Origin of the sequence: Legionella parisiensis, from assembly GCF_001467945.1 — a bacterium.
GTDB classification, from domain to species: domain Bacteria; phylum Pseudomonadota; class Gammaproteobacteria; order Legionellales; family Legionellaceae; genus Legionella; species Legionella parisiensis.
Window position 1 is genome coordinate 567,968 of record NZ_LNYQ01000013.1, and the last position, 115,343, is coordinate 683,310.

Genomic DNA, 115,343 nt, shown 5'->3' on the forward strand with positions numbered 1-115,343 from the left:
TGTTTCTTCTGATTGAGCGTATCCAAAAAGATAACTGATAAGTCGTTTAAACTGTTGAAACATAGACTCATCCTTTCTTTCTGCATTCTTGATCTTAAGTGTATTTTGCATCTTGATTAAGACGTCACTCGCAGGAATTTTATCACGTTGTTCCAAATAGCTTTTTAATTCGTATATACCTTGCGGCACAGAAACTTTTTTATCACCTTTATCGAGTTGATGGCGTGATCCAAAATAACCCAAAGCCCATGGAGCAGCATTTGCTTTTACCGCTTCTTCTATTTTTTTATCGAGATAACTATTAATTTTGAGTAGTAAATCACGAATTGCTGCATTTTCCTTCTCTACAATAAAGGCCTCATCGGACTTAGTGTGAACGTGTTGTTTGAGTGCAGCAAAAAAATTGGGTGTTTCAAATGTGTATTCCCGTGTTGATACAATAGAGGCTAGTGACTTAATGATCTCAGGGTCTTGATGCGTTATAAGCAGCATTTGGTTGTTGGAAATTTTAGCAATCAGCTTGGGATTTGTGATAAGAAGTAATGCCGAGGATTTATTTTTTAGTGCTTCCTGAAATAATTCAAATGGGCTTAGAGAGAATAAAAACTTTAAAGATTTGATTTGAAGCAATTGTAATTGTAAATTTTCCAGGTATCTGTTTTGTCTGGCAATTTCGTTGGTAATGCGTTCCTGTAGTGTTTCTTCTTCGTAATACTCGGCTTCTTTTAATTTTCCCTGGTAAACAGTGATTTGTTCCCTGATTGTGACCTTCATTTGTTCATGTAGTTTAATAAGGGCATCATGATCATTGTTTAATTCTAACTCAGAAATTCTCTTTTCAGAGTTTAATTTAAAAATTTGACATACTTTCATATAGTCTGTGAATTTAGTTTTAAATTCAAACAAACTTAATTTAGGCGGTGCAACAGAATGTTCAATTTTGCTTTCCATTTTTTCTCAATGCCTATCAAGTGATGAAGAATCATAACAAAATGATCTTAATAAATACAATGATTCATTATTTTGATGCTTTTTCTATTTTTTTGGAACAAAATCGAAGGGTCTGGGTAATAAAATATCCTTTATCCTGGACTATGGTGCTTTGCCTTCACTCAGGCACAGTAATCAGAAACTGACCGCACCAAGCTTCATTAAGGCTCTGGATAATGGAAGTAAAGGCAAACCTAAAATGGTATCTTCATTGCCCTGTACCTCTTTAAATAACCATTTACCTAGGCTTTCATATTGATAACCGCCACAACTATGATAAGGGTTTTCAGCGTGTAAGTAAGCCTCAATGGTTTTTTCGCTTAATTGGTGCAAGGTTAAGTAGGCTGTTTCATGATGTTGCCAGAGCAATTCGCTATTTCTTGCAATGCAAAGGCAGGCAATTTGCAAATGCTCCTTACCAGTTAATAAACGTAGATGCTCCATAGCTGTATGATGGTTCAAAGGTTTATTCAGCAGGGTTTGTCCAAACAGACAAAGTTGATCTGCTGCAATAATAAAATGTTCGGGATGGTGCTGACTAACTTCCAAGGCTTTACTTGCAGCAAGCGCATAACCTAATTCCAATGCATTTTGTGATTTGAATGATGCTTTAATTGCGTCTTCATCACAATGAGAAGGAACCACAGTAAATTCAATACCAAGAGACTGCAACAGTTTTAATCTTATTGATGAGCTTGAAGCGAGAATAATGGGTTTTTGTTGTAAAAAATTAGACATAGATCGCCACCAAGGCCATAAGTGTGAAGCCTATAATCACAAAGCTGAAATCTTTGAGGTTACAGCAGCGCTCTACCATCACACAGCGCTCTAAACCATGTAGTGTGCCGAGATAGAGAAATGTTCCCGATGATGCAGCGATTAAAATTGGATCAAATAGAGAGTTAGTTTCTACTCCATGACCAAAATACCATCCTAAATAAATACCCAAAGGGGTCATTAAACTGAATAAAATAAAAAAGACCAAGCTGGTGTTCATGCTCATAGAACTTTTATTTAATTGAACTGCTACGGCAAAGCTTTCTGCCCATTTATGGGTAATAATTGCAAGAAAAATCATGATAATCATTGAGTTATATTGGGCCAAGCCTAAGGCTGCACCCAACATGATGGAATGAACTGAAAGCATTCCCCATGCTAGAAGAGCAAAAGCAGGGTGTTTCGTATTATGATGGTAGAGTTCTTTGCCTAGATGCTCGAACCAAAGGAAAATCAGAAATACTGCTCCGGTAATGATAAATGCGAAAGGGTAGTTGTATCCCATTTTTTTAAATAAAGAATTTGCATCCGGGAGCATATGCAATAAACCTGCTCCCAAAAATACCCCAGTAGCAAGGGTTTCTCCCACAGGAAAATCAATATGACGATCATCTTTAATACGTTTTTTAAACGGATACCAGCCCGCAACTAAGATGACTACGAAAACGGAAAATGCAAAAAAAATCTTTAAACTGGTAGCTGATACCATCGTTTATCCTGTTATTTATTCTAGAATTTTATCGCTAAGATTGTTGCTTGGATTAGTATATCCTGGGTACGGCGATGGGGCTAAGAGGGTATATTCAACCTCGGGTTCCGCTTCGCTGTACCCCTGGTTACAATAACCTAGGTCTACAACCGGACTTAATCAAATCTCGTAGTTTAGTTGTGATGCATGGCTTCATGCAAGCTAAATAAACGAACTTCTACAATATCGGACTGTAGTTTTAATGGCAAAATCACACGAGAACGCAATTCTTGCCACTGAGAAAATGTTTCATCACAGACTATATCTATCCCTATTTTGCCATCCAGATAATGTAAATTCCAAAATAAAATTTGGGGAAAATCAATATGTACTTCGTTTAATAATAATTCGTGTAATACCTTTCTACTTGGTAAATGCAAAGAAGGGCAAAAGCTTTCGTCATCCTCAGGATCAACGTGGACTATCACATCTTTGACACTCTCTATTTGATCTATGAGTGCATGATGGACATGTTGAGCTATATAATGTCCTTCAGATACCGATATTTTAGGTGAAACGAGAATATGTACATCAATTAATACATCTTCCCCCATCGAACGACTGCGTAATTGATGAATTTTTTCAACTCCATCCACATTTTGAATTACTTTTTCAATTCGAGTTAATAGTTCTGGACTGACTGCTGTATCTACCAGCTCTTTAACACTATTCCAAGCATAGTCCCAACCCATCTTAACAATCATTATCCCGACTATAATAGCTGCTATGGCATCAAGATAACTGAAACCGGCAAGACTGCCAATTAAGCCTACTAAAACAACTAAGGAAGAGGCTGCATCGGAACGATGATGCCAGGCATTTGCCGTAATTAATTTGGAGTTAATACGCCTGCCAATATACAGCGTATAGTGAAACAACGTTTCATTGCTCATGATGGAAATACAAATTATAGGAATGGTTAACCAATTTGGTACGAGATAATTAAAATGAAGTAAGTCATATATTGAATCCCAGGCAATACCAATACCTGCGAAAATAAGTAAAAGAGAGAGCAATAAAGTTGCTGCGGTTTCGATTCGTTGATGTCCATAAGGATGGCTTGCATCTGCATCGAGACTACCATATTTTGACGCAAATAAAACCATCGCATCCGTTATAAGATCAGATAGGGAATGGACTCCATCTGCAACAAGAGCATGGGAATTGAAAAAATATCCACCAATGAGTTTAATAATGCCAAGTAGCGCATTTGAAATAGCCCCTAAAAGGGTTACTTTTTTTGCTTGCCAGTATCTGTCGTGCTGAGCCATATTCTGTTTTAAATAATGCGAACCCAAGTTATACGGAACTCTTATTTTTCTCACGTAAGCCCAGTTTTCAGGTTCATCTATTTTATGGGCCTATTTAAACATGGTTAAGAATTTTTTTATATTAAAACTTACAATGAATGGAATTGCTCAGGAATATTTTCCTGTGCTCAAAGAAGGGGTATTAAGCTGATTTTATAACGTGTTTTACATCATGTTCACAAGATTATCCACAGATTTTGTGGATAAATAATTTAGATCTGATTAGGACTAAATAGGGAAAAATACTTATAAAATAAAGATTTTTTGAAAATTGTTCGTATATTTGGGCTTTTATTAAACGATATGGCAAGAGAAGTTATCCACAGGATGGGTTTTTGAACGGCGACAAATCCGGTTGGCTATATTAACAAAGAAAAAAATAAAAAACAGTCTTGACTTAGGTTTTTTTTTAAAATTTTAATGCTAAACAAATATATTATATGATGCTTAAAATTTGCTCATTAATTGGATAAGAAAACAATCCTAAAATTAGATAGTCTGCAAAATTAAAATTTCGGAGAACACTTTGGAAAGTTCTGAAGCAGGTACGAATCGGACTGATTTTACAAGGTGTTTTACATCATGTTCACAGGATTATCCACAGATTTTGTGGATAAATAATTTAGATCTGATTAGAACTAAATAGGAAAAAATACTTATAAAACAAAGATTTTTCGAAAATTGTTCGTATATTTGGGCTTTTATTAAACGATATGATAAGAGAAGTTATCCACAGGATGTGTTTTTTAAGGGGAGTAAAACGGTATGACCATCTTAACAAAGAAAAAAATAAAAAACAGTCTTGACTTTGGTATTTTAAAAAAATTTTTGTTGTAGATTCATGTACTGCGTGGTGTGAAAAATTTAACCACATGCAGATCTAAGAAAAATAAAATTGGTAAGTTCGCAAATTAAATTTAAGAACGCTTTGTAAAGTTATAAAGCAGCCACAAATGAGTCTGATTTTATAAGGTGTTCTACATCCTGTACACAGAATTATCCACAGATTTTGTGGATAAATGATTTTCTGGTATCACAAAATTGATTTGTAGAGAAGCCTTGTAGAATAAGAATAATGGGGTATATCTATAATGATTTAATTGGGGATTTAAATTTAATTAGATGAAGTTATCCACAACACATGATTATGTAGAAAAGAAAATTTGCTTGACTATGTTAACAAAGAAAAAAATAAAAAACAGTCTTGACTTGGTCATTTTAAAAAATATTTTTATCCCTGCAAAAATTGTTCGAAATTTCCCAACCATCGCTGGGTAATATCGCGAGCAGTTTGCGGTGAGCGCTGTAAAAGTTCTTTTGCTGTAGAGGGCAAAAGAGGAAGTAAGCTGCGATCACGCTGGGGATCTGCGATTTTAAATTGTCGATATCCTGTTTGTCGGGTTCCTAGTACTTCGCCTGCTCCCCTTAATTCCATATCTTTCTCAGCAATTATGAATCCATCATTGGTTGCACGCATTATTTTTAATCGCTCAGCACCTTGTTGCGACAGTGGGGATTGATAAAGCAAAATACAATGAGATTGGGTGGTGCCTCTTCCTACTCGGCCTCGTAACTGATGAAGTTGAGATAAACCAAGACGTTCTGCATTTTCAATAATCATAAGGCTGGCATTAGGGACATCCACCCCAACTTCAATCACTGTTGTAGCAACCAGTAAATTTATTTCACCACATTTAAATGCAGCCATTGTCGCTTCTTTTTCTACAGGTTTCATCCGTCCATGCACCAAACCTACACGTGCTCCGGGAAGTTGTCCTTGTAATACTTGTGCTGTTTCAGTAGCTGCCATACATTGTAGTTTTTCTGACTCTTCAATGAGTGTACAAACCCAATAAACTTGACGTCCACTGGCGATGGCAACTTGTAATCGATTAATGACTATTTCGCGTTTATTCTGACTTAATACAGCTGTCGCGATGGGGGTACGCCCAGGAGGTAATTCATCGATAATTGAGATATCCAAATGGGCAAAGTGAGTCATGGATAACGTTCTTGGGATAGGTGTGGCGGTCATTAATAATTGATGAGGAATGAGTTGATCTTGCTGCCCTTTTTGTTGCAAAAGCAATCTTTGTTCTACCCCAAATCGATGTTGCTCATCGATAATGACTAAGCCTAAGCGAGCAAAGTTCACTGACTCTTGAAATAAGGCGTGCGTACCAACAATCAATTGGCAGCTGTGATCTGCAAGTGCAGCAAATGCTATACGCCGTTCGCTAAGTTTCATTTTTCCGCTGAGCCGTACTATTTTAATTCCCAAAGGTTCAAGCCAATGGATAAGGTTATTGGCATGTTGCTCGCTCAATAAATCAGTTGGCGCCATAAAAGCGACTTGTTGTCCATTTGCAATCGCTTGTAATGCTGCCAGAGCCGCAATAATGGTTTTTCCTGCCCCTACATCGCCTTGCAACAGGCGCAACATGGGTTTCGTTTGCATTAAATCCTGGCTGATTTCCTGTGCTACTCTATGCTGGGCCTTGGTAAGGGGGAATGGAAGTGAATCTAAAAAACGTTGACTCAAGTTTTGATCCGCAGGCATTGCGACAGCGTGTAACGCATTACGCGATTCTCTGGCGAATTGTATACTGAGGCGCTGTGCTAACAATTCATCAAAAACCAACCGCTTTAGAGCAGGATGTTGGCCCTCTTCGAGCGATTGAACTGAGATATCTGGGGGAGGATTATGCAGTAATTGGATTGACTCTCCCATAGGAAAAAAATTATTTGTCTGCAATTGCTCTTCATTCATCCATTCCAATTGTTGCAGCTCCACTTTACAACTTTTTAAGGCAACATGTACCAACTGTCTTAAACGTGTTTGACTTAAGCCTTGTGTGCTGGGGTAAATTGGAGTGAGTGTTTCATTAACCTGACATTCATTTTCATCATCAAGTAACTGATATTCAGGGTGAGTCATCATCAGGGTATTGTTAAATTCGCGTACCTCTCCAAATGCATGAATCATTGTGCTGTTATTTAGATTATTGATTTGATTTTTATTAAAATGGAAAAACTGCAATTTTATTATGCCTGTTTTATCTTCAACATAACAATGCAACATGGCACGTTTACCGGTTTTAATTTCTGTTTTACATACCCGTCCGGCAATGACACACCAGTCATTGGGACGTACATCTTGAATGGCTGTTATTCGGGTTCTGTCTTGATAACGGTAAGGCAAATGGAACAGTAAATCACGCACAGAATGAATTCCACATTTGGCAAGCTTTGCTGCGAGCGTTGGGCCGATACCGGTTAGTGATTCACAAGAGTTAGATAACACAGTATTAATGACTTTTGAATGATGGTATTTTAAGTGTAACTCATAGTTAGGATGGTAACAATTTACTGTTTTAGCAAGACAGTAAATTGTGTTGTATAAGGATATAAAACCTTTTCATATGGCACAAAAAAGCGCATAATAGCATCATTTTTGATGGAAACTGAGTAGCATGAAACAAACTGTAGAGCAGCTTTTAAAACACGCTTTAATGTCATTACAAAAGTCAGGTGATGTGCCTTCTGATTTGGATGTTGAGATTAAGGTAGATCGTGCAAAAGACTCCGCTCATGGTGATTATGCCAGTAATTTAGCCTTAATTTTAGCAAAACCATGCCGTCAGGCACCGCGCAAAATCGCAGAGCTTTTAGTTCAGGCCCTTCCTGTCGATCCTATTGTGGAAAAAGTTGAAATAGCTGGGGCGGGGTTTATTAATTTTTTCATACGTAGCAGTTCTCGCTCACAAATTATAAGTGAAATACTCGATAAGGAAAAAGAGTTCGGACGTAGCAAGACTGGCCAAAATCAAAAAGTATTGGTTGAATTTGTTTCTGCTAACCCAACAGGTCCTTTGCATGTGGGCCACGGTAGGGGTGCTGCTTTTGGTGCTACTTTGGGGAATGTCTTAAAGGCTGCAGGCTATGATGTGACATTAGAATATTATGTTAACGATGCTGGAAGGCAAATGAACATTCTTGCAGCCAGTGTGTGGTTACGTTACCTGGAACTCGCTGGTGAACCTGTTGTTATTCCCGCCAATGCCTATAAAGGTGATTATGTTTCCGAAATAGCGCAGGAATTTTGGGCCGAGCATGGTAAGGAATATGTATATCCATGGGCTGCTATAACAGACGATTTACCTCTTGATGAGCCTCATGGCGGTGATAAAGAAGTTTATATTGATGCTTTGGTCTCTCGTGCAAAAGAACTTTTGGGTATGAATGCTTTCGCTTTGTTTCATCAACATGCGTTAAACACTGTTCTTGATGATATCAAAGATGATCTTGCTGAGTTTGGTGTGACATACGAGAATTGGTTCTCTGAACAATCTTTATTTGAAGACGGCTCAATTCAAAAGGGCATTCAGGCGCTTAAAGACGGTGGCCATACTTATGAAAAAGAAGGGGCGCTTTGGTTTAGAGCAACCGATTTTGGCGATGAAAAAGATCGAGTACTGGTGCGTGCTAATGGCCAAACTACTTATTTTGCTTCAGACGTTGCCTATCATTGGAATAAATATGATCGAGGATATGATCGGGTAATTGATATTTTTGGTGCTGATCATCATGGTTATATCACTCGGTTGCGTGCCGTAGTTAAAGCTTTGGGACATGATGAAAGTGCGCTCGATGTATTATTAGTTCAATTTGCTATTTTGTATCGTGGTTCTGATCGTGTTCAAATGTCGACACGCAGTGGTTCTTTTGTCACATTAAGAGAGCTGCGCCATGAAGTAGGGAATGATGCGGCGCGTTATTTTTATGTGGCACGTAAGTCAGAACAACATATGGATTTTGATTTGGACTTGGCAAAATCAGAATCAAGTGATAATCCAGTCTATTATATTCAGTATGCTCATGCCAGAATATGTTCTGTACTAAGACAATTAAAGGAACGAGGTTTGCTTTGGGATAAAGCAATCGGGCTAAAGAATATTGATTTGCTAGATCAACCACATGAAACTCATTTGATTTCTTTAATTAGCAGATATCCGGAAATTGTGGATTTAGCGGCAGCTCATTGTGAGCCTCATCAAGTGGCATACTATTTACGTGAAGTAGCCAATGGCTTACATAGTTATTATAATGCCGTTCAGCTTTTGTGTGAGCAAGAGCAATTACGATGTGCACGTCTTTGTTTGCTGGCGGCGGTGCGTCAGGTATTAAAGAATGGTTTGGACTTATTGGGCGTATCAGCTCCTGAGAGTATGTGATGACAAAAGAATATGGAAATAGGCGTTCTTCGCGGTCGCGAAGTAGTGCACCGCATCAGCTTTTAGTAAGTACGTTTACTTTTTTATTAGGTTATTTAGCTGCTTCTTTTTTCGATATTGAGACCGTCAGCCACTGGATAAATTCCCAGGTTTTAGCTCATCAAGAAATAAAAAAAGAATCGACTAAACCAGAGGCACAACGTGCGATAATACCGCCTAAACCAAAATTTGAGTTTTATACCCTTCTGGCTAATGAAAAAGTTCCTAGTTCACAAGCCAATGCCAACTCCGCACCATCAGTTCAACCTGCTGCATCTGTACCCACAAATGCGGCTGCTTCAGCTTCCACCTCAACACAAAAGACAACATCTGTTAATGTTGCTAGTGCAACAACTACAGCAGTAGCCTCAGCACGAGCAAATACTTCTAATGCCCAACAGTATTCCGCTGGGATTAATAAAACACTTGCTGCAAAACCTGCTTCTTCAGCAGATAGAGGAAAATTTTTGGTGCAAGTAGCTTCTTTTAAAGCACGCAAAGATGCAGAACAAATGAAAGGTACATTGATACTGAAAGGTTTTAGTGTGTACATCGTTCCTGTAAGTCATGCTACAAAAGGTAATTGGTTTAGGGTAGTCGTAGGACCTTATCCTAATCGAGCACTTGCCCAACAGGCTCAGATGGTTTTAGCCAGAAACGAACATCTGAACGGTATGGTTACTAGCGCTGGATAAACTTGGGGCACCTATTTACATTTCTACTATCTTGGCCACACTGAAGTATCTATCCTCATTTTTTTATAAGAAATCGTGATGTGTCGTGCTATCTCAATAGATATTCTACTTGCTTACCACACCCCACGGCTTATCCCCGGGAGCCAGTTTTATTGCAAATTTTCTAGATCCCGCTAGAAACGCGAGACCTGGAAAAGGATAATGAAAAAACTGACGATCCCTCAGGAATTTTTGACTCAGGCTGGCGAAATGTAAATAAGTTTCAGTCGGTATGCAACGAAGAGCAACCAGAGTTTGTTTAGCGCCGAGCAACTACCTGAATGTTTGCTGTATTTTTGATTGCATGAGGTTTACTAATTCCTACCGTAATTTGAGAAACTTTAAATTGTTTTTTGATTAAATCGGCAACTTCATTGGCTACTGTTTCAATAAGTTGAAATGATTTTGATTCAACATAAAGAGTCACACTGCTACAAAGTGCTTCGTAATCTATGGTTTTAGTCAAATCCTCCTGGCATGCACTGAAATCAGTATCAATACTAATATCAATTAATAATTGTTGATTAATGCGTTGCTCCCATTCGTAAACGCCGATTTTAGTACTTACATTAAGGGCTTTTATAATTAAAGTATCCAATGTTATTTCTACCAGACAAAAAAGAGTTACTGATTTTAGCGAAATAATTATTCCCATGTAACCCCAACTCGATTCTTACACTGAAACGAGGCTAGGTATAAAGTCATGGAATGGTATCCCCGTTAATTGGCGCAGAGCATGCTGCGCAATTTGCTTGAGAGTCAATTTTCGCATTATTTTAGGTGGATATTACTGTAAGTATGTTAGCATTAGGGCATTTTTGATGATGTTGGGATAACATGATGTATGATCTGGATCAATCTCTGTTCCTCCGTGCTTTAAGACGACAACCTGTCGAACGAACTCCAGTATGGATGATGCGCCAAGCAGGACGATATTTGCCTGAATATCGAAAGACAAGAGCGCAGGCGGGTGATTTTTTAAGTCTTTGCAAGAATCCTGAACTAGCTTGTGAGGTTACTTTACAGCCTTTGCGCCGTTACGCATTAGATGCAGCGATTTTATTTTCCGATATTCTGACAATTCCTGATGCGATGGGATTAGGCTTATATTTTTCTGAAGGGGAGGGGCCTTGTTTTCATAGCCCCATACGCGATACGAAGGCAATTACGCACTTACAACTCCCTGAAATGGAGTCTCTAGCTTATGTAATGAATGCAGTGCGGCTTATTCGTCAAGAAATGCCAAAAGAGCTTCCTCTAATTGGTTTTGCTGGCAGCCCATGGACTTTAGCGTGTTATATGGTTGAGGGTAAAAGTACTAGAGAATTTAAGCGTATCTTGCATTTGATCTATAGCGAAAGTGAAGCAGCACATATGTTGTTGCATAAATTGGCACTATCAGTAACAAATTACCTTATTGAGCAAATTAAGGCAGGCGTTAATGCAGTGATGCTTTTTGACACCTGGGGTGGAATATTAACACCGGAAAATTATCAGAAATTTTCCCTTGAGTATATGCAGAAAATTGTACAGCAAATTAAAGCACATTATTCCAATGTACCTGTTATTTTATTTACCAAAGGTGGTGGCCAGTGGTTAGAAAAAATGCTGATTACGGGTTGTGATGCCTTGGGGATTGATTGGACATGTGATTTGGGTGAAGCGCGACGGAGAGTGGGTAAGCAAGTTGCATTACAAGGAAATCTTGACCCTGCCGTATTGCTGACTTCTAAGCAATGTATTCGAGAACAAGTAAAAAATGTATTGGCATCCTTTGGAGCAGGTTCAGGACATGTCTTTAACCTTGGTCATGGTATTACACCTGATGTCCCCCCCGAGCATGTTACTGCGATGATTGACGCTGTGCATGAGTTTAGCCCTTATTATCATCAAAAATGATCTCAATTGTGGGTATGATGTGTCTGAGCTGCCGTCAGTTTTTTGATAAGAACCGCTACAAATTTTTTCGCCTATGTACCACGCTTTATGCGCGGTGCGTAGGGTACGTTGATGCGTTAGAATAGCAATTGTAATTCACTCATGGTTGCTTGTTGGTTTAAAGCTAACATGGTTTTGTTCCGAGCAAGTATTATGTTGGGAGAAAATACTAAATTGAGTGAGATTCTTTACTGATTTCACCGGTATATTTTCTTCCTCCTCGGAGAGATCTTCAATACTCGGAACTTGGAGAATTTTATAACGATCTTTTTCAAGAAGATGTATGCTGATTTCGCCTCAGTCATCATCATCTTCTTGATTCCGTTAATCAAAATTTTTCTTGCACTGTCGAAGTTAACATAATCATTTCATTGTTGTTAAAAATAACCGTAAAGGATAAGATGGACCTATCCGGTGGAATCAAAGGATAGCTTGCATGAAAGGAAGTAGAGCCAGTAGTTGGATAATATGAATCCTCTCTATAAACAACTCATCCGATCTTCAATTTTAGGGACGCTTGTTATGCTGGCGCTCCTTTTTCTCTGCGCAGGAACCCTGGATTATTGGCAAGGATGGGTATATATGGCAGTGTTTATCATTGCCTCTGCGACATACAGCGTGTACTTGGCAAAACATGATCCAGCTCTTCTTAAGCGTCGTACTGAAATAGGCATATCCTATGAAAAGGAACTTGCGCAGAAAATCATTATCTTTTGTCTCTATGTCACAAGTATTGTGCTTATTGTCTTGGCGCCGCTAGATGTACGCTTTGGCTGGTCGTCAGTACCATGGTACGCTTCGATCATTGGTGATGCATTTGTTGTTTTCTCATTCTACATTTTCTATCTTGTCGCGAAAGTAAACACTTATGCTGCTGCCAACATTCGTGTTGAGCAGGAACAAAAGGTGATTTCGGCTGGTTTGTATGGATTCGTCCGCCATCCGATGTACTTTGGCGCTATGTTCCTGTTCATCGGTACTCCGCTTGCGCTGGGATCGTGGTGGACACTGCTTTTGACCCCCATCTTCTTGTCAATTCTGGTTGCCCGCATCCTGAATGAGGAGAAAATACTCTCAAGGGATTTACCAGGATATACGGAATACCAAAAAAAAGTCACGACTCGGCTTATACCTTTCATTTGGTAACTGTTACAACGATGACACGACAAAATTCTTTGATTCAGTTTTTTTATTACTACCCGATGAGACTGAGGAGATGCAGTGCCTAAATTCTGCTTGGGAATTTTTTGGTACCCGCCTCTATGTTAAATGGAATAATGTATGCAATAATGATTTTCAAGCAATGGCTTTTAATATTGGAGTCAATGCCTGTGAAGTCAAGTTATTTATAAATAGCTTGTTCAATCATAGATGAAAAGATGGATTCTTCTCTACGTATAACCAAAGAAAGGGATGTCGTTCATTATGACACACTCTCAAAAAATTACTAATGACATTCTTATTGATTTGGCGCTACAAGGTGGTGGAGCTCATGGGGCTTTTACATGGGGCGTATTAGATCGTTTATTAGAAGAAAAGAAGCTGCGAATTGATGGTATCTCTGGCACATCTGCTGGCGCTATGAATGCTGTAGCCCTTGTTGATGGTTATACCAAAGGCGGTTCGGAGGGCGCACGTAATTCACTGGAATTGTTCTGGAAGAACGTCTCTGACGCAGCACGGTTTAGTCTTTTACAACGTGGACCTCTTGATATTCTTCTGGGCCAATGGTCGCTTGATTATTCTCCTTTTTTCATTGCCATGGATATTTTGTCTCGAGTGTTTTCTCCATACGATCTTAACCCGTTAGGGATAAATCCGCTCCGCGATATTTTAGCAAAAACCATTGATTTCAAAGGATTGTCACGAAGTTCAATCAAATTATTCATTACGGCGACAAATGTTAGCACCGGAAGAGGAAGAGTATTCCGCAATAACGAAATCACTCCTGAGGTACTTCTTGCCTCGGCATGTTTACCTACAATGTTCAAGGCCGTCGAGATCAATGGTGAACACTACTGGGATGGAGGCTACTCAGGAAATCCCACAATTACACCGCTTGTACGCGAATGTAAATCACAAGATACAATTTTAGTACAAATTAATCCTGTGACACGACCAGCTTTTCCCCAATCAGCAAAAGATATCCTTAATCGATTGAACGAAGTTTCGTTCAACGCAGTGTTACTCAAAGAACTTCGTATGATTGCTTTATTACGACAATTGGCTTATTCAGATGACTCTGAAGGGGCAAAATGGGCAGGCATGCGCATACACCGAGTAAGTAGTGACCTTATGCTTGAGCTCGGCTCTTCCTCCAAACTCAATGCTGAATGGGACTTTTTGCTCATGCTTCGAGATAAAGGGCGTCAGTCTGCTGAAGCATTTCTCACGGAGCACGCGAATGACCTTGGCCGACGTTCATCCCTAGACCTTGATGTCTTACTTGAAGGCGTTTAGTTCGTGGGAATCCCCTGGATTCTATTTGGACTATTATTTCTTATCGTTATGGCGTTTCGCAGCTGGAGCATATTGCTTCTTACACCAGCTGCAGCATTAATCGGCTCTCTTGGCAGCACTAATTTGGCTTTAGCACAGGCATATGGAATTGATCTTGCCTTATTGCATCGTATCGCTATTATTTCCTCGGGCACACTGGAGAGCCTCCTCATAATGGAGCTTTTCTGACACTTCTTTCAGTATGCCAAGCAACACATCGCGAAAGTTATTTTGATATTTTGGTTGTGGTAATCATTGGAGCAATTATTGCGCTCGGTGTTGTTATCGTTAACCTCGTTTTTTGGTTCATTTTGAAGCAATTTGGTTATAACACTACTCTATAAAGACAAGATTGGAAGAGCTAGGATCAGTAGACCCTAGTATTTATGGCAAATAGAGTGTTTATTCGTTCCTAAACTGCCTACTTAATTGAATGGCCATTTCTATTGATTGTTCATAGTTGAGGCGCGGATCAACCAGACTATGATAAGCTTTTTTGAGATCATCAGCGGCTAAACCGCGAGCACCGCCAATGCATTCTGTAACATTATCACCAGTCAGTTCAAAATGAACGCCACCTAGATAACTACCCATATTGCGATGAATTTCCAAAGCTTGTTTTAGTTCCAAGAGGATGTTGTCAAAGTGACGTGTTTTAATGCCATCCGCTGTAGTTTCTGTATTACCATGCATGGGATCACAAGACCAGGTAACTGGGATTTTTGTTTTTCTCACTGCTTCAATAAGAGGGGGGAGGAGTTTATCTATGTGTCGTGCTCCGAGACGAGTAAACAACAAAAGCCGTCCTTCTTCACGCAGGGGATTAGCTCGGTTCAATACTTCTTCTAGCCATTCGGGAGTGGCTCCAGGTCCGATTTTGATGCCAATAGGATTTTCTACTCCACGTAAAAATTCCAAATGCGCACTGTCAATTTGGGCCGTGCGCATACCAATCCAGGGAAGGTGAGTAGAAAGGTTATACCATAAACCATCTTCCATTCGGGTCAATGCTTGTTCGTAGTGCAAATGCAGTGCTTCATGAGAAGTATAAAAATCGACTTTGGATAAATTACTGGATTGTATGCCACCAATAGTATCTAAAAAGTCCAACGCGTCAGCAATCGATTTAACCAGAGTTTGGTATTCTTCTTTTTGCTTTGAATGTTCAACAAAGCTTAAGTCCCACTGTTGAGGGTGGTTAAGACTTGCAAAACCACTATCGAGCAAACTACGAATAAAATTTAAGGTAATTGCTGAGCAGTTGTAAGCTTGCAACAATAGTTTTGGATTGGGTTCACGCGCTTCTTGAGTAAATTCTGGAGAATTGACCAGATCACCTCGATAACTGGGTAAAGTAATACCCTCAATGGTTTCATAATCCGAAGAACGGGGTTTTGCATATTGCCCGGCGATGCGCCCCACACGTATAATGGGCTTTCGTAAGCCATGTAATAAAATCAAACTCATCTGTAAAATGATTTTTAATTTATTACTTATAATTTCTGAACGACAATCATTAAACGACTCAGCACAGTCACCACCTTGAAGAATAAAGGCTTCTCCACGTCCAGCACGTGCAATTTCTTTTTTTAAATTTTTTACTTCACTACTGGTAACTAGTGGAGGTAAAAGGCTCAGTTGCTCTACAATTTTATTTAACTGTTGGTTATCAGCATAAGCTGCAGCTTGTAAGTACGAGTACTGGAGCCAAGACGTAGGCGACCATTTTTGCATAAAAAACCCATGTAACTTTTTTGAGTCTAAGTATGGAATAAATGAACACATACTGCAAGAGAACTGCACCCTAAATGATAAAGCTTTACCCATCTTTATGTCTATGTATAGAAACTTTAGCGGTCTTTGAGGACAAAGGAAGAAGGATTTATGCCCTAATAGAGAATATTAAATATAATTATGAGCTATGCGTCTGACAACGTCAGCTGCTGCAGGTGCTTGAGTGTCATTATCAACTATTGTTCGTGGTAAGACTATTAAGATCTTCGAATGTTTCTATTGTATCCTTCATTACAGACATAATTGAATCTCGTTTTGCGTACACGATGCCGCCCAGCAAGAAACAGCCTGCAGCAAAAAGAGAGTATTTTATCAAAGAACTCGTATAGGATTTTTTCTCCACCGGTAAAGTAATTTCCTTATCAGTATCATACCAATCTGGTAAATTATTTCTGTCATATAGTTCATGAGAATCAGTATTATCCAATACAAAAAAAGAATAGGTATCCGCATTATTAATCGCCCTTGATGTAACTTTGCAACATTCACTTGGAGTAGTTCTGGGTAAAGCTCGAAAATCCTCAGGATAGGGTCGTTCTTCAGTGCTGTTTTTTATTGCTTTTCGGCCATGATAATATCCTCTATCATTGACAAAACCATATCGATGTGAAGATTCATGGAGCAATGTTCCTAATGCCTTAGAGGGATTATCTGTAAGCATGCGATAATCAATATGGATTGCCCCAAAATAGTCTCTGACGCATACTACTTCTCCGTTATCATTTTTTATTTCATGACCAAAAACATATCCAACTACAGTATTATTAGGATTATTAATTAAAGATCGTCTGATGTTACTGATGTACACCTTATTAGGTTGAGATTCGACATTTTTAGCATGATAAAGCATTAGCCCTCTAAGTAATAAATGATAATTCAGTTTTGCTCCATTAACCGTTGATTGAGTGTTAATTTGCGGAATTACGCCATTAATATTGAGTTCTACCGGGTTATTGTCTTTATTTTCATAATAAAATAGAGACCATTGATCATTTGCTCTTACCAAGGCATAAGTTTTTTCTGCAAATGCCCCGATTTCATGCCTCAAGGGCTTATGATCCATTATTTCAAGAGAGATGTTTAATTGCCTGTTTAATCCTTTATAAGTTTTTAGGAGGTTGTTTTTAATTGATTCTATGTTGTCAAGAATAGTACCTATTGAATTACCCCCGGTAATAGAAATATAAAAATGCCTTTTTAACATTTTTAAAGCATGTAACACTTCAGCAGGAGCTTCATCATCAATCAACATCTGCTTAATATTTATATTTCTTTGATTTTTAATTCCCTGATCATAGCTATTTAAATAATCTTGGAGTTGAGTTAATAAGTATAGAGTTCTTTCCAGTCTTATTACGGATTCATTATAAATTTGATTAAGTGTTTCTTTTTCTTGTTTCGTTAATGTGCCATCTCTGGACTTTAATGAAACAACCGTCCTATCTTGTGTAATATACTCAGGTTTTTTTTTCGATTTTTTAGGATCTTTTGGCATTTTGGTTTCCTTAATTCATTCGAAATTTAGCTCGAATTCAATTCAATATGTTTTCGTCGAATACCAAAAAATCCTAATCACTCATCCTAAGTTGTAAAAAGCAAGTATATTCACTGGAGTGAAACCATTTGCTTAAGAGTATTTAAATTCAACTTCCAAGCCCAATATTGTACATCAGTTAATCTTAATGAATTATTAAGTGCCATACGCTGCATAAAATTTGCGAAAAGCGGTGAGGATGGTAAAAATAATTTTAATGAAAAGCCGGTAAACTTAGAGGGTAGAAATCTATGAAGAAATGGCAAGCATTCTAATTTCAAAGTATTTTCCTTCTCACAAGGTCAAGCGGTTTCCTCGGTGTTTTTCATTGAATAAAACTGCATCTATGGCACAGCACTCCATCCATATAAAATTAGGACGATCTTTTTTTTGAAAAATACTTTTTTAGCTTGTATTACAGTATTTATATTAATTTGCTGTAATAAAAATTTAATAACCCTTGAAATCTTATTAGGTGCCCCCATCTCTGATTTTCACATTGCTAAGCTGTCGGATTAGGAGTATTGCATGAGTAAAAAAAACGATAAAAAAAATTGGCATCAATTTAAAGAAGAACATGAATCGAAAGGATCCAAAGAAGTTGAGCATCCTGAAGACACTATGGATTTGTCTGAGGAGATAGAACATCTGGAACCTTCTTTAGATCATCCAAGTTACGTGGAATTAAGTGAAAAACTCACTCTTGCTGAACAGCAAGCTCATGAAAATTGGGAAAAAGCAGTCCGTGCCCAAGCGGAACTAGATAATGTACGTCGTCGTGCCGAGCGTGAGGTGACCAATGCCCATCGATATGGTGTTGAGAAGTTAATTACTGATTTATTACCGGTAATTGACAGCCTGGAGCAAGCCTTGCAGCTGGCTGTTAAGGCAGAAGATGCTTCAATGCATGAAGGTCTGGAATTAACGCTGAAGCTCTTTATGGATGTATTGAAGAAATTCGATGTTCAGCAAATTGATCCCACTGGTGCGCCCTTTGATCCCCAACTTCATGAAGCGATGTCGATACAAGTTGCACCTGATGCAGAACCCAACACAGTATTAACGGTATTCCAGAAGGGATACAAACTGAGCGATCGCGTTATTAGACCGGCACGTGTTGTTGTAGCAAAAAAATAAAAATGTGAGCTTTGTGGGTTGAAATTGGCAAGTTATACCCCATATTAAAAATCATCGCATTAGAAATTACTACTTTGGAGCAAGAAGAGAATGGCTAAAATTATAGGAATCGACTTAGGTACCACTAACTCATGTGTCGCTATAATGGAAGGTGATAAACCTAAGGTTATTGAAAACAGTGAAGGCCACCGCACTACACCTTCCATCGTCGCTTTTACAGAGGACGGTGAAGTATTAGTTGGACAATCTGCAAAACGTCAAGCAGTAACTAACCCTGATAAGACCTTATTTGCAATTAAACGATTGATTGGTCGTCGTTTTGATGATGCGATTGTGCAAAAAGACATCAAGATGGTACCTTACAAGATTGTTAAAGCGGACAATGGTGATGCCTGGGTTCGTGTGAAAGATCAAGACAAAGCGCCACCACAAATTTCTGCTGAAGTATTGCGCAAAATGAAAAAAACCGCAGAAGATTATCTCGGTGAAGAGGTGAAGGAAGCGGTGATTACTGTTCCAGCTTATTTCAACGACTCTCAACGCCAGGCAACCAAAGATGCTGGCCGTATTGCAGGTCTTGAAGTAAAACGTATCATCAACGAGCCTACCGCGGCCGCTCTTGCTTACGGTATGGACAAAAAACGTGGCGATTCAATCATTGCTGTGTATGACCTTGGTGGTGGTACTTTTGATATCTCAATTATTGAAATTGCAGAAGTAGATGGAGAACACCAATTCGAAGTACTCGCAACAAATGGTGATACCTTCCTTGGTGGTGAGGACTTTGACTTGGCTTTGATTGAATACCTTGCTTCTGAATTCAAAAAAGATACTGGTATTGACTTACACAACGATCCATTGGCGTTACAACGACTGAAAGATGCTGCTGAAAAAGCAAAAATCGAACTTTCCTCAGCACAACAAACAGATGTTAATTTACCTTACATTACAGCTGATGCTTCTGGACCAAAACACTTAAATATCAAATTGACTCGCGCCAAACTGGAGTCTTTAGTTGAGAAACTGGTTGAGCGTACCGTGGAGCCTTGCAAAATCGCATTGAAAGATGCTGGATTGACTGTATCGCAAATTAATGAAGTCATTTTGGTGGGTGGTCAAACCCGTATGCCTTTAGTCCAAAAAACAGTGGAAGAATTTTTTGGTAAAGAGCCACGTAAAGATGTTAACCCTGATGAAGCAGTTGCTGTAGGTGCTGCCATTCAAGCTGCAGTTTTATCTGGTGAAGTAAAAGATATTTTGTTACTTGATGTTACTCCTTTGTCTTTAGGTATTGAAACTATGGGGGGGGTGATGACAAAACTCATCGAGAAAAATACCACAATCCCAACAAAAGCGACTCAGGTGTTTTCTACTGCGGATGATAATCAAACTGCAGTGACTGTACATGTATTACAAGGGGAACGAGATCAGGCCTCTGCAAATAAATCTTTAGGTCGATTTGATTTGAATGATATACCCTCTGCTCCACGTGGTGTCCCACAAATTGAGGTAACTTTTGATATTGATGCGAATGGTATCCTTAATGTTTCTGCTAAAGATAAAGCGACGGGTAAGGCCCAATCAATTGTCATTAAAGCATCCAGTGGTTTGAGTGATGAAGAAGTGGAAGCAATGGTCAAAGATGCTAAATCTCATGCTGATGAAGATAAGAAATTTAAGGAAATGGCAGAGCTGCGCAATCAGGCAGACAGTTTGATCCATAGCTGTGAAAAATCCATGAAAGATTTGGCAACTGACCTCAACGAAGATGAGAAAAAAGGAATTGAAAATGCTATTGCTGAATTAAAAGAGGCAATTCAGGGTAGTGATAAAGCACAAATTGAAGACAAATTAAAAGTGCTAAGCGATGCTTCTGCAAAAATGGCTGAGCGAGTTTATGCTAAAAAAGCATCAGAAGGACAGGCAGGACAAGAGCAGCCACACCAAGAACAAGCGCAACCCCAAGAGTCAGCTAAAGCTGATGAAGGTGTTGTAGACGCTGAGTTCGAGGAAGTTAAAGACGATAAGAAATAATTGAATGTATCGTCTTAGTAACTTAGGTGCTTTGTAGCCTAGGCACAGCGAAGCGGAACCCGGAATTCGAAGCATGAATAAGCTCTTAATTCCGGGTTCCGCTTCGCTGTACTACTTAGGCCGCATTGTCCATTTTAATTTTTAATATTGTGAGTAGTTATGGAACAGCGGGATTATTATGAACTTTTAGAAGTAAGTCGAACTGCAAGTGACGCTGAAATTAAAAAAGCATATCGCAGATTGGCAATGAAGTATCACCCTGATCGTAATCCTGGTGATTCTGCTGCAGAAGAAAAATTTAAAGAAGTTCAATATGCTTACAGCATTCTTTCTGATCCACAAAAACGTGCAGCTTATGATCAATTTGGTCACGCAGGCGTTGATCCTTCCATGCGCGGTGGGCAAGGAGGTTTTGGAGGTTTTGGCGATGTATTTGAAGATATTTTTGAAAATATCTTTTCGGGCGGGCGAGGGGCAGGACGACAATCTCGTGGCCAACGCGGCGCTGATTTGCAATTTAATGTGCAATTAACCCTTGAAGAGGCGGCGCAGGGTAAAGAAGTGCAAATCACAGTTCCCAGACATGGTACTTGCTCTACCTGTAGTGGTAGTGGTGCCAAAAAAGGAACCCAACCAAAAACTTGTGAAACCTGTAGTGGTATGGGACAAGTCAGAATTCAGCAAGGTTTTTTCTCCATTCAGCAAACCTGTCCTAGTTGTCATGGCGAAGGAAAAATTATTTCTGATCCATGCTCAGACTGCCATGGTCAGGGCCGGGTACGTGAAAGTAAAAAACTTACGGTTAAAATTCCTGCAGGTGTTGATAATGGTGATCGAGTTCGCTTAAGCGGAGAAGGGGAGGCAGGTACTCATGGCGGTGGTCCTGGTGATCTTTATGTACAAATCAACATAAAAAAACATGCTATATTTGAACGTCATGAAAATGACTTACATTGTGAAGCGCCAATAAGCTTTATTGTTGCGGCTATGGGTGGTTCTATAGAAGTGCCAACCCTTGAAGGACGCGTCACTTTAAAGATCCCCGAAGAAACGCAAACCGGTAAAGTGTTTCGTTTAAGAGGTAAAGGGATGAAGTCTGTACGTGGGCATGGCCAAGGGGATTTATTATGTAAAGTGGTTATAGAAACCCCAGTAAATTTATCTCGAGAGCAAAAAGAATTATTAACTAAATTTCAAGAATCATTGGAAAATTCTAAAGGAAAACATTCTCCACGGTCCAATTCTTGGTTTGCAGGCGTGAAAAAATTCTTCGAAGACATGAAATTTTGAGATAAGTAAGTTACAATTGCTCACATTTATCTAAATGTGCATTTTTTGAACTTGAGTGTCGAGGAATATGAATTACTTCCGGGTGAGGAAAAATTCTAACCCGGAAAATCTTTGTCAGAGAAATCTGGATATGTTTTTGCATCCAAGATGAAGTTCAAATGCCAATAGAGATTCCAGTTGAACCAAATAGAGTAGATCCATGATGAACCAACCAGCAATTTTAGTATTAGCCGATGGTACCGTTTATGAGGGCATTTCGGTAGGAGCAACAGGCGATTGTGTCGGCGAGTTGGTTTTTAATACCTCTTTAACCGGCTATCAGGAAATGCTCACTGATCCTTCCTATACACGACAAATCATTACATTGACCACAGCACATGTAGGAAATACTGGATGTACGCATGAAGATATGGAGTCAAATAAAGTTTGGGCTGCGGGTTTGGTGCTTCGTAACTCTTCAATAATCCCTAGTAATTATCGTGCGGAACTATCTCTTCCAGATTGGCTCAAAAAAAATGGAGTAGTTGCTATTGCTGGAATTGATACTCGGGATTTAACCTTACGTTTACGAGAACATGGTGCTTTGGGTGCTTGCATTAGTACTGATGTAGATAACCCTGAACTGGTTTTGGCAAAGGCACGATCTTTCTCTGGCTTGCAGGGTGTTGATTTGGCTTTGGAAGTTTCTAGAAAAACCATAGAGCGTTGGCATAATGGCCAAGGAGAATGGGGGAGCGGTTCCCAGCCGCAACAATTTCATGTCGTGGCCTATGATTTTGGAGTAAAGCACAATATTCTGCGTATATTGCATGATAAGGGATGTCATTTAACTTTGGTTCCGGCAAAAACTTCTGCAGCGGAAGTTTTAGCGATGAATCCCAATGGGGTATTTTTATCAAATGGTCCAGGAGATCCACAGGCGTGCGATTACGCTATCCGTGCAACACAGGAATTTTTGGCCCATGGTATTCCTCTATTTGGCATTTGTTTGGGTTTTCAAATTTTGGCTTTAGCTTGTGGTGGAGTGACTAAAAAAATGAAATTTGGTCACCATGGCGCCAATCATCCTGTAATTGAAACTGAAGGGAAAAAGCGCGTTTTTATAACCAGTCAAAACCATGGTTTTGCAGTTGATGAAGAGAGCTTGCCCGACTGTCTTGCGATTACTCATCGTTCTTTATTTGATAATACACTACAGGGTATCAGGCATAAGGAAAAACCAGCATTGGGTTTTCAAGGGCATCCGGAAGCGAGTCCCGGGCCTCATGATATAGAAATAATATTTAATGAATTTATACAATTGATGAAATAGGAAATATACCCAAGGTATATAATATTTAAGAGGACTAATTAATGAATGAAAGTTACGTTTTTACGTCTGAGTCAGTTTCTGAAGGACATCCTGACAAAATAGCCGATCAAATTTCTGATGCAATTCTAGATGCTATTTTAATGCAAGATCCTGCTGCGCGGGTTGCTTGTGAAGTGTTTGTCAAAACAGGTATGGTATTAGTCGGTGGGGAAATTACTACTAAAGCTTGGGTAGATGTGGAAGCGGTAACGCGACAAGTAGTTAAGGACATAGGTTATAATAGTTCGCAGATGGGTTTTGATTGGGAATCTTGCGCGGTACTTTCTGCTATAGGCAAGCAATCTCCTGATATTGCTCAAGGAGTAGATAATAAAGAAACAAGAATTCTTGGCGCCGGAGATCAAGGCTTAATGTTCGGTTATGCAAGCCGTGAGACTGATGTTTATATGCCAGCCCCTATTGCCTATGCTCATCGGTTGATGGAAAAACAAGCTCATTTACGTAAATCAGGAGCATTACCCTGGTTGCGGCCTGATGCCAAATGTCAAATAACCTTAAAGTATGAACGAGGTATCCCTGTTGAAGTAGACACCGTTGTTTTCTCAACACAACACGCAGCTGAAATTGGCTATAATGATTTAGTCGAGGCGGTGCGTGAAGAAATTATTAAAACAACCTTACCAGGTGAATGGTTAACTCACAAAACACGTTACTTTATCAACCCAACAGGTCGGTTTGTTATTGGCGGCCCTTTAGGCGATTGCGGGCTAACTGGTCGTAAAATTATCGTAGATACTTATGGTGGCATGGCACGGCACGGAGGAGGATGTTTCTCAGGTAAGGATCCTTCCAAAGTAGATCGCTCCGCAGCATATGCAGCGCGACATGTTGCAAAAAATATAGTCGCTGCGGGATTGGCTGATAAGTGTGAGCTACAAATTTCTTATGCGATTGGTGTTGCTGAGCCTACTTCAATTTTTGTTGAAACTTTTGGTACTGGCCGTTTGCAGAATAGCGAAATTATTGAATTAATTAATGCTCATTTTGACTTAACACCACAAGGTATTATTGAATATCATGATTTGCTTCGTCCAATCTACAGACAAACAGCTACTTACGGTCATTATGGACGTGAGAATTTTCCATGGGAACGTTTAGATAAAGTAACGGACCTACGTAAAGCTTTATAAGAAAACTATGATCTGTTGACCAAGAGAGTAGAATTGTCAACAGATCCCAAAGGAGACTCAAATGGAACTTGTCAATAAAGTAGAAACAGGGAGTAAAATGACAGAAGATTATAAAGTAGCTGACATGTCTCTCGCTTCTTGGGGGCGTAAGGAAATTGCAATTGCCGAAACCGAAATGCCTGGTTTAATGGCTTTGCGTGAAGAATTTGCTGCAACAAAGCCGTTAAAAGGTGCTCGAATCGCCGGTTGCTTGCACATGACAATCCAGACAGCAGTGCTGATTGAAACATTGATTGCTTTGGGTGCTGAAGTTCGCTGGTCTTCTTGTAATATATTTTCCACTCAAGATCATGCTGCCGCAGCTATAGCAGCTCAGGGCATCCCTGTCTTTGCCTGGAAAGGTGAAACTGAGGAAGAATACTGGTGGTGCGTGGAGCAAACCCTATCCGGGCCGAATGATTGGACTCCTAATTTATTGTTGGATGATGGTGGTGATTTGACGCAAATCATTCATCAAAAGTACCCGGAATTGTTACCTGGGATCAAAGGGGTTTCTGAAGAAACAACAACGGGTGTAGCTCGATTGTATGAAATGGCAAAAAAGAGTGAGTTAAAAATTCCTGCGATTAATGTGAATGATTCTGTCACTAAATCTAAATTTGATAACCTGTATGGTTGTCGAGAGTCCTTGTTGGATGGATTAAAGCGGGCTACTGATGTGATGATTGCAGGAAAGGTTGCTCTAATTTTAGGTTATGGTGATGTAGGTAAAGGATGTGCTCAAGCATTACGTGGTCAAGGTGCCGTTGTTTTAATTGCAGAAATTGATCCTATTTGTGCACTTCAAGCTGCAATGGAAGGATATCGCGTTGTGACTCTGGATGATGTTGCCGAGCAAGTAGATATTGTTATTACTGCTACGGGAAACTACCATGTAGTAACTCATGATCATATGAAGCGCATGCGCCATCAGGCTATTTTGTGTAATATTGGCCATTTTGATTCTGAAATCGACGTGCAGAGTTTAAAGAAATACCAGTGGGAGAATATTAAGCCGCAAGTTGATCATATCATTTTTCCTGATGGGAAACGTTTAATTCTTTTAGCTGAAGGGCGTTTGGTTAATTTAGGTTGCGCTACAGGCCATCCAAGCTTTGTCATGTCAGCATCTTTTTCCAATCAAATTCTTGCGCAAATTGAATTATTTACAAATGCGGCTGAATATGACAGGCAAGTATATGTCCTTCCCAAATTATTGGATGAAAAAGTAGCTCGTTTGCATTTAGGACGCATCGGAGCGAAATTGACGCAACTCACCAAAGAACAAGCGGATTATCTGGGTGTGGCAATTACTGGTCCTTATAAGTCTGAGCAATATCGTTATTAATTTGATAAGTGCTTGTCTGAAATCGTGCTACGGCCATATTTGGCGTATCTTGCGAGAAAATCCAACTGTTTGAGTGAACATGGGAAATCAAAGACTATTATATGGCTTTAAGAAAATATAGTGCTCTAGGTTTTCCATTTACCATCTATCTGATTTTGCATTTTGAGTAAAGTACTCATCAAGCCTACGTTTTGTTCCTGGACTCACCATGTCAGGTAAATCAGTGTAATCATACCAGGCCATTTGTTCAATTTCGTGAGAATAGGCTTCCCTAGAGGTAAAATTTTTAATGATGAAGATCACTGGATAGTCATTTACTCCCATGTAGGTATGAAAATAAATCCCAAATAGTTGCGGCTCTTCGGTTGGGATTATGCCTACTTCCTCCTTTAATTCCCGTATTATTGCTTCTTTAGCGGACTCACCTTTTTTTACACCTCCGCCTGGAAGATACCAATGGGGTTGATAAGTATGTTTTACCAAAAGGATCTGATGGTTGTGATTTAAAATAATGGCACGAGAACCAAGAGTTTTTAAACCTAGTAAAGATTGTAGTTTTCGTATACAGCGAGTGCCATTTTTATAAAAAAAATATCGCAGGTTCATGATGGGCTTTTTTTAATACAAACAATGGGATAGATGCAGTATATAGAGCGTGTGGGGAATTTCAACAACCTATTTTTAAGAATAATACATTACGTATAGGAGAGTACCATTTTGGGATAAGTTTGATCTTGTTTTGCCATGTTTCTTATTGCATACTGAATTGCGATTTATTTTATAAGGAGATTGTTGCATGTTTAAATCAGGGATTTTGGGCTTAGGTCTTTTATCTATCGCACATAGTGTTTTTGCCTCACCCGCTCAAGACAGCGTTCGAGTCATAATCAAATATAAAGAACAAATAGCCAGTGTTTCTTCTTTAAAGTCACAAATAAACCAGGTAACCCAGTTACCCGTGAAAGAATTGAATCCTATGGCAAATGGTGCCTTCATATTAATTTTAGACACAACAAACAGTACTTTGGTTAAAGAAGATGATAAGGACACTACGTCTTGGATTTTGGAACGTTTGCGTAAAAATCCCCAAATTTTATACGCTGTTAAAGACCGAATTAGTTATTTTAAACCGGTTCCTGATCCTGAAATTTTGAGTACAGGTGATTTATTATCGCATGAAAGTCAGTGGGATGAGTTTTCCCGACCTGCAGGTATTATGCTCGAATCCAAGCCTGGAGTTAGAGATGGTGCCTGGGCCTATACTACGGGCTTTTCTAAAAAGCCAATAGTCGTTGCTGTTTTAGATACCGGAATCGCTTTAAATGATAGTTTGATCAATAACCTGGTAAAAGATAGTGCAGGTAATCTATGGGGTTGGAATTTTGCAGGAAATAATAATAATTTAATTGATGAAACTCGATCTTACCATGGTACTCATGTTGCTGGGACCATTGCAGGTTATGGCAATGTTATGAACGGGATGGGCGAAGATTTAAAAATTCTTCCTTTAAAAATTCCTGCTGCTAATGGTATGTTTTATGAAAGCTCCGTCATTAACGCCATTTATTGGTCTGTAGGCGGTGATGTTCCTGGAGTGCCTAACAACATCCACCCTGCTAAAATATTGAATATGAGCTTTGGCGTGGACAAGGGGCCTAAAGAAGAAATTGATTATTGTGATCAAGCCTTACAAGAAGCAGTCTTTTTTGCACGTAAGAAGGGAGCGGTACTCGCTGTCGCAGCAGGGAATGATAATGTTTGGGAGCATTTTAATGCACCGGCAATTTGTAATGGAACCATTAAAGTCGCTTCTACTGGGCCTGAGGGGCTTAGGTCCTATTTTTCTAACTATGGTCCAAGCGTTACTATAGCTGCTCCAGGGGGGGACAAGCGTTATGGCCCTTGGGGAGGAATTTTATCTACAGTGAATCCCGGAGGTGGTTATAATGGATCCGGTTTTGATTTTTATCAAGGGACCAGTATGGCTACTCCCCATGTTGCGGGTGTTGCTGGATTGATTATTGCAGCGAGTGAAAAAGTTCTTAGCCCAGAACAAGTGGAACAATTACTTTATACAACGACACATGATTTTGGAGTAAGCAATGATGCGAACAAATCGTGTGTTGGTAAAAAGCCCTGCGGACATGGAATTTTGGATGCCGAAAATGCGGTTAAGGCAGCAGCAGCGGGTTATGATCTTGTTTTCTCCGCTCCCCAAATAGAACGTTTGCCAGTGAAAGACTGCGGGAGGAGTGCACTGACTCCTAACAAGACTCGTGTTATGTCAGCAGGGCGAGTTTGGATACAAAACAATACAAGATGTGAGGCTGGAGCTAACGTTCAAAAACCTCATGTAGAACAATCTAAAAATGGAACTATTATTGCCTATTATGGTTCTGTAAGCTATCAGCTCGATCAAAGCGCTTACAAGTCATGCCATGTAATTGGCTATGATGGGGTTGGTTGTTATTTATAATTACAATTCTACTCTCTTGGCCAAAATGCTGCGATTTTAGCGCTCCGATACTCATGTACTTCGTGTATGCTCTGTTTCGGTGCTCAAAAGTTGCTGCATTTCGGCTCAATTGTAAATAGGTTCTATTTTACTATAATTTAAAAACGTAGAATTATTTTCTGAATTCTTATGAAAAATGATAAGACGTTTACGAGTTTTAATGAGTTTTATCCTTTTTACCTAAGTGAACATAAAACAGTGATGTGTCGGCGTTTGCATGTCCTGGGCACTTGTTTCGCTTGCTTGAGTTTTCTTTTTTTCCTTTTCACTTGGAATTACTTATGGCTCATTGTGATGCTAGCAGTTGGTTATGGATTCGCCTGGCTTGGGCATTTTATTTATGAAAAAAATAAACCAGCTACATTTCGTTATCCTTTGTATAGTTTCATGGGTGATTTTGTCATGCTTTGGCAGATTTTAAGAGGAAAATTAAAAATATAATTCCGAATATCTAAGGAACGCTCCTGTATTTTTGTTGAAAAATAGTCTAAATTGCAAATAAATATTCCAGAATAAGGGTTGTGCAATGATACTCGAGAGCCCTCCGTTTGCAAATAATGCGCTTATTCCAAAAGAATATACCTGCACCGGTGCTGATCATTCTCCGCCATTGATATGGAAAAATATACCTGAAAATACTCAATCTTTTGTTCTAATCATGGATGATCCTGATGCACCAATGGGATTATGGGTACACTGGATTTTATTTAACCTGCCTGCCGATTGTCACGAGCTTAAAACAGGAAATGTTCCATCGAAGGCTATCAGCGCGAGAAATAGCTGGAACAGAACCGGCTATGGTGGGCCCTGTCCGCCAAGTGGAACGCATCGTTATTTCTTTAAGCTCTATGCCTTAGATATATTGTTAAATCTAGGAGAGCATGCGACGAAAAAGGAAATAGAGACTGCCATGCAAAATCACATTATTGAGCAGGTTGAATTGATTGGTAGATGCAGCAAATCGTCATAAAAATCTAATAAGCTACTCCTTGTCTACGGCCCCACGAACAAACCGTGGGGCTGTATGTAAGAGGACAAGGAGTAGCGCAATGTACTATTGAAACATGGATCCCTGCCTGCGCAGGGATGACAGCCTTAAACATCGCTATAGACTGTGGAATTAAAATCGCGCGATAGTTAATCCACAACACGATTCAGTTACTTCATTTAAATGTTCAACAACAGTACTTAGGAGTCGAGTAAGCAGATAGATTGGATTAAAAACAATAGCAGCAACTGCGGCACAGGCTGCAATAATGCCCATAGTTGCATCCACAACGGTATGTGCAGCGCACGTTTTAAATGTAGAACACGTACTAGAACTGATATCTGAATTAGGGGCAAAAATTGCTAATAACAAAGCTGGAACGGTTAACAATAAAGTAGCCATCAGATAAATAAGACTTTTTAAAAAAAGCAGTAGAGCATTCACTCCCAACCAGATAGGACTATGGATTGGACGAACAATTATGTCAGTAAAATCTCTTAAATCATGAATTGGCTTAAAATAGGATGGATTTGGGATAGGAATCAATTCAGCGTATCTGTTTCGCAAATTATAATATTGATCCCAAGTCGATCCTAATTTTGAAAAAAAACCGGGCATAACATCTCTCTTTTTATTGTTTAGATTAGAATAATCCGAATACAGATTTTGCTGCATCCAGAGCAAAAAAGTATATTTTTTAATTAAGAAGAAATTTTTCCACAAGCAATACGATCTCCGCCGCCACCCAAAGTTGGATTATCACTATAATTATCTCCACCTGCGTGAACCATAATGGCGTGCCCCTTAATATCTTGAGTCTTTAAACGAGGTGCTAATGTAGGGGTATTTGCTGTGCCATTACTATCAACAACCAATACGGGTAAATCACCTAAATGCCCATTACCATATGGACCCAGATGTTTATTGGTTTTGGCGGGGTCTAAATGAGCACCTGCTTTTTTAGCATGATCACCACAATCGGGATGTTGATGGATGTGGAAACCGCGAATACCCGGAGGAAGTCCGGTCAATTGGGGTTTAATAAGTAAACCGTATTGGCTGTCCTCAAAAACGATTTTTCCTATTGAGGTTCCATCTGTGGTGGAAACATCACTCGCTACGGTTCCTGCATTGGCTAGTGACGCGATAAATAAGGTGATAGTGCCCATAGTGATTTGTTTTTTTTGTTTGATTTTATCCATGGTTAAATCCTTTTTAGTGACAATTTTTTCATTCTAACATAGCATATCACTTATATATTTTATTTAAATGTTGAATTTAAAAGAACGTGAATAATTTATTGGTTAATAGGACCTGCTTCCATTTTGGCTCAAGCTGGCAAAATGGAAACAGATTCTGGAAATTAATTACGTCTTTAAGGCTTTTATTATGATTAAAAATTTAACGTCCAATATTAGAACAGCGACATTAGACGATGCTGAAGCTATTGCACAAATTCATATCTGTTCCTGGCAAAAGATGTATCGAGATTTCATTCCAGAAGTTATATTACAAAACTTATCCTTAAAAGATCGAACTAAGCAGTGGTACGATTTAATAGAGCTGGGAGTTAAAGTATTAATCATAGAAATCAACAATCAAATTGTTGGCTTTGCCAGTATTTGTCCTTTTCGTGATTTTAGTGAAGACAGTTCAATGGGCGAGATCAGCGCTATTTATTTGCATCCCGATTATTGGCGTATGGGATTAGGGACTCAATTATGTCTGGCTGCGATTTCTGAACTTGCAAATCAGGGGTATAAAAAAATATTGCTATGGGTATTCGAAGACAATATTCAAGCACGTAAGTTCTATGATGCTTTAGGATTTGAAGCCACAAGTTCAACCAAGTTAGAAGAATTTTATGAGGGTGGGGCTTTATTAAAAGAAATTCTTTATCAGAAAATCCTTTAATTTATTGAACCGTTTTGCATGGATGCAGAACTCGGTGCTGTCATGCAAATAGATGAGATGGACTAGGTGCGGTAGGCAAGGAGATAGGAAAAGTGGTTTTATGCTCAAAAGTTAGTTGTTTTTACCCTTTGCATGTTGAGTTCACCTAAGTGCCACAGAACGTTTGGTATACTCGCTCGTGTGGCATAGGCAAGCACTGTAAGTTTTCAGTATTTCTGAGTTGGTGATAAGGATTTTTCAGTACGGTTAAAAGAGTATCCATTAAGGTACTGTCGTTGTTTTCAATATAGTCCCTAATTGCATTTTCAATTAAGTGATTTCTGGGGATATAGGCTGGGTTTACCCGATTCATCTTATTTTTTATTTTGGTGATCTCGACATTTTGTTGATTAATGCATCCTAACCAGTCAGAAACCCACTGTTCGCTTTTCGGTTGATTTCCTAGATTGCTGATTAAATCCTTCTGTGAGCGCTCACAATCAATGGCTTGATTCATAAGCCTGAAGGTATTTGTAAAATCCGGTTTATGTTGTTGTAATAACACGAAAAATTTGTTAATAAGTTCGCTAGAATGAGTGTTTTCCTCAAAAAGCCCTAACTTTTCTCTTATTTTTTTATTCCAATATTGAGTAAAGCGTTCTGTGAATGAGTTGAGCGCCTCGAGTATTTGTTGCGGTGCTTCTTTATCTTTCAATAAAGGGAGTAAGCATAGGCTAAATTGAGCCAAATTCCACTTTGCTATAGCGGCTTGATTGCCAAATGCATAACGACCTGCATGATCAATAGAGCTAAATACAGTATCAAAGTTAAATTCATCCATAAACGCACAAGGGCCATAATCGATAGTTTCGCCAGATATGGTCATATTATCTGTATTCATGACTCCATGGATAAAGCCTACACCCATCCATTCAGCAATAAGGCTTGCTTGCCGATCTACAACTTTTTTAAACAGTTCGAGATAGGGGTTAGCGCTGGGTAAAAGTTCAGGATAGTGTCTTTCAAGAGCATAATGAGCAAGAGATTGAAGTAATAAGTGATTATCCTTTTGAGCAGCGGCATATTCAAAAGAACCCACCCGCAGACTACTGGATGCAACTCGGGTTAATACACCTAATGGTACAGGGCCATTTTGGCGATAGATCTTTTCTTGGCTTCCAATGGCAGCGAGGCAACGGGTGGTTGGAATATTTAAACCGTGCATTGCTTCGCTGATCAGATATTCTCTTAATACTGCTGAAAGAGGGGCTCTACCATCACCCATTCGTGAAAACATTGTTTTTCCTGAACCTTTGAGTTGAATATCCCATCGCCTCCCATCGTGACTGCATGTTTCGCCAAGTAATACGGCGCGCCCATCTCCCAAAAGAGGGACATAGTACCCGAATTGATGGCCTGCATAAGCTAATGCAATACTTTTAAGATGTGCTGGAACTCGATTTCCCGCATAAAAAAATAGAGTTTCTTGCTCATTGACAGAAGAAGAATTCGGAGCACAAAGAGACGAAGCAAGTTCATGATTGAATTTAACTAAATAAGGATTTGCAATCGCTGTTGGCTCGATCACCTCGTAAAAATTAGCAGGCAATTTGAGATAAGAGCTAGGAGAAATATTAGGAATCACATCAAACTAATCCATAAAAAAATTGTATGTTAAATGTTTAATAAAAATCCTTCAATTTAAATAGTAGTTAGATTTTAAAAATTCATACACGCCCAATTAATGCGAGAGCCATTTTTAATTAAAGACTACTTAACTACATTATAGTGTTTGTGAGTAGCAAGAGTAAAATTGAGGCATGAGAACTAGTTAATTTTAATTATGGCTCAAGGAATTTGTATGTTCTGAGCGATATTTATTTAACATGTCCTCACCTTTTCTTCCTCCTTCACTCTTTTGAAACTCACGCATAAAACCATCCCATCCAGGGAGTTCATCCAGCTCTCCTGATTCAATTACCTCTTTTGTTTTTTTGTTATGAGTCTCACTTACTTTTTCATACTGTGACATTGGTCCAATAAATAAATTAACCTCTATTCCTTTTCTTTCTGCAGCTTTAATAAAGTCAAAGATTTCTTCTTCAGGAGTCCCATCAGGGAAGACGGCTAATAGTTTAGGTTGATAGTCTTTATGTGCATTTTTAGGATGAGCAATTGTTTCTAGGGTCAAATCCCTTACAAAATCGAGTTCTTCTTTGGTTGCATTTTGTGGTGCCTTGAAAACCCAACTATGGGGAAAAAATTTATTCTCTATAGTAAATTTGGCTCCTGAGTTTTTGGATACAAATTCAACATATAGAGGGGAGACCTTATTATTTTCATACATTTCTTCAAAAAACGTTTCATTAGGTCGAATTTCAAATAATAAACTCTGATTTGCTTTATTCATAACCTCCAATGCGGCCAATAGTTCCTCATATCGTTCTTTCGCGGCTTTTTTTTCTTCCTCTAATTTTGCTTGCATGCAATACCCCAGGTACGAACTATTCGATAGTTTTTAAAGTATAGCTCAAATTAGATTAAAAAAACGAAATGTTAGACAATAGGAGGGCTTCATGAGTTAATTAATCGATAAATTAATAGGGATGCACGTTGGGTCTGTATTGAAAGGGAAGGGATATTTAAAGTTTCTTTCACAGAATGTGCTCCTGTGCCTACAGGTCCTAAACCTGCTAATGCTCCGCTTACTATGGAGGAAATGTGTGAGACATCGCCTGCACCTCTACTCCCTGGATCAAGTGGATGTACTACTCCTTGTCCCAAGTCTTCACTGACTTTACTATATTGTCTTAATAAAGCTTCATTGGCAGGAGTGGGCGGCATACTGGGGATCCCATCTTGAAATATAATGGAAGCAGTAGTGCCAGGTAAATGATGGGTAACAATATCAGTGATTTTTTTCTCTGCCATGCTCTTTTGTTGTTCGCTAATAAAACGTAAATCACCATTTGCCATAGCAACTTTTGCGATGACGTTTCCCTTGCCAAAAACGTCACCTTGAATGTTATTTACGCTATTAATTGTGGTTCCCCCTAAAGCAAGGCCTGGACTAAATGATAAAAAGCGCTCCCCGCTAAGCAGGGTACGCATTGTATCTAGGATTCGTACTAACTCGTAAATAGCACCATAACCCACTTTGTTTTGGAAAATTTCTGAGGAGTGTGCCTCATTACCATGAGTTTCTAGAGTCCAGTGTGCTATGCCTCTACGCGCAATAGTTGCTGTGTCCGAGGTAATAGACCACTCAAAATCCAGGGCAACATCACTATTTTTTGCTGCATCGACTAAAGGTTTTCTTGAAATTGAAGTGGGTTTTCCTGCGTCTTCTTCATCACCAGTTAAAATAACCGTTATGTTTGCATTGTCCAGCGCGTGCATTTCTTGCAAGGCTTTTAAGGCATAAAGGATAACGACTACACCACCTTTGTCATCTATAACACCAGGACCTGTTGCAACATCTCCTTGACGTTCAAAATGTTGGAATGGGCCATCTGCCGGGAACACCGTATCAAGATGGCCAATTAAAAGCAGTTTTTTGCCTTTATTTCCAGTACGCTCGGCGACCAATGTCCCTGCTCTATGCATGGCGGGCGGTTCATGAGCCCAAAACGTTTTAAATCCGAATTGGTCGAGTTGCTTGCGTACCCTATTTCCAACCTTATAAATTCCATTAAGGTTTGCAGTACCACTGTTCGTATTGACTAATTGTTCCAATAATGAAAGTTGTTCTTGAGATTGAGTTGTAATGTACTGGGTTATCTGTTTTTCTACTGAAGTGAGATTATTTGCATATGAGATTTGAATATCCAGAATTAAGAATAGAAAAAGAATGCCAGCGAACTTTCTCATTATATTTTATTTTCACTATTTTATTGTTAGAACACAATTATACACTGTTTGTCTCTGAAAAAAGAGGAAATATAATTACACAACTTTATACTTTCCCTGATCCTAAATTCACTTTTTCTGCTTCAGCCGACGCCACAAAGTCTAGAGTACGGTTGCAGGGGTAATAACCTTGCTTTGAGGTTTCTTTTAGAATTCGATCACAACGCTGGGCAAGTGCTGCAAAATCCTGAGATGTGTCTCCCTGGCGCTCAAGAAATAAAGCCGCTTCTCGGAATAAGGTGAGGCTTGATACCAGTTTTTTAGTATCAGTATCTCCACTCATAAGCATTAGGGCAGGGATGTTTCTTTTTAGCTGTTGTTCTACCAGTTGAGTTATTGTGTCATAATTTTGAAAAAGTTCTTTATTTTGCAAATAGCCATACGCTTCTTTGAAATCAACGATACCAAAATGTTGGGCTATAGAACTGAACCCGAGCTGTTTTAACTGAGGAAAGATATACCATATCCAGTGGCTTTGTTTGCTCCCAGCTTTAAGTTCACCATAAGCCTGTTGGAATGAAATATATGCGTCTTCTCCTTGTTGTGCTTTGATAAAGCGTTGAACAGTGTTCATCAATAAATCCCTTAAATGAGTACTCTATGTTTTAAATATTTCCATACTTGTATATTATGTTAGTTTAGGTATTGTGGTACGACAAGTTTGATTGGAGTTATCCGTAATAGTATCTTGAATCAGGCTCAAAAAGGAAAAACACCCATATTCCAGGCTGTTTTTATTTCCAAACAGTTTTAATAATTCTTACTTCAGATTAGCTCGTCTGAATTCTGCTTCTTGTAAGCGTATAGCAAAATCTTCGTCCGATTCAATCTGAACACCATGTTCATTTTTAAGAGCTTCTTCCTTATCAAGTTTATCAAGGTTTTCAATTCTTTTTTGAACACTGGCAAAGAACCTCGGATCGGAGGCAGTGACCATGAGTGTCTTTACGTGCTGTTGATAACGCTCTGCTTTGTCTTCGTTTATTTGAGTGCTTACAGTTGCTGCAATTACTTGTGTTTCTCTGTCTTTAGAGGATTCACGAGTTTTAGAAGATTCATGATCTTTAGAAGATGTATAAGTTTCTTCTGTTGATTTTGGGCGCTCAATACGTTTTTCAATAGGCAGAGCTTTTGGCTGAGGCAATTCCTCTACAGTGGTCGTCCAATGTACTGACCTGCCTTCGTTATTTAAAACAATAGTGGGGCAACCTTTCATGGGTTTTCCATTGAGCTCATTAGTCACATAGAGATTTACTTCAAGTTGATCTGCAACTTCTTTTAAATCGCTATGTGTAGCCCATCTTCCTTGTTCCTTAATTTTTTCTATTCCTTTTAGAATGACGGAACGAGGATTTTCTTTTCCACCAGATAGTACGTCTGCCAGTAAAGCCTCTTTCACATGCGCATTTTCTATTGGTTCATTTTCTTGGAAGCTCCCTATAAGCTTAGGCGCCAATGACTTGGAGGTTTTTTTTGCCAAGTCAAGAACTTCAGGTGATAAAGCCAATTCATTGAACTGTTTTATCTTATCCAGCGCACTCTCTTCTTGTTCTTCTTTTAAGTAATAGTGCACTAATTCCATGAACTTATGATATACAGGTGAGCTTTCAACCTGGGTGCTTCCATTCCTTTTTGCTTGCGCTATTTTCTCAAAAAGATCATATTTATATGCAGTGGCAGAAATACTTCTTAAAGACATTTGCAATTTAAGCAAGGTTTCTTTTTTATAAGTATAGGGTGATTCGTACAGTTGATTTAAATCAATGTCCAGAATTTCTTGCAAGCCTACATTGTTAAGGCCTTTCTTTTGCCATTTAGCAAAAGTTTTGCTGTTTTTGCTGTCTTCATGTTCTTTTTGAATGGTGGCTATTAAACCTATTGCAAATGCATAAAATCCGCAATCACCGCCACCAGGATTATCTATTCTAAAAGGCATTTTATACTCGCTCTAGGTTAAATTTATATATATATTACACAAATTATACAATAGTAACATTAAGTAATTATTATGTAATCGATATATCTGGTGGGTTCCCAACCAATAGCACTACTAGAGTATACCCTAAAAGGGTGTTATCCCTAAGTAGCCAGGGATACATCTCTCTTTTCATTTTTTGTTTGTTTTTCCATGTGCAATAGGGCCTTACTGCAACCTTGAGCCATAGAATAACCCGACTAAGCTTAGATGAACATGGCATGTGTTTGCGCTGAATCATTAATGGACAGTATGCTTTTTATAAAATAAAATATGATTTCTTTTTATGCAAAAAGCAATATCACATCAAGGAGGTAGAGAATATGAATTTAATGGATAACAGGATTGTGAAAGCTTCCTTTAGAGAAAACCCTGTAGAAGAAAGAAAACGATTTCCTCAATCCGCTTGCCTTATGCCCATTAGTGTTGGACAACCAATCCATGAGGGTGAAAAATTTGCAGCGGTGATTAAACTCATTAATGGGGCATTTAAACAGTGTACCATCTTGGTTGATGATAGCGTTCAACGTCATACGATGGGCATTATGCATCATGCGACACCAGATGAATTATACCAGCTCGCTGTGAAAGAGGGTGATGATTGGGTGTTGCGAAATGAAATAGCTTACAATCAATTAACCATTCCTTTTGAAATTATGCGCTGGGATGATTGGTACAACAGTCCCAATTACATCGACAGTTATGTACGTGTGCAAAAAGAATATGAATCTAATGAATCCTTTCGTCATGCGATTCATGCCAATATTGATGATTTTTTAACACGATACTTGAATCGATTTTCTATTGTGGATGTTGATTATGAGCGTGCATCCAGACTTTGTCTTGATTATTTGCTTGAAGAGTGTTCGGTGATGTGCCTATGGCCACAAAAAGCATATGATTTTGAAGTTTATCCTAGCGGCAGAAACAAGGCGATGGCAGCCACTTATGAATATTTAATAAAGCCTCATTATCCAAATTATTTAAGACCTGTTGCACTTCGATTTAAAAAATATCCTAGAAAGTCAACAGAAGATGAATTTCAAATGATTCAGGAAGCTGCTCAGGAAGGATCTGGGGTTGGCGATTTTTAAGCGATTCGTTTAGATGTGTAGCCTGTGTGCAGCGAGACGAAACCTGGTTTTACTTTTTAAAAATTTTTCCTAAGTTATGCCCCGCTGCCCTCAGGCTAAAAACAAAAATATCTAAATTAGTGAGATACTTTAGTTTTTATCCATTTTTGAATTTCAGAAGTTGTTTCATCAATCACTTGAGTCATTTGCTGATATAATTTCTCCAATAAATCACATTGTCCTGATTTCCAATAACGCTCAAGATATTGGCACGCGATTTTTAAACGGATGGCACCGACGTATACCACGCCCCCCTTAATTTTATGGGCAAGTTGCAGGGTTTTTTCCCAGTCGCCTTGTGCATGTGCTTTTTTTAGAAGGGTAATATCCTCAACAAGAGAATGATGAAGCATTAGTTGGAGCATCTTACAGAGCATATCTTCTGTACCGGTAGTTTTAATTCCTTCTTTAATATCAAGTAGAGGAAATTCAGAAAGCTCAAAAAATTGTTCTTCTGTTGCGGGTGAATCTAAAACACCAAGTCCGGGAGCGATTCCTTTTTCTTTTTGTATGGAGGGAATGAATGAGTTCAAAATATCACAACAGTTTTTTTGAGTCAGTGGTTTACTAAATACTGCATTTATACCTGACTCAATGCAACGTTGCTTATTTTCTTCACCAACATGAGCTGTTAGCGCAATAATAGGGGTGTGATGGTTTTTAGCAATTTCTTGGACACGAATGTGATGGGTCACTTGATAACCATCCATATCAGGTAACCCAATATCCATAAAAATTAAATCGTACTTGTTTTTCTTCCAGAATTGCAATGCTGATTGTCCATCAGTTGCTATATCAACGTGACAATTACATTGATTCAACATTTCTTTTGCGATTGTTTGTGCAATGGTGTTGTCTTCAACTAATAGGATACGGTGTTTGAATAATTTTGCGGATGAATCCCGAGCTTGTTGAGTGATTGCACTATCTCGTGTAAAACTAGGAATATTAGGTTCAACAAAATCATTATCTATGCCTGTTTCATCCGCTAAAAGTGCTGTTTTTAAGGGAATGATACAGGTGAATAGTGTTCCTTTGGCAACCGTACTCTCAACATATATTTCCCCATCTAATTCATCAATAAACTGTTTGATTACTGCAAGACCTAGGCCTGCTCCTTTATAAATTCCTTTGTAGGAAGGTGTTAAGCGTTTAAATTGCAGGAAAATTTCCTGTTGTTTGTCCTTGGGAATGCCCATGCCACTGTCTTCTACGATGAATTGAATGATGATTTCGCGATTTTCTCGTTTTGCCAGTTTAGCGGTTAATTTTACAAAGCCTGTATCTGTGAAGTTCAATGAATTAGCAATTAGCTCGAGTAAAATTCGATGAATGCGCACAGGATCACCAATGAGGTAATTGGGAATATTTGGATCAAAATCGAATGATAAACGCAGGTGTTTTGCAGAGGCTTTGGCTTTATTAAGATTAATAACATGTTGAACGATTCGTTGTAAGACGAATTTTTTCCTAACTTTGGGCACTTCGCCAGAACTTACATGAATTGCTTCAAGAACCTCGTCCATAAAATCAAGCAAAGCATGGCTGGATGCGACTAGATTATCCGCATATTCTTTAATCTGATCACTTTTTGCTTCAGCTTTGATGAGATCTGCAAATCCAACGATGCCAGTGAGAGGAGTGCGGATGTCATGGCGCATATTTTCAAGAAACTCTGTTTTTGCAAGGCTTGCTGCTTCGGCTTTTTCTTTTGCAATTTTGAGTTCTGCTTCAATTTTTTTGCGATCAGTGATGTTAATTGAAATACCAAGTACTCCGGTAATTTCACCTTTTTTATTACGCATCGGAGATTTATGACTTAAAAAAATGGCATTTTTACCTTCGATTAGGGCTTTTTCTTCAATAATTTCAGTTTCACCCGTTTGCATAATATAAAGATCATTTTGACGGAATAACGCTGCTTGATGATCACCCCATGGTAGATCAAAATCAGTTTTTCCTATAAGTTCGTAGCCAAATTGAAATCCTACACTTTGGGCCTGTCGGTTATTGCATCCCAAATACACCCCATTTTTGTCTTTCCAATAAACATGCCCTGGCATATTGGCAAGAATGTTTTCTAAAGTTGATTGTGTTCTTTCCTGGCTTGAACGCAAATCTGCTTCTTGCTTTTTACGATGGGTAATATTAAGTGAGATGCCTAGAATACCTACGACATTTCCTTGTTCATCGCGGAGAGGGGTTTTCCTAGTTAATACAACTGCTTGTTGTCCATTGGCCAATGTTCCAGTTTCTTCCAGCTCTAACGAAGAATTAAGCGCCATTACTTTTAAATCATTATTGCGAATTGTTTCTGCAGATGCTGCCCATGGCATATCAAAATCTGTTTTTCCAATTACGGATTTCATGCCGGTCATTTCAAGCATGATGTCATTACAACCTAGATACACCCCATTTTTGTCTTTCCAATAAATACTGCCTGGCAATTCTTTAAGAATACTTGCAAGAATAGCAGGATTTGCTTCAACGGAAGGTGGGGCAGGAGATTCCTTAGAATTACTGATTTTAATTTTAGCTTTCTTTTCTGACATAAGTGCTCTCTTTTATTCTTAAAGTTATAGACCCAATATTGACGGCATACAAGATAAGAAGGACATATTTAAAAAATGAATTAAGATAACTTAATTGAATTCTAAAAACGTCTTCTTTTTCTTGCTTAATTAGCTCTCGGAGTTTTTAATAAAGAAAGGTTTATTTATTTGGAGAAAGGAATGCCAGTAAGTAAAGAATGTATTAAATTATTGCAAAATTTGGTAGTTAATTATGGAGAAGAAGGAGGGAGTGATGTGGATTACGCATCAATTTATCCTTTATTAAAGGAATTTCTTGTTTTAGTCATACATAATCAGAAAAATCATAAAGATGAGCGAATTATTGGCTTTCTCAGTACTTCTGCTTTGCTTTTGGAAGAAAATCCTTGCTTTGTTGAAGCATGTAGACTGTTCGCCATCTCTTATCAACAAAAAACTCATGCTTTAGATTCAATGTTGGATGAGGAGTTCAATATTCAATCTGAACTGGATGAGTCTTGGGGTAAGCAACTCGAGTCGGAGGTGAGTCAATCTCTAGAGCCTTCTCGTTTTTTTGTGCAGTTACAAGAAGCTATTACTAAGAGGGCCCAACGTATTGCAGAGAAAAAAAAGGAAATATTGGAAAATCCTACACCATAAACATTTTATCTAAACAAAAGCGGTTGCACTTGTTTTAGAGGATGAAAATAAATTCATCAGGGATTCTCCATCGATTCCATAAGAATATGAATTCTGATATTCATTCTCTATGAAAATTTAATTTGTTAGTTTATCCCAAAAGAGCGCGAATTATCTTCAATTTTAACTGATTGTATGGCCTGTATTTTATAGGTAGTTCAAACCAAAAAGGCCTTTTCAAAATACTTTTGAAGTGGCTGAACGTTTTAAAACCAGCTTCACCATGGTAACTTCCCATACCACTTTCCCCTACACCACCAAATGGAAGGTGGGAATTACAAATATGCATTACTACGTCATTAATACAACCACCGCCAAAGGAAACCTCATGCAAAATTTGTGTTTGCACGGTTGAGTTTTTCCCAAAAATATAAAGTGATAAAGGGCGTGGATATTGTTTTATTTCCTGTAGAACAGTTTGCAGATCAGTAAAAGGAATAACGGGTAAAATTGGACCAAAAATCTCTTCTTTCATGATTTCATCGGCAAAACAGATATCCTTGAGAATTGTCGGCTCAATATAATTTTCTGTTTCGATGACTTGTCCCCCTGTAAACAATTTTTGAGGGTCGATGAGTTTTTTTAAGCGTTCTACATGTTTTTGGTTGATAATCCGTACATAGCTTTCGCTCGTCAGAGGATTAGACCCAATAACTTCGTTGATTTGGTTTTTGAGTTCTTCCAAAAAGGATAGATAAATTGATTCTTCAACTAAAAGATAATCCGGTGCAATACAGGTTTGGCCTGCGTTTAAAAATTTGCCCCAAACAATGCGCTGGGCTGAAATCTTGAGATCGGCATCAGCAAAAACAAGGCAAGGGCTTTTTCCACCTAATTCGAGTGTGACAGGTGTTAGGTGCTCTGCAGCTGCTTTCGCTACAATTTTTCCTACAGTGGTACTACCAGTAAAAAAGAGCTTGTCAAAGCGAAAGTTAAGAAGCTCCTGAGTCACCGCAGCATCCCCTTCTGCGACATAAAGGTAAGCCGGATCAAAATTTTGATTTATTATTTTTGCGAGAGCAGATGAGGTATTTTGTGGTAGCTCACTTGGCTTGATAATGCTGGTGTTTCCTGCAGCCATAGCTGCGACTAAGGGGCTTAACGTCAGCTGATAGGGATAATTCCACGCACCGATAATGAGCGTCGTGCCGTACGGTTCGGGTAAGATAAAACTCTTCCCTGGTTGAAGTACTAAGTCCGTTCTTTTGGCTTTTGGCTTAGCCCATTTTCGCACTGATTTTATTGCTTGATCAAGCTCATGATAAATCATGGCAAGTTCGGTTAGGTAGGTTTCAAACTGGGATTTTTTTATATCTGCATAAAGCGCTTCAGAGAGGAGCTGCTCATTTTGTTTGATAATCGTTTTCAATTTTTGCAGTTGTTGTTTACGAAAATCAATATTTTTAGCTTGTCCCGCAGCAGCAAATTTTCTCTGCTCTTCAACAACAGTGTGGATATTCATAAATTGACACCAGTATAAAAAGTTTCTATTTATCAGCAGCTAAACTGTATTCTAGTCAAATCTCTCAGGCATATCTAGAGTTTCCCCACCTTATTTAACCTCAGGTTTTCCTTAGCGCAACTAAGTAATGAGCCACTCGTATTAAGTTAAAAACCAACTCTCTTGTCTACGCCCTGTCTCCTGTTCGCTGACGCATGATTCCTGGATCCTACAAGCAAACCCACAAACAAGTCGTGTGGGCGGGGCCGTGGTGATATCAGATTCATGTGCTCCATTACTGATTGTTTTTCTAATTAGGTGATGGGAGTTTGCTGCTTTTTGTATGTAAAATTTCGCTTTGTAACTCCATAATTTTCTGGGTGTACAACTTTTCTTTACCGTGCTTATCTTTGCATGCTGCTTTTTCTTCGGGCGTCATTCTAAGTAAGAGTTGGATGTAGTCATCATTTGCGATTTGTTTTTCCGGTAAATAGGTAGTTGAGAGTGACCCAGTTTTTACAAGCTCAATCAGATTTGGCGTAATTGGTTGTTGTTTGATTAGATGATGTTGGGATAAGGCAGATTTGTTTTTATTTTCAGCATCTTCTTTAAGACCCTTTAAAACGGTACTCATTATTTGCAAAAACCGGGTTAATCCTGTAATTGGATTGAGTGTTCCAAGTGAAACCTCGCGAAGAATAGTCAAGCTTTTTTCTCTTAATGCATTTTCTAACAGATCATCCAGATCATTTACAAAAGGAGGCAATTCGACTGTGGAATTCAGACTATCCATAAAATGTGTATCAGACAGTAAACTTTTATGTTTTTCTCTTGTTTGATTATTTTGGTAAATGGTTCTATCCACGAATGAAGGAGTCAGGCTACTATGACAGGCTTCAGAGATACTCGTATTACGGCGTGTCGTGCGTCCTCTACCATGTTGTAATGTTGTATGTCCATAGATTGGCAAAATCCCTGTTTTGTAATAAGCAATTAATGTGTAAAAAAATAAATCTATACGACGATTTGCATGTTCAATAATATTTTTTTTAGACATGGCAAGGAGCGCATTTTGATCATGATGCTTTATCGCTAATTGATGGTTTGAATAAGGCAAATTGAGTGCGGCGCTATAATTGTCTTTGTATTCAGAGCGATGCCGTTTTTTTGATGTAAATTGCTTGTGTTCTTCTGCTTTTAATTTTGTAAAAAGGAGTGGATAGAGAGCTTTCGCAACTGGGGGAACAGTAGTTGTTGTTTTTTGAGCTGTATAAAATGGTGCTGTTGTTTTTTTTTGCACTGGCATTATTTGAGATTGATGTGTTTTAAATATAGAGGATTGTCTTATGGTTTTATCAATTTTAAATATTTGTCTCATTTTGCGGTCCTCCGAGATTGTTTCTAAAACACCAGAACTTTCCGAAAGTCTATTGCAGGCTTTTCTTGTATTTCGCTCTACAGCGAATTTCGAAAGAGGTCTATAACACTTATTTTCAAGATGTCTTAAGTTATCTTTGCATAAAGAGACATAATTTGACAAGAGTGTAGTCTATGGGACAGATTGATTGTTTTCTTGATTTATGAGCTTTTTTTCTTATTTGACTTTTCTGCAGATGTTCTCTTTTGCATGCTTTCTTTTAAAAGAGAGATGAAATCAACTACATCCGCAGAGTTTTCGTTGACAACCTCAGTATCTTCCTCTTCTTTGATTACTGGTTGTTTGGCTATTTGTTGATCAAGCCATTTTTTCAACGCATCACGATATTCGTTATGATATTTTTCAGGCTGCCATTTAGTGGTCATTTCATCGATTAAAGTAACAGCCATTTTTATTTCTGATTGGGAAACCTTATAATTTTTAAAGTCTTCTTTAGGAACATCCATTTCCTTTTCTTCACGTATCTCATCTTTAAAATGAATTAAGTATAAAAGCAGGGCATGATGATGAGGAAGGATTAAACAAATAGATTCTTTTGTCCGAATAATGACTTTGGCAACACCTGCCTTATTTGTTTTTTTTAACGATTCCCTTAATAATACATATGCTTTTTTATTTTTACTTTCTGGAATAAGGTAATAAGGTTTGATCAAGTAAAGACTATCAATTTCCTGAAAATCTACAAATTCTTCAATATTAATCGCTTTAAATAAATCCTGACTCGCCTTTTCGAACTTTTTTTCATCAACAATAATGTAACGGTCTTTTTCAAATTCAAATCCTTTCACCACCTGGTCCCAAGGAACTTCTTTGCCGGTTTTTTCACTAATTCGTTGATAATGCACTCTGGATTTCGTTTTTTTATCAAGCAAATGAAATTTAAGTTCATCTTGCTCTTCAATGGAATACAACGAAACCGGTATAGAAACAAGACCAAAGGAAATCTCGCCTTTCCAGATTGATTTAGGCATTATCTTAATCCTTAATAACAATTCTTATTCAAAGAGTAGACTATTTTTAAAAGTCATAGAGGAATAAGCCATTTATGCAGACAGGAAGAGCAGGGTGGTGTTTACCTAAAATGGAGATGAGTGGAAATTCTTGGTATTTTTCTTAAAATTAAAGTAATCATTCTGAAAGGAGCGATACATGGGTATTGAGCCTTATCGTAAAAAAAGGAATTTTAATAAGACTCCTGAGCCTAAAGGCGATGTTTCTTTTGAAACGAACTATTTATTTGTGATTCAAAAACATGCTGCCAGTCATCTTCACTATGATTTTCGTCTTGAATTAAATGGGGTTCTATTGAGTTGGGCGGTTCCCAAAGGTCCCTGTTTTGATCCATCGGTAAAGCGTCTTGCAGTGCATGTCGAAGATCATCCCATTGAATACGGTTATTTTGAAGGAATAATACCTGAGGGGCAATATGGTGCAGGTAATGTGATGTTATGGGATAAAGGCATCTGGAAACCTCTCGATGCGGATCCTGAAAAAGCTTATAAATCAGGTCACTTACGTTTCGAGTTGGAGGCCATCAAGTTAAAAGGGCGCTGGGATTTAGTACGTTTTAAGGATGAGAAGCATTGGTTTTTAATCAAATTCAAAGACGAATTTACTAGAAAACTGAAAGAATATGACATCATTGAAGCAGAACCAGATAGTGTGCTGACCAATCTCTCGATCGATGAAATTGGGGCGTATTATAGTGGAACAAATCAGTCTAATAAAAGTGACATAAAAAAAAACTGCATAATAAGCGCGATCTAGAACTTTCTGAGCACTTATGCACCAGTTCCTTCCCCGGTTTTATTCCACCTCAACTGGCTACACTAGCTGACGATGCTCCTGACAGTTCAGATTGGTTGCATGAAATAAAACTTGATGGATATCGAATTATTGCGCTAATTCATAATGAACAAATCCGCTTAAAATCACGTAACAATAAAGATTGGACCAATGATTTATTATCTGTTGTAGATGCACTTAAACAATTGGCTTTACCGCAAGCCATTTTGGATGGGGAAGTTGTTTTACTTGATAAACATGGGAAATCTGATTTTCAATTATTGCAAAATACAATTAAATTGAATCCCAATGCTCCATATGTTTATTATCTTTTCGATATTTTGTATTACGAGCAGTTTGATTTAAGGACTTTACCGTTGTTAAAGCGAAAAGCAATTTTGAAAAATGTGTTGGAAGGACAGAATAAAATGCTTCGCTTCAGTGATCATATTATCGGTGAGGGAAGCTTCCTTTTTCATCGTGCTTGCGAGCTTGGGCTTGAGGGAATAATTTCCAAACAAATCGATAGTCCCTATATATCAGGACGCACAAAAAGATGGCTTAAGATCAAGTGCTTGATGCGGCAAGAATTTATCATTGGCGGTTACTCAGTACCGACCAGCTCCCGCAAGTATTTTCGTGCTCTGTATTTAGGGGTTTATAATGAGCAAGGGGAGTTGGATTATACGGGAAATGTAGGGACCGGTTTTAGCGAAGCATCGCTTAAGGAAGTATTCGCTCTATTGCAAAAAATTCCGGCAAAACAAAAGCCCTTTGCTAAGGAAATCCCTGGATCCCAAAGTGTGGTTTGGGTACAACCCAAATTGGTCGCAGAAGTCGAATTTACTCATTGGACTGAACGAGGACATTTGCGACACCCTAGTTTCAAAGGATTGCGCCTGGATAAAAAACCTGGAGAGGTTTTTCGTGAACAAAAGACCGCATCGGAAAATAAAGACAAAAAAATGGAACAAGGTGAGGCCAAAAACAACAAAGCTTATTCCTTGAGAATTAAAATGACTCACCCTGATAAAGTGCTTTATCCTGAGGATGGTATTACCAAAAAAGATTTATTGAATTATTACGAGTATGTTTATGATTACATCATGCCATTTATAAAAAATAGGCCCATATCTTTACTTCGTTGTCCTGAAAATTGGCATGATTGTTTTTTTCAACGTCATTATATTGATTCAACACCAAAAGTTTTAAAGGCTATCACCATAGAAACTAAAAAAAAGAAAGAGCCCTATATTTATTTAGATACAATAGAAGGACTTTTCAGTTTAGTCCAAATGAATGTTTTGGAAATTCATCCCTGGGGGAGCCAAATTAATCAGATAGAAAAACCAGATTTTGTTGTGTTTGATCTAGATCCTGGTCCCTCGGTAACTTGGGAAGCAATTGTTAAAGCAGCTTTTGAAATCAGAGAACACCTCAATCAATTCAGACTAACTTCTTTTGCTAAAACAACCGGTGGCAAAGGATTGCATGTAGTAGTGCCTATTGAACCTGAATATGATTGGGATGAGGTAAAAAACTTCACCAAGGTTTTTGCGGAGTTTATGGAGCGAATTAATCCTAATCAATATACGAGCACCATGAATAAATCCAAACGGAAAAATAAAATATTTATTGATTTTTTAAGAAATCAACGGGGTGCTACGGCAATTAGCGCTTATTCTACAAGAGCGCGTATACATGCTCCTGTCGCTGTACCAATTTATTGGGATGAGTTGGGTAAAGATAAACGAGATACCGAATTTACAATTAAAACATTACCTCAACGCTTAGACACATTAAAGAATGATCCATGGATGGATTATTGGAAGATAAAACAATCTTTGCGTTTGGATACAATTCTTTAATTTGAAGGACTTCTATTGGTGCAGCCCACAACGAAACCTGATAGATATGTTCACCTCTTTTTTGTGCGTTCAATCTCTTTTTTGTACTAAGCGTTCTAATGCTTGTGCATCATGAGGGGCAACTACTTTCTCATCGTTATCTAAGTAGCAAAAAATTTTTTTAACTTGTTTGTGCCAGTCGGCAAATTTATGAGCATAGTATAAAAGCGATTTTTCTTCATAATGACCTGAATAGGGTTGGAGATGCGGTCCATGTAATCGTAAGTAGATAAAATCACTGGTTATAATTTCTGGACATTGAAATCCCTTATAATCATAAAAGCAAAGTGCAATATTGTTTTTTGTGAGTAAATCATAAATTTCCTGACGCAACCAACTTTTATTTCTAAACTCAAATGTATAATCAAAAGATTTGGGCAATCCTTTAATAAATTGTTCCAATCGTTCCAGATTAAAGGGCCAATAAGGTGGGAGTTGAAATAAAACAGGCCCTAATTTCTCTTCTAATCCTTCTAGTATTTGCAATAAGTAATTAACACTATCCTGAACATCTTTAAGCATTTTTATATGCGTTAAATAGCGACTGGCTTTACACGAAAAAATAAATTTATCTGGCGTATTCTCTTTCCATTTTGCAATAGATTTTGAGGTGGGTATGCGATAAAAACTGCTGTTAAGCTCAACAGTATTGAAGATGCTTGCGTAATAGGTTAGTTCATCTTTTTCGGGAAGAGACTTGGGGTAGAAAACTTCTTTCCAACCCTTATAGACCCATCCTGAGGTCCCAATATGAACGAATGACATGCTAACCCCTGAAAAAACTATTCCTGATAGGAAATTCCTAACATATTTAGACCGCGCTCAATGTCATCAGCCACTGTTGGTCTGGATAACAAATATTCCCCGGTATGCTCAGTAAATTCCTCTTGGGCGAAATTAAGTGCATCTTCCCATTCATCTTGAGTATAATCTCCGCGGCCTAAATACATTAACGCGACTAAAGTTGCTTGTTGATCAGGACGTAAATTATTAATGAATTCTATTGTTTCTTGATAAACCGGATCACCTTGATAATCAGCTAATACGTAGAGTGCATCCATTTCATCAGTGACCTCCGGAAAGCTGACTTCGTCTTTGACTTGAAATTGTCGTGCTTTATCAAGAAGATCACAAATTGTTTCCGTATCAAGGCTCAACATACTTATCTCCTTATGTCTTATGTTTTCCAATAATAATAGGTTAAATAAAATATAGTTTATTAATTGCAATGCACAAGCCTATTATTCATCTGTGTCAGAAGTGATTTTTAGTATGACCGGATTGACTCTCTGTGATTAGAGGCTGGTTTATTTTATTGAGTAGTTTAATGATAAAATCATAGAACTCTCACGAGCTCTATGATTGAGATGTTTATCTGATTTATTGGAAAGAAACGTCTAGATGGTCTAATGCTTCCTGCTCCTCCACTGCTTCTAATTCAGAGTGAAAAGTGAGGAGAATGTAGGCTTTAGGCTCTATTTGAGTGATTGTTGCTAATACTCCATTCTCAAATAACCGCATGAGTTGTGTTTTATCTGAGAGATTTGGCAGATTATAAATTTGGGTACGAAGTTGATGTAAACTCTCCCAATCAAAGCGCGATTTATTAAAATCAAAATAATGGTCAAAAAGTTCTGAAGCTTGTTTTTTTAACGCATCAAGTTGTTCAAGCAATGGTTTATATGCGTTGATTTCATTAGTGAAATTTATAAATAAAAAAAGTTTAGGATGAAATGCAGCTATTTGTTTGCACACATTTTGATGAAAACGTTCCATAAGCATGATTTTTTCGTTGTCCAACGGCAACAATTTGATTGAGTTATAAACATCTGTAAGTGCGGAAAAGCTAAAAGTTTTTTTTTCACCAAAATATTGAGATTTGCCCTTACAATAGAAAGTTACCGCATCTTCTAATTGCTGTAGGTCTCTGAGAAGAGTTGAGTCTACCATTAATTCTTTACCTATATTTTATTATTCTTGGCCATTTAGTGTACGTCTTTTTCTATTGAAGTCAATGTGGGGTTTTGATGCTCAATAACGAACTATTTGCAGTAAACGGATACCCGAATTCGAGAGATATATTCCTTTATAAATCACATCTTATTGATAAAAAATAATTTTTCTATATTTTTAAAAATAAATAGTCAATAAAAGTGGAAGGGTTTATTTGATTAATCTCATTCAATGACTATATTTAAAATATTATTTTCATTAAATTTTCCCATATTGTGGTGTTAACTAAGGAGGGTTCTAACATGAAAAACCGAGCATATACTCCCAAAGATCATCTTGAAGCAGCTGCAAGCCAATTATTAACAGAAGGAAAAAAGAAGGTAAATCAGTTGTATGAAGATGGGATACACAAGGCAAATGAAGTAGAGGATAACCTCAAAGAACAGTCAGATCGTGTATTGAAAAAAATACAGGAAAATCCATTGGCTTCTGTTTTGATCGCAGGAGGAATAGGCTTCTTGTTATCTCGATTACTGAAAAAGTAATGGAAGCCTTAAAACAGTTAGAAGCATTAATTGCTGCAAAATTATCTGTTATTAAAACAGTTAGTTCTTTAATTCGTCTTGAAGCAAGGCTGGCAGGGCTGAGCATTTTTCCCCTATTGTTGAATATTTGCCTGCTGTTAGTAGTGTTATTAGCAGTATGGTTATCGGTTATGTTTTTAATAGGTTATTTGGCATATTTGGCTTCAGGGTATTTTGTGCATTTGGTTTCTAATCGTCTTCTGTTATCTATTTTATTTGTTTTACTTCTTAATGTGGGATTTTTACTGGGATTACTTAAGTATCTATCTTTCAACATAAAGAGTATGAGTTTTCAGAAAACAAGAGAATTTTTTTCGCAAGAGAATGTTGAACATGAAAAACTCGAGAAAGCAGATAATAGCACAAATTGAACTGATGGGTAGTACGTTACAATCCCAAAAAGATGAGGTGAATGAGCATCAAGAGTATTTTGCACAAAGCAGAATAGTCCGCCATCATTTAACAACCCCGATACTCCTTGTTTCCGCTTTTTTTATAGGTTGGAAAGCAGCGCGGATCCAATGGAGTGGCAAAGTGACGCATCACGCAGTGGAACTCGGTGCATTGGCTTTGCTTAACTCGGTTAAAAAAACTGTGATCGCTCTTTTTTAGTAATCAACAAAGGTCTTTACAATTCAACTATGTGCCGTAAGGCTTTGATTTCCTCTGTTTCGAAACTTCCTCTTTTATATATCGTTTCATGAGGTATCGTGTAATTTTCTGATAAATCACTAAAAATTTAAAATTATATTAATCATTGATCCCTTGCCGAGATCAACTGTATCTTCATTTATCATTTTGGGAAATTTTTTATACTTGACGAACAACATAATTTTTCCTAATATTATTTGACGAAATAAAATTTGTATATTTTTTGATCAACTAAAAAGCCGTATTTTCTTCGACTTATTTATATAAAAAAATGAATTAGTAACAGTTTATGTAGCTGTATATGTAGAAGTATATGTAGCTGTATATATAACTGTATATAAAGGATTTTTATTATTTAAATATAAGGAGATTATCGTGAATCATAAAGCTATTAATGAATTAATAGATCGCGCAAAAAAAGACCCTAAATTTTTCCATTCTCTTGTCTTCGAACCCGAAAAGGTATTAGGTTCATTAGATGGTTTGGATAGACAAAGCAGAGGAAGTATCGTCTCTTCGAATGTAGAAGCGCTTTTCGCAAACATACTTGGCCTTGAAGGGTGTGGTAATACCTGTTCTACGAGCTGCGATAATACCTGTGGTCAAAGCTGCGGATATACAACGAACATTGCTGAAGCAGCAAGGGTAAAAGGCGGAGTTTATTTTTCTCACTTTAAAGACGCGTTAGAAGGTTGCGGGAATACTTGCTCAAGCAGTTGTGATAACACTTGTGGCCAAAGCTGCGGCTACACTACCAACCTCACTCTTGAAAGGGAGAAAATGACACGGACAGCTGGCGCTGGTATGTGGGAAGGTGGTACTGCGTTGGAAGGTTGTGGTAATACGTGCAGCAGTAGTTGTGATAATACCTGCGGTCAAAGTTGCGGGTACACCACAAGCCTACAAGGAAAATTTGGTGGAAACATTCGTTAAAATGGAACGATAAACTTGTTTGGCGAGCCAAAGTTAGGCTTGCCAAATCTTTCCTAATTGAGCAGTCGTAGCCAAGGAAGATATCATGAACAAGGAACAAATTAGCAAATTGATTGATCGTGCTAAAAAAGATCCTGAGTTTTTTCATCAATTGGTGTTTGAACCAGAACAAGCAGTTAAGAAACTAAAGAGAAAATCAGGCGATGAGATTATTCTACATGCGAATCTGCAAACTATTGTGCAAGGGTTAGTTGGTAAGATTCCGCTGACAAGAAAAGATAGCAATAAAACTCCTTATTTTGATTGTCCGCAAACTTGTGGGCAAACCTGCGCGGAAAATACTTGTGGACCTACATGTGCCTTCTCGACAGATACTCAGGCAAGAATGAAGGGAAGCGTGATGGACTCAGTCAGATTTAGTGGCGGCTATTTAATATGTGACGAAAATGTGACGTGTTGTTGCACCAGTGGAACTTGTGGTAGCACTTGTGGTGGCAGTACTTGTGATGTGACTTGTTCTGGTGATAGTTGTGGTTCTACTTGTGGAGATAGTTGTGGTTACACTTCTCATCTCCAAATGCGGTAAAAAAAATAGACGAATCCGTTAGGGAACAATTATGGCATATATTGAACAAGTTAAAGATCATAATAATTCTTTAGATGACAGTGCAAAAGATGTTGATTATGCAGATTATCTACGCTCTTTTGCACTGGAACCCGAATTACGTGGTCCTTGGGCATCTGTTGGCAAAACTGAGCGAATACAGGGTTGGAAATTACATATTTCTACCATACCCGGAGAGGCCATTCAATTATTGAACTCCGTTATTCCTTGCCTTTTAAGGCATAAAGTCCCTTCTTTTAAAATTGCAAGGGATACCATGACTTTAGGCTATCTCAATGAAGGGGAGTTGGGCAGGACTCAAATAGGTAAATTTATGACGATTTACCCTAGGGATGACAAGCAGGCCGTACAATTAGCCGAAGAGCTTGTTCAATTAACTCACGGTATGCTCGGCCCGCGCATCATCTCAGATATGCGTTTAGGTGATATCGTTTATACGAGATATGGCGGCTTTAATCCGATTATCAAACGAGATCGTTTAGGATTAATACGGCTTATGATCTATGCCCCAGATCAATCACTACGAATTGATGAATATCAAGTTCCATTCCGATCTCCTGAGGGTGTAGAAAACCCATATAAAGATTGGCGTCTTGAGTTAACACAGAATGATAATTTGTCTGAGTCTGTGCACATTGTTGATGGAAAACCAACCAAATTATTTGGTCCTGGTTATTTAATTTTGGAGGTACTGCGCGATCAACCTAAGGGCGGGGTTTATAAAGTATTGGATTTACGTTGCCAAGATTCTGTCGGATTAAAAGTTCTTAAGCAGGGCAAACAATTCTGTATGACTGACCATTACAATAGAGATATGCGCACCCGATTACAACGGCAGGCTGAATTGCACGCTAATTTGAGCCAACATCTTCCTGTTCCTTCCGCGGATGCTTACTTTGAAGTCGAAGGGGATGGTTATTTACCGCTAGAGTGGGTGGAAGGGAAGAGCATTGAAACATTTGCAGTGCAAACTTTAGAGGGGTCTAGCTTTGGCACTCTCCCACTCGATAAGAAAATGTTATTGCTTAATTGGTGCCAAAAGCTTATAGGCGTTGTAAGCCAACTTCATAAGCAAGGCTATGTACACCGCGACTTAACTGCATCCAATATTTGGCTTGCAGAGAATGGCGAGCTTTATTTGCTTGATTTAGAACTATGCCATGCTTTAGATGATCTGTCTCCAGCTTTTGGACTTGGCACTGCGGGTTTTATGTCTCCCCAACAAGCAAATAGAGAAGCCCCTGCGATAGCTGATGATTTATATGCTATTGGATGCCTATTGTTGTTAGTTTTAACCGGTATCGATCCACGTCGCATTGTCCGTAGCAATAATGACAATTTGCTCGCTTGTTTACAAGAAATAACCCAGGCTGCTCCGTTACCATTACTGGAAATTGTAATAGATTGTGTTAGTAGTGACCCAGCAATACGTCCTTCACTTGAAGCAATTTCTTCTGTGTTGGCTCAGTCAATCTCAGAGATAAAGCCCAGAGGTGCGGTAACAAAAAATCCGAAGAAAACATTGTTAACTCAAGAAGAAATACAAAATACATTGATAGAGGGGACTCGAGGTTTATTACAATCTGGTGCTATTCAATCTGAAGCGGGTCTTTGGTTATCGATATCCATAGAAAATGGAGCGCAACATCAAATAAAACACCGCTACAGTCAGCAATATGAATTTCGACGAAGTGCAAATCGCGGTGTGGCTGGGGTCGTTTATGCCTTGAGCCGCTTAGCTCACTTTGGATTTTTGCCTCCAGAAGGCAAGTTGAGAATTCAGCAGGCTATAAATTGGTTGATTTCAGATCAATATACCGTTGATGGGGAACTGCCCGGATTACACTTTGGTACCGCAGGCGTTGGTGTTGCTTTGACGGAGGCGATATCAACTGGTATTCAAAATTCCGATGAATCGTTAATTAAAATGATTCATACGTGTTTGAATAAAACTGTAGATTGGCCTGATGTCACTCATGGTGCTGCTGGCCAGGGAATAGCAGCCATGTATTGTTTCGATCGTTTGGGCATACCGTCCTTTCAAGAAAATGTAGAACAGTGTGTTGATTATTTAGTTACCAATCAGCTGGCTGATGGTTCCTGGATTATGCCAGAAGGTGTACCTGGAATGTCAGGAGAAATTTTATCTGGTTTTGCTCATGGAGTTGCAGGTATTGCTTACTTTTTAACTGAATTTTCTGCGCGAGAAAATGATAATGCTGCATGGACAAGTGCTCTACGTGCAATCAATTGGCTGCAGCAACAGGCAATTCATCAACAAGTAGGTGAAGATTCTCTACTCCTGTGGACCTACAGTACAAAAAATCCTGCCAGGTGGCGTTGGTGGTGTCATGGCGGCCCGGGTATTGCATTGACCTATTTACGACTATACGAGTTGACCGGTGATAAAAAGTACGCAGATTTAGCTCGCCAAGCATTAAAAATTCATCCTATTAATTTACGCTACCCTAATTTTAGTCAATGTCATGGGCTAAGTGGATTAGGAGATATTTATTTGGAGGCGTTTCGTATATTAGATGATGAGGAATGGCTCGAGAGAGCGGCATTTGTAGCGAAATTTCTATATGCAATGAGACAAACAACGGAAACAGGGGCGTATTACTGGTTAACTGAAGATCCTCATGTTGCCACTGCAGATTTGATGGTTGGAAGTTCTGGAATTCTGCATTTTTTCTTACGGTTACTCCATCAAGGCAAACAAATAGGGGTACCTTTATTGCTGAATCCAGTAAATAAATAAGGAGATTAATGATGAATAACCCACAGTTTGGTGAATTTTGTTGGAATGAATTGGTTACTCCTAATGTCATCGCTGCGAAAGAGTTTTATAGACATGTATTAGGTTGGCAATATACTGAAGAAGCCGTAGGCGATATGATCTACACTCTATTTAGAACGAGCACGGGTGATCAATCAATAGGCGGGATCTTGGAAATACCCAAAGATAAACAAGATAAAATCCCACCTCATTGGATGGGGTATATTTTGGTAGAAAATCTGGAGGATACATTAGCCAAAGCAATCAAGCATGGTGCAACAGTAAAAGTTTCAGTGACTAAAGCGGGCGATTTTGGTTTATTTGCAGTTGTTGTCGATCCGACTGGTGCTCACATCGCACTTTGGCAATCATTAAAAAGTTAAAATGCTTTGCAGCCGTTAAAGTGGCTTTAGGAACAGAAAAGATTTTGAATATCTTTAATTTTACGCACTAGAATTTAACTTCGTGGTCACCAAATGATCCGATCGATCCTCCATCAACTGGGATAATTGTACCTGTTATGGAGTCCGAGCCAGTTGAGGAGAGAAAACTTACATCCATGGTGAGTGACATGAGATCATGTTTTTGGGCTTTTCCTGATTTCGACCGCAAACAATTACTTGTGCTTTAGCATTTCGTAAGGCGAGTGCCATGGCAAGACCCCACCATTTCTGCCTGTGATGAAAGCAACACAATGATTCATATTATCTTTTGATTTCATAAGGATCATGCTCCTTTTTGATGGCAGTTAAGAATGCATCCAGATCTTCTTTTTCCAATGTCAGTGAAAGTGCAATATCAATATAGGATTGAATGTTTCTAAAACTGTCAGGATAAAGATAGGGATTTCGTGTTTTGCACCATTCTTAAATAAATAGGCCCAGTCCCTAAATCTGCGAACATTGATTAGTGAGGTCTCCAAGAGCCTTGGTATCTATTCCCTCTGCAGTAAGTGCTTCAGCAAACCAGCAACAGTCATCAATTGTGCCATCTCAAATATATCCATAAGAACAATTTTAATTTTATAGTGGGTGTTACTGTACTCATCGATGGGACTAACCAAAAAATTGATTAATTTAAACGATATTAATTCATTTTCTCGAATAAAAAAGTATTAGAAGGGATCAGCAAATAATCCATTAAAAAATTAGGGATTCGTTGCTCCAGCCAGAAGTGTTTTTTATCTGCAATAAATCCTACATGGCCTCCATGTGGACTTAATTCCAAAAGAATATCTGAAGATAATTCAGTGCTAGTCGGTAGAATCTCGGGCGTCATAAAAGGATCATCTAAAGCATGAATAATTAAAGTAGGTGTAGCAATTCGAGAGAGATACTGTCGTGAACTCGATTTTTGATAATAGTCATTTGCATTGGCAAATCCATGTAATGGAGCAGTTATTTTTTCATCAAATTCGTATAGGGTTTTTATGGAAAACAGCTTCTCTTTAGAAAGTGGTAATTGGAAATTTATAACATCCAATTTTTGTAAAAAAGCTGCGCGTAATTTTTCTAACAAATGTGCCTGATATACACGAGAAAATCCTTTATTTATCTTTTGAACTACATTTTGCAATTGGAATGGCACAGAAACTGCAACGGCTGCATCAATTAGAGATTGAGAGCTTGTTTCTCCCAACCATTTGAGAAGTATATTGCCGCCTAATGAAATGCCAACTACAGCTTTTTTGGTTCTGGGTTCTCTTAATTTCAGTACATTAAGAAAATGAGCCAAATCAGTGGTATCCCCACCATGATAAGAACGAGGTAGACGATTTGGTTCACCGCTTGCGCCACGAAGATTCATCAAAACCGCTCGATATCCGGATTTATTGAATGCATGGAACAAAGTGCTAACATATGCTGAATTGATATTACCTCCTAATCCATGAACCAGAATGATTAAAGGGGCATCATTTCTTAATCCATTAACTTTCCAGACAAGATCAATAAAATCACCATCAGGAAGCTCAAGTCGTTCATAAGAGTCCACAGAAACAGTCACGCGATGCGTCAATGTTCGATACAGAGTTTGCCCATGTGTATTGGTAAGCCACCAAGCAGGTTTAAATTCACTATGAATAATCATACTCTGTCCTATGTAGCTGAGATTTATTTAATCTTTTTAGTATTAGTTTAATCTATGAGTATAAAATAACACTAAAAGAAAATAAATGTGATTGAAGAGTTGTAGTTTAAGTCCGTTTATCGTTGCTAAAGCGTCCATCTACATTTAAATTATCTAACTTAAGGTAACTTATTTAAATGAAGTGGTTAGTTACTTGGGGTGGTGTTTCTATATGTAGGGGGTGGGATGCAAGTAAAGGCTGCAGTAGCATACGAGGTTGGGAAACCGTTGGTAATCGAAATGGTTGAATTGGAGGGGCCCAAAAAGGGAGAGGTACTTATTGAAATTAAGGCTACAGGGGTTTGTCATACTGATGCATTTACATTGTCTGGTGATGATCCTGAAGGTCTTTTTCCAGTTATTTTAGGGCATGAAGGCGCTGGTGTTATTGTAGATATAGGTCCAGAAGTCACTTCTCTAAAGCCTGGTGATCATGTAATTCCTTTATATACCCCTGAATGCCGTCAATGTGAATATTGTCTTTCACAGAAAACCAACCTTTGTCAGGCAATTCGGGCAACACAAGGCCAGGGGGTAATGCCTGATGGAACAAGCCGCTTCAGTCTTAATGGAAAAAAAATATTCCATTATATGGGAACATCAACTTTTGCTAATTATATTGTGTTACCTGAAATTGCTGTTGCGAAAATTCGCGAGGATGCTTCCTTTGAAAAAGTATGTTACATCGGCTGTGGTGTAACTACAGGAGTAGGTGCCGTAATTAATACCGCAAAAGTTACTCCAGGCTCTCGGGTTATTGTTTTTGGTTTGGGCGGCGTTGGACTTAATGTGGTGCAAGCAGCTCATATGGTTGGGGCAGAACAGATCATAGGTATTGATATCAAATCTGAACGCCGCGTATTAGCTGAAAAAATGGGAATGACTGATTTTGTTAATCCTATGGAAATTAATAATGATTTGGTGGCTTACCTGGTTGAGCTGACTAAAGGGGGAGCTGATTATAGTTTTGAATGTGTGGGTGATGTAAAACTGATGCGTCAAGCGCTGGAGTGTTGTCATAAAGGTTGGGGTGTTTGTACGGTAATTGGGGTTGCAGGAGCGGGGCAGGAGATTGCTACCAGGCCGTTCCAATTGGTTACTGGCAGAGTGTGGAAAGGATCGGCATTTGGTGGCATGCGTGGGCGCACTGATGTTCCTAAAATTGTTGATTGGTATATGGATGGGAAAATCAATATTGATGATTTAATTACTCATGTTCTTCCTTTTGAGCAAATTAATCAGGCCTTTGATTTAATGCATCAGGGACAGTCAATTCGTACGGTGCTCACTTTTTAAGCGCTAAGGAAAATAAATAATGGCTATTAAACTGATTGAAGAGCACTTCTGTTTTGAGGGTACTCAGCGCATATATTCTCATCAATCTGAGGTAACAGATTGTACTATGCGTTTCGGTCTTTTTTTGCCGCCACAAGCGCAAAAACAGAGTGTTCCCGTATTGTACTGGCTTTCAGGGTTAACGTGTACAGAACAAAATTTTATTACTAAAGCAGGGGCACAACGTATCGCCGCTCATCTAGGTTTAGCTCTTGTTGTACCTGATACAAGTCCTCGAGAGGTTAATTTACCTGGGGATAAAGAGAGTTATGATTTTGGTGTTGGTGCCGGATTTTATGTGGATGCTACACAATCACCTTGGTCAAAATATTACAATATGTCAACTTATGTGCATGAAGAATTACCGAATATACTTCAGCAAAATTTTCCACTCAATCATCACGCATGTGGTATCTTTGGCCATTCTATGGGCGGACATGGCGCACTTATTTTGGCTTTGAAATATCCGACGCAATATCGTTCTGTTTCTGCTTTTGCTCCCATTTGTGCACCATCCCAATGTCAATGGGGACAAAAGGCATTTACAGGTTATCTGGGAACGGATAAAAAACAGTGGAAGAAGTATGATGCGTGTGAACTCATCGTAGAAAGAGGATGGCCGCATCAGCATATTTTGATTGATCAAGGGGTTGAGGATCCTTATTTAAAAGAACAACTTAAGCCCGAATTATTTCAGGCTGCGTGCGTGAAAGCCCAAGTTGCGCTTAATTTGCGTATGCAAAAGGGCTATGATCATAGTTATTATTTCATCGCAAGTTTTATCGAAGATCATTTAAATTTTCATGCATCCATACTCTGTGGTAATCATTAATGAAAAGTAGCCTGTCAATTTTCAGCAGCTAAGAAACAAAATGTCCAGGTTATGACATTCAAGACATTAACAGGATGTAATTCAGGGTAGGGCTCATTTTTATTTGAAAAAAATTAAACAATATGTATCCTATAACCATTTTAAATGAAGTACTCTTTTGGGTAATTTTGCGTTAATTTTTGGATTTTTATTGTCATGAAAAAAGTATTATGTTTAAGCACACTGATCCTGGTATTGAATCATTCAAGTTTTGCCTACCCAATGCCAAATTCTTTTCCTCCTTTTCAGATTGCTGGAAATTTGTATTATGTGGGTACTGATGATCTCGCAAGTTATCTGATTGTTACGCCTAAAGGGAATATTTTGATCAATAGTGACCTTGAGGCAAATGTTCCAATGATTAAAAACAGCATAGAGAAACTAGGTTTTAAATTCAGAGATACTAAAATTTTGCTGATTAGTCATGCTCATTTTGATCATGCTGCGGGGAGTGAATTGATTAAGCAGCAAACAAACGCAAAATACATGGTTATGGATGAGGATGTACCTTTGGTTTTATCTGGAGGTAAATCTGATTTTCATTATGCAAATGACACCAGCACTTATTTCACTCAAAGTACTGTGGATAAGGTGCTTCATGACGGGGATAAGGTGGAATTAGGAGGAACTGTATTAACTGCTCATTTGACTCCCGGACATACTAAGGGTTGCACTACTTGGACAATGAAAATAAAAGATCACAGTAAGCAATATCAGGCTGTGATTGTAGGAAGCATTGGCGTAAATCCTGGCTATAAATTGGTTGGTAATATAACCTACCCTAATATTGCTCAAGATTATAAGCATTCTATAAAAGTACTAGAATCATTGCGCTGTGATTTTTTTCTTGGTGCACATGCTGGAATGTTTGATTTAAAAAACAAATATTTATCATTGCAAAAGGGCAGAAAGAATCCCTTTATCGATCCAGAAGGTTGCAAAAAATATCTTGACCAAAAGGCACAGGATTTTTATACAGAGCTTAAAAAGCAGGAAGATGCTAACCAATCTGTATGACGCCCTGAACTTTGAGGAACCGGGGTTCTGCCTCGCTGCACCCCGGGTTACAATTTCAAGTACTCATTTTATAGACTAGCCAATCTGTCGATTTTTACAAAAGCAATCGACTAAATGATCATCAACCATTCCGACGGCTTGCATGTAAGCATACATGATTGTTGACCCGACAAAACTCATTCCTCTTTTTTTTAAATCTTTGGCTAAAGCATCGGATTCGGGGGTGCTAGCCGGTACTTCTTGAAGCTTTTTAGGATAGTTTATTTTAGGACTGCCATTCACAAATCGCCAAACGTAGTTATCGAAGGAACCGAATTCTTCTGCAATCTTCAAGAACGCAAGCGCATTTTTGCGTGCTGAAAAAATTTTAAGGCGGTTACGAATAATGCTCGAATCAGTAAGTAGAGAATGTAATTCCTCGTCCGTCATTTTTACTACGGCATTGGGATCAAATTGTTTGAATGCTTTACGGTATGCTTCACGGCGCTTAAGAATTGTTTCCCAGCTCAAGCCTGCTTGCGCACCTTCAAGCAAAAGCATTTCAAAATGTTTCTGATCATTATGTACAGGAATGCCCCACTCCGTATCATGGTACTGTTCATAATAAGGCTTGCCGGTTCCAACCCATGTGCAACGTTTCATGATGAGTTCATTATCTCCTATAAATATTTGTATTTAGCGTGAATTTTATTAAGATGAATGGTCAATATATCTTAATTTATGAATTAAGTTTTGATCATAACGCCTTTAAGGGTTAAAGACTATTTTACAGCCCTATCTATTCACTATTTTCCTAAGAATAATTGCTTCGTCTTGTATTTGTTCAGAAGAATGTCTTAAAATTCACTACATACGATTATATATTGTTTAGAGAATTTTTATGTCCGATTTTTATCAGGATTTTAATACACGACGAACCTTCGCAATTATTTCTCACCCTGATGCGGGTAAGACCACAGTAACCGAAAAATTACTTTTGTTTGGAGGCGCGATTCAATTAGCTGGAACGGTTAAAGGACGTAAGGCCGATCGGCATGCGACTTCAGACTGGATGGAAATGGAAAAAGAGCGTGGTATTTCTATTACTACTTCTGTGATGCAGTTTGTACATAATCAGCATGTTATGAATTTGTTGGATACTCCAGGGCATGAGGACTTTTCTGAGGATACTTACCGTACGTTGACTGCAGTAGATTCAGCCCTGATGGTTATTGACGTAGCTAAGGGGGTCGAGGAACGAACTGTTAAATTGATGGAAGTATGTCGTTTGCGTGATACACCAATCATGACTTTTATTAATAAACTGGATCGTGAAGGTCGTGATCCTATTGATCTACTGGATGAGGTTGAATCAGTTTTAGGAATTCAATGTGCGCCAATTACTTGGCCTGTAGGCATGGGAAAACGTTTTAAAGGCATTTACCACCGTTATGAAGACATAGTTTATTTATATCAACCTGGAAAAAATGCGCAAAAACAGGATGCGATGCAAATTAAAGGATTAGATAATCCACAATTGGATGAAATATTGGGTGATGGTGCCGAGGAATTACGTGAAGAGATTGAGCTGGTCAAAGGCGCTTCTCATGAATTCAATTTAGAGGACTATTTAGCAGGTAAAATGACACCAGTTTATTTTGGGTCTGCAATTAATAATTTTGGGATCAAAGAGTTACTGGATGATTACGTTCGTTATGCTCCAGCGCCGCAACCTCGTGCAACTCAAGAGCGGGCTGTATCACCGAATGAAGATAGTTTTAGCGGATTTGTGTTTAAAATTCAGGCTAATATGGATCCGAAACATAGAGACAGAATTGCTTTTTTACGTATTTGTTCTGGATCTTATAGAAAAGGTATGAAAATCAATCAATTACGCATTGGCAAAGAAGTGCAAATTTCTAATGCCTTAACTTTTATGGCGGGAGACCGTTCACACACAGAAATTGCTTTACCTGGTGATATTATTGGTTTGCATAATCATGGAACAATTCGAATCGGTGATACCTTTACTCAAGGTGAGCAATTAAAATTTACTGGTATTCCCAATTTTGCTCCTGAGCTCTTTCGGTTGGTGCGTTTAAAAGATCCATTAAAGAGTAAGGCTTTATTAAAAGGTTTAATTGAATTATCTGAAGAAGGTGCAACCCAGGTATTTAGGCCGTTAAATAGTAATCAATTGATCTTGGGAGCGGTTGGGGTGCTGCAGTTTGATGTGGTCGCTCATCGTTTGAAACATGAATATAAGGTAGATTGTATTTATGAAACAGTCAATGTATCTTGTGCTCGTTGGGTTTACTCTGACGATGATAAAGCAATGAGTGAATTCCGAATAAAAGCGCATGATTATCTGGCACTGGATGGAAGTGATGCTTTAATGTACCTTGCTCCGACTCGTGTTAATTTAACAATGGCTGAAGAACGATATCCTAAAATTCAATTCCATGCGACTCGGGAACACTAGGATAAAATTTTCCTAGGGTCCGCTTGGTAAGTGACAGCTTACGGAAGTCCAATTCATATAGGACAGAAAGCAGGTGTCCATCCATGATTGGGCACCTTGCCAATATAAAAAGGGCTCCCTGCATACGCAGGGATGACAGGTTTACTTGCGAATTTAAGTAAAACGAAACACTAAATACCTTTAGCTTGACAGCTACGGGGTTTTCAGTTCAGGCTAAGTTTGGATAGCAGAATATTTCCTTAAGCTGAGCCTAGGATATAGTATGTTTTTAAAAAAGAGTTTCTCTGTGCATTAAGAAGCAGTGCACGTAGCTTTTACTGTATGTAGCCCCAAATTAGTGATTTCAACTTTTGCACCTGAGTCTGCATTAATCTTTAAATTTTCACCAGGATGGACGGTGATTCGTAAAGATTCTCCTGCGGACAAGCCGATATCATTAACTTTTCCTTTTTTAGCTAATGCTACAACTAAAAAATCATCACCTTCATCTTGGGAATCGATTTTACAATTAGCTTCTACAGGCCAGAACAGGTAATTAAGAAATATTTGAGGGTCATTACTAGGTAATTCATATTCAATTGTGACTCCTCGTTGGAGCAAATGACTTTCCATAGAATATGTGCTTGTACTTAAAGATGTGGTAAAACATAACAAGCAAAGTCCAAATTTACGTAACATTAAATAACTCCATAATGATAATAACCGAACTAAGATACATTTATTTTGTATGTATGGCAAATTAATATTCATGTGGTGAATGCTCGAATCGTGATCTAAATTTAATTTAGAAAAACCCGGGAAACCCCAGGTTGTTGTTGATGTAGGTTTATAGTGTTTCCAAAGCCTTGGCAATCGATTCAGTCATTACTTTTGCATCACCAAAAAGCATATAGGTATTGTCATGGTAAAACAGTGCATTTTCCACACCTGCATAGCCAGGTGCCATACTTCGTTTGACAAACAATACATTTCTTGCTTTTTCTACTTCCAAAACGGGCATACCATAAATTGGAGAACTAGGATCGGTTTTTGCTGCAGGATTTGTGATATCGTTCGCTCCAATGATGTATGCTACATCACAGCTTGAAAAATCACGATTAATCTCACTTTGCTCAAAAACTCTATCATATGGAATATTAGCCTCTGCAAGTAATACATTCATATGCCCCGGCATTCGACCAGCAACAGGATGAATTGCAAAGCGAACTTTGATGTTGCGATGTTCTAAGGCATCCACTAATTCTTTGACTGCATGTTGGGCATGCGCTACCGCCATGCCGTATCCTGGGACAATGATTACATCTTTAGCATTACTTAAAAGGAACGCCGCGTCTTCACCGTTACCTTGTCGTACAGTCCTTGATTCATCTGCTGCACCTGCATGTAAATTAGCCTCTGATGACTGGATGCCGCCAAAGATTACATTAAATATTGAACGGTTCATTCCCACGCACATGATGTAACTGAGAATGGCTCCACTAGCCCCTACTAAAGCCCCTGTAATAACAAGCAAATGGTTGCTGAGTGTAAATCCAATACCTGCTGCTGCCCACCCTGAGTATGAGTTAAGCATTGATATAACCACTGGCATATCCGCACCGCCAATAGGGATAATGAGCAATACGCCAATTAAAAATGACAAGCCAGCCATTACGCTAAACAGCGTCAGTGTTTGGTTAATAAAAAACAAGGCTAATAAAATGAGGATGGCTACTGCGGTAATCAGATTAATTAGGTTATGACCTATGAGCTTGATTGGTTTACCTGACATAATTCCTTGCAATTTGAGAAAGGCAATGACTGAGCCTGAAAATGTGATGGCGCCTATAATTAAACCCAGGCTCATTTCGATAAGGCTCGCTTTAGCAATTGCGCCAGGGACACCAATATGAAACGAGGCTGGGGACAAGTAAGCACAGAAAGCAACTAACACTGCAGCCATCCCTACTAAGGAGTGAAATGCGGCGACGAGTTGTGGGATAGCCGTCATATTAATTTTGAAGGCAATATAAGTTCCAATTATGCCTCCCGCAATGATTAAGCTAAGTAGTAATGGTTGATGATAGGTTGTTGGCATCATCAAAGTCGATCCTACCGCAAGGGTCATGCCGGCAATACCCAAAAGATTTCCTCTCCGTGCAGATGCTGGACTGGCTAAGCCTTTGAGTGCCAATATAAAACACACAGCAGATAATAGATAAAATAAAGGAACTAGAGCTGTCATAAGAAATTATCCTTAATTTTTGTAACTATTTTTTATACATACGCAGCATACGTTGAGTTACAACAAACCCACCGAAAATATTAATCGATGTAATAAATATTGCTAAACCTCCGATCCAGGTGATTTTTCCTGTTAACTGGCTTCCTGCGGCAATAAGTGCCCCTAAAACAATAATACTGGATATTGCGTTGGTGACTGACATTAATGGAGTATGCAGGGCAGGGGTAACCTTCCATACGACATAATATCCTACAAAACAGGCTAAAACGAAAATAGTGAGTATGGTAATGTAGGGCTCATGCACTTTGTGTCTCCTTGATTGCCTGAAACGGTAGATATTGATTTTGATGACAAAGTACTGCTTGTTGAATGATTTCATCACTGGGATTCAATGTGATTTCTGGCGGTTTGGGGGCTAACAAACTAATTAGATGTACCAGATTATTGGCATACAGTTCACTCGCAGTAGCTGGAACCAGCCCCGCCAGGTTACTTAAACCGATAACAGTCACTTCCCCGTGCTTTATGGTTTGATTCAAAATGCTGACTTCACAGTTTCCTCCTCGGGAAGTTGCAAGATCAACAACAACTGATCCAGGTTTCATTTGCTCTACGGTTTTTTTATAAAGTAACACAGGTGCTTTTCTACCTGGAATTAATGCGGTGGAAATGACAATATCTGCTAATATAGCATATTGATCAATAAGCTCTGCTTGAAGTTTTTTATATTCTTCACTCATTTCCGAAGCATAGCCACCTTGAGTTTCACTGTCTTGTTCCTGATTCACTTCAATAAATTCTGCGCCTAAACTTTCAACTTGCTCTTTTGCCGCCCGTCGTACGTCGAATGCATAAACTACAGCACCTAAACGTTTGGCTGTCGCTATAGCCTGCAAACCAGCTACTCCGGCACCAAGAACAAGCACTTTCGCTGGTTGAATCATTCCTGCTGCCGTCATCATCATCGGAATGGCTCGGTGGAATTGAGTGCATGCTTCCAGAACTGCCCTATAACCTGCAAGATTTGCCTGCGAGGATAGGCTGTCCATACTTTGGGCGCGACTTATGCGGGGTATAAGGTTCATTGAGAACAGTGTAATTTGTTTTTCCTTGCACCAGGCGATTAGCTTATTTTCTGGATCATTATCTATGTGGCCTATGATCAAGGCACCCTGGGGCAAGCCTTCTATGGTTTTGGGATCAGGTTCATTAATACATAAAAGAAGGTTAGCTTTTCTCAGGATGCTTTTTTTATCATGAATAGAAGCACCAACCTCTTCGTAATTTTGATCTTTGAAACCTGCAGCAAGACCAGCATCTTTTTCTATGGCGACTTCAAAACCCAATTTTATAAAGTGCTTTGCTGAGTTTGGAGTAATGGCTACTCGCGTTTCATTGTCTGGTGCCAGTAAAGTTGCAATCATCATGGGTAAATCCTTTTTACCTAATATTTCATTATCCTATTGTAATTTAGATTGTTTTTCCAGACTAAGGATGACATTTAAATAAGATAGTCGTAGAAATTGCAGCGGGTTCAGCGAAGGAAGCTCTGAACTATCCCTCAAATTTTTCATGAATGAGGATTATTTAATTTTATTAGATTCTTCCTGCAGACTATCCACCTCTAAAGCCAATGCGATTTGATTGGCACAAGACTCCAAAAGCTGTATTTTTTCAGGTGTTGTGAAATCCTTATTTTTAGACGATTGAACTCTTAAAACCCCCACGGTTCCGCGCGCACCAAGTAATGGAATAAACAGTGCATTAGAAAATGAGAGGGTATCAGTCCCCAATCCTGCTTTTTGCCCTAATTCAAATACCCATTGAGCAATACTGTATTCTTTTTCATCCAATTCTTCATGTGATTTTGCTCGTGCACGGACAACAAGACGTTTGTTTTTGGGTAGTAATGCGATAACTTCGCAGTGAAAAATTTCCGAAATAAAATTGATTCCCGTTCGCAGCAATCTGACTATTCCTCGTGTTCTGGATAATCTTCGACTTAATGTGTACAAAGCTGATGTTTGATATTCGGCAAGACGCGCAATTTCTGACTGGCGGCGAGTAACTAAAGTTAACTGGCAAATAATGAGTGCTAAAATTAACATCATAACTAATGTGAAGAAATAATCTGATTTTTCCATGAAAAAATTGTAGTAAGGCGGAACAAATAAATAATCATACGCCAAAATGCTCAGAATAATTCCCGAAATTGCTGGACCTGGGCGACCTAAGACGGCAGTGGAAATTATTCCTATTAAATAAACAAGGATTAAACTACTTTCATTGACTAAAGGATAAATTAAATAATTAATAAGGGTTGTGATTGCTACAATGCTGGTTGATAAAAAATAATAAAGCCAGGGAGTCATGGGCTTGGCAAGGGATTTTTTTCTTGTTTTCTTTGTAACTTCGGTCATGGTATATACATCAATTTCGCCACTATAGCGCAAAACCTCATCTGCGAGACTCCGTAAGAAAAAATTTCTCCAGCGATGGCGAATGCGTTTGCAGATCATAATGAGGGTGACATTCTGCTCACGAGAAAAATTGATAATTTCTTTGACAAGGTCATAACCCATTAAAATGTGAGTTTCAGCCCCTAATTGTTCTGCAAAAAATAAATTTTTTATGGCTTGATTGCGCTGCGTAGTAGATAATTGGGTCCGCGTAGAATCCACATATACAGCAATCCAATCCGCTTGCAAACTGGTAGCCATTCTTTTAGCTGCTCGAATCAACTTATGTGATTCAGGACCTGGGCCAACGCAAACCAGTATTTTTTCCATTATAGGCCAAATGTGTCTGATACCTTGACCTTGCCTGTATAAAAGTACTTGTGTATTAACCTGTTTTGCCAGAGTTCTTAATGCCAGTTCGCGTAATGCCATTAAATTGCCTTTGCGAAAATAATACTCAGCAGCAAGCCGGGCTTGTTTGGGAACGTAGACTTTACCTTCGGCAAGACGCTTTAACAGGTCTTCTGGAGCCAGGTCCACTAACTCGATAGTATTAGCTCTCTCTATCATGAAATCGGGGACAGTTTCCTGAACAGGAGCATGAATGATTTGTGAGACATCGTCATTGAGGCTTTCTATATGTTGCACATTGAGTGTGGTAGATACATCAATTCCACGATCCAGTAATTCTTGAATATCTTGCCAGCGTTTTTTATGCCGTACGCCACTCACATTTGTATGCGCCATTTCATCAATGAGGATCAATCCCGGGTTTCTTTTTAAGGACGAATCCAGATCAAATTCTTGTAGTTTTTTACCGTGATAATCAATCGTTATTTTAGGTAAAACTACAAAATTTTTAAGTATTTCTTCGATTTCTGCACGTCCATGAGACTCAACAATACCTACTACTATATCCAATCCCTTAGCCTGTTCTCCCATTGCTTCATGAAGCATGGAGTAAGTTTTCCCTACCCCTGGAGCAGCGCCGAGGTAAATTTTGAGTTTACCGCGCTGTTGTTGTCGCTCTTCTTCCATGACTTGTTGTAATAATGCATTAGGATCGGGGCGTTTATCAGTCATTGAGTAGTCCTTAGATGATCCAGAGCTAAATTAAGCTCCAATACATTAATCCTTGGTTCACCCAAAAGGTGTAAGGTACGTTTTTTTATTAGCTGATTTACTAACTCCTGAATTTCTTGTTCCGAGACATGGCGTGTTTTAGCAATACGTGGTATCTGATAATAAGCTGCTAGCGGACTTATCTCTGGATCCAAGCCACTGGCAGATGCAGTAACTAAGTCAACGGGGATTAATTGTTGCCTTATTTGATTTGGATTATCCAAATCGTACTGATGCAAGTTGTCAACTCGTTTTTTTACAGTTGCCAAAAATTCTGGGTTAGAAGGGCCCATATTTGATCCTGAAGAACTTGCCGCATTATAAGGAAATGGAGTGGTGGCAGAAGGGCGTCCCCAAAAGTAGTTTGGTGCATCAAAGTGTTGTCCAATTAATGCAGAACCGATGGGTTTTCCGTCAAGTTGCAACAAACTGCCATTTGCTTGATAAGAGAAAAATACTTGGGCTAATGCAGTAACGACAGCAGGATAAATTAAACCCGTAAGTAGAGAAAAAATGAGTAGAAACATTAAAGCAGTTTTTAGTTGTTGTAGAGTGTTTCTAATCATTTTTTATCCTGTTAAGCCCAATGCAGTTAAAAGCATATCAATCATTTTGATGCCAATAAAAGGTACGACTAATCCACCTATCCCATAGATGATTACATTATTTCGCAAAAGTTGTGCAGCAGGAAGGCGTCGGTATTTAATACCGTGTAAAGCTAAAGGAATGAGAAGAACGATAATAATCGCATTAAAAATTACTGTGGATAGCACTGCAGTTTGTGGTGTTGAAAGGTGCATTATATTGAGTATATTCAGGACGGGATAAGTAGTCCCAAATGCTGCGGGTAAAATGGCAAAATATTTAGCTATATCATTGGCAAGACTAAAAGTCATCAGGGCTCCACGTGTCATAAGTAATTGCTTGCCTATTTCCACGACCTCAATCAATTTAGTTGGGTTTGAGTCTAGATCTACCAAATTTCCTGCTTCTTTTGCTGCTTGTGTGCCCGAGTTCATTGCAACAGCGACATCCGCTTGAGCCAGTGCAGGTGCATCATTGGTTCCATCGCCAGTCATCGCGACTAAATGGCCTTGAGCTTGCAGATTGCGAATCAGATTGAGTTTATCTTCGGGTTTTGCATTGGCAAGAAAATCATCCACTCCTGCTTCACCAGCAATTGAAGCAGCAGTTAGAGGATTATCGCCCGTTACCATGATGGTTTTAATACCCATTTGCCGTAACTGTGCAAAACGTTCACGAATCCCTCCTTTAATAATGTCTTTAAGACGAATGATACCCAACACTTTGGGACCTTCAGCAACTACCAGGGCTGTTCCACCTTGACGTGAAATGATCTCAACATTGGTTTTCACATTTTCAGGTATGCTGCCCCCTAACTGACGGATGTATTCTTCAATAGCTAGAGCCGATCCTTTACGAATTTGCCGGGTGCCAAGATTTGCTCCACTCATACGTGTTTGTGCTGTAAAAGGAATAAATGTTGCTTTCAATGGGGCAAGCGCTCTACCACGTAATTTATATTTTCTTTTGGCAAGGATAACTATACTTCGGCCTTCAGGGGTTTCATCCGCTAGAGAAGCTAATTGAGCTGCATCGGCTAACTCTGTAATATCTACTCCTTCTGCGGGAATAAATTCAGTTGCCTGACGGTTACCCAAAGTGATTGTTCCTGTTTTATCAAGCAATAACACATCGATATCACCCGCAGCTTCAACCGCACGGCCAGATAAAGCAATGACATTGGCTTGAATCATTCGGTCCATGCCTGAAATACCAATTGCAGAAAGCAGTCCACCAATAGTTGTTGGAGCTAGACAAACAAAGAGGGCAACAAGCACCGTGATTGAAATTACCGACCCCGTCTTTGATACTGATATACTGTAAATCGAAAAAGAAAGTAAAGTACTACAAACCACTAAAAACACAATGGTTAAAGCCGCAAGTAAAATGGTCAATGCTAGCTCGTTAGGTGTTTTTTGGCGTTTTGCCCCTTCGACTAAGGCAATCATCCGGTCTAAAAATGTTTCACCTGGATTGGAGGTAATGCGAATGATAAGCCAATCAGAAATCACTTGCGTGCCTCCAGTTACTGCACTACGGTCTCCACCACTTTCACGAATTACTGGCGCACTTTCCCCTGTTATAGCACTTTCATTAACTGAAGCAATCCCTTCGATAACCTCTCCATCACTGGGAATGAAGTCATCGGCTTCAACCAGGACCATATCCCCAGAGCGCAACTGTACTGAGGGAACAATAGTGAATTTTGCACTTTTCGACTTTTTTGTTAATTTTTTAGCCTGAATTTCCTGACGTGCTCGCCGTAATTCTTGAGCTTGGGCTTTGCCTCGACCTTCCGCCATAGCTTCTGCAAAATTGGCAAACAAAAGTGTAAACCAAAGCCATAAGCTAATAGCAAGAATAAAAAATGGTGGAGTTCCTCCATCTCCTAAGAGTGCTGTTATAAAAAGAACTGTTGTGATAATGGAGCTTACATATACGGTAAACATTACGGGATTTTTTATTTGAATATGAGGTGTCAATTTGAAAAGTGCATCGAGTAATGCAGTTTTGATAATGCCAAAATCCCAAATAGAGTGTGATTTAGTATCCATATTCCCCCCAAAGCATCAAATGCTCCGCAATGGGGCCAAGAGCAAGAGCCGGTAAAAAGGACAAGGCACCGAGAACGATGACAATACAGACTAATAAAGTAATAAAAAGAGGTGTATGAGTTGCTAATGTACCTGGACTGTTGGGAATCCTTTTTTTCTTAACGAGTGAGCCGGCAATTGCCAGAGCCGGAATAGCGAGCCAATAGCGGGTAATTAACATCAACATGCCTCCGGCAATATTATAAAAGGGGGTATTGGCATTTAAACCGGCAAAAGCACTGCCATTATTACTTCCCATCGAAGTAAACGCATAAAGGATTTCTGTAAAGCCATGCGCTCCAGGATTGGCTATGGAGCTTATTCCCATTGTTGTTACTGAAGCATAGGCTGTAGTGATGAGCACACTTAAAGGCATAATCAAAACAGAAATGGACGCCATTTTCATTTCATAAGGCTCAATTTTTTTACCCAAATATTCAGGAGTTCTGCCGACCATAAGTCCTGCAACAAATACAGTAAGAATCACGAACATTAACATGCCGTACAAGCCGGAACCTACGCCACCAAAGCTCACTTCATTTAAATGCATCATCCATAAAGGAATTAAACCGCCGAAAGGCGTAAATGAATCAAGCATGCAATTGACTGAGCCATTGGAAGATGCGGTTGTAGCAGTTGCCCAAATTGCCGAATTGACAATGCCAAAACGAGTCTCTTTGCCTTCCATATTCCCTGCAGGATAAAGTTCAGATTGAGCTGTGGTATCAATCCCCATTTGTTGAAAGGCAGGATTTCCTTTCTGTTCGACTATTGCGTCAAGTATTAAGCATGGAAAAAAAAGAATGAACATGGCGATTAATAGTGCCCATCCTTGTCTTTTATCATGCACCATAGCACCAAACGTAAAGCAAAAAGCTGCCGGAATCAGTAAAAGCGCTACCATTTCCAGAAAATTGGTGAGCGGATTAGGGTTTTCAAATGGATGGGCAGAATTGGCATTAAAAAAACCACCTCCATTAGTACCTAGTTGTTTAATGGCAATTTGTGACGCTACAGGTCCCATCGGAATAATTTGTTCTGTTACGCTTACTGTTGTTGTTTTAGAATTGCCTTGGTTATCTAAGGCAGTTTGACCTGTTACATCGGCTACAGGGTTCTGATAAGTAAACGGATGAGTCAAGTTAATTTTTTGATAGGGCTTAAAATTCTGAATAATGCCTTGTGAGCACAAAATGAGGGCAAAAATCAATGATAAAGGCAATAAGATATAGAGTATTCCGCGAACAGTATCTACCCAGAAATTCCCAAGACCGCTACTTTCATGTCTTACAAGCCCTCGTATTATTGCAATTAATAACGACATACCCGTTGCTGCTGAAATAAAGTTCTGTACTGTCAGGGCAAACATTTGTGTGAAATAACTCATCGTTGCTTCGCTGCTGTAAGCCTGCCAATTTGTATTGGAGGCAAAGCTTGCGGCGGTATTAAATGCAAGATCAGGGAAGGGAGAAACAAATTCCTGAGGATTCAGTGGTAAATAGAATTGGATACGTTGTACCAGGTAAACGACCAGTAATCCTACTAAATTAAGAAAGAGCATGCTCGATAAATAGGTTTTCCATCCCATTTCCTCTTGAGTATGAATGCTGCAAAGTTTATAGATTAGGTGCTCAAAAGGTTTTAAGTAAGTGTTTAAACCACAGGGGCGGTCTTGATATACCCGTGCCATATACCAGCCTAAGGGGTTCACAAGGAGCAATAAAAAGAACAGATAAAACGCAATTTGTAGGAAACCAGGTTTTGTCATAGGGCTCCATTCCCATATTTAAATTAAAAATCTACTGTTAAAATAATTCGGGTTTGAATAATACAAGTAACAAAAAAATTAATAAGCCGAAAGCAATTATTCCACAGATTAAATACAAGCTCATGATTCACTCCTTGATAAATAATCATAGAACCTGATTAGCCCAAAAGATAAGCTAAAAAAGAACAGGGCAAGAAAAATTAATAAAATATCCATTTGAGCAAACGTCCATGTGTTATTATATATTCAATTATAATACTAACTTGGGTTTAACTATTTGATTATAGTGGTTATCTATAAAAATAATAGTCAGGTAGGTAAAGAGTGACTATATAATCCTGGACGATGCAGTAGCAAATCATCCAGGTTATGTATCAGTTGTCGTTACTTAATTTAATGGCAATAAGAAAATAAAAAGGCGTATAATTTTATACGCCTTTTTATGGAATTCGTATAGACAGTAAGATTGAGTACAGTCCTGTTTACCAAGGTGGACTCCTCCGGAGTGTTTTAGGCTTCTTAGTACACGCTAAGCTTGCACACCGCACTCTCAATCTGGCTCCCTAAGTAATGATGTTGGCTGAACAATGTGTACTGTCTATGATTCTATGATAGGCCAGTCTTGGTCTTATTGCCACATAATTCCCATGGTTTTTTGCAAAGATTTCGTTAAAATTGGAAAGTTAATATACAGACCATTGAATTAATGAGAAAAATTAAAGGCATATGAATGGGACAATAGGTTAGATATTATTAATCGAGTAGCCTTGGTATAGCGAAGCGAAACCCGGGTTCCACTTCATATCACCCAGGCTACGAATTTTTAATTCTCTTTGATCAGCTCTGTCTTTTGATGCCGAAGAAAGGAACGCTGATGTAGGGTCTTCTTACAGTGTAACTTCGAGGACTTTTTCCTGTTTGCAGAAAAAGTTGGGTGTAATAGAGTTTACCTTGTTTATCCCGGGCAATACCTACACCTGTCAGATTATAATTTCCTACAATGTTTCTTCGATGCCCCGGACTTTTAACCCATTGACTGACTACAATCTGAGCCGTCTTGTAGTTGTATGCGACATTCTCGGCTGCACCTCCAGTATTTTTAATTTGTGAGCGTAGTTTAGCAACACGCTTCCCAAAGTCTTGATGACCAAAAGGCATACGATGATTGGCCATATCCTGAGAATGTTGCCTTGCTTGAATGACCATATGGTTGTCCATGGTCAGCTTGGATAAACCATGTTTCTGCCTGTATTCGTTTATATAAAATAAAACAGCATTTTGGATGGCAGCATCACTATCAGTATGCTTTGTTCCTGAGGCTGCATAAGCACAGGGCAATAGGCTAAAAAGGATGAAACTTAAAAAAATTATTTTGGATTTTAAAGACATGAATATTCTCTTTGTTTGGAATAAAAATTGAGTGACATGGTGACTAAAAGAAGGTCATTTGTCTAGAGGTTTCATGTAATAAATGAGATCAAAACAAATCAATAATGATCAATTTGGTTTAAAAATGTCGTTCAATCCATTCTGAGACAGCACGTTAATGGCTTAGATTGGCTATAGCATCCATTAAGTCATCAACTTCGCCGGAATAATGAAAGTAAATTCGTTTTTTTGAGCAGTCTATGATACACAGCGGTTCTTGAGGTTGATCACCAAATTGTTTAAATATCCAGAATATCCCTTCACTATGTTGGCTTTCTATTTCTTTTAATAAATCCACCATTCTATCTTTTTCCAAGGCGGAATGAGGACAATTCAAGCCTGATGCATTATGAGTGATTTTATAGGCATAATGTTGTTCTTTCATGATAATACTCCCTGCAACTTAATAGAGAAGTAGCTCCGTTTTGATTAAATTATAGCCTAATATATTCTGGTGAAGGCAGAATACATCCCGTTGTGAGCATAGTAACACAGAAATCAGAGCAGGTTTGGTCGATATGATAGGAATGTAAACAAGCTGGGATTATAGGTTAACCGACAATCCCAAAAGTACAGCATGTAAGGTGGGAATGTTAGATAATTGTTCTCTTTTAGAATAGGTATCGAAATGAAAGTTTGGTCCATTACCACTGAATATCCCTTGATATAGCAGGCTCAGGTTGGCTAGTGCGGTAATTGGGTAACCAAATCCTGCCTGTACTTCGCCTGCCAGTTGAGAAATATCGTTCAGGGGAACACGATTATCCTGCCAATGCCTGTAGGCAAGTCCACCTTTTAGTTGGGCAAAAAAAGAACTATTACCTAGGGGGTCGCTTTTGCTGGTTATCAATAAATCCAAGGTAGGGGCGAGAGTTGTTTGCATAGGAATCCATTTTTTAAGGGCTAGAAAAGCTTCTTGCGGCATATTCAGCTTTATGTGAGTCCCCGTTTGCAGTCCTAATTCCAGACCTAAAGCGATATTTCCTGCAAGCATCATTTCATTGGCTAGTGCTAGTCGTCCTATTGGAACACTTTTGTCTCTGGATGTTATCTGATAATTGCCTGCGCCAGCAGTTGCAATAAAAGACCATGGCTGATCTTGTGATGTCAGTTTAGGGAAATAATCACCAGCGATTGCATTAAATGAGAATAAAATTCCTATTACAATTAATTTCATATGCCATATCCCTAAATGAATTGTTCATAAGCTCTTGCATGCTCACAAATAAGGATTTTTAGCTCCATCATTGCAAAAGCACCTATGGGAATATTCAACATAAAAAACGGCAGATACTTTAAGTCGTATGTGCTCAGCCCCTATCAAGGAACGTCCGTATGCGGCGCATCTTTGTGAGACCTGCGCTCAAATCCAACCGTTCGAGTAAACATTAACATGGGAACTGAACTGATTAAACTGCCATTTTATCAAACTTGGCGGAGAGAGAGGGATTCGAACCCTCGATACGTTGCCGTATACACACTTTCCAGGCGTGCGCCTTCGACCGCTCGGCCATCTCTCCCAATTTGGGCAAGCTTATACAGGTCGGATAATAAAATCAACCCTTGCCCTAAATTTATGACTGATATTGTATATACTATGAATAATAGGTTTACTGTCGAAACATATTTGATTTTCTCTGCCTTTGAGGCAAAACAAATTTTTTGCTACGCTCTATAATAAAAGGATTGAATCATGTTAGTAAGAACATTTATTTACATACTCAGCCTGATTTCATCAAGCTGTATTTGGGCTACTGAAGTGACTTGCTATTACACTTTAGTTAAAGATAATTGTTGGACCGATTATAATGTATCTGTTGATGTAATGGATGCTACAACTGCCAAAGTTTTGACAACAATTAGTGTACCTGCTAAAAAATCCTGGACCCGTCAGACTTTCCCTTGCACACCGGGTGAGAAATTAATGTATAAAGCTCAGTTTTCCCCGGTTTTTTGGCAAAGTGACGAAGGGAAAACTTATATTGCTAAAAATTATTGGTCGTTACCCAATTCAATAAATCCTGGTGATTCAGCTTGGAACGTGACCGTTTGTTTTGCGAGTGATTTCTCACTCGTTCCGCTTCCTCCTAAGGGATCAGGTAATTGCAGTTGTAATTTTAGCGATATTCCAGCAATACCTCCAAAAAAGATATAAATGGCATTAATTTTTATCTTTGTGTATGATTCTCGTTACAACAATTTTTGTTGACGGAGCGACTGATGATTACTCTTAGAAATAAAATTGGTCAAATGTTGGTTATGGGGTTTGAGGGTTGTGAGCTTCATGACAAAAGTCCTGTAGCTGAGTGGCTTTCAACCGATGGATTAGGAGGCGTTTTGTTGTTTGATCAAGATGCTTCTACGGGTATATACGGTAAAAACTTAAAAAATCAGACGCAAATCAAACGCTTAACACATCAACTTAATTATTATTCTGCAGAAATAAATTACAAAAATAATGACTCACCTTTATTAATTGCAATAGATTATGAAGGAGGCTCCATAGATCGATTGTCTCGGGTTGAAGGATGTATGCCGACTATGAGTGCGCATAACATGGCACAATTATCACCTGAGGCTTTGCAGGCTGAGTTAACTCAAATGGCATTTACATTAAAATCTTTGGGTTTCAATCTTAATTTTGCTCCAGTTGTTGATTTACATTTACAACACGAGCAAGGAATTATCGGAAGTGCTCAGCGTAGTTTTTCAGCGAATCATAATGATGTAATTCATTTAGCCCAAAAATTTGTTGATGTCTTTTATCATCATGGTATTGCATGCTGTTACAAACATTTTCCAGGCCATGGTAGTGCGGTCGGCGATACTCACAAAGGATTTGTCGATGTTACAAAAACGTTCCTCAAAGAAGAGTTGATTCCATATTACCAATTAGTGCGCGATATTTATAAACCTATTATGATTATGACAGCACATGTGGTGAATAAGCAGTTGGATAATCAGGGGTTACCTGCAACTTTATCCCATGAAATTTTAACAGGCGTCTTGCGTGAGACTATAGGCTATGATGGAGTAATTATTGCAGATGACTTACAAATGCGGGCAATTACAGATCATTATTCGCTTGATGATGCTTTATGTCTGACAATCAATGCAGGGGCAGATATGCTGATCTTTGCGAACCAATTGGCGAAAATTACGGCACATGAATTGATTGAGACCATTGAACGTTTGGTTTTTGAGCAAAAAATAGAACCGCAACGTATCGAAGATGCTTATCGTCGGATCATTCGTTTAAAGCAACAAATTAATTGTATTGAATTGGTTGATTAATCGTTTTGGCCATATAAAATTTCTTGACGAACCTATTGAATGTGTTAGAATATTTCTCATTGCACATATTTTAATCAGACAGGTGTAAGGTTATATGTTAACTCACTCGAATCAAACGACTCATCGTTCCACTCTCGCTCATTTTAAGCTCCTTTCTTGTTGTTGCTAACACAATCTTTTAATTCACTTTTTTATTTTTTAAGGATCACCAACATGTGTGCAGCGCATCAACAAAAAAAATTCATTTTCAGCACTCCTTTGATTTACGCTTTAATGATAGGTTTGGGTATTGCCAGTGGGATGTCAAATATAGTTGTTTTGAAAGAGACAGGTTTATTGATTTCAGATTTGTTTATCAAACTTTTCAAGTGCATTAGTTTACCTATTATTTCTTTATCGATTATTGTTACCTTGGCAAATTACAAGACTGATGGGTTCATGAAAAAAATTTGGCAACGAACGATCAAGTATACTTTTTCTACTACAATCGTAGCTGCGATGATTAGTTGTTTGCTTTATATTTTAATCCAGCCCAGTTCGGTTCAGGTTGATCTCAATGCACATACAGTCGAGTCAGCAAGCAGTTTAGGTTATTTAGGATATTTGGCGAATATTATACCTACCAATTTATTATCTCCTTTTCTTGAACAACAAGTTATGGGGGTATTGTTCTTAAGTATTATTATCGGTATTGCCGTGCGACAAATTCCTGATGAGGAGTCTCGTGAGACCATTACGCGTTTTTTCCGTGGCGCGCATGGTATGTTTTTAGTCATGACACGTTGGATTATCATGGTAATTCCATTAGGGCTATTTGGCTTTATTACGTCAACAGTTGTCCAGTTGCGCTCGGGTATGGACATTAAGGGCATAGGTGAATATTTATTGATCGTTGTTTTGGCTAATTTAGTTCAAGGTTTTGTGGTTTTACCTTTATGGTTAAAAAAGAATAAAATTCAGCCTTTTGCAGCAATGCGATCCATGCTTCCTGCATTATCAGTAGCTTTTTTCTCCAAGTCCTCAGTAGGAACCTTACCTGTCACAATGAATACTATAGAAAAGAATTTGCAGGTAAAACCATCGGTAAGTCGTTTTGTTTTACCTTTATGCACCAGTATTAATATGAATGGTTGTGCCGCCTTTATTTTTGCTACAGTGATTTATTTAATGCAGAATCACGGTATGCCAATTTCTTATGGCACAATGGTTTTATGGGTATTCGTTGCCACAATAGCTGCTATTGGAAATGCCGGTGTACCCATGGGATGTTTTTTTCTGAGTATTAGTTTGTTATCTAGTATGAATGTTCCTATTGTGCTTATGGGGGTTATTTTACCTTTCTATGGTTTAATTGATATGCTGGAAACCGCTTTAAATGTTTGGTCTGATGCATGTGTAACTAAGATTGTTAATGATAAGGCTATTGCTGAAGAACAAGGGGAATTAAAGCCCAGAAAGGTATCTGCATTTGAACCTGAATTGGGTTAAAAAAGTATATAACAATATAGCCTGGTTGCTCGCAACTGTATCTTGATCATATCTCTTCTTGCGCCCCTCCGAACAAGTCGTGGGGGCGGGATGTCGGAATAAGCCTCAACTGGTTATTTCAGCTATGTGTAGAAGATTCAGTTGCAAGCAACCAGGCAAGGCTACATGTTTACGAAGCAACCTCAGAATAGTTTTCCTCACTGTCAATTTTTCCCGCTCGATTTAAGCATCTATGAGTTTCATAGGGTTCACAAAAATGGGCAAAATATTGTTTCAAGTTCGATACAAATATTTCCTCATTATCCATAAGAAAAATTTTTTCAGGCAGTAGTTCAACATAATTTGAATCTCTCAAGACAGCTTTATAAATAGAGCTGGCATGTGAAGAGATCCATCTATCCAGGAAAGGAAGTATTTTATCTGGATCAGGAGTAAAGAAATTTTGATAAATATCACTAAACAACTTATTTTTCATTTCGTAATTGCTTTTGAAATAGAAACTGCTATGGTCTTTTCTATATTCTGTAAAAGGAGGTCTATTGGGTTTTTTTTTCATTCCTGCCGCAATCTCTAAGGAAATGATGAGACCTTTTGCAGATTCAATTTTGTATTTTGTGCCTAAGAGATCTGTACCATTATATTCACTGAGATAGGATTCCAAGTACGTAATTGCTTCATCACTTAAAGGGTCAAAATAACTGTTGATAATGAATTGGGTCGCCAATTTAGTTTCCGGGTTATAATAGCAACTAATATAAATGGCATAAGAAAATTTTTCATTCACTATACGTTGTACTAAGATTTTATCAATTTGATCATTCACCTCATCGCAAGAAAATTGCTGGCTTTCTATATTTTCCTCCATACGAATGATTTGAGTAGGATATTCAATGCTGCGGGTAAGCAACTTATTTTGTTTTAGATGTTCTGTTTCGTTAGAGTATGTGGTGACACGGCTGTTTTTATTCTCCGGATTTTGTGACATAGTTAAAGTAGTAAGATCATCTTGAGTCTGGCTGAAACCACATAGTGGTAGTAAAATGAGGGAAGTAACCAAATAATTAACTTTCATAAAACACTCCTTTTTTGTCAGCCCCAGCATTGCATCCTGCAAAAAATCAAAATTTTTTTACTGGGTATTTTGAGTATAGATGAGTGAATGAAAATTACTCTCAATGGTCATTAGATCTCTTTCCAAACGCTATTGAGGAAGGAAATTGCTCGTCGATGCTCAATTCTCATGTCACTGTGTATACACTCAGGTTCTTCGCTCCGGTTTTTCTCGCACTTTACTCCCCTCAGAGAGTTTGGAAAAAGGTCTTTTTTTAGGACATTTGCATCAGAAACATACCGAATTTTGCAGACATATACAAATAAGACAAATGTGATAATATTTAAACGCATTTAAATGGAGATTGGGCCAGTTCATATTCGTGAACGGACTTTTATATATTTTAATTTTTAGGGAATAAAATGAAAAAGATATACGCAATCGTTAGTCCTGCATATACCAAGGTAGGAGATGGTTTTTCCGATTTGGCTTCTTATTTAGTTTCTCCTTTCCACACAATGACGTATGAGCAAGTTTGTGGATATTCGTTAGGTCATGAAGTCGTTTTTTCAGAAACTTTTGAAGCTGCTAAAAAGATCTTGGAGGATGGAATCAAGGGTACAAAACTAGATGCCAAAACTGCGATTCAAAAGGCCATTCTGGAGTTAGAGGCAGATGACAAGGGAGAAATCACTGGATTCAGCAAGATTTATACACCCGATTATGATAAACGCTTTGAACAAGCTGAAGATCATTTTTTTAAGGCAGTTAGAATACCTAAATGGAATGAGCGGGCAATTGATCCTAAAAAAGATGCTAGCCCAGATGCGCTTGCTGAACTGTTGATACAGCATGAACGAAGTAAAAAAACGGTTACTGAACAAGCTTCAATGTAAGAAGCATTCGCCTTTATAGCCTGAGGAAGTAACAGTTTTTTATTATCTTCATTCCTGCGTTCCTCGGGTTGTCCGCGGAACGTAGTAGTATAGAGTTAAGCAAAGTAATGTTTATTAAATAATGGCTCAATATGCCAAAGTTTCTCGTAATAAACTGACGATACCTGCAGCGTTATAGACTAGGTGAAGAAGAAGTCAACCCGGGTTTTCTTTTTATAGTCCCCAGGTTATGGCTTCATTTTCGTCAGGTTCACTACAACGTATCAGGTAAAAATCCCCCAGCTTGCATCTTCCACATACGGCTATAATGACTTGCTATTTTAATGAGTTCCTCATGCGAACCATCTTCAATGATACGACCTTCCTCAAAAACCAAAATCCTATCCATTTCGGATAAAGTAGAGAGTCGATGCGCAATAACAATAGTCGTTCTATTTTGCATTAACACATGCAAACCATCCTGAATCAATTTTTCAGTCAGTGAATCTAACGCAGATGTCGCCTCATCCAGAATCAGAATGGGCGCGTTTTTTAACATAGCTCTGGCAATCGCAATACGTTGTCGTTGTCCTCCCGATAACTTAATACCGCGTTCACCAACTAAGGCATTATATTTTTCAGGGAGTTGGGAAATAAATTCATGGCAGTGTGCTTTTTTTGATGCTGAAATGATTTCTGCATCTGTTGCATCAATGCGGCCATAACGAATATTCTCCATTAAGGTGCGATGAAACAAAGTCACATCTTGAGGAATCATCGCAATATTTTCACGCAATGATTCTTGGGTGACATCGCAAATATTTTTTCCATCAATCAAAATTTTTCCCGACTCTACGTCAAACAAACGGAGAATTAGATTAACAAAAGTGCTTTTTCCAGAGCCCGATAAACCTACAAGACCAATTTTTTGCCCAGGCTCTATTATCACGGATTTATTTTTAAAAAGATGTGCCCCGTCATCATAGTGAAAACTCACATTTTTAAATTCAATACGACCTTGAGTGACTATTAGAGGTTGTGCATTGGGTTTATCCGTAATCTCATGTGACTCGGAAATTAGAGTCAGGGCTTGTTTGCATTTACCCAGTTCTTCTGCAAAAAGTACAAATTGACTTGCCAGATACCACAAATTATAAAAAATGCTGATTGATAATGAAATAATAAAACTAAAATCACCGATTGATACTTGGTTTTTACTGTACATAATGACCAACATATATAAATTAGCAGCAATCAGCACGATAATACTTACATCCCAAAAAGTACGCATTTTCAAAATAGTCCATTGCATGATCTGATCTTTATCTGTGGTATCTTGAACTGTATTGCGAATCAATTGATTTTCGTAGCTTGCTCTGGAAAACAAACGCAGGTTTGTAATATTGCTTATACTATCAACAATTTTTCCGACTAATGTCGTTTTACTGGCCGCGAACACATTAGACAGATCCTGAACTGGCTTGAAATAAACCATTGCGATTCCCAAAAATATACTTGCCCAAATAAGTAAAATTAAGGCAAATACGGGATGCACAAGAAGCATGCTTATAATTGCAATAATAAGACCAACAATTTGTGCTGCAGCATCATCAATCGTGGTGAACATCGTTATGGTGCCTGCAGTCATATCAGAAATTTTATTTGATAAACTTCCTGCAAAGTTATTTTGGAAAAATCGATGTGAGTGCTGATTCAAATAGGCAAACATGTGATTCACCAAATCATAGCGGATGTAGGGGAATAACTTTAGGCGAAACCAATCTGAAAGACGCATATCAACAGCAATTAAAACCCAAAGTGTAATGTATATGATGACGTTGGGTTTTATTGCAGCCAACACAGCTGTTTTATCGCCTGAATATGCAGCGATCTTATCAATAATAAGCTTTAACATATAAGGTGAAAGTGAATTATTAATCCCCCAATATGCAGCGGTAAATAATAGTCCAATAACATACCCCCTATAGGGCTTGATCAGATTGAAGAAAAATTTACTAAGAGAAGTGTCTGTTTTATTCATACTTTTTACTCGGTTTTCGTTACGGTTGGGGTGTGTTTACATGCCGCTGCTTAAATCAAAATAACTTGATTTACTGATACCTAAGCGCAGCATGCAGGATGCATTGCAGAAAATCAGAACAGTTTGGCCAAGATAGCAGAAATGTAAACATATCCTATAAGGATCTTAATAATCCATCCTTTATTTCATATCCGTCAGTTACTTCAATAGCGCTCAAAAAATCAGAGTCATGAGAAATCACAATCATGGCACCTGGATATACTTTCAGTACCTGGATTACATACGCGCGGGTTTCTCTATCCAGATTGTTGGTCATTTCATCCAAAATAAGTAGTTTGGGTGTAATTGCTGCAATTTGTGCCAGGGAAAGTCTGGCTTTTTCTCCGCCAGATAAGGTTGAAACCAACGCATTAATTTCTTCATTTTTTCGAAATAAAAAATCATTTAAATAGCTCCTAATTTCGGTATAGGATTTATCCTTTAAGAAAGAGCTTATAGCTTCCCATACCGTATTCTCTGCTGGCAGATTGTTATAATGCTGGTCTAGGTAACCGATCTCATGCGCGTGAGGTATGGCCCAGTCTCCTTTTTTTATTACCACTTTATTGCTCAAAATGGCCTTGAGTAAAGTGGACTTACCGCAGCCATTGTTCCCATGAATCGCAATCCGTTCGCGTGCTTTTATTGAGAATCGCAATTCCCGCAGAACAGGATTATTTTTCTCGTAACCAACAGTACCTTCACTGACGGTCACTAAAGCCTGATTGGTTCCTACTCCATGCAAAGCAAATTTAGGTTGAATGACCTCAGGTATGTAGAGAGCGGATAAACGTGTCGTGAGCTCCAGTTTTTTTTGATTGATCGCACTTTTTTTACGACCTGAGGTTTTTTGGGCATTTCCTGCTTTGCTTTGTGACACGATGGTAGGCCATTTTCTCTGCTGGATGTGTTTTTCACCTTGAGTTCTGCTGCTTTTAGCACGTGCCTGCTCTCTCATCATATCTGCGTGAATCTGTTTTTTCTGACGCATCAGATCTGCAATTTCACCCTCAATCGCACCGCGTTGAATATTGATTTCTCGTAAATAATCCTCATAACATCCTGTAAAAATATGTACTTCTCCATGATCGACATGCCAAATCGTATCTACACTGGATTGCAGTAATTCAATATCATGAGTCACCATAATCAAAGTGTTCCTATAGTTAGCGAGCATTCTCATCAATGAGCGGCGATTGTTACGATCCAAGTGATTACTGGGTTCATCCAGCATTAAGAGATCTGGAGCGGATGCTAGTGCTTGAGTTAATAATTTATGGAAACGCTGCCCTCCACTTAATGAATCAAATTCTTCAATAATTTGCGGCACATAACCTATCTTTATTTCTTTAGGAAAACAGATGCCACCATCAGTTGGTTCAAGTATTCCTGCAAGTAATTTAAGCAGGGTAGATTTTCCAGAGCCGTTACGCCCTATAATCGCAATACGACTGCCATAGGGAATTTGGCCGCTAAAATCCACAAAACATGTTTTATGGGGAAAAGAAAGACAAAGGTGTTTAAATTGAATTGGCTTATGCATCATGTAACTCACTTAAGTAGTGCAAATGGGCAATTAGTACGACTGTTACCGTCGTTGCCCTGTGCTTAGGGCGTACTTAAGAGATAATTTCCATGATGTGTTTAAGCCTCTTTAATAATGATGTGCTTGTTTGATATTGGATTTAATAATAACCGATTGCATGATTATTTGTCAATATCTAGAGTAAATGCCTCTTAGCATAATATAAAATCAAAATACCTGATAGCCGCGCTTTATGCGTGGAATCCAGCTCTTGTCTTCAGGCGGATCCACTGGATGCGGTGCATAAATTCTGAGTGCGCCCCCTTGTTATCCCTGCGAAGGCAGGGATCCATTTATCATGTCCATCCTAAGCCTTAATAGGATATTCTACCCCTGCAAAGGCAATGGAAAATTAACTTAATTGAGAGAAACAATAATTAGATCCAGTTACCCTGGTTATTTAAATGATTTCTTCCAGATGAGGGATAAGCTCCTTGCAATGTCTCATTATTCTTTGATTTTCAGGAGGCAACTGCAAATAATCTCCATATTGTTGAATAAGAAATATATCTGCATTTTGCGGAATATTAAATTCTTTGGTTTCAAACGAAACTCGTTGTAAAGGATATATTTCATCTTTTTTGATTAAATTTCTTCCTACGCAATTATAGCCTCTTCCTATATAAGGGCTTTTACTGGTATTGGCTTGATGAATAATTTTTTGCAAACAAAATTCAAGCAGAGACTTGGGAAAAAAAGAGGCTAGAACTTTATAAAAAGCAGGATAGTGCCCTATTTTTACTTTACTGTATTTGGTGCTTAATAACCGCGAGAGCTTTTTCGCGTAGAATTTATATCGCTTACGTTGCTTGGGATCTACAGGCATGGTGTCATAGACAAAAACATCAATAAAGATACCCTGAATGTAAGGCTCATTACCTTTTTCGTGTTTTTCAATAAAGCGGCTGGAGCGATCTCTGATTTTTAAAGGGGTAGCCATATTAAAATAGCCTGGATCACTATGAATTGTTTGCAGCCACATCCATTTTGGAATTTCTGCTGGCGCTACACGTAAAAATTGTTCATAGCTAGCACGTGGCATGGCAATATCCACATCGTCGTCCCAGGGAATAAAACCTTGATGCCGAACAGCCCCTAAGAGGGTTCCCGCATCAAGCCAATAGTCCAAACTATGTTTAAGACAAATTGTATCCACTACCTCAAGCATGGCAAGCATTTTTAGTTGAGCCTGGCGTAACCTGCCATCTTGAAACGCTGTGTCTGCTGAATAAGGACTTGGATTCTTCGCTGTGGTCATGAATAATTTTCTTCCTAAATGACAACCGAAGATATATTAGCAAAATAATTTAAAATCATTAACTATAATGAGATAAAAACTTGAATAAACTGGTATTTAATTGTTTTAAAGTGAGTGCTTCAAAGTTATAAAAAAATCTTTTCTCTAAATGAGGAGGAATCCCTAGTGCAGTTATTTACAGATGTTGGCCCCATATTAATCGAATATAAAGAAGCGGACCCTCAGGCTCGACGTGCTATGATGCAGGAAATGATTGCAGGTATCAAAAAGCTTCCCGGCCAAGTAATCCATCAGAATCAAGCAAAGACTCATTTTAAAGTTTTAGCTTATGCAGCGACATTCATTAATTACGTTGATGTTTTGCAACGCATGGAGAACCAACAGTATTTTGATATTTTATTAGATTTCTATGGCATGGAAATGGATGCTCAATTAAGTTCTTGGTTTGAGTTTGGTAAAACGCCAGGCCAAATGAGATTGAAACATTCTATTCATGAATATACGCCAGAGATTTGGAAAGAGTTTCGTGCAGCACAAAAAGCTCATTTGAAGAAAACCAATAAATCACATCTTTTTAACTTGGATGAGCTTGATATTTATTATCCTCCCGCTGCTCAGTTATATCCCATTCAAATCCAAATGGGAGGGAAGCTTGAAAATGAAGCAGTAGATAGAATCCATGTCGATGCACAGGGACGGATCCGTTTTGCGAAACATCAAGGATTTTATCTTTTACCAGGGGGAGGGATGATTGAAATAACAAACAAAGCTAAAATTGATGATTTACAGCGCAAAATGCTGGAAGAGCATTTGGAGGAAGAACATGCAAATCTTTATATGAAGGCAGGTGAATTATATAATCAATTAACTCCTGATGATTTTAATGCTGCATTAACAAAAGCATTTTCAAGTAAGCAAGCACTCTCTTTGCCTACAGCGTTGCGCGGTTGGTTGCAAGAGCATTTAACCGAAGAAAGCAATGCGATGCGTCTCGAAACAATTATTGCTAAGCTGGATCAGCAAATAGAGGAAGCCAAGAAGAATCTACAACAGGATCACGCTAAAGAAAGCCAGGCTAAAAAGCAGCATCTGCTTAAGTCAGTTATTGAATTACGCGCTATAGTGCAGGTTCAGACATTTGAATTAACCTTATTATTTACTGAAGCATTACACTATATAAAGAAAAATACTATTTGCGTTGATATTCAACAGTATTTGGATGCCCGAGTTTTGGGAGGTTCGCAAATATCTCACAGCTTCATCATGAGCGGGCAGCCTTTGGAAGAATGGTTTACTACAAAGTTTAATGGCGTTGATGGTGAGTTTGGCGATGATATTTCAGGTTCCGAAATTGAACGATTGACGCTATTTGAAGCATTAAGCAAATTTAGAAAAATTAAATTTTCCCATATATTGATCGGATTAGCCGCTTATGAGGTATGCCTCGATAACGGAACATTGCTTGTTGAAAATATTTGGCATGAGACCCAATTTGAGGAGGTGTGCCAAGTGTTGTTTGAAGAGGCGCGTAGATTGGGATAATGTAACCATTCTAAAGTAGGGCTTTATGTCTGAATGCTTCAATATTGTGTATCTACTAAGGATTGTTTCACCCAATAGATTGGAAGGATAGGATATCCTATTGAGGCTTTGGAGATCCATCCCAGATGGACCTCTGCCTTCACAAGGATGTCAGATTTTGCTGTAATGGGTTCAGACGGTGTTATTTTTTCATACCACAGCATTGATTTAGCAAAAATTAAAAACGAAAATAACCCTTCATTTTTTCTCTAGAAATTTATATTTGAAGTGAGCGTTCTATGTCAGATGCTTTAAATCGTTATTATCTACAGGCTATGGGAATAGACCTCTGGGAGTTACGCAAGCCTCATTCTTCATGCGGGCAGGATTTATCTGCATTGGCAAAAGAGGTGGCTGCGTGCACGCGTTGTTCTTTACATAAAACCCGCACGCAAACTGTTTTTTTTCGTGGCAGTGTGACAGCAAAACTGATGATTATTGGTGAGGCTCCAGGTTTTTATGAGGATAAGCAAGGGCTTCCCTTTGTAGGTAAAGCAGGAAGTTTACTCAATCAAATGTTGCAAAGCATAGAGATAGTTGAAGAAGAAGTTTACATTGCCAATGTTTTGAAATGCAGGCCGCCAAATAACCGAGATCCTCAGTTGGATGAAATTGCTCAATGCAGTTCTTATCTAGCCCGGCAAATTGAGTTGATTCAACCCCATTTGATCTTGGCTTTGGGACGTTTTGCAGGGCAATTCTTACTGAATGAACCGCTTCCGTTGAAACAATTACGTCATACATTACATCACTACAATAATATTCCCTTCATGGTAAGCTATCATCCGGCTTATCTTTTACGTAATCCAGCCGATAAGAAAAATGCCTATCTTGATTTATTAGCTGTAAAAAAATTGTTAGTAGAAAAGAGTTCCTAAAATTTCCTGATTAAAAATTGTAACATTTGATACGTATTCCTACGTATTGATGTCATTTGAATACATATTTTATAATGTTCCATAGATTCAGTAATTCGTACTCATTAAAAAAGCTCACATGTAGGAAAGGAATATGACGCAACACAAACGCATTTTTATTGTCGGTTTACCAGGTGCTGGTAAAGGTTTATTTGCAAAATTATTGGCTGAAAAACTGGGTTGGCAGTTTATTGATGCTGATCTTGGAATAGAGTATCATTTTGGACGTACTTTAAATGAGATTTTGGGTGTGAACGGTCAAAAAGATTTTTACCAATGCCAACATGATCTATTGAGTACGCTGAAAACTAAAGAAAATATAGTAGTAGCCACTGAAGCAAGTATTATCTGCAATGAGATAACTCGACAATTGTTGTCTTCAGAGTTCGTTGTATTTTTGCAGGTGAGTACTGCAATCCAAATAGGACGAATTTCGCGCAATTCTCCGCCATTATTACCGGTCGATCTCGAAAAATTTTTTGAGACACTTCATGCGGAGCGCGATCGATTATTTGAAAATGTAGCGACTATCTCTCTTGATACAGATGATAATGCGTTGGAAAAACATCTATTAATCGCTTTTGAGCATATTGCCGAAAATAAAACAAGAAAGTCCAAGCCAGTGCTATTAAATGAGAAGGATATGGTGCTGTTTCATAAATCGTCCCATCTGCCGATACACTTATCAGAACAACAAGCAGTCAGCCTTAGATTACTTGCCCAGGGAAAAAGCTCAAAAGAAATTGCGCGTGATATGAATATTTCCCATAGAACTGTGGAAGGCAATTTGGCCAAGGTAATGGAATTATTAGGATGTTCTTCCAGTAAGGAATTGATTGTTTTGTATCATGATAAGCCTTAAAAGGCAGGGGAAAGCAGGTTTCGCGCACGCACATTATTGAAAATAATACTATAATTTACATCACTATCTGCTTAAACCGCAGTAAAAAAGCGTTGTTGGTTGGGATCAAAAAGGAATTGACCATGAAAGAAACTAAAAAAAAGAATACAGACTCAACTCGATTAAGCTTAAAGAAGCAATCTGATCCCCCATCTGAGATCAATAATTCCCAATATTCCCTTTATAAAAATAAATTAGATGATTTTTTTTATTATATTAATAAATTGTATCAGGCAAATCTTGGTAAAATAACAATGGGGATGAGTCCTGCGGTAATTGGAACTGCTCATTGTGCTTGGCTTTTGCAATTAGCTCAATCGCCAGGACATTTATTGGCATTGACTTATTATCCTATCTTGCATATTGATGAATTTTTGGCGCATCTATTGTGTGATACACAACCAGCGCAAGGACAAGATGTACGTTTTCATAAAGAGAATTGGCAGTTGATGCCATGGCGTTTGTATGCGGAAGTTTTTCTCCAGATTGAAGAATGGATGTGTCATGCAACACGAAAAGTTCCTGGGCTGTCCAAGCGCTCAGAGCGTACGGTTTCTTTTTGTATTCGCCAGTTACTTGATGCTTTATCTCCTTCCAATTTTGTAATGACCAATCCCGATCTTTTTTATGAAACAATTCGCTGTGGCGGGATTAATTTGATTCAAGGTACAGAGATTGCTGTGGAGCATGCACTAAGAAGATTGGCTGGTTTGCCCCCCCCTGGTGCCGGGAAGTTCAAACCAGGAAAGAATGTTGCGATTACTCCAGGAAAAGTAGTATTTTCGAACCATTTGATTGAATTAATTCAATATGAACCAAAAACTGAAACTGTTTTCAAAGAGCCAATACTGATATTACCAGCATGGATAATGAAATATTATATTCTGGATTTATCACCTGGAAATTCCTTGGTTAAATGGCTTGTTGGACAAGGGCATACGGTTTTTATGGTTTCATGGCGGAATCCGGATGAGAAAGACCGTGATTTAGGGATGGATGATTATTACCGACAAGGCGCAATGGCAGCAATCGACGCGGTAAGTAACATTTTACCTAAGACAAAAATTCATTTGATGGGATATTGTCTTGGTGGAACTCTGGCAATGATTACAGCTGCTGCAATGGCAAGAGATAAAGATAACCGTCTTAAAAGCCTTTCTCTTCTGGCGGCACAAGGGGATTTTACAAAGGCAGGTGAGCTCATGCTGTTCATCACTGAAAGTGAAATAGCATTTCTTAAAAATATGATGTGGGAAAAAGGGTACCTGGATCCCAAACATATGGCAGGATCTTTTCAGATGCTGCGCACCTACGATCTGATTTGGTCAAAAATGATTGACGACTACATGACGGGTAAAAAGCGCGGCATGATTGACCTGCTTGCCTGGAACGCTGACGCTACTCGGATGCCTTATAAGATGCATACAGAATATCTTGAGAAACTCTTTCTGCAGAATGATTTCGCAGAGGGACATTTTCGCGTTGAGGATGAATTGGTAGCGCCTAAGAATATTCATTTACCTATTTTTGCTGTGAGCACAGAACATGACCATATCGCGCCTTGGGAATCCGTATATAAAATCCACCTGATGATGCATACAGATATTACCTTTGTGTTGACAAGTGGTGGCCACAATGCAGGAATTGTCAGTGAACCCAATCACCCTGGACGCTATTACTCTCTTCTTGAAAGTAAAAAAAACATGCCTTATATTGGACCTAAGAAATGGTTGGGCAAGGCAAAAAAAAGGGATGGCTCCTGGTGGTTTGCCTGGCATGAATGGTTAGTAGACAACAGTTCGCAAAGACGTGTTTCGCCACCTCATCTTGATTCCTCATTGCCTCCTGCACCTGGAAGTTATGTGATGCAGAAATAGAGAGTCTTCTCTCAAGAGGTGTATTTATAATACTTATTTCTCAATCTCTGTGTTCGACTCTACTCCACCCCAGAGCATGTCGTGGGGCGGGGTGTCGGCAGAGACGTGATCATGAGATAAATACTGGCTCTCAGAAATTGAGTCTTGGTTACTGTATTGAGATGTGTTAAATTTATCTTTTCACTTTTTTTTGGAAGCTATATGATGAATAAACTCTCAATTACGGCAGCATGTTTTATTATTTCATTTTCAGCAAATGCATTCGCAGGCCTGTCTCATCTGAAGCTCAACTTTAAGAAAACTTATTGTAATAATCAGGAGTTCTTGGGAAATAGTGCGTCAAAAAGACCCCATTTGCATTGCGGTGAAACGTTTATAGCCTACAAAAAAGCGAGTGGTGATCATTTAAATATCACAGATGCCGGAACGTGTAGCAGAACAGACAACGTTTTTGATGATATTAAAGCAAATAGAAATGCATTTGCAGATTACCAGGGTATTTATAATGCACTGGTATCATTCCATCAAGCAGGGTGCCCAAATCAATTAACATCTTAATAAATACCTGTAGTCTGGGTGCTTCGCAGCGTAACCGGGGTTTTCTGTTTCTAATTTTACGGGTTACGGCTACACCTTAACCCAGGCTACGAGAAAGGGTTACTTAAATAATTCCAGGACGTTTTCAGGCGGACGTCCAATAATGGCCTTGTTTTTATAAGTAACTATAGGGCGTTGCATTAATATGGGTTCTTTGAGCATCGCATGCAACACTTGATTTTCATCATCCAGGGATAATCGCAGTTCTTTAAAAACAGCCTCATCGGTTCGCACAAAATCTTTAAATGCAAAGTGAGCCCTTAAATTTTTCAATTGTTCCAGATTAAGCGGGGTTTTAAGGTATTCAACAATAACAGGCTCTACATTTTTACTCAGCAGTAGTTCCAAAGTTTTTCTTGATTTGGAGCATCTAGGATTGTGATAGATTATAATTTCTTCCATATTTCTCAACTTATTATGAGATAATTTGAACTATAACATGATCGTTGCGTTTTCTCCTTATTTTAATTTCTATCCGCAATAATGATAAGCGTAGCCCCACAAAATTGCTCAGAATGTTAGTTCAACCTACTTGTAAATTTAAAATCCTTAAGTGAGACCATTAAGTTACAATCGCTATTGACTCCAAGACAAAACTTCTTTTTACTAACATCTCGATCCAACATTGAGCAGAAGCTTATGCAATTTACTATTGTCCCTATTCAAGAACAACATATTGAAGCGTTTTGGTCCGCAGTGGATAGTGTTGCCCGTGAGCGTAAATTTTTAGCTTTTTTAGAAGGGCCTCCGATCCAATTAACTAAAGAGTTTGTTTTAGATCATATCAAGAATAATTGGCCGCATGTTGTAGCTTTGCATCAGGATCGCTTGGTGGGGTGGTGCGATATCAGTTCGCTTGACCGGCCTGTTTTTGCTCATGTTGGATCTTTGGGAATTGGCGTCATTGCGTCATATAGAGGTCAGGGTATTGGCGAGGCATTATTAAGCACCGCTTTACAGATGGCTCAAGAAAAAGGGTTAACACGGATTGAGCTTACAGTGCGTGAACATAATAAAGCGGCAATTGCACTGTATGAAAAATACGGGTTTGTAAAAGAAGGGATACATAAGAATGCAGTACGAATCGATGGAGAATATGAAAATCATATTTTTATGGCCTTGCTTTTTGAATAATGGATTAAGTTATCCGGATATTCATTCTTTAGTTTAAGTAACAGGTCATTATATCTAGTAATAGCGATAACAGAAATTCCCTGAGATGCTAGTTCTGAAGTAAGTGTATATTCGATACCGCTGCTGGAGCTGGTAGCTTGCAATGCGCGGCATATTGTTACTCCATTCATCATTAATAAATGAAGTAAGTTCATTTTGGCTGCGTGTTCTATTCTCAGATAATCCTCATTGCAAACAACTAGTTTACGCTCTTCTATTAAAGATAATTTTTCGAAAATGATTCTTTCTTAATCAATCCTTAAGCTTAGTTGTTTTATACTGATAAAAAATGAAAAAGGAGGCTGCCATGTCAAACAACTATGAACTGGGTGTTCCTGCCATAATGACAGAACACATGAACGAGATGAAAACTTAACTGCAACAAAATTTCATTATGTGGGAAGAACTAAAAAATAAAAATCCAAAATAGTTCTATAATTAATTTAAGCGAACCTTTTTGAGATAAATCAAATGAGTAGATTAAAATTAGACCAAGCAATTTATTATATCGGGGATGATTCCGAGTTAGGGACTGCACAAAAGCTGCGAGAAAATGTAGCTAAAGGTGCAGGTAAGAGAACGGAGCAGATTCCATTACTTGAGTTTGGCACTAAAGGACAAGAAGTACCAGATGAAATCATTTTACTGGCTCATAGCGATGACACACGGCAACATATCGGAGACAAAACGCCAGTAGAATTAGCACGGGATCTTGCCAAGCAATTTCAGGGTAAAGATAAGACCCAACTTAAATCAATTAAATTAGTCTCTTGTGAGGGCGGCTTTGGCGATCACCCCCTTGCCTTACAGGTTGCCCAAGAACTGCATAGACAAGGATTTACAAATGCCGTTGTTAAAGCAGCCACTCACCCTAAAGAAAGCAAGATTGGCGGCGTTGTATCCGTAACTACCAAGGCTGGAATTTCCATCATGACAGGTAATGAAGATGGGATGGTAAGTGCCGTAATGTATGGCAATCAGAAGACATCTGATTACATACGCTATAAAGAATTGAAGAGTATGGGGGCTAAAACAACAAAGTACAGACGAGGACGGACTGAAAAAGATGAACAGGAGATGCGTGAGCTAGCTGAAAAGTATAATGATTTTAAAGGTTTTGACGAAGGTGTTTCCAATTATTGTAGGATACAATTGCTCCATAATATAAATGATTTGGATGCCCCTTATAATTGCTATACTAAAGATGGTGTTAAAGCTCCATTAAGTCTTGATGCTGCAATTGCTTTAGATTACTTACGAGACAAAAGACGTGTGCATGCAGTCCACGGTAATGATAAAATTGTTCAGTACCTTGATAAGGTTATAGAAAAAATAAATCAGAATTCAGCAATGAAGCAAAGTGCAATTATGCAAATATTTGATGATAAGCAGCTGGCAAAGGGAGTATCATCAAAACTTATATCTTCAATTAAGGAAGAACTTCCTAAAGCAATTATGGAAAAAACAGCGGCGATGGGTCTATCTAAGCCTCTTAGTAACGTAGACATTATTGAATCAAAAATTGAAAAAGATGAAGACTATTTGGCTAAATTGGTTGCAAAAGATGGTATTTTCGACAAGCTATGGCGAAGTATCTATGGAGCGGAAGATTTTACCAAAAACTTACGCTTGAAACTAAAAAGTGTCAGCACTCAGACACTTCATGCGAAAGCAGAACGCGAAGACATAAAAGGTCTCATACAAAGCCAAAAGGAAAAAGATATAGAGAGCGGCAAGCTTGTAGAGATTGATAAGGGCTTTTTGGGTCTTGGTAAAACAACAAAGACAGATACTCCTCTTAAAGCTTTGTATACTGAGTTAAATACCTACATGGCGAAAGAAAGCCCAACGAAGAAAGAGGATTGGCAACGAGTAGTTACGGCGTACCAAACGTATGAAAGAACGCAGCCAAGAGGAAAGCAAAGTACAGAATTAGAGAAATTAGTTGGACAGCTTAGCGAAAATAATAAAAAATATGAAAATATTGGGAAAAACGTAAAAGGCATAAAAGCTCAGATAGATGATTCTATTGCAGCATATTTGGCTAAATATGATAAAGGTGATGCGACTGATAAGACGCATGTACCCAAAGTGGCTGTTATGAAAGCAATGCAAGCTTATGCAAGTGAACCAACAGAAAAAAATTATGAAGAATTACAAAACGCAGCTCAGACAAATCCTGGTTGGGATAAAGGGTGGTTCTCAAAAGTTAAGTTCTTTATGTCGGAGGTTCAAGAGGCTCGTAAAGAGCAGGTATCAGAAGAGAGTCGTCTGTCATCTGAATTTAATAAAGGTATGAAATAAAGTAGTGTTAACGGAATTTAACGCTTCTACCTTAGACTAGCGAAAATCGTAACCCGGGGAATCTATGAATAGAATCCCCGGGTTTTTTCTATCAACTTAGGCCGTATTTTGTTTGATACTCAGAAGAACTCAAGTTTGCCGCATCAGCAAACATTGATCCAAAGATGTCTTTAAACGACCCAGTTCGTTTTTCATTATCAATGATAATCGATCGATTTTGCATGTTTAACAGATTGATTATAAAAAACTTCGGATGAATAAAGATTTAATGTTTTAATTTCATCATCAAAAATTTGATTGACGTGTTTAAAAAATCATTGTCACCATGATTGCCTTTATTAATAATGCTAATCTTTCGTTGCTTGCTATCAAAGAGATTGTCCAAATCAAAAAAGCAGTGATCAAGGAGAACACCAGATGCCGGTAAATCCGTTTCAGTTTGTTCATTACTGGGAATGGCTTTAACTTTTGCTCGAAACATAGCAAAACATTCAATCTGAAAATGGGGAAGTGAATTCTTCTTCGTATTTTTAAGATATTTAATAACATTTCTTTGGTACTGGGAATAATACCAAATCATAGTTATTGTTACGTGCGCAAATCATAACCTAATTGAGGATGATTTTTACTCAAATGCGGTGATGAATTTTTTCAAATAGCTGTTTTGTTTGAATTGTAACAGACCCTCATAATTTTATTTAAAAAATCTCTTTGTTAATCAATCCTTAAGCTTATTTGTTTTACACTAATAAAAAGAGAAGAGGAGAAGCTATCATGTCAAACAAAAAACTTACTGAGCGTTTGAACTATGAACTTGATGAACTTGGGGTTCCTGCTTTAATGACAGAGCGCGTTCAAGCGTGTTCTAAGATGTTCGAACTTCCTAAGTTTAAGATTGAAGCTTTATTACATGGGGTTGCTCTAGATTGCACCACCATGCAGAAAATTGCTGATGAGCTTGAGGTAAGTACGGATTGGTTATTTGGTGCTAGCCTGGAAAAAACAAAACACTAAGTAACTATTTTTTAAAATAAAAAGCCCATATTGACCAAGCAATACAATATGGGCTTTCAAAACAAACAGTTATCTGGCTCGAATTTCTAAAGAATTATCAGTTTTTTGATTATTCTTTCTCCCGGAACCTGCTTGATAGTTGACCGGATAGTCTAATGGTTTGCAATGAAACCGGATACCGCGATCTCTCCCCGTTCAATCTTATCTATAATTGTTTTCTTTCTGCAACTTTAAACGAAACTTAATACCTTTGGATATATCCGTGATATTGTTTGTGCTAGTTTGTAAAAAATGAGAAGGTTTGTTTAAGAAAGGGGAAAGCCATGATTAAAATAAAACCAATCATGGCAAAATGATTCAATACTAAGGATTAAGTTTCGTATCTATTTGATCTTCATCAGTTATCTCTATACCGCCCTTAGTGACAACCTCATGAAACATGCCGTATACCTTCTCATTTTTTATGAGATCGTTTGAACTAAGAAGACGTTTGGTGTCAATATGAAGTTTCACTAATACGGGTTTTAAGGCTTCTTTAATAGCATTCCATAAGCCAATTTCCATAGTTAAATATTTATAATTGTCATTTATTATCTTGGTACATTTTTTTTCAAACACCAGGAGATCTGGTGAAGATTGTTTGCTCTCGAAATAGCCTTTTAATTCCGACCCTAATCCGTGTAACATTCTTAATTTAAAGAAATTATTTCCGATACTTATTTGCCCGTTATAGTTATTAAGAGCTGTTACAAGATCAAAAACAGCAATTACTGAATCAGGCGATTTAGCATCATGCAAATTAACTATCTTTTTGAGGCTTTCTAGTTTACCTTTTTCTTCTTCTCGTACCAGTTTTTGTTGTTTCTCCGCTGTCAGCAGCAGTTGTTGTAAATTACGGTTTGGCTCTGCTGTTATTTTTTCCTTGGCAATCTGAAGCGCTTCCCATCTTTTCTGGAAGCCATTTTCTCCCTTGATATTTTTTAGAAGAGTCAGGCCTGCGTCCATTTGCTTCTGGTAACCATTTTTTCCTATGACATCACTTCTTAATTCTTCCGTAGTTGGTTGGTGCTTGGATGTTTCTGCTGTTGCCTTATGTATTTTTCTAGACATGATTTCCCCACTTGATGCTTAAAAAATAATTATATTATACAATTAAAACCCAAAAAAATTAACAAAATACCAATTTATATTCGATCAGTTATTTGCTTTTGAGCTAATTTCGAATAGTCAAGCTTAAGGATTGATTAAAAACAAGCTTATTGCCTAAAATTTTTTCGATCGAAAGTTGAGATAAACAGTTCGAATCCAAACGTATTTTGAGCTTGCTATTCCTGATAAACAAGAAAAATCTGAGCTTCGTTATACACAGACTACCAACTCTTATTTAGATGAACATTTAGGCGGATGTACTTCCGCTGTGTTTTATGAACATAAAAAAAGCTCAAACGCATGATTGAGTTTGAGCTTTTCCATCTAAACTTTTATTTAGAGAGTGGGAGTGAGCGGATTCTCCATATCATTATCCGCTTTTATCGCTATGCCCTGACTCTTAATATCAAAAAATCGAGTTCTAATTCCTCTACTTTTTAGAATCTCGGTTGAATCAAGAGTTGAATCAACGAAACAACCTTTAGGGCTTAAACCAACAAGTTTACAAAAATCATTATATAGGTCTTTTATGGCATTCCAAAAAGTGGGTTCTACAGCGAGATCTTTGTAATGATCGTCCATTACTTTGGTGCATGCTAGCTCAAATTTATCCAGTGCTGCTGCATGGGTTTCATTCTGCGGATCATAATCCTTTTTAGTTGTATTTAAAAAATCAACTAGATGCTCACGGAGTTCCTGTATCATTATTTGTCTGACCGCATCCGTTTCCGGTTTTATCTTTCCCGCGTAGCTATTAAGAGCGATTGCAAGATCATAAATGGTGATTACAGAGTTGGGTGATTTTTTGGAACCAAGAGGATTCAATTTGTGTGGCTCTTCTCTAATAATCCGCTCTTCCAATTCCTTTAGTTTGAAAGTCATTAAATTGTTTTTCTGAGGTTCCTCTCCATTCTCTATAATATAGTCATTTCTTTGGGGAGCTTTGGGTTTTGGTATTGAATAGGGCTCAGAGTGATATTTATCCCACATGCTTTTACGATGTTCCCATGATTGTAATCTTGTTTCATACTTTTGGCATGCGCGTTCATATGCAGTTTTATCGTACATAGCTTTTCCCCTCGTCTTCTTTTATTGTAAGAACTTTTCTTGAGTTTATTTATGACTCATAGAGATAGAAAAATAGGCATTATAGGGAGATATATAACTAAAGTACAGATTTATGGTGTTTTTAACCATCAATAGACAATGCTTTAAGTCACTGGGAAGGATATCTGAAATTGAAAGTGAGATCCTTGGCAACGCAGCATAAACCCGAGTGAAGAAGATTCTCCAGAAGATTCAGGTTTTGCTGCATGACACTCTGCCTACAATTAATTGCAACTATCATAAACGGCGCAATTGACTAAACTGGTAGCAAAATGATAATTATTATTTTGATCATGAATGACCTCCCAGTCAAATACTCCTCCAAATCCTGGATAAGTTCGTGGAGGAATATAAGTGTCGCAACTTGCTGGGCTCGCAATCCCTGTACGTAAACATTGTAGTGCACGTTTAATTGTACCTATGACTGCTGCGGGCGAACCATCACTTTGTCCTGATGCGTTAGGTGCAGGATAGCCAAGTACTACTTGAGACGGAGTAAGGTAACTGATATAGGGTTGGAACCCTGTTTGTTGTCCTGAGCTGGTAACTGCAGGCCAATTCTCTAATAAATCGGTTGCCATGGCGACAGAAGCATTGGGGCTGCTTGTATTGTTTGGATCATAACAAATTAAGTCGATACCAAAAGTACACCCTGCGTTATACATTTGAATGCCTACCCATTCTAAAGATTGATGGGTTTGCATCACTAAAGAAGCATAATTTCCCCAGGTTGCATCAAATCCTGAGGTAGCAGCAATGTTTGCCGTTTGTGGGGCCAAGGTAAGCAGTAAATTCGGATGCTTGGTATGCATGGTATTGATGATATTGGCTAAAACGGCAATATCGCCTGTAGGGTTGGCAAATGTACCACCTGCGTTTAACCCGCTTTCAATATCAAAATCAAATCCATCGAAATTGTATTGAGTTAATAGATTTTCTAATGAACTCATGAAAGTCTGTTGAAATGCTGTAGGTGAAGGGGCAGCAGATACTACCTGATGGAAATTGACCGTTGTATTGGGAATACTTGTCAAAGCACCCCCTAAAGAAAGCAATACCTTAATTCCGGCATTATGCAGTGATTGGATGTAACCTGCTGATACCGTATCAAAAGCAGGTGTAATTTGTCCGGGAGATATGGTACTAAACACGCCAAAAGCTACAAGAATGTGCGTATAACCTGCATTTGCCAAAGCAGTGGCAGGTGGCGGTATCTGCCAGCCGGGCAGGTAACCTATAATTCTGCCTCCAGTGCTTGTGTTTTGGGTATAGGTAATTGTTGCGGTAGCGGAAGATGAGGCAGTTAAGGGTTGGGGAGAGTAGCTGATTGTATAACCATTTACTGCGGTTGCACTTACTGTGTAGACTATTCCATCAGTTAAGCTGACATTACCTGTTCCTGCTCCATTATTTAAAGGAATTGTTTCAGTTACAGGAGAACCGTTATTGGGAGTAAAGGTTACATTAATGGAAGAAAGAGATGCGGGGGCTCCTGCGACCGTAACAGGAATATTGTCCTGTGCGACCTGAACGCAATTATAGGCAAGTTGTACTGTTGGAGCAGAAATTGCTGCGGTAGCCGATGCTGGGGTAAATGTTGGAGTACAATTATAGCCATTATATACTATTGCCGGAGTTGAAAAAGTATAGTTAATTCCATTAGCTAACTGACTGATTACATTAATTGTGTTCCAATGAGCTTGAGCATTGGTTGCGCTTTGATTATCCATACGGGTTAAGGTTACTGTAGGAATTCCGGTATAGCCTGATAATTGGGATGGCAATGCAGCTAAGGCGATGTTGATGTTTCCTGTCGTTTGGCTTGCAGTATAGGTCAGCGTAGAGGAGACCGTGGTACCTGCGGAAACCGTTAAGCTTGCAGGATTTGCTACTCCTTGATACACGATGTCATTGCTGGCTGTAACATTCGTTGGTGAAACGGTATAAACTCCAGTAGCCAGACCGGATATCAGTTGTTGTCCAGACCAGGGAATCTGTACGGTACTCACAGTTTGTCCATTTAAGGTTAAATTCACTAAAGCATAGGTTTGCGAGACATTAGCTGGTTTTGCTGTAGCATTAATTAAATTGATAGTACCTGTAGATGTTGGGGAATTTAAATAAACAAGAACACTATTGTCTATGTAATCTGCAGTAGGTGATCCGTAAATAATGGTAAAAGAGCTTCCTTTAGGCAATTTGCTGTTTGCCCCTGGATATGTGGGAAATTGTAAGGAGAGCGAGGATAAGTATGCGCCGCCACTTTGGGGTTGGGATGTAATTTGCAAGTTATTAACTGGATAAGATAATGGTGAGAAATTTCCCCAAAACGAGGTATTGAGATTGCTACCATTAGAAAATGTCATTGTGGAATTGTGAAAATCTACCGTTTGATTGCAATTGTTGGTTAATTTCAACGAAACTGTTTTCCAGCTACTTGTACCTGTTGCGCTAAAGGTGCCAGTAATGCATGAAGTTGGTTGAGGCACAACAATTGGAGTTTTGGCAAAGCCCTGATTGAAGCAAAACAAGAAACCGACTAAGAATCCTATTCTTTTCATAAATTCCCTTAACTTTCATAAAATTAGTTAGTTCTAAGCTTATTAACAATAAAGAGCTTTAGCGTTTAATGCAATATTTTTTATTCTATGTACGGAATAAACCTTCATACCTGCTGCATCAAGCCCGATAGGTGGGAAGTGGAGAAATTTTAATCTTTATTGAAAACTCTTATTTATTTTTAACTCCAAATCATTTCATTCCCAATTCAGGAGTGATCTTGTTTTTATTAGTCATCTTAGTGAAAGTCATTATAATCCATGGCGAGTAGTTGTGATCCTTTTCTATGGCTTTTCGAGAAATCAAGCAGTTCAGGCGGATTTTTTTCACACCATCGAATTGCAGTGATTGTCGGTAGAGTGTCCTTATTATGTTGAGACGACCATTGAGCATGTTCTAACAATAAACTTGCCGCATAGGTTTGTGCTAATGCAAAAGCAAGTTGCCGAGCTCCTGCTTGTTGTTCTTCTTCACTCATCTGAGACATAGACTGAATATAATTTTCCAGTTTTTGAATGGTGTGCTGAATTTTTACTTGAGATTGGATGAGCTCTTTATTGTTGATATGACTCAATCGCTTTTTGACCTCTTCAAGAAAAAAAAACGTCGCATTCTCTTTATGCATAGCGCGCAAAGCATCCAGGCTGAGAATATTGGTTGTGCCTTCCCATATGGATAAGACTTGAGCGTTTCTTAATAATTGTGGAAGACCTGTATCTTCAATATAACCCGCTCCCCCAAAAGCTTCTAATGCTTCGCTAACTAAAGCAATTGCCTGTTTTGCCGTATAAAGTTTGATTATAGGAGTCAAAAGTCTCAGTACAGCCCGTTCGGCTTCTGTTGCTTCACCTAATTCATCCTTGCCCAAGAGTTCAATAGCATGAAAAACCAGATGGAATGCGGCAGTAAATTCTAATTGCATGCTTGCTAATGTTTCCAGATGGAGCACGTGTTTTGACAAAGTATGGCCGAAAGCAACGCGTTTTGTTGCATAATCACGAGCAAGTGCAAGGGCACGACGCATGTAACCAACGGCACAGCACGCATTGTATATACGTGTAATATTAAACAGAGAAGAAATTTTTTTAACGCCATCACCTGCATTTCCCACCAAGAGGGCAGGGGCGTTCTCCAAAGTTAATTCTGCCGTAGGTAAAGCGCGAGTACCTAATTTATCTTTGAGACGATTGATACGAATGCCATTCAGTTTGCCCATTTGATCGCGAAGTTCCAGATAAAACAAACTGAGTCCTTTACTGCCTTCGCGATCCCCCTCAATACGGGCAAGAGTCATGGCGATTTGTGAGGTTGTGGCCGAAGTAAACCATTTAACCCCGTTGAGACGAAAATGGGAGCCGTCTGGTCTCGCGATAGTTGAAGTGCCGCTTACATCAGAGCCTCCTGTTCGTTCAGTCATCCATTGGCCTGAAGTCCAGAAGCGGGCAGGATCGGAAGAGGTTAGATGAGGGAATGCATGATTTTTTAGGGATTCATCCGCATAAAGTTCCAGAGCACGCGCAGCGCCATCGGTCATTGCTAAAGGGCAGGTATAAATTGCTGATGAAGGATGAAACAAATACAATTTGGCAAATTGATGTATCCGTGATAGCGCACCATTCTGCCGTTCATAACCTATGGCTATTAGCTTTTCTTCCGCAGAGATTTTATCAAGCTCCTTCCATGCTTGGGATACTTCGATATGATCAATGCGTTTGCCCCAGGGATCATAAGGTACATGCTGTGGGGGGAATGCTTCGGCTTCTTGTCCTATTTTATAAATATCTTCAATGACTCGTTGACCAAGACGATGTAATTCTGGCTGAATTTGAGTCAACATGGGGGAAGGGAGTTTCCATTCCAGATAAGTTTTTAAAACTCGATCTTCATCATATTGGTTGCCCAAGCGTGGAGGTGTTTGAAAAAAATCACTCATGGATCTATTCCTTTAGATTTTAATTGTATCTATCTTAACCGGCCTAAAGTAAGGGGGCAAGGCAATTACACTTATACCTAAAAGGCTGTCATCCAGGGATCTATCTCTCGAAATAATCCATAGTTTAAATTAAGCCCTGAGGATTGTTTGATTCAATTAAGTTAGTTTTCCAATGTCTTATTTGATTTCTATTTGCGATAGGGCCGATCTGTGAAATGGGTTCCATTGAATATTTTGGCTTAGCTTTAGATGGATGTTGTAACTGGATTCCTGCCTGCGCAGCGATGACAGCTTGCTTTGCACCTCTTACCTGATGTAACGAGCTTATCTAACAAGTCCGTCATGTGACACTGAGAAAAATTAGAAATCTAGCTCATGCTTACTTAACATATTAATATGGATCCTTTTATTTGAATTGATGGCGCATTTTAAACTCTTTTAATTTCTTATGTCAGGAGCCAAAGAGTTTTGCTTCACAATAGTACTCACGTTACACTGTATTTTTTTATGTAGGGTAATCATCGATGAGAACACATAATCTTGTAACCTGGGCGCATCATCTTTTCTTGTTTTATAAAGAAAAAGTGTTTCGGAAATTATTACCAATAACGATAGTAATTGTGGTGTACGCTGAAATAATTCTTTATTTTTTTGAAAATGCGTCAGGCTATAGTTTAGGTCAATTCCATCTAATTTTTAGTTTTATCCTCACCATAATTATTAGTTTCAGGGTAAACACCAGTTATGCACGTTGGTGGGAAGGACGAGTTTTATGGGGTTCAATCGTTAATAATTGTAGAAACTTAGGGTTAAAATTCGATGCGTTTATTGGTTTACATGAATCTCCTGATTTTTATGAATTGTTGAAAAAATTACCTGTTGTTATCAAAAGCCATTTACGCAAAGACAATAGAGAGCTCCATACAATATTGCTTTCCTTATGTATTCATGAGTCCCAAGGAAAAAATCCCGTACTTTTGGTAACCAAAAAAATGTATCGTATTCTTAATCAATTGCGTCAAGATAATAAACTACAACTTGAGCAATACCTGGCGCTGGATATACATTTAGCCAATTTGATTGACATGACGGGAGGTTGTGAACGAATTGCAAATACTCCTGTGCCGCCAGCGTTTGCTTTTTTTGTAAAGCAAGCGATGCTTTTTTATGCCATCATGTTCCCTTTCGGTTGGGTAGATACCTTCGGATTTTTGATTGTACCAATGATGGTCATGATCGTATATATTTTGTTGGGTTTGGAAATGTTATCCGAGGAGTTAGAAGACCCTTTTGGTAAAGATGATAACGATTTACCTTTAGGTACTATTGCAAAAAATATTGTGCGTAATATAGAGCAAATAGCTGAACTCTAGGGTGAGTTTAAGATGCCCTACGCACTCTTGTGGTATGCTATCTTGAAAAATAAAAATACATGGGTTAATTTCCTAAATAAAAACAGCTTATTAATCCATATTATAAATCAAACATAAATTGACAGTAACAGCTCAAAAAGCAAATCATATAGTTCCCGGAACTGTACTGTTTATTATGAGATAAGGAGGCTCAAATGGTAAATAAAGGTACGCCGGATCATGAACACTGCCATATACATCCAAATAAATGTATTTCTTGGACAGCTGTTTTTGTTGGTGCTCTAACTGCACTGGGTCTTTGTTTTTTATTAAATCTTTTAGGAATTGCTATTGGATTAAGTGCCTTTAAAACGATGAGTAATGGATCGGTCATCGTCGTTGTGGGTGGTTTGTTGGGAATAATTATAGGTATTGTGATCGCCACGATTGCTGCTGGCTATGTCACCGGCTATTTGGGGCGATTGTACTGTCCTAAACGTAATTTGGGAACCATTTATGGATTTACTACCTGGGTTTTGGCTTTAATCTTGGGAGCTGCACTGATAGGGCTTTTAAGCCAGTATGTAGTAACCTATACTAACTCCGTTTCCCGAACAGTGGTAGCAGTTCCAATTACAGTGAATCAAATTTCCACTCCTGTTGGTACTACCAAAATTTCTTCTTTAACAAAAAATGGTCAAAAAGAGGCTGTAGTAGAAGTTAATGTGACTCCAACAAATCTTGCTTCAGGAGCACTCATAATTTTTGTACTATTTCTCGTGGGAGCGATATTCACTTGTGTTGGTGCAAGTTGGGGAATGCACTGCAAGAAAGATAATGACTCACTTTAAAAAAGGATATCCAACTGTATTTGCCCGCATCTGCGTGATGCAGGCAAATATATTTCAATTAAAAACTACAATTAAAATCGTAAGGAAATACGACTGAAACACTATTGTCCGAACCATCTAAAATAACTGGACCTGCTTTTAAAACACATTGACCAATAGCCGGTCCTTGCAGCAACGTTGGTGTTGAATACACGGTTGCACTGATTGTCAGAGGAGCTGGAGTGCAGGGCAATTTGTCGATAAATTGAGGTGCTTTTCCACCAGGCAATGTGAGGGACTTACTTAAGCCAAATTCATTGGTCACATTAAATGCAACGTTTTGATCAAATTGTACTGGCGGTGTAGCAACTGCAACCTCAACTTTACAGCTTAGATCCTCATCTGCATAAGCAGGAATAAAAACAGATAAGTTAATCATGCAAAGAGTGGCTGTAATCATTTTTTTCAACATAACAAACTCCTGATATTGGATTATTATTGGGATTTAACTGATGTGCTACTCGTTATAACAGGCGCCAGAGAAGAATTTATTGCTTGGTCAATGCCTGCATAAATACTGATATCATGTACCATAAAATAGGTAAAATATCCATCAATTCAGAAAAAAAGATAATTCATAGTACATTTTATGATCATAAAAGATGTAAATTAGTAAAGCACCAGGATATGATTACATTCGTTACTTGAATCAAAATGGCCGGGTACCAAGCCTGAACGTTTCCCACATAATCGAAACAGGAAAATACTTATTATATGGTATACAGTTATGCCTAAAGGACAGTCATCCCTGCGCAGGCAGGAATCCATCCATCAAAATAGTTCATAACTCAAATTAATTCACTGAGGATTATTTGACTCAATTAAGTTAATTTTCCATTGTCTTTTCCATTTTTTTATTTGTTTTTCTCTGGTTATTGTTTCATAAACATTAGAGTGAACCTCAAAATAAACCAATTCATGCACATGATATTTTTTAGTAAATCCGTCGACTAAATTTTCCCTATGTTCGCAGATATGTGGGGCAAATTGCTTGTGACACCAACATATAGAGTTCCGTATTTTTTGCTGGCCAGAATATAAACATAATATTGCTTTCGCAGGGATGACAGAATATGCAGGGATGATAGAATATGCACGGCATCGAGACAGAGCTTTTTCCTCGGATACAGACCCCATTTAAATCAGAAAAATTTTTTGAACCTACCTGCTATATTCGTTAAAAATTAGTTAGAATGTTTAGGAGCTAGTATCAATTAAAGGGAGATAATGACCAGAACCATTCTTAAAAGTCGATTGCTTGCCCGACTTGTTCTAATGATTTTTATTGGGATGGGTTGTATGGTTCATGCTTATGCATTTTTCCCTGATAGCACACAGCAAATCAATACATCTTCTATTTCTGCTCAGGTGAAACCTAAACAAAATCAGGAAATCATAGTATTAATACATGGGTTGATGCGTACTTCCCTCAGTATGTGGCCATTAAAAATTTATCTAAAAAAACAAGGTTATCTCGTTTATTCCTATAGCTATCCTTCTGCAAAATACAGCATTCAGGAGCATGGGATCTATTTGAATCAGTTTATTAAAAATTTATTAGAGAAAAATCCAGGTGTTAAAATTAATTTTATTACTCATAGTCTTGGAGGTATTATTACCCGAGAGGCATTATCCAGTTTTTCGCCCAAACAATTACAAAATATTGGCAGTCTCATTATGTTGGCTCCGCCAAATCAAGGTTCAAAACTGGCGAAGCTTTCTACTAAAATGTTTCCCATGCTCACTTCTCCAATCAAACCATTAGTTGAATTGAGTTCTGAGCAAACATCGTACGTACATCATGTATCGGTACCAAACATTAAAATAGGGATCATCGCAGGACGCTATGATGCGAAAGTACCACCAGAATTTGCTCGTTTAGAAGGACAAAATGAGCCAATGATTGTTGATTCCAACCATACTTTTATTATGAATAATGCAAAAACCAGGCAGTTAATTATGAGTTTCTTAAAAAAGGGAACCTTTGCACCAGTGGCAGCAGAGCGTAACTCAAAAAAAAGAGGATGAAGATTTGCTCTACTATAATATAAAACCCTTGCTGTTACCAAATTGCCATCGCCATTTCCAGATCGTCCTCTTCTCGATCTGAGCCCCAATCATAATCTGTTCCTTCATCATAACCTCGAATCATGGAACTTAACGTACGGATAATGAAAAGAATCGGATGAAGGGCAATACTGACTATACTGAGTGCAGAACCTACTAAATCATCGACGAGATTTAAAGCATGGGTTGGTAAACCAGGCCAAGAAAAGGGATTTAAAAGTAAAAATGGAGTAATGAATACGCGTAATAAAAAAGCAGTCAAGTCATACAGAGCACGAAGTATATGACAGAAAAAGCTGGTAAGTGCGTCAAGATGAAAACCAAAATTATAGTAAGGATAAAACTTAAATTCTGCATAAATTGCAGAAGCTGCTGTACATGTGGCATTAAAAAAGGTACTCAGAATGATTCTCCTGAGAAAACAACTGAGCGCGATCTTATCGCATTTTTTATTATAGTGCTATTGTTTGGTTTCTTAACTCAAAGAAATTTTTGCTCTGTAAAACAAGTGCTTAACGTAAGCAAAAGCTATTTTAGGGCGGATAAAATTGATTATTTATTTTAAAATGTAGGGGTTTACTATTTTTAGATACCTAAACAAATTGATCCGGTATTTGTTTTCTCAAAAATAAGCTCGGAAATTTCTTTACTTAAAAGCTCGCGCACGGCCTGTTTTTTCTCTGGAGTTATTTCAGCGAGTAAATCTTGGTACACACTATGCTGATCGCTAAAGGAGCATTGGCAAAAACCATTGATTTCCCGAAGTTGTTGACACAAATAGGTAATTGAATCACTGTGTTCGTTGTAAGGTAACATTATTTGAAATTCATTTTCAAGCTCCTCAGCTTGAGCATAGGTTGCTAAAAGTAATAAAGTATCAAATACCTCAAGACGGTTCGCTTTTTCGTCTTCATCAGGGGTTTTCTCAAAGACCTCACGCATAGAATCAATAAACTGTGCTATTTTAGCTTTCTCGCGCGTGATTTTTTCTAGTAAATTAACATCCATTGTATCTTCCTGTTGATTAAAAAATGATTTATATCGCATTAATTTTCTCACTGTATAGATTATAGACTAAGTATATAATCTGTTACTGCATACTGTTACTTGCCGTTTACTCGATTGGGAGTCAATGATTTGTTCGACCATTAAATCAATATCTTCATGCAGCAAACATTCTTTCTGAACTGCTTTCAAACTACCGTGCTGTCCATGCAACACAAGCATTTGCAACAAGGTTTTTTCAGCTGTATTGTCTCGGATTTTACTTTTTACCTGTTCTGGATCGAGAATTTCCATAACTATTTTCCCTGTTTCTTTTCTAACAGTTAAACAAGGCAAGTTATTTTCACCATTTAAAATGATTTTAAATCCGTGATTCATTACCGTGAATAATGAATCAATCTGAAACTCAGGTCGTTTTAATTTGTCTAAAAAGAGATGTTGATCACTTTTAGCTTGTACATTCACGCGTGCTTTATTGAAAAAAGAAGCTAAGTACATCAAGGAACCTTTATCATGATGAATTGTTAATGTCTTTTCTCCATGTGTATCTGCAGTAGCAATCAATGGAGGGGTTGCACCACGGGGTATGTTCGTATTATAAAATGCAATGGTTGTATTAGGGGCACAAGAAATTAATAGGTTGATGCTCGCTGTCTTGTGCATATGAAGTAGACTGGTGGTGTTCACATAGCGCCCTTTATCAGCTGAACCACTTTCCTCTTGTTTTGCTCTATCATAAGAGCGTTTAACGGCCAAAGACATATCATCCAAACAAGCACAGACCACAACAGAATTATTATTTTTTTCTACTAAAGCTTTTTGCGACGGTTTATAAGTCACACCGTCTATAATTACATTCGGTCTTTTGTCTTGTTGGGCTAAAATACGTTCTTCAACAAGCTCACTGATCAAATAAGCACTATCTTGTGTACGGATAAAGACTTGATCGGTTTCTTGTTTTTCAAACTCTTCTGTAAATGGCAAAAATATGCCTCGATAATCATCTGTGGCCAATGAGACATAATCCTTTCTTTGTTCTCTCTTGATATATTGGTTGGAAATAGTACTTTTACCACTGGCTGCTGGACCTAAAAAGACTAAATGACGATTATCGGCAAAGGGATAAACAGTTTTCTTTTCTAGATTATATTGTTGAGTAAAATAGTCCAAATTGTTATCCAAAAATTCGGACATCATTTTGTTTACCAATTGCTTTTGTATTTTATTTTTTGCCATGGTTAAACATGATGCGAATTTCAATTGATATTCGTGGCTGTCTTCGTGTAAGGAAGGATATATTTTTTCCATCTTTTCATGAGCATTTTTAACACAACGCTGATGCAGTTCCTCTTTTTCCAGTAAAACGTAGATTTGCGACCAATTCGAGGTGAGTTGTGGAAAATGAGTGCTTGACTTCAAGATTTCATGAAACAATTTTTGAGCCAGCGCGTTCACCTCTTCAGTATCAACTTGATAATCTGTAATTAATCGTGCAGAGAGATGAAGCATCAATGCTGTTTGTAATCTGGGTACCAGGACATCAGTTAACCACTCTTCATGAGCGATATTGGCATGCTCTAGTTGTTCCTGAATGTCACCCTCCATAAAAGTAGGCTGCAATATACGATTATATGTTTCCTGTAATTTTCTTTCCTGAAGACTCCATCGATTAAAACCTTTGAGTGTTATAACATGTCTCATATTGAAGTGTTCAACAGCAGTTTGCCTTACCCTACGTAATCTTCCAGGAACTAATTTAAATGAACCCTCAGGTGGCGTCAGTTCTTCTCCATGTGGTATAACGGCCTCTACTTCAGAACGCAATGTTTCTAGTGAAAGTGTTTTATGACCTTCACGAGTACCTCGCGTGATTCTGATGCTATCCAATTTTTTTCCATAGGGTTTCGCTTCTTTAACTAATGAAGTCGATTCTGTTTTATGAGAGTGAAGAATATCCAGCAATGGTTTTTCCTTAGAAAGATGAATTGCCCTATGTTCTTGTCCTGGAGGAGTTGGTAGCTTCACGTGGGCGGTAGATGCCCTGGGTGCACCATTTTTTTTATTGTAAAATTCAATTCCAGCATGAATGACTTTTTTGGAGAACTCACTTATACCTTGAATTTCTCCATCTAAATTTCCGGGAATAACATCAAGTATTTCATTATCTCGGCTATAGAGAATTGTCATGACATAGTCATCGGGATTAACATGCGTATAAGCAATTTCACCTAAATTCGACTTTCCTACAATTTCTGCAAAAGGCTGAGAGTGAAATGATTCTTTACCACGAACAATATAGAGTATCCTTACATCTTTCATACCACCGAATTTGATGGCTACGTCAAATTTATCTGTAACAGAGCGTGTTCCACCAATCCCTGTGGTTGCCAAGGTGGCGGCTGTTCCGGAGCGAATTTCATGTTTTTTAACATTATTCTCTTGTCCAGCCAATAAATGACCGTCAGCAGAGTATTCGCCAGTGCGGGTCATTTTCTTGGCGAAAAATACAGTTTCCTCTAAGGAGTCAGTTAGGTGGCCTCCTCTAAAAACAACAGGTGCTTGGGTCATATTTAAGTGATCATTTTGATAACTTTGTACTGTATGATAATGATGCACATCATTTTTAAGATATATTGTAAGTTTTCTTTTAAGCTGCTCTCTAAAAACAAGGGGGGAAGGTAAAACCAGGCCTGATTCATCTGTTAAAAAAGATTGCCCATTTTTGTCTTTTATATCACGAGCAGTCACAAAATTCCTATCGCTTACTAATCCATTAACCAAACTCACCAAATCCAATTTCCAAATTTTATCTGCATCCTGACGGTCTGTGACATATTGAATTACCTTATCATTGGATGTAAGAAATAGAATTTTTTTGATAAAATTTTCAAAATTACCTGCTGTTGAAGGAAACTCATCCCCAGGTTTTAAAAGTGGAGTGCTGCTGTAAAATTTTTTCATTTCCTTTAAATGAATGATCAACTGAGTTATTTTCTCATCCAGTTCCGCATCTTTTGCGTTTGGGTTGTCATCAATGCTAGCGATTAGTGCAGTTATTTCCTTCATTAATTCACCAACTGCATCGATCTCTTTTTTGCATTCTTCATTGATTTCTGCAGGTTCTTTTATTTGTTTTATCCAATTATCCAGCGCTTGGTTATAACGCTGACATGCTCCGGCAGCCAAGAGATTCTTTAAGCGATCTAAATTTCCCTGATTTAGCCACTGATAAAGATTAAATTTATATCCCTCATCCTTGACCAGGTCGACCGCCGGCAAATGAGATAAAAATAAGCTTGTACCAACATCACTCTCCAAAAAAGTGATTCCTTTATCTCTTAATGTTTCAGTATTATTCCGTGCAATATTTCCGGTATGACCTCTTTGAGATGTGATTTTCAAAAGCTCAGGCAAATGACTTCTTAATTCTTCTTCCGTAGTTTTTTCATCTACAATAAAATTGCACTCACTGAAATTAATTGTTGCGGTAATTTCATCGCCATTTGGGCCAACGACCGTATATTGTAATCTGCCATCAAGCAATGTGATATATAAGGTATTAGTTGGGAGTGGTCTTGATTCGGGTGGTTGTAAGCTTAAATCATAGCTAATTTCCTGAAAAAATTTTAATAGAGACTGACTGTCAATTTCTTTGGGCGCCTCTACATGGCTGCTTTGTATTCTTCCTTTATTAAACTCAGAAACAAGATAATGGGTAAATGATCGGAGAAACGATTCATATAATGGTTCATTGGCCATAAAAGCAATAAACTGATAATAATCATCTTCTTCTGTTATCTTGCCGAAATTAGGTATGCTCTTAGTTAGTTTTTTCTGCACATACAAAAATTGAGTGAATACTTCCTCAAATTGTTCCAGTGAAATAATCCCCACCGACGCTAAATTTTCCAGAGTCAGCTCGGTAAATTTTTTAGCGGTAATATGTAATGCCAGTTTTTGTACAAACAAAGCATAACGTGGATTGCTCTGCAATTTTTCTATTGCTTTTTTTAAGCGTTCCTTATGGAACTCCTCGTATCCTATGTTGAGAATCACTTCATCTTGAATATTAATTTTTTGTTTTTTAGCATCTTGAAGAATAACAAGAGCAATTTCTGGAGCAATATTATCCCATTGGTAAATTACACCATCTGTGGTTTTTTCCTGTGAATAACTAGTAGCTGATAAGCCAATGGCACCACGCAAAGTACGATAATACTCATATCGTGACAGATCTGTATCGGTCAGTGTGTCGAAATTTATTCGTTGCTTCGAGTATAATCCTGGCATATTCGTATCAGTATGTATAATTAATAAGCTAGTAATTTTATAGCACAGGATTATTAAGGATTAATGAAGTGATTATTAAAATTTTTTTGAGGAGTAATAATCTAAATTATATAAAAGCAAAAAATTATTTATCGAATCAATGACACGGGAACATTTCCGTATGCATAACCATTGTATCAATCGTTCAAAGGAGTAATACTAAATTATTATGAGTTTATTTTTTCCATCACTAATATCTAATCAGCAATACCGGAGTTTTGGATATGCGTATGACTTCCTCCGCAACACTACCAGTAAGTAGGTGATGGATTCTTCGACGGCCGTGAGTACCTATAACAATTAAATCAGCAGACAATCCGGTTGCTTCATCAACAAGTTTTTCGGCAATTTGTGCTTTAGAAGGGGTGAGCTCGGTGAGTTTCATTTCAAATTCTACTTTCGAACGACTGAGTATTTTTTTCATTGAGTCTAAAACTTCCTGCCCTTTTTTTCTGGTGAGCTCAACAAATGACTCTCGATCGACATCGCCTTCATACAGTGTGTCAATTATATGAATCACACATATTTTAGAGTTTTGGTTTTTTGCGACTTTTATTGCTTCTTTCAATGCTGAAATGGATGCTTTAGTATCATCCACTGCTACCATAATTTTTTTGTACATAGATGGGACTTCCTTGCCAGTAAATTGTTTATTTAATAATACATTAGCTTTGCTTGCAATAATTGATATTATATATCTTTGCACTTATTGTGTTTATTGCTGTGAATAGGGATTATGTTGTAATTATGGGTGGAGATTGGTAGATTAAAATTAAGTATATAAACAACAAGATTTTTGGCTAAAATGATTGATAGGAAGAATGATGTTTTTTAATCAAAAAGAAATTTACTACACTTTATTGTTGCTGGGATTATATTCGTCAACAGCAAGTTCGGCTGGTCACGTTCAAACACATCCTCCTGCACATAGAAGTGGCTACGCATTGATTCAGGGGGGCGGTTACTGGTTGCATCAAGGCCAGGCACAGCACATTGATATTAACGGATTGATTGGTGATGAATTTACCGTAAAGAATCATAATGACGAAAATTATTTAGTTGGTCTTGCTTATTTTGTAGATGGTCACCATACTAAATTATTTGATATGTCCTATGGACTAAATGCATATTATCTAGCTAAAACCTCTGTGAATGGTTATGTCATTCAAGAGAATTTATTCCAAAACTTATCATACCATTATGATGTGGAGCATTTCCCTATTTATGTAATGGCTCGCGCTGCACTTAATACAAAAAATCCGGACTATGGACTAATTATTGATGTAGGGACTGGTCCTAATCTTATCAATGCTCATAATTTTAAAGAGGATTCACTGGACGGCCAGACACTCCCTGACAATATCTTCTCTAGAGATCTCACGGCCCAATTTAGTGCAACCGCAGGTGTTCATGTAAAATTGAATCGCGTTATTCGTGGTGGCGTGCCTTTGGAATGCGGTTATCGCTTTTTCTATTTAGGAAAAGGCCATTTCAATTCCCGCACTGATCAAGTAACAGAGCCATTGAGCACAGGTAATACCTATGCGAATGCATTAATCTGTGGTTTGGAATTCGAAACTTGATTAGGGGCTGTTTACTTTTCTATTCTTGGCCAAAGGTACTGTGTTCGCCCCTGTGCTTGTGCACTACGCTTCAGTACTCGGAAACAGGGTGGTTTTGACTCCAGCCAGCGCGGCAAAGAGTATCTCATCCCATCCTGCTCAAAATATTCAGCAAAAGTTTAAGGGCGTCTAATCCAATTGATTAGCCATTTTCCTTCA

The 115,343-nt window shown here is 38.3% G+C and carries 100 protein-coding genes, 1 tRNA gene and 1 other RNA gene (2 of these 102 running past the window's edge); 47 read left to right on the forward strand and 55 right to left on the reverse strand.

Annotation, left to right across the window (positions count from 1 at the left end; all coding sequences use genetic code 11):
• The 5 genes from Lpar_RS08620 to recG all read right to left on the reverse strand — a co-directional run.
• A protein-coding gene (locus Lpar_RS08620; RefSeq protein WP_058517560.1) for a hypothetical protein crosses the window boundary here: on the reverse strand, window positions 1-951 show its 5' portion. The gene continues 57 nt to the left of window position 1, outside the view; the window shows 951 of its 1,008 coding nt (coding positions 1-951); it begins with the start codon at window positions 949-951; its stop codon lies beyond the left edge, outside the window.
• 174 nt (window positions 952-1,125) lie between these two features.
• Window positions 1,126-1,728: a Maf family protein gene (locus tag Lpar_RS08625; protein ID WP_058517561.1), complete on the reverse strand. Its 603-nt coding sequence runs from the start codon at window positions 1,726-1,728 to the stop codon at window positions 1,126-1,128.
• Window positions 1,721-2,476, reverse strand: a complete 756-nt coding sequence (locus tag Lpar_RS08630) for a ZIP family metal transporter (protein WP_058517562.1) — start codon at window positions 2,474-2,476, stop codon at window positions 1,721-1,723. The genes Lpar_RS08625 and Lpar_RS08630 overlap by 8 nt, the downstream gene beginning before the upstream one ends.
• 173 nt (window positions 2,477-2,649) lie before the next feature.
• Window positions 2,650-3,786 (reverse strand): cation diffusion facilitator family transporter, encoded by a 1,137-nt coding sequence (locus Lpar_RS08635; protein WP_058517563.1) that lies wholly within the window; start codon window positions 3,784-3,786, stop codon window positions 2,650-2,652.
• 1,270 nt (window positions 3,787-5,056) lie between these two features.
• Window positions 5,057-7,129, reverse strand: coding sequence for an ATP-dependent DNA helicase RecG (gene recG, locus Lpar_RS08640; protein ID WP_058517564.1), 2,073 nt, complete (start codon window positions 7,127-7,129; stop codon window positions 5,057-5,059).
• 169 nt (window positions 7,130-7,298) lie between these two features.
• Here recG and argS point away from each other — a divergent pair, with 169 nt between their 5' ends.
• Together argS and Lpar_RS08650 are read left to right on the forward strand one after the other, a co-directional pair.
• A complete protein-coding gene (gene argS / locus Lpar_RS08645; RefSeq protein ID WP_058517565.1) occupies window positions 7,299-9,059 on the forward strand; it encodes an arginine--tRNA ligase in 1,761 nt (586 codons plus the stop codon).
• Complete coding sequence (locus tag Lpar_RS08650) at window positions 9,059-9,793, forward strand: SPOR domain-containing protein (protein WP_058517566.1); 735 nt, start codon at window positions 9,059-9,061, stop codon at window positions 9,791-9,793. The genes argS and Lpar_RS08650 overlap by 1 nt, the downstream gene beginning before the upstream one ends.
• 298 nt (window positions 9,794-10,091) lie before the next feature.
• Here the strand turns inward: Lpar_RS08650 and folB are convergent, their stop codons facing one another.
• Complete coding sequence (gene folB / locus Lpar_RS08655) at window positions 10,092-10,430, reverse strand: dihydroneopterin aldolase (RefSeq protein ID WP_058519220.1); 339 nt, start codon at window positions 10,428-10,430, stop codon at window positions 10,092-10,094.
• 242 nt (window positions 10,431-10,672) lie between these two features.
• Here folB and hemE point away from each other — a divergent pair, with 242 nt between their 5' ends.
• The 4 genes from hemE to Lpar_RS08675 all read left to right on the forward strand — a co-directional run bounded on the left by hemE (window position 10,673) and on the right by Lpar_RS08675 (window position 14,458).
• Window positions 10,673-11,731 (forward strand): uroporphyrinogen decarboxylase, encoded by a 1,059-nt coding sequence (gene hemE, locus Lpar_RS08660; RefSeq protein ID WP_058517567.1) that lies wholly within the window; start codon window positions 10,673-10,675, stop codon window positions 11,729-11,731.
• A 507-nt stretch (window positions 11,732-12,238) separates the two neighbouring features.
• A complete protein-coding gene (locus Lpar_RS08665; RefSeq protein ID WP_058517568.1) occupies window positions 12,239-12,916 on the forward strand; it encodes a methyltransferase family protein in 678 nt (225 codons plus the stop codon).
• A 279-nt stretch (window positions 12,917-13,195) separates the two neighbouring features.
• The gene (locus tag Lpar_RS08670) at window positions 13,196-14,230 is read left to right on the forward strand and encodes a patatin-like phospholipase family protein (protein WP_058517569.1); all 1,035 of its coding nucleotides are present in this window, start codon (window positions 13,196-13,198) and stop codon (window positions 14,228-14,230) included.
• Between the two features lie 3 nt (window positions 14,231-14,233).
• Window positions 14,234-14,458, forward strand: coding sequence for a hypothetical protein (locus Lpar_RS08675; protein WP_058517570.1), 225 nt, complete (start codon window positions 14,234-14,236; stop codon window positions 14,456-14,458).
• Window positions 14,459-14,671: 213 nt separating this feature from the next.
• On the opposite strand, the gene Lpar_RS08680 is transcribed toward Lpar_RS08675, so the two are convergent.
• Entirely contained in the window at window positions 14,672-16,003 is a 1,332-nt protein-coding gene (locus Lpar_RS08680) for a 3-deoxy-7-phosphoheptulonate synthase class II (protein WP_058517571.1), read from the reverse strand.
• Window positions 16,004-16,235: 232 nt separating this feature from the next.
• Complete coding sequence (locus Lpar_RS08685; RefSeq protein WP_058517572.1) at window positions 16,236-17,558, reverse strand: M35 family metalloendopeptidase; 1,323 nt, start codon at window positions 17,556-17,558, stop codon at window positions 16,236-16,238.
• Between the two features lie 567 nt (window positions 17,559-18,125).
• On the opposite strand from Lpar_RS08685, the gene grpE reads away from it, so the two are divergent.
• The 6 genes from grpE (at window position 18,126) to ahcY (ending at window position 25,947) form a co-directional block, all read left to right on the forward strand.
• The gene (gene grpE, locus Lpar_RS08695; protein ID WP_058517574.1) at window positions 18,126-18,734 is read left to right on the forward strand and encodes a nucleotide exchange factor GrpE; all 609 of its coding nucleotides are present in this window, start codon (window positions 18,126-18,128) and stop codon (window positions 18,732-18,734) included.
• Between the two features lie 90 nt (window positions 18,735-18,824).
• The gene (dnaK, locus tag Lpar_RS08700; protein WP_058517575.1) at window positions 18,825-20,768 is read left to right on the forward strand and encodes a molecular chaperone DnaK; all 1,944 of its coding nucleotides are present in this window, start codon (window positions 18,825-18,827) and stop codon (window positions 20,766-20,768) included.
• Between the two features lie 159 nt (window positions 20,769-20,927).
• Window positions 20,928-22,058 carry a molecular chaperone DnaJ gene (dnaJ, locus tag Lpar_RS08705; RefSeq protein ID WP_058517576.1) on the forward strand — a complete coding sequence of 377 codons (1,131 nt, stop codon included), beginning with the start codon at window positions 20,928-20,930 and terminating at the stop codon, window positions 22,056-22,058.
• A 199-nt stretch (window positions 22,059-22,257) separates the two neighbouring features.
• On the forward strand, window positions 22,258-23,370 hold the full coding sequence (carA, locus tag Lpar_RS08710) for a glutamine-hydrolyzing carbamoyl-phosphate synthase small subunit (protein ID WP_058517577.1): 1,113 nt from the start codon (window positions 22,258-22,260) through the stop codon (window positions 23,368-23,370).
• Between the two features lie 41 nt (window positions 23,371-23,411).
• Complete coding sequence (gene metK / locus Lpar_RS08715; RefSeq protein ID WP_058517578.1) at window positions 23,412-24,560, forward strand: methionine adenosyltransferase; 1,149 nt, start codon at window positions 23,412-23,414, stop codon at window positions 24,558-24,560.
• Between the two features lie 61 nt (window positions 24,561-24,621).
• The gene (gene ahcY / locus Lpar_RS08720; RefSeq protein ID WP_058517579.1) at window positions 24,622-25,947 is read left to right on the forward strand and encodes an adenosylhomocysteinase; all 1,326 of its coding nucleotides are present in this window, start codon (window positions 24,622-24,624) and stop codon (window positions 25,945-25,947) included.
• A 138-nt stretch (window positions 25,948-26,085) separates the two neighbouring features.
• Here ahcY and Lpar_RS08725 read toward each other — a convergent pair whose 3' ends face one another.
• On the reverse strand, window positions 26,086-26,553 hold the full coding sequence (locus Lpar_RS08725; RefSeq protein WP_058517580.1) for an NUDIX domain-containing protein: 468 nt from the start codon (window positions 26,551-26,553) through the stop codon (window positions 26,086-26,088).
• A 190-nt stretch (window positions 26,554-26,743) separates the two neighbouring features.
• Between Lpar_RS08725 and Lpar_RS08730 the strand changes: the two genes are divergently transcribed.
• From Lpar_RS08730 to Lpar_RS08740, 3 genes are all read left to right on the forward strand, one after another.
• Window positions 26,744-28,423, forward strand: a complete 1,680-nt coding sequence (locus Lpar_RS08730) for a S8 family serine peptidase (protein ID WP_058517581.1) — start codon at window positions 26,744-26,746, stop codon at window positions 28,421-28,423.
• A 168-nt stretch (window positions 28,424-28,591) separates the two neighbouring features.
• Window positions 28,592-28,903, forward strand: coding sequence for an Mpo1-like protein (locus Lpar_RS08735; RefSeq protein ID WP_058517582.1), 312 nt, complete (start codon window positions 28,592-28,594; stop codon window positions 28,901-28,903).
• 85 nt (window positions 28,904-28,988) lie between these two features.
• On the forward strand, window positions 28,989-29,432 hold the full coding sequence (locus Lpar_RS08740) for a YbhB/YbcL family Raf kinase inhibitor-like protein (protein ID WP_058517583.1): 444 nt from the start codon (window positions 28,989-28,991) through the stop codon (window positions 29,430-29,432).
• Window positions 29,433-29,582: 150 nt separating this feature from the next.
• Here Lpar_RS08740 and Lpar_RS08745 read toward each other — a convergent pair whose 3' ends face one another.
• Together Lpar_RS08745 and Lpar_RS08750 are read right to left on the reverse strand one after the other, a co-directional pair.
• The gene (locus Lpar_RS08745; protein WP_058517584.1) at window positions 29,583-30,068 is read right to left on the reverse strand and encodes a hypothetical protein; all 486 of its coding nucleotides are present in this window, start codon (window positions 30,066-30,068) and stop codon (window positions 29,583-29,585) included.
• A gap of 83 nt (window positions 30,069-30,151) precedes the next feature.
• Window positions 30,152-30,652 carry a superoxide dismutase family protein gene (locus tag Lpar_RS08750; RefSeq protein ID WP_058517585.1) on the reverse strand — a complete coding sequence of 167 codons (501 nt, stop codon included), beginning with the start codon at window positions 30,650-30,652 and terminating at the stop codon, window positions 30,152-30,154.
• Between the two features lie 187 nt (window positions 30,653-30,839).
• Between Lpar_RS08750 and Lpar_RS08755 the strand changes: the two genes are divergently transcribed.
• Window positions 30,840-31,364 carry a GNAT family N-acetyltransferase gene (locus Lpar_RS08755; protein WP_058517586.1) on the forward strand — a complete coding sequence of 175 codons (525 nt, stop codon included), beginning with the start codon at window positions 30,840-30,842 and terminating at the stop codon, window positions 31,362-31,364.
• 145 nt (window positions 31,365-31,509) lie between these two features.
• On the opposite strand, the gene Lpar_RS08760 is transcribed toward Lpar_RS08755, so the two are convergent.
• The 5 genes from Lpar_RS08760 to Lpar_RS08780 form a co-directional block, all read right to left on the reverse strand.
• Complete coding sequence (locus tag Lpar_RS08760; protein WP_058517587.1) at window positions 31,510-32,988, reverse strand: protein adenylyltransferase SelO; 1,479 nt, start codon at window positions 32,986-32,988, stop codon at window positions 31,510-31,512.
• A gap of 192 nt (window positions 32,989-33,180) precedes the next feature.
• Window positions 33,181-33,828, reverse strand: a complete 648-nt coding sequence (locus Lpar_RS08765) for a hypothetical protein (protein WP_058517588.1) — start codon at window positions 33,826-33,828, stop codon at window positions 33,181-33,183.
• A gap of 89 nt (window positions 33,829-33,917) precedes the next feature.
• Window positions 33,918-35,213, reverse strand: coding sequence for a M20/M25/M40 family metallo-hydrolase (locus Lpar_RS08770; protein ID WP_058517589.1), 1,296 nt, complete (start codon window positions 35,211-35,213; stop codon window positions 33,918-33,920).
• Between the two features lie 85 nt (window positions 35,214-35,298).
• Window positions 35,299-35,826 carry a DUF1810 family protein gene (locus Lpar_RS08775; RefSeq protein ID WP_058517590.1) on the reverse strand — a complete coding sequence of 176 codons (528 nt, stop codon included), beginning with the start codon at window positions 35,824-35,826 and terminating at the stop codon, window positions 35,299-35,301.
• A 186-nt stretch (window positions 35,827-36,012) separates the two neighbouring features.
• Complete coding sequence (locus Lpar_RS08780; RefSeq protein ID WP_058517591.1) at window positions 36,013-37,188, reverse strand: hypothetical protein; 1,176 nt, start codon at window positions 37,186-37,188, stop codon at window positions 36,013-36,015.
• 362 nt (window positions 37,189-37,550) lie between these two features.
• Between Lpar_RS08780 and Lpar_RS08785 the strand changes: the two genes are divergently transcribed.
• Window positions 37,551-38,321: a hypothetical protein gene (locus Lpar_RS08785; RefSeq protein WP_058517592.1), complete on the forward strand. Its 771-nt coding sequence runs from the start codon at window positions 37,551-37,553 to the stop codon at window positions 38,319-38,321.
• Between the two features lie 116 nt (window positions 38,322-38,437).
• On the opposite strand, the gene Lpar_RS08790 is transcribed toward Lpar_RS08785, so the two are convergent.
• Window positions 38,438-40,912, reverse strand: coding sequence for a PAS domain-containing sensor histidine kinase (locus Lpar_RS08790; RefSeq protein WP_082650353.1), 2,475 nt, complete (start codon window positions 40,910-40,912; stop codon window positions 38,438-38,440).
• 180 nt (window positions 40,913-41,092) lie between these two features.
• Here Lpar_RS08790 and Lpar_RS08795 point away from each other — a divergent pair, with 180 nt between their 5' ends.
• The gene (locus Lpar_RS08795; protein ID WP_058517593.1) at window positions 41,093-41,551 is read left to right on the forward strand and encodes a hypothetical protein; all 459 of its coding nucleotides are present in this window, start codon (window positions 41,093-41,095) and stop codon (window positions 41,549-41,551) included.
• Between the two features lie 130 nt (window positions 41,552-41,681).
• Here the strand turns inward: Lpar_RS08795 and Lpar_RS08800 are convergent, their stop codons facing one another.
• The 3 genes from Lpar_RS08800 to ku form a co-directional block, all read right to left on the reverse strand.
• Window positions 41,682-43,052: an aldehyde dehydrogenase gene (locus tag Lpar_RS08800; RefSeq protein WP_058517594.1), complete on the reverse strand. Its 1,371-nt coding sequence runs from the start codon at window positions 43,050-43,052 to the stop codon at window positions 41,682-41,684.
• 289 nt (window positions 43,053-43,341) lie between these two features.
• Window positions 43,342-44,409, reverse strand: coding sequence for a hypothetical protein (locus Lpar_RS08805; protein ID WP_058517595.1), 1,068 nt, complete (start codon window positions 44,407-44,409; stop codon window positions 43,342-43,344).
• 200 nt (window positions 44,410-44,609) lie between these two features.
• Window positions 44,610-45,440, reverse strand: coding sequence for a non-homologous end joining protein Ku (ku, locus tag Lpar_RS08810; protein WP_058517596.1), 831 nt, complete (start codon window positions 45,438-45,440; stop codon window positions 44,610-44,612).
• 178 nt (window positions 45,441-45,618) lie between these two features.
• On the opposite strand from ku, the gene Lpar_RS19310 reads away from it, so the two are divergent.
• Both Lpar_RS19310 and ligD read left to right on the forward strand, forming a co-directional pair.
• Window positions 45,619-46,236, forward strand: a complete 618-nt coding sequence (locus tag Lpar_RS19310) for a DNA polymerase ligase N-terminal domain-containing protein (protein ID WP_237759372.1) — start codon at window positions 45,619-45,621, stop codon at window positions 46,234-46,236.
• Between the two features lie 95 nt (window positions 46,237-46,331).
• Window positions 46,332-48,122: a DNA ligase D gene (gene ligD / locus Lpar_RS08815; protein ID WP_237759373.1), complete on the forward strand. Its 1,791-nt coding sequence runs from the start codon at window positions 46,332-46,334 to the stop codon at window positions 48,120-48,122.
• Between the two features lie 69 nt (window positions 48,123-48,191).
• On the opposite strand, the gene Lpar_RS08820 is transcribed toward ligD, so the two are convergent.
• The 3 genes from Lpar_RS08820 to Lpar_RS08830 all read right to left on the reverse strand — a co-directional run bounded on the left by Lpar_RS08820 (window position 48,192) and on the right by Lpar_RS08830 (window position 50,111).
• Window positions 48,192-48,926: a DUF72 domain-containing protein gene (locus Lpar_RS08820; protein ID WP_058517597.1), complete on the reverse strand. Its 735-nt coding sequence runs from the start codon at window positions 48,924-48,926 to the stop codon at window positions 48,192-48,194.
• A 17-nt stretch (window positions 48,927-48,943) separates the two neighbouring features.
• A complete protein-coding gene (locus tag Lpar_RS08825) occupies window positions 48,944-49,321 on the reverse strand; it encodes a DUF3775 domain-containing protein (protein WP_058517598.1) in 378 nt (125 codons plus the stop codon).
• Window positions 49,322-49,541: 220 nt separating this feature from the next.
• The gene (locus Lpar_RS08830; protein ID WP_058517599.1) at window positions 49,542-50,111 is read right to left on the reverse strand and encodes a hypothetical protein; all 570 of its coding nucleotides are present in this window, start codon (window positions 50,109-50,111) and stop codon (window positions 49,542-49,544) included.
• Between the two features lie 305 nt (window positions 50,112-50,416).
• Here Lpar_RS08830 and Lpar_RS08835 point away from each other — a divergent pair, with 305 nt between their 5' ends.
• From Lpar_RS08835 to Lpar_RS08865, 7 genes are all read left to right on the forward strand, one after another.
• Window positions 50,417-50,659: a DUF883 C-terminal domain-containing protein gene (locus Lpar_RS08835; RefSeq protein WP_058517600.1), complete on the forward strand. Its 243-nt coding sequence runs from the start codon at window positions 50,417-50,419 to the stop codon at window positions 50,657-50,659.
• Complete coding sequence (locus Lpar_RS08840; RefSeq protein ID WP_058517601.1) at window positions 50,659-51,069, forward strand: hypothetical protein; 411 nt, start codon at window positions 50,659-50,661, stop codon at window positions 51,067-51,069. Before Lpar_RS08835 ends, Lpar_RS08840 begins: the two co-directional genes overlap by 1 nt.
• Window positions 51,032-51,310, forward strand: coding sequence for a hypothetical protein (locus Lpar_RS08845; RefSeq protein WP_058517602.1), 279 nt, complete (start codon window positions 51,032-51,034; stop codon window positions 51,308-51,310). The genes Lpar_RS08840 and Lpar_RS08845 overlap by 38 nt, the downstream gene beginning before the upstream one ends.
• A 414-nt stretch (window positions 51,311-51,724) precedes the next feature.
• On the forward strand, window positions 51,725-52,282 hold the full coding sequence (locus Lpar_RS08850) for a hypothetical protein (RefSeq protein ID WP_058517603.1): 558 nt from the start codon (window positions 51,725-51,727) through the stop codon (window positions 52,280-52,282).
• 85 nt (window positions 52,283-52,367) lie between these two features.
• Window positions 52,368-52,868, forward strand: a complete 501-nt coding sequence (locus Lpar_RS08855) for a hypothetical protein (RefSeq protein ID WP_058517604.1) — start codon at window positions 52,368-52,370, stop codon at window positions 52,866-52,868.
• Window positions 52,869-52,899: 31 nt separating this feature from the next.
• Window positions 52,900-55,668, forward strand: coding sequence for a class III lanthionine synthetase LanKC N-terminal domain-containing protein (locus Lpar_RS08860; RefSeq protein WP_058517605.1), 2,769 nt, complete (start codon window positions 52,900-52,902; stop codon window positions 55,666-55,668).
• A gap of 11 nt (window positions 55,669-55,679) precedes the next feature.
• Window positions 55,680-56,069, forward strand: coding sequence for a VOC family protein (locus Lpar_RS08865; protein WP_058517606.1), 390 nt, complete (start codon window positions 55,680-55,682; stop codon window positions 56,067-56,069).
• 703 nt (window positions 56,070-56,772) lie between these two features.
• On the opposite strand, the gene Lpar_RS08870 is transcribed toward Lpar_RS08865, so the two are convergent.
• On the reverse strand, window positions 56,773-57,774 hold the full coding sequence (locus Lpar_RS08870) for a hydrolase (RefSeq protein WP_058517607.1): 1,002 nt from the start codon (window positions 57,772-57,774) through the stop codon (window positions 56,773-56,775).
• A 225-nt stretch (window positions 57,775-57,999) separates the two neighbouring features.
• On the opposite strand from Lpar_RS08870, the gene Lpar_RS08875 reads away from it, so the two are divergent.
• From Lpar_RS08875 to bla, 3 genes are all read left to right on the forward strand, one after another.
• The gene (locus tag Lpar_RS08875) at window positions 58,000-59,109 is read left to right on the forward strand and encodes an S-(hydroxymethyl)glutathione dehydrogenase/class III alcohol dehydrogenase (RefSeq protein ID WP_058517608.1); all 1,110 of its coding nucleotides are present in this window, start codon (window positions 58,000-58,002) and stop codon (window positions 59,107-59,109) included.
• 19 nt (window positions 59,110-59,128) lie between these two features.
• Window positions 59,129-59,980, forward strand: a complete 852-nt coding sequence (gene fghA / locus Lpar_RS08880) for an S-formylglutathione hydrolase (RefSeq protein WP_058517609.1) — start codon at window positions 59,129-59,131, stop codon at window positions 59,978-59,980.
• Window positions 59,981-60,175: 195 nt separating this feature from the next.
• A complete protein-coding gene (bla, locus tag Lpar_RS08885) occupies window positions 60,176-61,036 on the forward strand; it encodes a subclass B3 metallo-beta-lactamase (RefSeq protein ID WP_058517610.1) in 861 nt (286 codons plus the stop codon).
• A gap of 75 nt (window positions 61,037-61,111) precedes the next feature.
• Here bla and Lpar_RS08890 read toward each other — a convergent pair whose 3' ends face one another.
• Entirely contained in the window at window positions 61,112-61,678 is a 567-nt protein-coding gene (locus Lpar_RS08890) for a DNA-3-methyladenine glycosylase I (RefSeq protein ID WP_058517611.1), read from the reverse strand.
• Window positions 61,679-61,916: 238 nt separating this feature from the next.
• Here Lpar_RS08890 and Lpar_RS08895 point away from each other — a divergent pair, with 238 nt between their 5' ends.
• Window positions 61,917-63,497, forward strand: a complete 1,581-nt coding sequence (locus Lpar_RS08895) for a peptide chain release factor 3 (protein WP_058517612.1) — start codon at window positions 61,917-61,919, stop codon at window positions 63,495-63,497.
• A gap of 291 nt (window positions 63,498-63,788) precedes the next feature.
• On the opposite strand, the gene Lpar_RS08900 is transcribed toward Lpar_RS08895, so the two are convergent.
• The 14 genes from Lpar_RS08900 to Lpar_RS08955 form a co-directional block, all read right to left on the reverse strand.
• A complete protein-coding gene (locus tag Lpar_RS08900) occupies window positions 63,789-64,175 on the reverse strand; it encodes a hypothetical protein (RefSeq protein WP_058517613.1) in 387 nt (128 codons plus the stop codon).
• A gap of 148 nt (window positions 64,176-64,323) precedes the next feature.
• Window positions 64,324-65,721, reverse strand: coding sequence for an NAD(P)(+) transhydrogenase (Re/Si-specific) subunit beta (locus Lpar_RS08905; protein ID WP_058517614.1), 1,398 nt, complete (start codon window positions 65,719-65,721; stop codon window positions 64,324-64,326).
• Between the two features lie 25 nt (window positions 65,722-65,746).
• Window positions 65,747-66,025 (reverse strand): proton-translocating transhydrogenase family protein, encoded by a 279-nt coding sequence (locus Lpar_RS08910; protein ID WP_058517615.1) that lies wholly within the window; start codon window positions 66,023-66,025, stop codon window positions 65,747-65,749.
• Entirely contained in the window at window positions 66,018-67,148 is a 1,131-nt protein-coding gene (locus tag Lpar_RS08915) for a Re/Si-specific NAD(P)(+) transhydrogenase subunit alpha (RefSeq protein WP_058517616.1), read from the reverse strand. The genes Lpar_RS08910 and Lpar_RS08915 overlap by 8 nt, the downstream gene beginning before the upstream one ends.
• A gap of 156 nt (window positions 67,149-67,304) precedes the next feature.
• Window positions 67,305-69,263, reverse strand: coding sequence for a DUF4118 domain-containing protein (locus Lpar_RS08920; RefSeq protein WP_058517617.1), 1,959 nt, complete (start codon window positions 69,261-69,263; stop codon window positions 67,305-67,307).
• Window positions 69,260-69,868, reverse strand: coding sequence for a potassium-transporting ATPase subunit KdpC (gene kdpC / locus Lpar_RS08925; protein ID WP_058517618.1), 609 nt, complete (start codon window positions 69,866-69,868; stop codon window positions 69,260-69,262). The genes Lpar_RS08920 and kdpC overlap by 4 nt, the downstream gene beginning before the upstream one ends.
• A 3-nt stretch (window positions 69,869-69,871) precedes the next feature.
• Complete coding sequence (gene kdpB / locus Lpar_RS08930; protein WP_058517619.1) at window positions 69,872-71,941, reverse strand: potassium-transporting ATPase subunit KdpB; 2,070 nt, start codon at window positions 71,939-71,941, stop codon at window positions 69,872-69,874.
• Window positions 71,931-73,748, reverse strand: a complete 1,818-nt coding sequence (gene kdpA / locus Lpar_RS08935; protein WP_058517620.1) for a potassium-transporting ATPase subunit KdpA — start codon at window positions 73,746-73,748, stop codon at window positions 71,931-71,933. The genes kdpB and kdpA overlap by 11 nt, the downstream gene beginning before the upstream one ends.
• A 37-nt stretch (window positions 73,749-73,785) precedes the next feature.
• The gene (locus Lpar_RS19670; RefSeq protein WP_193392451.1) at window positions 73,786-73,872 is read right to left on the reverse strand and encodes a potassium-transporting ATPase subunit F; all 87 of its coding nucleotides are present in this window, start codon (window positions 73,870-73,872) and stop codon (window positions 73,786-73,788) included.
• 327 nt (window positions 73,873-74,199) lie between these two features.
• Window positions 74,200-74,351: non-coding RNA, 6S RNA (gene ssrS / locus Lpar_RS18310), on the reverse strand.
• A 234-nt stretch (window positions 74,352-74,585) separates the two neighbouring features.
• On the reverse strand, window positions 74,586-75,137 hold the full coding sequence (locus Lpar_RS08940; protein WP_058517621.1) for a CAP domain-containing protein: 552 nt from the start codon (window positions 75,135-75,137) through the stop codon (window positions 74,586-74,588).
• A gap of 154 nt (window positions 75,138-75,291) precedes the next feature.
• Window positions 75,292-75,561 (reverse strand): hypothetical protein, encoded by a 270-nt coding sequence (locus Lpar_RS08945; protein ID WP_058517622.1) that lies wholly within the window; start codon window positions 75,559-75,561, stop codon window positions 75,292-75,294.
• Between the two features lie 159 nt (window positions 75,562-75,720).
• Complete coding sequence (locus tag Lpar_RS08950; protein WP_058517623.1) at window positions 75,721-76,353, reverse strand: hypothetical protein; 633 nt, start codon at window positions 76,351-76,353, stop codon at window positions 75,721-75,723.
• A gap of 255 nt (window positions 76,354-76,608) precedes the next feature.
• Window positions 76,609-76,696 (reverse strand) — tRNA-Ser (locus Lpar_RS08955).
• Window positions 76,697-76,869: 173 nt separating this feature from the next.
• Here Lpar_RS08955 and Lpar_RS08960 point away from each other — a divergent pair.
• The 3 genes from Lpar_RS08960 (at window position 76,870) to Lpar_RS08970 (ending at window position 79,958) form a co-directional block, all read left to right on the forward strand.
• The gene (locus tag Lpar_RS08960) at window positions 76,870-77,331 is read left to right on the forward strand and encodes a hypothetical protein (protein WP_058517624.1); all 462 of its coding nucleotides are present in this window, start codon (window positions 76,870-76,872) and stop codon (window positions 77,329-77,331) included.
• Between the two features lie 65 nt (window positions 77,332-77,396).
• The gene (locus Lpar_RS08965) at window positions 77,397-78,470 is read left to right on the forward strand and encodes a glycoside hydrolase family 3 N-terminal domain-containing protein (protein ID WP_058517625.1); all 1,074 of its coding nucleotides are present in this window, start codon (window positions 77,397-77,399) and stop codon (window positions 78,468-78,470) included.
• Between the two features lie 213 nt (window positions 78,471-78,683).
• Window positions 78,684-79,958, forward strand: coding sequence for a dicarboxylate/amino acid:cation symporter (locus Lpar_RS08970; protein ID WP_058517626.1), 1,275 nt, complete (start codon window positions 78,684-78,686; stop codon window positions 79,956-79,958).
• 169 nt (window positions 79,959-80,127) lie between these two features.
• Here the strand turns inward: Lpar_RS08970 and Lpar_RS08975 are convergent, their stop codons facing one another.
• A complete protein-coding gene (locus Lpar_RS08975) occupies window positions 80,128-81,030 on the reverse strand; it encodes an Lpg0189 family type II secretion system effector (RefSeq protein ID WP_058517627.1) in 903 nt (300 codons plus the stop codon).
• A gap of 401 nt (window positions 81,031-81,431) precedes the next feature.
• Here Lpar_RS08975 and Lpar_RS08980 point away from each other — a divergent pair, with 401 nt between their 5' ends.
• Complete coding sequence (locus Lpar_RS08980) at window positions 81,432-81,905, forward strand: hypothetical protein (RefSeq protein WP_058517628.1); 474 nt, start codon at window positions 81,432-81,434, stop codon at window positions 81,903-81,905.
• 253 nt (window positions 81,906-82,158) lie between these two features.
• On the opposite strand, the gene Lpar_RS08985 is transcribed toward Lpar_RS08980, so the two are convergent.
• The 3 genes from Lpar_RS08985 to Lpar_RS08995 all read right to left on the reverse strand — a co-directional run bounded on the left by Lpar_RS08985 (window position 82,159) and on the right by Lpar_RS08995 (window position 86,807).
• Window positions 82,159-83,925, reverse strand: a complete 1,767-nt coding sequence (locus Lpar_RS08985) for an ABC transporter ATP-binding protein (protein WP_058517629.1) — start codon at window positions 83,923-83,925, stop codon at window positions 82,159-82,161.
• Between the two features lie 154 nt (window positions 83,926-84,079).
• A complete protein-coding gene (locus Lpar_RS08990) occupies window positions 84,080-85,510 on the reverse strand; it encodes an ABC-F family ATP-binding cassette domain-containing protein (protein WP_058517630.1) in 1,431 nt (476 codons plus the stop codon).
• A gap of 439 nt (window positions 85,511-85,949) precedes the next feature.
• A complete protein-coding gene (locus Lpar_RS08995) occupies window positions 85,950-86,807 on the reverse strand; it encodes a LicD family protein (protein ID WP_058517631.1) in 858 nt (285 codons plus the stop codon).
• 165 nt (window positions 86,808-86,972) lie between these two features.
• On the opposite strand from Lpar_RS08995, the gene Lpar_RS09000 reads away from it, so the two are divergent.
• The 5 genes from Lpar_RS09000 (at window position 86,973) to Lpar_RS09020 (ending at window position 92,641) form a co-directional block, all read left to right on the forward strand.
• Window positions 86,973-88,349 (forward strand): hypothetical protein, encoded by a 1,377-nt coding sequence (locus Lpar_RS09000; RefSeq protein ID WP_172465775.1) that lies wholly within the window; start codon window positions 86,973-86,975, stop codon window positions 88,347-88,349.
• A 278-nt stretch (window positions 88,350-88,627) separates the two neighbouring features.
• On the forward strand, window positions 88,628-89,266 hold the full coding sequence (locus Lpar_RS09005; RefSeq protein ID WP_058517632.1) for a uracil-DNA glycosylase: 639 nt from the start codon (window positions 88,628-88,630) through the stop codon (window positions 89,264-89,266).
• A gap of 133 nt (window positions 89,267-89,399) precedes the next feature.
• Window positions 89,400-90,167, forward strand: a complete 768-nt coding sequence (locus tag Lpar_RS09010; protein WP_058517633.1) for a shikimate kinase — start codon at window positions 89,400-89,402, stop codon at window positions 90,165-90,167.
• Between the two features lie 122 nt (window positions 90,168-90,289).
• Window positions 90,290-92,083, forward strand: a complete 1,794-nt coding sequence (locus Lpar_RS09015) for a PHA/PHB synthase family protein (RefSeq protein WP_058517634.1) — start codon at window positions 90,290-90,292, stop codon at window positions 92,081-92,083.
• A 201-nt stretch (window positions 92,084-92,284) separates the two neighbouring features.
• Window positions 92,285-92,641 carry a hypothetical protein gene (locus Lpar_RS09020; protein WP_237759374.1) on the forward strand — a complete coding sequence of 119 codons (357 nt, stop codon included), beginning with the start codon at window positions 92,285-92,287 and terminating at the stop codon, window positions 92,639-92,641.
• Between the two features lie 99 nt (window positions 92,642-92,740).
• Here Lpar_RS09020 and arsC read toward each other — a convergent pair whose 3' ends face one another.
• Window positions 92,741-93,082, reverse strand: coding sequence for an arsenate reductase (glutaredoxin) (gene arsC / locus Lpar_RS09025; RefSeq protein ID WP_058517635.1), 342 nt, complete (start codon window positions 93,080-93,082; stop codon window positions 92,741-92,743).
• A gap of 237 nt (window positions 93,083-93,319) precedes the next feature.
• Between arsC and Lpar_RS09030 the strand changes: the two genes are divergently transcribed.
• Entirely contained in the window at window positions 93,320-93,814 is a 495-nt protein-coding gene (locus Lpar_RS09030; RefSeq protein ID WP_058517636.1) for a GNAT family N-acetyltransferase, read from the forward strand.
• A gap of 510 nt (window positions 93,815-94,324) precedes the next feature.
• On the forward strand, window positions 94,325-96,157 hold the full coding sequence (locus tag Lpar_RS09035; RefSeq protein WP_058517637.1) for a hypothetical protein: 1,833 nt from the start codon (window positions 94,325-94,327) through the stop codon (window positions 96,155-96,157).
• A 265-nt stretch (window positions 96,158-96,422) separates the two neighbouring features.
• On the opposite strand, the gene Lpar_RS18475 is transcribed toward Lpar_RS09035, so the two are convergent.
• On the reverse strand, window positions 96,423-96,638 hold the full coding sequence (locus Lpar_RS18475; RefSeq protein ID WP_058517638.1) for a hypothetical protein: 216 nt from the start codon (window positions 96,636-96,638) through the stop codon (window positions 96,423-96,425).
• A 293-nt stretch (window positions 96,639-96,931) separates the two neighbouring features.
• Here Lpar_RS18475 and Lpar_RS09045 point away from each other — a divergent pair, with 293 nt between their 5' ends.
• The gene (locus Lpar_RS09045; protein ID WP_058517639.1) at window positions 96,932-97,171 is read left to right on the forward strand and encodes a hypothetical protein; all 240 of its coding nucleotides are present in this window, start codon (window positions 96,932-96,934) and stop codon (window positions 97,169-97,171) included.
• Window positions 97,172-97,534: 363 nt separating this feature from the next.
• Here Lpar_RS09045 and Lpar_RS09050 read toward each other — a convergent pair whose 3' ends face one another.
• The 4 genes from Lpar_RS09050 to Lpar_RS09065 all read right to left on the reverse strand — a co-directional run bounded on the left by Lpar_RS09050 (window position 97,535) and on the right by Lpar_RS09065 (window position 103,919).
• Window positions 97,535-98,281, reverse strand: coding sequence for a hypothetical protein (locus Lpar_RS09050; RefSeq protein ID WP_058517640.1), 747 nt, complete (start codon window positions 98,279-98,281; stop codon window positions 97,535-97,537).
• Between the two features lie 375 nt (window positions 98,282-98,656).
• Window positions 98,657-99,388 carry a hypothetical protein gene (locus Lpar_RS09055; RefSeq protein ID WP_058517641.1) on the reverse strand — a complete coding sequence of 244 codons (732 nt, stop codon included), beginning with the start codon at window positions 99,386-99,388 and terminating at the stop codon, window positions 98,657-98,659.
• A gap of 263 nt (window positions 99,389-99,651) precedes the next feature.
• On the reverse strand, window positions 99,652-101,988 hold the full coding sequence (locus Lpar_RS09060) for a glycosyl hydrolase family 18 protein (RefSeq protein ID WP_058517642.1): 2,337 nt from the start codon (window positions 101,986-101,988) through the stop codon (window positions 99,652-99,654).
• 236 nt (window positions 101,989-102,224) lie between these two features.
• Window positions 102,225-103,919 (reverse strand): acyl-CoA dehydrogenase family protein, encoded by a 1,695-nt coding sequence (locus Lpar_RS09065; protein ID WP_058517643.1) that lies wholly within the window; start codon window positions 103,917-103,919, stop codon window positions 102,225-102,227.
• A gap of 524 nt (window positions 103,920-104,443) precedes the next feature.
• Here Lpar_RS09065 and Lpar_RS09070 point away from each other — a divergent pair.
• Together Lpar_RS09070 and Lpar_RS09075 are read left to right on the forward strand one after the other, a co-directional pair.
• A complete protein-coding gene (locus Lpar_RS09070) occupies window positions 104,444-105,292 on the forward strand; it encodes a bestrophin family protein (RefSeq protein ID WP_058517644.1) in 849 nt (282 codons plus the stop codon).
• A 194-nt stretch (window positions 105,293-105,486) separates the two neighbouring features.
• Complete coding sequence (locus Lpar_RS09075; RefSeq protein ID WP_058517645.1) at window positions 105,487-106,122, forward strand: hypothetical protein; 636 nt, start codon at window positions 105,487-105,489, stop codon at window positions 106,120-106,122.
• Between the two features lie 58 nt (window positions 106,123-106,180).
• Here the strand turns inward: Lpar_RS09075 and Lpar_RS09080 are convergent, their stop codons facing one another.
• Window positions 106,181-106,573 carry a hypothetical protein gene (locus tag Lpar_RS09080; RefSeq protein WP_058517646.1) on the reverse strand — a complete coding sequence of 131 codons (393 nt, stop codon included), beginning with the start codon at window positions 106,571-106,573 and terminating at the stop codon, window positions 106,181-106,183.
• 815 nt (window positions 106,574-107,388) lie between these two features.
• Here Lpar_RS09080 and Lpar_RS09090 point away from each other — a divergent pair.
• Complete coding sequence (locus Lpar_RS09090; protein WP_058517647.1) at window positions 107,389-108,189, forward strand: esterase/lipase family protein; 801 nt, start codon at window positions 107,389-107,391, stop codon at window positions 108,187-108,189.
• A gap of 34 nt (window positions 108,190-108,223) precedes the next feature.
• Here the strand turns inward: Lpar_RS09090 and Lpar_RS19320 are convergent, their stop codons facing one another.
• The 4 genes from Lpar_RS19320 to Lpar_RS09110 all read right to left on the reverse strand — a co-directional run bounded on the left by Lpar_RS19320 (window position 108,224) and on the right by Lpar_RS09110 (window position 114,184).
• Window positions 108,224-108,490 (reverse strand): hypothetical protein, encoded by a 267-nt coding sequence (locus Lpar_RS19320; RefSeq protein ID WP_237759375.1) that lies wholly within the window; start codon window positions 108,488-108,490, stop codon window positions 108,224-108,226.
• Window positions 108,491-108,813: 323 nt separating this feature from the next.
• Window positions 108,814-109,275 (reverse strand): hypothetical protein, encoded by a 462-nt coding sequence (locus tag Lpar_RS09100; protein ID WP_058517649.1) that lies wholly within the window; start codon window positions 109,273-109,275, stop codon window positions 108,814-108,816.
• A 27-nt stretch (window positions 109,276-109,302) separates the two neighbouring features.
• Window positions 109,303-113,523 (reverse strand): zeta toxin family protein, encoded by a 4,221-nt coding sequence (locus Lpar_RS09105; RefSeq protein WP_058517650.1) that lies wholly within the window; start codon window positions 113,521-113,523, stop codon window positions 109,303-109,305.
• A gap of 229 nt (window positions 113,524-113,752) precedes the next feature.
• Window positions 113,753-114,184 (reverse strand): universal stress protein, encoded by a 432-nt coding sequence (locus tag Lpar_RS09110; protein WP_058517651.1) that lies wholly within the window; start codon window positions 114,182-114,184, stop codon window positions 113,753-113,755.
• 199 nt (window positions 114,185-114,383) lie between these two features.
• Here Lpar_RS09110 and Lpar_RS09115 point away from each other — a divergent pair, with 199 nt between their 5' ends.
• Window positions 114,384-115,145: a hypothetical protein gene (locus tag Lpar_RS09115; protein ID WP_237759376.1), complete on the forward strand. Its 762-nt coding sequence runs from the start codon at window positions 114,384-114,386 to the stop codon at window positions 115,143-115,145.
• 158 nt (window positions 115,146-115,303) lie between these two features.
• Here Lpar_RS09115 and sixA read toward each other — a convergent pair whose 3' ends face one another.
• Window positions 115,304-115,343, reverse strand: partial view of a phosphohistidine phosphatase SixA gene (gene sixA / locus Lpar_RS09120; RefSeq protein ID WP_058517653.1) — the 3' portion only. Its footprint extends 410 nt past the window's final position; 40 of the gene's 450 nt are visible here — the last part of the coding sequence; its start codon lies off the right edge, out of view; its stop codon occupies window positions 115,304-115,306.

Bases quoted from the DNA above. Each gene is read 5' to 3' on its own strand.
- Lpar_RS08625 (WP_058517561.1), bottom strand. From the start codon at position 1,728: ATGTCTAATTTTTTACAACAAAAACCCATTATTCTCGCTTCAAGCTCA.
- Lpar_RS08630 (WP_058517562.1), bottom strand. From the start codon at position 2,476: ATGGTATCAGCTACCAGTTTAAAGATTTTTTTTGCATTTTCCGTTTTC.
- Lpar_RS08635 (WP_058517563.1), bottom strand. From the start codon at position 3,786: ATGGCTCAGCACGACAGATACTGGCAAGCAAAAAAAGTAACCCTTTTA.
- argS (WP_058517565.1), top strand. From the start codon at position 7,299: ATGAAACAAACTGTAGAGCAGCTTTTAAAACACGCTTTAATGTCATTA.
- Lpar_RS08650 (WP_058517566.1), top strand. From the start codon at position 9,059: ATGACAAAAGAATATGGAAATAGGCGTTCTTCGCGGTCGCGAAGTAGT.
- hemE (WP_058517567.1), top strand. From the start codon at position 10,673: ATGTATGATCTGGATCAATCTCTGTTCCTCCGTGCTTTAAGACGACAA.
- Lpar_RS08665 (WP_058517568.1), top strand. From the start codon at position 12,239: ATGAATCCTCTCTATAAACAACTCATCCGATCTTCAATTTTAGGGACG.
- Lpar_RS08670 (WP_058517569.1), top strand. From the start codon at position 13,196: ATGACACACTCTCAAAAAATTACTAATGACATTCTTATTGATTTGGCG.
- Lpar_RS08680 (WP_058517571.1), bottom strand. From the start codon at position 16,003: ATGCAAAAATGGTCGCCTACGTCTTGGCTCCAGTACTCGTACTTACAA.
- Lpar_RS08685 (WP_058517572.1), bottom strand. From the start codon at position 17,558: ATGCCAAAAGATCCTAAAAAATCGAAAAAAAAACCTGAGTATATTACA.
- grpE (WP_058517574.1), top strand. From the start codon at position 18,126: ATGAGTAAAAAAAACGATAAAAAAAATTGGCATCAATTTAAAGAAGAA.
- dnaK (WP_058517575.1), top strand. From the start codon at position 18,825: ATGGCTAAAATTATAGGAATCGACTTAGGTACCACTAACTCATGTGTC.
- dnaJ (WP_058517576.1), top strand. From the start codon at position 20,928: ATGGAACAGCGGGATTATTATGAACTTTTAGAAGTAAGTCGAACTGCA.
- carA (WP_058517577.1), top strand. From the start codon at position 22,258: ATGATGAACCAACCAGCAATTTTAGTATTAGCCGATGGTACCGTTTAT.
- metK (WP_058517578.1), top strand. From the start codon at position 23,412: ATGAATGAAAGTTACGTTTTTACGTCTGAGTCAGTTTCTGAAGGACAT.
- ahcY (WP_058517579.1), top strand. From the start codon at position 24,622: ATGGAACTTGTCAATAAAGTAGAAACAGGGAGTAAAATGACAGAAGAT.
- Lpar_RS08725 (WP_058517580.1), bottom strand. From the start codon at position 26,553: ATGAACCTGCGATATTTTTTTTATAAAAATGGCACTCGCTGTATACGA.
- Lpar_RS08730 (WP_058517581.1), top strand. From the start codon at position 26,744: ATGTTTAAATCAGGGATTTTGGGCTTAGGTCTTTTATCTATCGCACAT.
- Lpar_RS08735 (WP_058517582.1), top strand. From the start codon at position 28,592: ATGAAAAATGATAAGACGTTTACGAGTTTTAATGAGTTTTATCCTTTT.
- Lpar_RS08740 (WP_058517583.1), top strand. From the start codon at position 28,989: ATGATACTCGAGAGCCCTCCGTTTGCAAATAATGCGCTTATTCCAAAA.
- Lpar_RS08745 (WP_058517584.1), bottom strand. From the start codon at position 30,068: ATGCCCGGTTTTTTTTCAAAATTAGGATCGACTTGGGATCAATATTAT.
- Lpar_RS08750 (WP_058517585.1), bottom strand. From the start codon at position 30,652: ATGGATAAAATCAAACAAAAAAAACAAATCACTATGGGCACTATCACC.
- Lpar_RS08755 (WP_058517586.1), top strand. From the start codon at position 30,840: ATGATTAAAAATTTAACGTCCAATATTAGAACAGCGACATTAGACGAT.
- Lpar_RS08765 (WP_058517588.1), bottom strand. From the start codon at position 33,828: ATGCAAGCAAAATTAGAGGAAGAAAAAAAAGCCGCGAAAGAACGATAT.
- Lpar_RS08770 (WP_058517589.1), bottom strand. From the start codon at position 35,213: ATGAGAAAGTTCGCTGGCATTCTTTTTCTATTCTTAATTCTGGATATT.
- Lpar_RS08775 (WP_058517590.1), bottom strand. From the start codon at position 35,826: ATGAACACTGTTCAACGCTTTATCAAAGCACAACAAGGAGAAGACGCA.
- Lpar_RS08780 (WP_058517591.1), bottom strand. From the start codon at position 37,188: ATGCCTTTTAGAATAGATAATCCTGGTGGCGGTGATTGCGGATTTTAT.
- Lpar_RS08785 (WP_058517592.1), top strand. From the start codon at position 37,551: ATGAATTTAATGGATAACAGGATTGTGAAAGCTTCCTTTAGAGAAAAC.
- Lpar_RS08790 (WP_082650353.1), bottom strand. From the start codon at position 40,912: ATGTCAGAAAAGAAAGCTAAAATTAAAATCAGTAATTCTAAGGAATCT.
- Lpar_RS08795 (WP_058517593.1), top strand. From the start codon at position 41,093: ATGCCAGTAAGTAAAGAATGTATTAAATTATTGCAAAATTTGGTAGTT.
- Lpar_RS08800 (WP_058517594.1), bottom strand. From the start codon at position 43,052: ATGAATATCCACACTGTTGTTGAAGAGCAGAGAAAATTTGCTGCTGCG.
- Lpar_RS08805 (WP_058517595.1), bottom strand. From the start codon at position 44,409: ATGAGACAAATATTTAAAATTGATAAAACCATAAGACAATCCTCTATA.
- ku (WP_058517596.1), bottom strand. From the start codon at position 45,440: ATGCCTAAATCAATCTGGAAAGGCGAGATTTCCTTTGGTCTTGTTTCT.
- Lpar_RS19310 (WP_237759372.1), top strand. From the start codon at position 45,619: ATGGGTATTGAGCCTTATCGTAAAAAAAGGAATTTTAATAAGACTCCT.
- Lpar_RS08820 (WP_058517597.1), bottom strand. From the start codon at position 48,926: ATGTCATTCGTTCATATTGGGACCTCAGGATGGGTCTATAAGGGTTGG.
- Lpar_RS08825 (WP_058517598.1), bottom strand. From the start codon at position 49,321: ATGTTGAGCCTTGATACGGAAACAATTTGTGATCTTCTTGATAAAGCA.
- Lpar_RS08830 (WP_058517599.1), bottom strand. From the start codon at position 50,111: ATGGTAGACTCAACTCTTCTCAGAGACCTACAGCAATTAGAAGATGCG.
- Lpar_RS08835 (WP_058517600.1), top strand. From the start codon at position 50,417: ATGAAAAACCGAGCATATACTCCCAAAGATCATCTTGAAGCAGCTGCA.
- Lpar_RS08840 (WP_058517601.1), top strand. From the start codon at position 50,659: ATGGAAGCCTTAAAACAGTTAGAAGCATTAATTGCTGCAAAATTATCT.
- Lpar_RS08845 (WP_058517602.1), top strand. From the start codon at position 51,032: ATGAAAAACTCGAGAAAGCAGATAATAGCACAAATTGAACTGATGGGT.
- Lpar_RS08855 (WP_058517604.1), top strand. From the start codon at position 52,368: ATGAACAAGGAACAAATTAGCAAATTGATTGATCGTGCTAAAAAAGAT.
- Lpar_RS08860 (WP_058517605.1), top strand. From the start codon at position 52,900: ATGGCATATATTGAACAAGTTAAAGATCATAATAATTCTTTAGATGAC.
- Lpar_RS08865 (WP_058517606.1), top strand. From the start codon at position 55,680: ATGAATAACCCACAGTTTGGTGAATTTTGTTGGAATGAATTGGTTACT.
- Lpar_RS08870 (WP_058517607.1), bottom strand. From the start codon at position 57,774: ATGATTATTCATAGTGAATTTAAACCTGCTTGGTGGCTTACCAATACA.
- Lpar_RS08875 (WP_058517608.1), top strand. From the start codon at position 58,000: ATGCAAGTAAAGGCTGCAGTAGCATACGAGGTTGGGAAACCGTTGGTA.
- fghA (WP_058517609.1), top strand. From the start codon at position 59,129: ATGGCTATTAAACTGATTGAAGAGCACTTCTGTTTTGAGGGTACTCAG.
- bla (WP_058517610.1), top strand. From the start codon at position 60,176: ATGAAAAAAGTATTATGTTTAAGCACACTGATCCTGGTATTGAATCAT.
- Lpar_RS08890 (WP_058517611.1), bottom strand. From the start codon at position 61,678: ATGAAACGTTGCACATGGGTTGGAACCGGCAAGCCTTATTATGAACAG.
- Lpar_RS08895 (WP_058517612.1), top strand. From the start codon at position 61,917: ATGTCCGATTTTTATCAGGATTTTAATACACGACGAACCTTCGCAATT.
- Lpar_RS08900 (WP_058517613.1), bottom strand. From the start codon at position 64,175: ATGTTACGTAAATTTGGACTTTGCTTGTTATGTTTTACCACATCTTTA.
- Lpar_RS08905 (WP_058517614.1), bottom strand. From the start codon at position 65,721: ATGACAGCTCTAGTTCCTTTATTTTATCTATTATCTGCTGTGTGTTTT.
- Lpar_RS08915 (WP_058517616.1), bottom strand. From the start codon at position 67,148: ATGATGATTGCAACTTTACTGGCACCAGACAATGAAACGCGAGTAGCC.
- Lpar_RS08920 (WP_058517617.1), bottom strand. From the start codon at position 69,263: ATGACTGATAAACGCCCCGATCCTAATGCATTATTACAACAAGTCATG.
- kdpC (WP_058517618.1), bottom strand. From the start codon at position 69,868: ATGATTAGAAACACTCTACAACAACTAAAAACTGCTTTAATGTTTCTA.
- kdpB (WP_058517619.1), bottom strand. From the start codon at position 71,941: ATGGATACTAAATCACACTCTATTTGGGATTTTGGCATTATCAAAACT.
- kdpA (WP_058517620.1), bottom strand. From the start codon at position 73,748: ATGACAAAACCTGGTTTCCTACAAATTGCGTTTTATCTGTTCTTTTTA.
- Lpar_RS19670 (WP_193392451.1), bottom strand. From the start codon at position 73,872: ATGAGCTTGTATTTAATCTGTGGAATAATTGCTTTCGGCTTATTAATT.
- Lpar_RS08940 (WP_058517621.1), bottom strand. From the start codon at position 75,137: ATGTCTTTAAAATCCAAAATAATTTTTTTAAGTTTCATCCTTTTTAGC.
- Lpar_RS08945 (WP_058517622.1), bottom strand. From the start codon at position 75,561: ATGAAAGAACAACATTATGCCTATAAAATCACTCATAATGCATCAGGC.
- Lpar_RS08950 (WP_058517623.1), bottom strand. From the start codon at position 76,353: ATGAAATTAATTGTAATAGGAATTTTATTCTCATTTAATGCAATCGCT.
- Lpar_RS08960 (WP_058517624.1), top strand. From the start codon at position 76,870: ATGTTAGTAAGAACATTTATTTACATACTCAGCCTGATTTCATCAAGC.
- Lpar_RS08965 (WP_058517625.1), top strand. From the start codon at position 77,397: ATGATTACTCTTAGAAATAAAATTGGTCAAATGTTGGTTATGGGGTTT.
- Lpar_RS08970 (WP_058517626.1), top strand. From the start codon at position 78,684: ATGTGTGCAGCGCATCAACAAAAAAAATTCATTTTCAGCACTCCTTTG.
- Lpar_RS08975 (WP_058517627.1), bottom strand. From the start codon at position 81,030: ATGAAAGTTAATTATTTGGTTACTTCCCTCATTTTACTACCACTATGT.
- Lpar_RS08980 (WP_058517628.1), top strand. From the start codon at position 81,432: ATGAAAAAGATATACGCAATCGTTAGTCCTGCATATACCAAGGTAGGA.
- Lpar_RS08985 (WP_058517629.1), bottom strand. From the start codon at position 83,925: ATGAATAAAACAGACACTTCTCTTAGTAAATTTTTCTTCAATCTGATC.
- Lpar_RS08990 (WP_058517630.1), bottom strand. From the start codon at position 85,510: ATGATGCATAAGCCAATTCAATTTAAACACCTTTGTCTTTCTTTTCCC.
- Lpar_RS08995 (WP_058517631.1), bottom strand. From the start codon at position 86,807: ATGACCACAGCGAAGAATCCAAGTCCTTATTCAGCAGACACAGCGTTT.
- Lpar_RS09005 (WP_058517632.1), top strand. From the start codon at position 88,628: ATGTCAGATGCTTTAAATCGTTATTATCTACAGGCTATGGGAATAGAC.
- Lpar_RS09010 (WP_058517633.1), top strand. From the start codon at position 89,400: ATGACGCAACACAAACGCATTTTTATTGTCGGTTTACCAGGTGCTGGT.
- Lpar_RS09015 (WP_058517634.1), top strand. From the start codon at position 90,290: ATGAAAGAAACTAAAAAAAAGAATACAGACTCAACTCGATTAAGCTTA.
- Lpar_RS09020 (WP_237759374.1), top strand. From the start codon at position 92,285: ATGATGAATAAACTCTCAATTACGGCAGCATGTTTTATTATTTCATTT.
- arsC (WP_058517635.1), bottom strand. From the start codon at position 93,082: ATGGAAGAAATTATAATCTATCACAATCCTAGATGCTCCAAATCAAGA.
- Lpar_RS09030 (WP_058517636.1), top strand. From the start codon at position 93,320: ATGCAATTTACTATTGTCCCTATTCAAGAACAACATATTGAAGCGTTT.
- Lpar_RS09035 (WP_058517637.1), top strand. From the start codon at position 94,325: ATGAGTAGATTAAAATTAGACCAAGCAATTTATTATATCGGGGATGAT.
- Lpar_RS18475 (WP_058517638.1), bottom strand. From the start codon at position 96,638: ATGTTTCGAGCAAAAGTTAAAGCCATTCCCAGTAATGAACAAACTGAA.
- Lpar_RS09045 (WP_058517639.1), top strand. From the start codon at position 96,932: ATGTCAAACAAAAAACTTACTGAGCGTTTGAACTATGAACTTGATGAA.
- Lpar_RS09050 (WP_058517640.1), bottom strand. From the start codon at position 98,281: ATGTCTAGAAAAATACATAAGGCAACAGCAGAAACATCCAAGCACCAA.
- Lpar_RS09055 (WP_058517641.1), bottom strand. From the start codon at position 99,388: ATGTACGATAAAACTGCATATGAACGCGCATGCCAAAAGTATGAAACA.
- Lpar_RS09060 (WP_058517642.1), bottom strand. From the start codon at position 101,988: ATGAAAAGAATAGGATTCTTAGTCGGTTTCTTGTTTTGCTTCAATCAG.
- Lpar_RS09065 (WP_058517643.1), bottom strand. From the start codon at position 103,919: ATGAGTGATTTTTTTCAAACACCTCCACGCTTGGGCAACCAATATGAT.
- Lpar_RS09070 (WP_058517644.1), top strand. From the start codon at position 104,444: ATGAGAACACATAATCTTGTAACCTGGGCGCATCATCTTTTCTTGTTT.
- Lpar_RS09075 (WP_058517645.1), top strand. From the start codon at position 105,487: ATGGTAAATAAAGGTACGCCGGATCATGAACACTGCCATATACATCCA.
- Lpar_RS09080 (WP_058517646.1), bottom strand. From the start codon at position 106,573: ATGTTGAAAAAAATGATTACAGCCACTCTTTGCATGATTAACTTATCT.
- Lpar_RS09090 (WP_058517647.1), top strand. From the start codon at position 107,389: ATGACCAGAACCATTCTTAAAAGTCGATTGCTTGCCCGACTTGTTCTA.
- Lpar_RS09100 (WP_058517649.1), bottom strand. From the start codon at position 109,275: ATGCGATATAAATCATTTTTTAATCAACAGGAAGATACAATGGATGTT.
- Lpar_RS09105 (WP_058517650.1), bottom strand. From the start codon at position 113,523: ATGCCAGGATTATACTCGAAGCAACGAATAAATTTCGACACACTGACC.
- Lpar_RS09110 (WP_058517651.1), bottom strand. From the start codon at position 114,184: ATGTACAAAAAAATTATGGTAGCAGTGGATGATACTAAAGCATCCATT.
- Lpar_RS09115 (WP_237759376.1), top strand. From the start codon at position 114,384: ATGATGTTTTTTAATCAAAAAGAAATTTACTACACTTTATTGTTGCTG.